This window comes from Bacillus sp. PAMC28571 (assembly GCF_014250435.1).
Classification (GTDB): domain Bacteria; phylum Bacillota; class Bacilli; order Bacillales; family Bacillaceae; genus Bacillus; species Bacillus safensis.
On the sequence record NZ_CP060191.1, the window covers coordinates 3507831 to 3623173 of the forward strand.

General features: G+C 43.1%; 102 protein-coding genes, 14 tRNA genes, 9 rRNA genes, 1 other RNA gene, 2 pseudogenes and 3 other annotated features (2 of these 131 cut by a window edge). Of the genes and pseudogenes, 122 read left to right on the plus strand and 6 right to left on the minus strand.

What is annotated here, in order from left to right; translation table 11 throughout:
• Nucleotides 1-297, plus strand: partial view of a D-alanyl-D-alanine carboxypeptidase family protein gene (locus H7F25_RS17690; RefSeq protein ID WP_133745005.1) — the 3' end only. Its footprint begins 1029 nt before the window's first position; 297 of the gene's 1326 nt are visible here — the last part of the coding sequence; its start codon lies beyond the left edge, outside the window; its stop codon occupies nt 295-297.
• Nucleotides 298-339: 42 nt separating this feature from the next.
• Here H7F25_RS17690 and H7F25_RS17695 read toward each other — a convergent pair whose 3' ends face one another.
• The gene (locus H7F25_RS17695) at nt 340-1818 is read right to left on the minus strand and encodes a MocR-like pyridoxine biosynthesis transcription factor PdxR (protein WP_024425755.1); all 1479 of its coding nucleotides are present in this window, start codon (nt 1816-1818) and stop codon (nt 340-342) included.
• A gap of 246 nt (nt 1819-2064) precedes the next feature.
• Here H7F25_RS17695 and pdxS point away from each other — a divergent pair, with 246 nt between their 5' ends.
• The 5 genes and pseudogenes from pdxS (at nt 2065) to H7F25_RS17720 (ending at nt 6505) form a co-directional block, all read left to right on the plus strand.
• Entirely contained in the window at nt 2065-2949 is an 885-nt protein-coding gene (gene pdxS / locus H7F25_RS17700; protein ID WP_039175840.1) for a pyridoxal 5'-phosphate synthase lyase subunit PdxS, read from the plus strand.
• Between the two features lie 20 nt (nt 2950-2969).
• Nucleotides 2970-3560 (plus strand): pyridoxal 5'-phosphate synthase glutaminase subunit PdxT, encoded by a 591-nt coding sequence (gene pdxT, locus H7F25_RS17705; RefSeq protein ID WP_024426747.1) that lies wholly within the window; start codon nt 2970-2972, stop codon nt 3558-3560.
• Nucleotides 3561-3613: 53 nt separating this feature from the next.
• Nucleotides 3614-3830 (plus strand) — a binding site (T-box leader).
• A 49-nt stretch (nt 3831-3879) separates the two neighbouring features.
• Entirely contained in the window at nt 3880-5154 is a 1275-nt protein-coding gene (serS, locus tag H7F25_RS17710) for a serine--tRNA ligase (protein ID WP_024426746.1), read from the plus strand.
• Between the two features lie 596 nt (nt 5155-5750).
• Nucleotides 5751-6086 (plus strand): annotated as a pseudogene (locus H7F25_RS19585) (methyl-accepting chemotaxis protein); the annotation flags it as partial.
• A gap of 326 nt (nt 6087-6412) precedes the next feature.
• A tRNA-Ser gene (locus tag H7F25_RS17720) sits at nt 6413-6505 on the plus strand.
• A gap of 89 nt (nt 6506-6594) precedes the next feature.
• Here H7F25_RS17720 and H7F25_RS17725 read toward each other — a convergent pair.
• From H7F25_RS17725 to H7F25_RS17740, 4 genes are all read right to left on the minus strand, one after another.
• Nucleotides 6595-7254 carry a deoxynucleoside kinase gene (locus tag H7F25_RS17725; RefSeq protein ID WP_003218104.1) on the minus strand — a complete coding sequence of 220 codons (660 nt, stop codon included), beginning with the start codon at nt 7252-7254 and terminating at the stop codon, nt 6595-6597.
• On the minus strand, nt 7251-7874 hold the full coding sequence (locus tag H7F25_RS17730) for a deoxynucleoside kinase (RefSeq protein WP_024425759.1): 624 nt from the start codon (nt 7872-7874) through the stop codon (nt 7251-7253). Before H7F25_RS17730 ends, H7F25_RS17725 begins: the two co-directional genes overlap by 4 nt.
• A gap of 85 nt (nt 7875-7959) precedes the next feature.
• The gene (locus H7F25_RS17735; protein WP_234107879.1) at nt 7960-9207 is read right to left on the minus strand and encodes a glycoside hydrolase family 18 protein; all 1248 of its coding nucleotides are present in this window, start codon (nt 9205-9207) and stop codon (nt 7960-7962) included.
• Between the two features lie 99 nt (nt 9208-9306).
• On the minus strand, nt 9307-9861 hold the full coding sequence (locus H7F25_RS17740) for a cysteine hydrolase family protein (protein ID WP_073203426.1): 555 nt from the start codon (nt 9859-9861) through the stop codon (nt 9307-9309).
• Nucleotides 9862-9940: 79 nt separating this feature from the next.
• Here H7F25_RS17740 and tadA point away from each other — a divergent pair, with 79 nt between their 5' ends.
• From tadA to rsmI, 25 genes are all read left to right on the plus strand, one after another.
• Nucleotides 9941-10417: a tRNA adenosine(34) deaminase TadA gene (tadA, locus tag H7F25_RS17745; protein ID WP_041106248.1), complete on the plus strand. Its 477-nt coding sequence runs from the start codon at nt 9941-9943 to the stop codon at nt 10415-10417.
• Between the two features lie 76 nt (nt 10418-10493).
• An RNA gene (gene ffs, locus H7F25_RS17750) (signal recognition particle sRNA large type) lies at nt 10494-10758 on the plus strand.
• A 329-nt stretch (nt 10759-11087) separates the two neighbouring features.
• Nucleotides 11088-12800: a DNA polymerase III subunit gamma/tau gene (dnaX, locus tag H7F25_RS17755; RefSeq protein WP_041106245.1), complete on the plus strand. Its 1713-nt coding sequence runs from the start codon at nt 11088-11090 to the stop codon at nt 12798-12800.
• Between the two features lie 26 nt (nt 12801-12826).
• Complete coding sequence (locus H7F25_RS17760) at nt 12827-13150, plus strand: YbaB/EbfC family nucleoid-associated protein (protein ID WP_008342011.1); 324 nt, start codon at nt 12827-12829, stop codon at nt 13148-13150.
• Nucleotides 13151-13165: 15 nt separating this feature from the next.
• Entirely contained in the window at nt 13166-13762 is a 597-nt protein-coding gene (recR, locus tag H7F25_RS17765) for a recombination protein RecR (protein WP_003218094.1), read from the plus strand.
• 18 nt (nt 13763-13780) lie between these two features.
• Nucleotides 13781-14005 carry a YaaL family protein gene (locus H7F25_RS17770; protein ID WP_024425764.1) on the plus strand — a complete coding sequence of 75 codons (225 nt, stop codon included), beginning with the start codon at nt 13781-13783 and terminating at the stop codon, nt 14003-14005.
• A 66-nt stretch (nt 14006-14071) separates the two neighbouring features.
• Nucleotides 14072-14335, plus strand: a complete 264-nt coding sequence (locus H7F25_RS17775) for a pro-sigmaK processing inhibitor BofA family protein (protein ID WP_024425765.1) — start codon at nt 14072-14074, stop codon at nt 14333-14335.
• A gap of 274 nt (nt 14336-14609) precedes the next feature.
• Nucleotides 14610-16158, plus strand: a 16S ribosomal RNA gene (locus tag H7F25_RS17780).
• Nucleotides 16159-16253: 95 nt separating this feature from the next.
• A tRNA-Ile gene (locus H7F25_RS17785) sits at nt 16254-16330 on the plus strand.
• Between the two features lie 14 nt (nt 16331-16344).
• Nucleotides 16345-16420, plus strand: a tRNA-Ala gene (locus H7F25_RS17790).
• A 98-nt stretch (nt 16421-16518) separates the two neighbouring features.
• Nucleotides 16519-19449, plus strand: a 23S ribosomal RNA gene (locus H7F25_RS17795).
• A 61-nt stretch (nt 19450-19510) separates the two neighbouring features.
• A 5S ribosomal RNA gene (rrf, locus tag H7F25_RS17800) occupies nt 19511-19626 on the plus strand.
• Together the 16S, 23S and 5S rRNA genes with 2 tRNA genes alongside form the textbook arrangement of a ribosomal RNA operon.
• A 171-nt stretch (nt 19627-19797) precedes the next feature.
• Nucleotides 19798-19989 carry a sigma factor G inhibitor Gin gene (locus H7F25_RS17805; RefSeq protein WP_024425620.1) on the plus strand — a complete coding sequence of 64 codons (192 nt, stop codon included), beginning with the start codon at nt 19798-19800 and terminating at the stop codon, nt 19987-19989.
• 128 nt (nt 19990-20117) lie between these two features.
• Complete coding sequence (locus H7F25_RS17810; protein WP_024425621.1) at nt 20118-20732, plus strand: 5-bromo-4-chloroindolyl phosphate hydrolysis family protein; 615 nt, start codon at nt 20118-20120, stop codon at nt 20730-20732.
• An 18-nt stretch (nt 20733-20750) separates the two neighbouring features.
• Nucleotides 20751-21815, plus strand: coding sequence for a toxic anion resistance protein (locus H7F25_RS17815; RefSeq protein ID WP_185854026.1), 1065 nt, complete (start codon nt 20751-20753; stop codon nt 21813-21815).
• Between the two features lie 77 nt (nt 21816-21892).
• A complete protein-coding gene (locus H7F25_RS17820; protein ID WP_185854027.1) occupies nt 21893-23302 on the plus strand; it encodes an aminotransferase class I/II-fold pyridoxal phosphate-dependent enzyme in 1410 nt (469 codons plus the stop codon).
• Entirely contained in the window at nt 23299-23937 is a 639-nt protein-coding gene (tmk, locus tag H7F25_RS17825; RefSeq protein ID WP_024425624.1) for a dTMP kinase, read from the plus strand. The genes H7F25_RS17820 and tmk overlap by 4 nt, the downstream gene beginning before the upstream one ends.
• 79 nt (nt 23938-24016) lie before the next feature.
• The gene (locus H7F25_RS17830; RefSeq protein ID WP_024425625.1) at nt 24017-24346 is read left to right on the plus strand and encodes a cyclic-di-AMP receptor; all 330 of its coding nucleotides are present in this window, start codon (nt 24017-24019) and stop codon (nt 24344-24346) included.
• Nucleotides 24347-24358: 12 nt separating this feature from the next.
• Entirely contained in the window at nt 24359-24799 is a 441-nt protein-coding gene (locus H7F25_RS17835) for a YaaR family protein (protein ID WP_024425626.1), read from the plus strand.
• An 11-nt stretch (nt 24800-24810) separates the two neighbouring features.
• Nucleotides 24811-25800, plus strand: a complete 990-nt coding sequence (gene holB / locus H7F25_RS17840; RefSeq protein ID WP_024425627.1) for a DNA polymerase III subunit delta' — start codon at nt 24811-24813, stop codon at nt 25798-25800.
• A gap of 2 nt (nt 25801-25802) precedes the next feature.
• Nucleotides 25803-26630 carry a competence/sporulation regulator complex protein RicT gene (locus H7F25_RS17845; protein WP_024425628.1) on the plus strand — a complete coding sequence of 276 codons (828 nt, stop codon included), beginning with the start codon at nt 25803-25805 and terminating at the stop codon, nt 26628-26630.
• Nucleotides 26631-26644: 14 nt separating this feature from the next.
• Complete coding sequence (gene yabA, locus H7F25_RS17850) at nt 26645-26998, plus strand: DNA replication initiation control protein YabA (protein ID WP_024425629.1); 354 nt, start codon at nt 26645-26647, stop codon at nt 26996-26998.
• A gap of 55 nt (nt 26999-27053) precedes the next feature.
• On the plus strand, nt 27054-27797 hold the full coding sequence (locus tag H7F25_RS17855; protein ID WP_024425630.1) for a tRNA1(Val) (adenine(37)-N6)-methyltransferase: 744 nt from the start codon (nt 27054-27056) through the stop codon (nt 27795-27797).
• On the plus strand, nt 27784-28083 hold the full coding sequence (locus tag H7F25_RS17860) for a GIY-YIG nuclease family protein (protein WP_024425631.1): 300 nt from the start codon (nt 27784-27786) through the stop codon (nt 28081-28083). Before H7F25_RS17855 ends, H7F25_RS17860 begins: the two co-directional genes overlap by 14 nt.
• Nucleotides 28058-28939 carry a 16S rRNA (cytidine(1402)-2'-O)-methyltransferase gene (gene rsmI / locus H7F25_RS17865; protein WP_185854028.1) on the plus strand — a complete coding sequence of 294 codons (882 nt, stop codon included), beginning with the start codon at nt 28058-28060 and terminating at the stop codon, nt 28937-28939. The genes H7F25_RS17860 and rsmI overlap by 26 nt, the downstream gene beginning before the upstream one ends.
• Before the next feature lie 45 nt (nt 28940-28984).
• On the opposite strand, the gene H7F25_RS17870 is transcribed toward rsmI, so the two are convergent.
• On the minus strand, nt 28985-29275 hold the full coding sequence (locus H7F25_RS17870; protein WP_087975202.1) for a transition state genes transcriptional regulator AbrB: 291 nt from the start codon (nt 29273-29275) through the stop codon (nt 28985-28987).
• A 520-nt stretch (nt 29276-29795) separates the two neighbouring features.
• Here H7F25_RS17870 and metG point away from each other — a divergent pair.
• The 91 genes and pseudogenes from metG to rpsG all read left to right on the plus strand — a co-directional run.
• Nucleotides 29796-31796, plus strand: coding sequence for a methionine--tRNA ligase (gene metG / locus H7F25_RS17875; RefSeq protein ID WP_185854029.1), 2001 nt, complete (start codon nt 29796-29798; stop codon nt 31794-31796).
• A gap of 81 nt (nt 31797-31877) precedes the next feature.
• A complete protein-coding gene (locus tag H7F25_RS17880) occupies nt 31878-32645 on the plus strand; it encodes a TatD family hydrolase (RefSeq protein WP_024425634.1) in 768 nt (255 codons plus the stop codon).
• Between the two features lie 244 nt (nt 32646-32889).
• Nucleotides 32890-34092: a G5 and 3D domain-containing protein gene (locus tag H7F25_RS17885; protein ID WP_044334281.1), complete on the plus strand. Its 1203-nt coding sequence runs from the start codon at nt 32890-32892 to the stop codon at nt 34090-34092.
• Between the two features lie 161 nt (nt 34093-34253).
• Entirely contained in the window at nt 34254-34814 is a 561-nt protein-coding gene (gene rnmV, locus H7F25_RS17890; protein ID WP_017359323.1) for a ribonuclease M5, read from the plus strand.
• Entirely contained in the window at nt 34807-35685 is an 879-nt protein-coding gene (rsmA, locus tag H7F25_RS17895) for a 16S rRNA (adenine(1518)-N(6)/adenine(1519)-N(6))-dimethyltransferase RsmA (protein WP_034284149.1), read from the plus strand. The genes rnmV and rsmA overlap by 8 nt, the downstream gene beginning before the upstream one ends.
• Before the next feature lie 114 nt (nt 35686-35799).
• Nucleotides 35800-36684: a sporulation peptidase YabG gene (gene yabG / locus H7F25_RS17900; protein ID WP_024427198.1), complete on the plus strand. Its 885-nt coding sequence runs from the start codon at nt 35800-35802 to the stop codon at nt 36682-36684.
• A gap of 213 nt (nt 36685-36897) precedes the next feature.
• Complete coding sequence (veg, locus tag H7F25_RS17905; protein WP_024425637.1) at nt 36898-37155, plus strand: biofilm formation stimulator Veg; 258 nt, start codon at nt 36898-36900, stop codon at nt 37153-37155.
• Nucleotides 37156-37318: 163 nt separating this feature from the next.
• Entirely contained in the window at nt 37319-37504 is a 186-nt protein-coding gene (locus tag H7F25_RS17910; RefSeq protein WP_017366434.1) for a small, acid-soluble spore protein, alpha/beta type, read from the plus strand.
• 146 nt (nt 37505-37650) lie between these two features.
• Complete coding sequence (gene ispE / locus H7F25_RS17915) at nt 37651-38520, plus strand: 4-(cytidine 5'-diphospho)-2-C-methyl-D-erythritol kinase (RefSeq protein WP_019743558.1); 870 nt, start codon at nt 37651-37653, stop codon at nt 38518-38520.
• A gap of 55 nt (nt 38521-38575) precedes the next feature.
• On the plus strand, nt 38576-39409 hold the full coding sequence (gene purR, locus H7F25_RS17920) for a pur operon repressor (RefSeq protein WP_024425638.1): 834 nt from the start codon (nt 38576-38578) through the stop codon (nt 39407-39409).
• A 38-nt stretch (nt 39410-39447) separates the two neighbouring features.
• Nucleotides 39448-39825, plus strand: a complete 378-nt coding sequence (gene ridA, locus H7F25_RS17925) for a 2-iminobutanoate/2-iminopropanoate deaminase (RefSeq protein ID WP_024425639.1) — start codon at nt 39448-39450, stop codon at nt 39823-39825.
• A gap of 224 nt (nt 39826-40049) precedes the next feature.
• Nucleotides 40050-40346 carry a septation regulator SpoVG gene (spoVG, locus tag H7F25_RS17930; protein ID WP_008357439.1) on the plus strand — a complete coding sequence of 99 codons (297 nt, stop codon included), beginning with the start codon at nt 40050-40052 and terminating at the stop codon, nt 40344-40346.
• A gap of 198 nt (nt 40347-40544) precedes the next feature.
• Nucleotides 40545-41915, plus strand: coding sequence for a bifunctional UDP-N-acetylglucosamine diphosphorylase/glucosamine-1-phosphate N-acetyltransferase GlmU (glmU, locus tag H7F25_RS17935; protein ID WP_044334294.1), 1371 nt, complete (start codon nt 40545-40547; stop codon nt 41913-41915).
• Between the two features lie 27 nt (nt 41916-41942).
• Nucleotides 41943-42896 carry a ribose-phosphate diphosphokinase gene (locus H7F25_RS17940; protein WP_024425641.1) on the plus strand — a complete coding sequence of 318 codons (954 nt, stop codon included), beginning with the start codon at nt 41943-41945 and terminating at the stop codon, nt 42894-42896.
• A gap of 138 nt (nt 42897-43034) precedes the next feature.
• Nucleotides 43035-43661, plus strand: coding sequence for a 50S ribosomal protein L25/general stress protein Ctc (locus H7F25_RS17945; protein WP_073203444.1), 627 nt, complete (start codon nt 43035-43037; stop codon nt 43659-43661).
• Nucleotides 43662-43800: 139 nt separating this feature from the next.
• Nucleotides 43801-44367 carry an aminoacyl-tRNA hydrolase gene (pth, locus tag H7F25_RS17950; RefSeq protein ID WP_024425643.1) on the plus strand — a complete coding sequence of 189 codons (567 nt, stop codon included), beginning with the start codon at nt 43801-43803 and terminating at the stop codon, nt 44365-44367.
• A 55-nt stretch (nt 44368-44422) separates the two neighbouring features.
• On the plus strand, nt 44423-44653 hold the full coding sequence (locus H7F25_RS17955) for an anti-sigma-F factor Fin (protein ID WP_003217967.1): 231 nt from the start codon (nt 44423-44425) through the stop codon (nt 44651-44653).
• A gap of 68 nt (nt 44654-44721) precedes the next feature.
• Nucleotides 44722-48255: a transcription-repair coupling factor gene (gene mfd / locus H7F25_RS17960; protein WP_133744991.1), complete on the plus strand. Its 3534-nt coding sequence runs from the start codon at nt 44722-44724 to the stop codon at nt 48253-48255.
• 139 nt (nt 48256-48394) lie between these two features.
• A complete protein-coding gene (spoVT, locus tag H7F25_RS17965; protein WP_024427194.1) occupies nt 48395-48931 on the plus strand; it encodes a stage V sporulation protein T in 537 nt (178 codons plus the stop codon).
• Nucleotides 48932-49121: 190 nt separating this feature from the next.
• A complete protein-coding gene (locus H7F25_RS17970; RefSeq protein WP_185854030.1) occupies nt 49122-50726 on the plus strand; it encodes a putative polysaccharide biosynthesis protein in 1605 nt (534 codons plus the stop codon).
• Complete coding sequence (gene mazG / locus H7F25_RS17975; protein ID WP_185854031.1) at nt 50716-52200, plus strand: bifunctional methyltransferase/pyrophosphohydrolase YabN; 1485 nt, start codon at nt 50716-50718, stop codon at nt 52198-52200. The genes H7F25_RS17970 and mazG overlap by 11 nt, the downstream gene beginning before the upstream one ends.
• Nucleotides 52197-52457: an RNA-binding S4 domain-containing protein gene (locus H7F25_RS17980; protein ID WP_008341839.1), complete on the plus strand. Its 261-nt coding sequence runs from the start codon at nt 52197-52199 to the stop codon at nt 52455-52457. The genes mazG and H7F25_RS17980 overlap by 4 nt, the downstream gene beginning before the upstream one ends.
• A gap of 73 nt (nt 52458-52530) precedes the next feature.
• Entirely contained in the window at nt 52531-52839 is a 309-nt protein-coding gene (gene yabP / locus H7F25_RS17985) for a sporulation protein YabP (protein ID WP_024425646.1), read from the plus strand.
• Entirely contained in the window at nt 52836-53474 is a 639-nt protein-coding gene (gene yabQ / locus H7F25_RS17990) for a spore cortex biosynthesis protein YabQ (RefSeq protein ID WP_024427191.1), read from the plus strand. Before yabP ends, yabQ begins: the two co-directional genes overlap by 4 nt.
• Before the next feature lie 18 nt (nt 53475-53492).
• Entirely contained in the window at nt 53493-53867 is a 375-nt protein-coding gene (locus tag H7F25_RS17995; protein ID WP_024427190.1) for an FtsB family cell division protein, read from the plus strand.
• A gap of 82 nt (nt 53868-53949) precedes the next feature.
• Nucleotides 53950-54345 carry a S1 domain-containing RNA-binding protein gene (locus H7F25_RS18000; RefSeq protein ID WP_008357409.1) on the plus strand — a complete coding sequence of 132 codons (396 nt, stop codon included), beginning with the start codon at nt 53950-53952 and terminating at the stop codon, nt 54343-54345.
• A 177-nt stretch (nt 54346-54522) separates the two neighbouring features.
• Nucleotides 54523-54596: transfer RNA gene (locus H7F25_RS18005), tRNA-Met, on the plus strand.
• Nucleotides 54597-54621: 25 nt separating this feature from the next.
• A tRNA-Glu gene (locus H7F25_RS18010) sits at nt 54622-54693 on the plus strand.
• Between the two features lie 203 nt (nt 54694-54896).
• The gene (gene spoIIE / locus H7F25_RS18015; RefSeq protein WP_024425648.1) at nt 54897-57380 is read left to right on the plus strand and encodes a stage II sporulation protein E; all 2484 of its coding nucleotides are present in this window, start codon (nt 54897-54899) and stop codon (nt 57378-57380) included.
• 76 nt (nt 57381-57456) lie between these two features.
• Nucleotides 57457-58194, plus strand: coding sequence for a vWA domain-containing protein (locus tag H7F25_RS18020; protein WP_034325063.1), 738 nt, complete (start codon nt 57457-57459; stop codon nt 58192-58194).
• Nucleotides 58178-59173, plus strand: coding sequence for a protein kinase domain-containing protein (locus H7F25_RS18025; RefSeq protein ID WP_122632224.1), 996 nt, complete (start codon nt 58178-58180; stop codon nt 59171-59173). Before H7F25_RS18020 ends, H7F25_RS18025 begins: the two co-directional genes overlap by 17 nt.
• 96 nt (nt 59174-59269) lie before the next feature.
• A pseudogene (gene tilS / locus H7F25_RS18030) lies at nt 59270-60692 on the plus strand (tRNA lysidine(34) synthetase TilS).
• Nucleotides 60689-61228 carry a hypoxanthine phosphoribosyltransferase gene (hpt, locus tag H7F25_RS18035; protein ID WP_008357399.1) on the plus strand — a complete coding sequence of 180 codons (540 nt, stop codon included), beginning with the start codon at nt 60689-60691 and terminating at the stop codon, nt 61226-61228. Before tilS ends, hpt begins: the two are co-directional and overlap by 4 nt.
• Nucleotides 61229-61323: 95 nt before the next feature.
• Entirely contained in the window at nt 61324-63225 is a 1902-nt protein-coding gene (ftsH, locus tag H7F25_RS18040) for an ATP-dependent zinc metalloprotease FtsH (RefSeq protein WP_024427186.1), read from the plus strand.
• A gap of 162 nt (nt 63226-63387) precedes the next feature.
• The gene (locus H7F25_RS18045; protein WP_039175940.1) at nt 63388-64164 is read left to right on the plus strand and encodes a type III pantothenate kinase; all 777 of its coding nucleotides are present in this window, start codon (nt 63388-63390) and stop codon (nt 64162-64164) included.
• A 14-nt stretch (nt 64165-64178) separates the two neighbouring features.
• Complete coding sequence (hslO, locus tag H7F25_RS18050) at nt 64179-65054, plus strand: Hsp33 family molecular chaperone HslO (protein WP_044334307.1); 876 nt, start codon at nt 64179-64181, stop codon at nt 65052-65054.
• A gap of 46 nt (nt 65055-65100) precedes the next feature.
• A complete protein-coding gene (locus H7F25_RS18055) occupies nt 65101-66009 on the plus strand; it encodes a peptidyl-prolyl cis-trans isomerase (protein ID WP_024425654.1) in 909 nt (302 codons plus the stop codon).
• A gap of 77 nt (nt 66010-66086) precedes the next feature.
• On the plus strand, nt 66087-67010 hold the full coding sequence (cysK, locus tag H7F25_RS18060) for a cysteine synthase A (protein WP_024425655.1): 924 nt from the start codon (nt 66087-66089) through the stop codon (nt 67008-67010).
• A 124-nt stretch (nt 67011-67134) separates the two neighbouring features.
• Nucleotides 67135-68553, plus strand: coding sequence for an anthranilate synthase component I family protein (locus H7F25_RS18065; RefSeq protein WP_185854032.1), 1419 nt, complete (start codon nt 67135-67137; stop codon nt 68551-68553).
• Between the two features lie 13 nt (nt 68554-68566).
• On the plus strand, nt 68567-69160 hold the full coding sequence (gene pabA, locus H7F25_RS18070; RefSeq protein WP_024425656.1) for an aminodeoxychorismate/anthranilate synthase component II: 594 nt from the start codon (nt 68567-68569) through the stop codon (nt 69158-69160).
• Nucleotides 69157-70005, plus strand: a complete 849-nt coding sequence (gene pabC / locus H7F25_RS18075) for an aminodeoxychorismate lyase (RefSeq protein WP_024427181.1) — start codon at nt 69157-69159, stop codon at nt 70003-70005. The genes pabA and pabC overlap by 4 nt, the downstream gene beginning before the upstream one ends.
• Nucleotides 70006-70014: 9 nt before the next feature.
• Entirely contained in the window at nt 70015-70872 is an 858-nt protein-coding gene (gene folP, locus H7F25_RS18080; RefSeq protein ID WP_034622855.1) for a dihydropteroate synthase, read from the plus strand.
• Nucleotides 70865-71227: a dihydroneopterin aldolase gene (gene folB, locus H7F25_RS18085; protein ID WP_024425659.1), complete on the plus strand. Its 363-nt coding sequence runs from the start codon at nt 70865-70867 to the stop codon at nt 71225-71227. The genes folP and folB overlap by 8 nt, the downstream gene beginning before the upstream one ends.
• Complete coding sequence (folK, locus tag H7F25_RS18090) at nt 71224-71727, plus strand: 2-amino-4-hydroxy-6-hydroxymethyldihydropteridine diphosphokinase (protein WP_024425660.1); 504 nt, start codon at nt 71224-71226, stop codon at nt 71725-71727. Before folB ends, folK begins: the two co-directional genes overlap by 4 nt.
• Nucleotides 71679-71912, plus strand: coding sequence for a helix-turn-helix domain-containing protein (locus tag H7F25_RS18095; RefSeq protein ID WP_024425661.1), 234 nt, complete (start codon nt 71679-71681; stop codon nt 71910-71912). Before folK ends, H7F25_RS18095 begins: the two co-directional genes overlap by 49 nt.
• Entirely contained in the window at nt 71905-72906 is a 1002-nt protein-coding gene (dusB, locus tag H7F25_RS18100; protein WP_024425662.1) for a tRNA dihydrouridine synthase DusB, read from the plus strand. The genes H7F25_RS18095 and dusB overlap by 8 nt, the downstream gene beginning before the upstream one ends.
• 90 nt (nt 72907-72996) lie before the next feature.
• Nucleotides 72997-74496, plus strand: a complete 1500-nt coding sequence (gene lysS, locus H7F25_RS18105) for a lysine--tRNA ligase (RefSeq protein ID WP_024427180.1) — start codon at nt 72997-72999, stop codon at nt 74494-74496.
• 341 nt (nt 74497-74837) lie between these two features.
• Nucleotides 74838-76386: ribosomal RNA gene (locus H7F25_RS18110) — 16S ribosomal RNA — on the plus strand.
• Between the two features lie 182 nt (nt 76387-76568).
• Nucleotides 76569-79499, plus strand: a 23S ribosomal RNA gene (locus tag H7F25_RS18115).
• Between the two features lie 61 nt (nt 79500-79560).
• Nucleotides 79561-79676: ribosomal RNA gene (rrf, locus tag H7F25_RS18120) — 5S ribosomal RNA — on the plus strand.
• Nucleotides 79677-80475: 799 nt separating this feature from the next.
• Nucleotides 80476-80551, plus strand: a tRNA-Val gene (locus H7F25_RS18125).
• A gap of 33 nt (nt 80552-80584) precedes the next feature.
• Nucleotides 80585-80660, plus strand: a tRNA-Thr gene (locus tag H7F25_RS18130).
• 37 nt (nt 80661-80697) lie between these two features.
• Nucleotides 80698-80773, plus strand: a tRNA-Lys gene (locus tag H7F25_RS18135).
• Nucleotides 80774-80781: 8 nt separating this feature from the next.
• Nucleotides 80782-80864, plus strand: a tRNA-Leu gene (locus H7F25_RS18140).
• A 30-nt stretch (nt 80865-80894) separates the two neighbouring features.
• Nucleotides 80895-80966 (plus strand) — tRNA-Gly (locus H7F25_RS18145).
• A gap of 12 nt (nt 80967-80978) precedes the next feature.
• Nucleotides 80979-81064: transfer RNA gene (locus H7F25_RS18150), tRNA-Leu, on the plus strand.
• A 10-nt stretch (nt 81065-81074) separates the two neighbouring features.
• A tRNA-Arg gene (locus H7F25_RS18155) sits at nt 81075-81151 on the plus strand.
• A 7-nt stretch (nt 81152-81158) separates the two neighbouring features.
• A tRNA-Pro gene (locus H7F25_RS18160) sits at nt 81159-81235 on the plus strand.
• A gap of 8 nt (nt 81236-81243) precedes the next feature.
• Nucleotides 81244-81319, plus strand: a tRNA-Ala gene (locus H7F25_RS18165).
• 170 nt (nt 81320-81489) lie between these two features.
• Nucleotides 81490-83038: ribosomal RNA gene (locus H7F25_RS18170) — 16S ribosomal RNA — on the plus strand.
• A gap of 182 nt (nt 83039-83220) precedes the next feature.
• A 23S ribosomal RNA gene (locus tag H7F25_RS18175) occupies nt 83221-86151 on the plus strand.
• A gap of 61 nt (nt 86152-86212) precedes the next feature.
• Nucleotides 86213-86328, plus strand: a 5S ribosomal RNA gene (rrf, locus tag H7F25_RS18180).
• Between the two features lie 177 nt (nt 86329-86505).
• Nucleotides 86506-86970 (plus strand): CtsR family transcriptional regulator, encoded by a 465-nt coding sequence (locus H7F25_RS18185; RefSeq protein ID WP_003217184.1) that lies wholly within the window; start codon nt 86506-86508, stop codon nt 86968-86970.
• A gap of 14 nt (nt 86971-86984) precedes the next feature.
• Nucleotides 86985-87542 carry a protein-arginine kinase activator protein McsA gene (locus H7F25_RS18190; RefSeq protein WP_024425862.1) on the plus strand — a complete coding sequence of 186 codons (558 nt, stop codon included), beginning with the start codon at nt 86985-86987 and terminating at the stop codon, nt 87540-87542.
• A 4-nt stretch (nt 87543-87546) separates the two neighbouring features.
• Nucleotides 87547-88638, plus strand: coding sequence for a protein-arginine kinase McsB (locus H7F25_RS18195; protein WP_024425579.1), 1092 nt, complete (start codon nt 87547-87549; stop codon nt 88636-88638).
• Nucleotides 88635-91070, plus strand: coding sequence for an ATP-dependent protease ATP-binding subunit ClpC (gene clpC, locus H7F25_RS18200; RefSeq protein WP_048240170.1), 2436 nt, complete (start codon nt 88635-88637; stop codon nt 91068-91070). Before H7F25_RS18195 ends, clpC begins: the two co-directional genes overlap by 4 nt.
• A gap of 93 nt (nt 91071-91163) precedes the next feature.
• On the plus strand, nt 91164-92543 hold the full coding sequence (radA, locus tag H7F25_RS18205; protein ID WP_025092231.1) for a DNA repair protein RadA: 1380 nt from the start codon (nt 91164-91166) through the stop codon (nt 92541-92543).
• Between the two features lie 2 nt (nt 92544-92545).
• On the plus strand, nt 92546-93625 hold the full coding sequence (gene disA, locus H7F25_RS18210) for a DNA integrity scanning diadenylate cyclase DisA (protein WP_024425581.1): 1080 nt from the start codon (nt 92546-92548) through the stop codon (nt 93623-93625).
• A 153-nt stretch (nt 93626-93778) separates the two neighbouring features.
• Entirely contained in the window at nt 93779-94879 is a 1101-nt protein-coding gene (locus H7F25_RS18215) for a PIN/TRAM domain-containing protein (RefSeq protein ID WP_024425582.1), read from the plus strand.
• Between the two features lie 13 nt (nt 94880-94892).
• Nucleotides 94893-95582: a 2-C-methyl-D-erythritol 4-phosphate cytidylyltransferase gene (ispD, locus tag H7F25_RS18220; RefSeq protein ID WP_024425583.1), complete on the plus strand. Its 690-nt coding sequence runs from the start codon at nt 94893-94895 to the stop codon at nt 95580-95582.
• Nucleotides 95583-95585: 3 nt separating this feature from the next.
• Nucleotides 95586-96062, plus strand: a complete 477-nt coding sequence (gene ispF / locus H7F25_RS18225; protein WP_003216928.1) for a 2-C-methyl-D-erythritol 2,4-cyclodiphosphate synthase — start codon at nt 95586-95588, stop codon at nt 96060-96062.
• 94 nt (nt 96063-96156) lie between these two features.
• Nucleotides 96157-97608 (plus strand): glutamate--tRNA ligase, encoded by a 1452-nt coding sequence (gene gltX / locus H7F25_RS18230; protein WP_133744999.1) that lies wholly within the window; start codon nt 96157-96159, stop codon nt 97606-97608.
• Nucleotides 97608-97838 (plus strand) — a binding site (T-box leader). It overlaps the preceding gene by 1 nt.
• A gap of 82 nt (nt 97839-97920) precedes the next feature.
• Nucleotides 97921-98574 (plus strand): serine O-acetyltransferase, encoded by a 654-nt coding sequence (cysE, locus tag H7F25_RS18235; protein WP_024425585.1) that lies wholly within the window; start codon nt 97921-97923, stop codon nt 98572-98574.
• Nucleotides 98571-99971, plus strand: coding sequence for a cysteine--tRNA ligase (gene cysS, locus H7F25_RS18240; RefSeq protein WP_024425865.1), 1401 nt, complete (start codon nt 98571-98573; stop codon nt 99969-99971). Before cysE ends, cysS begins: the two co-directional genes overlap by 4 nt.
• A gap of 3 nt (nt 99972-99974) precedes the next feature.
• Nucleotides 99975-100406 carry a Mini-ribonuclease 3 gene (locus H7F25_RS18245; protein ID WP_024425587.1) on the plus strand — a complete coding sequence of 144 codons (432 nt, stop codon included), beginning with the start codon at nt 99975-99977 and terminating at the stop codon, nt 100404-100406.
• On the plus strand, nt 100390-101139 hold the full coding sequence (rlmB, locus tag H7F25_RS18250) for a 23S rRNA (guanosine(2251)-2'-O)-methyltransferase RlmB (protein ID WP_024425588.1): 750 nt from the start codon (nt 100390-100392) through the stop codon (nt 101137-101139). The genes H7F25_RS18245 and rlmB overlap by 17 nt, the downstream gene beginning before the upstream one ends.
• 2 nt (nt 101140-101141) lie before the next feature.
• On the plus strand, nt 101142-101654 hold the full coding sequence (gene rae1 / locus H7F25_RS18255; RefSeq protein ID WP_024425589.1) for a ribosome-dependent mRNA decay endonuclease Rae1/YacP: 513 nt from the start codon (nt 101142-101144) through the stop codon (nt 101652-101654).
• A 63-nt stretch (nt 101655-101717) separates the two neighbouring features.
• On the plus strand, nt 101718-102374 hold the full coding sequence (gene sigH, locus H7F25_RS18260) for an RNA polymerase sporulation sigma factor SigH (RefSeq protein ID WP_008345424.1): 657 nt from the start codon (nt 101718-101720) through the stop codon (nt 102372-102374).
• A gap of 76 nt (nt 102375-102450) precedes the next feature.
• Nucleotides 102451-102600, plus strand: coding sequence for a 50S ribosomal protein L33 (gene rpmG, locus H7F25_RS18265; RefSeq protein WP_008356502.1), 150 nt, complete (start codon nt 102451-102453; stop codon nt 102598-102600).
• Between the two features lie 34 nt (nt 102601-102634).
• Nucleotides 102635-102811 (plus strand): preprotein translocase subunit SecE, encoded by a 177-nt coding sequence (gene secE, locus H7F25_RS18270; RefSeq protein WP_008345422.1) that lies wholly within the window; start codon nt 102635-102637, stop codon nt 102809-102811.
• Nucleotides 102812-102982: 171 nt separating this feature from the next.
• Complete coding sequence (nusG, locus tag H7F25_RS18275) at nt 102983-103516, plus strand: transcription termination/antitermination protein NusG (protein ID WP_003217197.1); 534 nt, start codon at nt 102983-102985, stop codon at nt 103514-103516.
• A gap of 171 nt (nt 103517-103687) precedes the next feature.
• A complete protein-coding gene (gene rplK, locus H7F25_RS18280) occupies nt 103688-104113 on the plus strand; it encodes a 50S ribosomal protein L11 (RefSeq protein ID WP_003216956.1) in 426 nt (141 codons plus the stop codon).
• A gap of 99 nt (nt 104114-104212) precedes the next feature.
• Nucleotides 104213-104911 (plus strand): 50S ribosomal protein L1, encoded by a 699-nt coding sequence (gene rplA / locus H7F25_RS18285; protein WP_017359164.1) that lies wholly within the window; start codon nt 104213-104215, stop codon nt 104909-104911.
• A gap of 49 nt (nt 104912-104960) precedes the next feature.
• Nucleotides 104961-105101, plus strand: a sequence feature (ribosomal protein L10 leader region).
• Between the two features lie 69 nt (nt 105102-105170).
• Nucleotides 105171-105671 (plus strand): 50S ribosomal protein L10, encoded by a 501-nt coding sequence (gene rplJ, locus H7F25_RS18290; protein WP_024425590.1) that lies wholly within the window; start codon nt 105171-105173, stop codon nt 105669-105671.
• A 48-nt stretch (nt 105672-105719) separates the two neighbouring features.
• Nucleotides 105720-106085: a 50S ribosomal protein L7/L12 gene (rplL, locus tag H7F25_RS18295; RefSeq protein WP_008345418.1), complete on the plus strand. Its 366-nt coding sequence runs from the start codon at nt 105720-105722 to the stop codon at nt 106083-106085.
• Between the two features lie 96 nt (nt 106086-106181).
• A complete protein-coding gene (locus tag H7F25_RS18300; RefSeq protein WP_024425591.1) occupies nt 106182-106787 on the plus strand; it encodes a class I SAM-dependent methyltransferase in 606 nt (201 codons plus the stop codon).
• Nucleotides 106788-107042: 255 nt separating this feature from the next.
• Nucleotides 107043-110624 (plus strand): DNA-directed RNA polymerase subunit beta, encoded by a 3582-nt coding sequence (gene rpoB, locus H7F25_RS18305; RefSeq protein WP_185854033.1) that lies wholly within the window; start codon nt 107043-107045, stop codon nt 110622-110624.
• Between the two features lie 61 nt (nt 110625-110685).
• Nucleotides 110686-114285, plus strand: coding sequence for a DNA-directed RNA polymerase subunit beta' (gene rpoC, locus H7F25_RS18310; RefSeq protein ID WP_024425592.1), 3600 nt, complete (start codon nt 110686-110688; stop codon nt 114283-114285).
• 144 nt (nt 114286-114429) lie between these two features.
• Entirely contained in the window at nt 114430-114678 is a 249-nt protein-coding gene (locus tag H7F25_RS18315; RefSeq protein ID WP_024425593.1) for a 50S ribosomal protein L7ae-like protein, read from the plus strand.
• A 113-nt stretch (nt 114679-114791) separates the two neighbouring features.
• Nucleotides 114792-115211 carry a 30S ribosomal protein S12 gene (gene rpsL / locus H7F25_RS18320; protein WP_008356518.1) on the plus strand — a complete coding sequence of 140 codons (420 nt, stop codon included), beginning with the start codon at nt 114792-114794 and terminating at the stop codon, nt 115209-115211.
• 121 nt (nt 115212-115332) lie between these two features.
• Nucleotides 115333-115343, plus strand: the start of a protein-coding gene (gene rpsG, locus H7F25_RS18325) for a 30S ribosomal protein S7 (RefSeq protein WP_008356520.1). Its footprint extends 460 nt past the window's final position; only the first 11 of its 471 coding nucleotides appear in the window; the start codon lies at nt 115333-115335; its stop codon lies off the right edge, out of view.

Sequence of the window (115343 nt, forward strand, 5' to 3'; positions counted from 1 at the left end):
TTTTCTGTGCCAGTAAAAAATGGTGACGAAAAGAGCTATAAAGCAAAAGTAAATATGGAAAAAAAGAACCTAGAAGCTCCTATTAAAAAAGGAACGAAGGTTGGCATGCTGACGACTTCTTATTCTGGTGATGAGAAGGACTACGGCTATTTAAATAAAGACCAATCAGGTGTTGAGCTTGTGACGAAAACAAGCGATGAAAAAGCAAACTGGTTCATCCTTGCAATGCGTGGTGTAGGTGGATTTTTTGCTGGCATTTGGGGCGGAATCGTTGACACAGTAAAAGGCTGGTTCTAATAAAAAAACTGCTCTCTATACATGAGAGCAGTTTTTTTATCGTTAAAAGAAGAGCGATTGCTTTTGATTTTGAGGAGTGGACAAGGCTTGCTGAAAAATACCACATAACTTTTCCACGCCCTCGGTCAGTGCTTTTTCATTCACATAGGAAAAGCTGAGGCGGATATAATTCTGTTTCGGCTCTCCAGGATAGCAGACAGAGCCAGGCAGAAAAGTAATTTGCTGCTTACGTGCTTCATGTAACAGTGCTCGTGTATCGACCCAAGAAGGAAAGCTGAGCCATAAATTGAGCCCGCCCTGTGGAATTTGCCACGTTACATCTTTCGGTGCGTGCTTCGTTAACACATCCATCATCAAATCGCGTCTCACCTTCAAGGCGGTTCTTAGCTTCTTCGTATGATCAATCATTTTCTTCGATGTCAGAAACGGCAATATGGCCTTTTGTGTGAGGAGAGGGCTGCCTAAGTCATTATTAGCCTTTGCAGCTAATAAACGGTTAAATATCGAGCCTGACGCGGTGATAATCCCTATTCTGCATCCTGGAGCCAGTGTTTTACTTAATCCTCGTAAATAAATGACGTGTCCATCATGATCCAAGCTTTTAATAGGTGCTGGCGGCTTCTTTTCAAAATAAAGCTCACGATATGGGTCATCTTCTACAATGAGACAATCTATGCTTTGAGCCAGTAAGAGAAGCTGTTTTCTGCGTTTCATCGACATACTGGCCCCTGTCGGACTGTGAAAAGTAGGAATCGTATAGATGAGCTTCGGTTTATATTTATCACAAATGCTTTGAAGCTGCTTCATGTTCATTCCTTCATGATCGACAGGGACGGTAATGATTCTTGCTCCTCTGCCCATAAAGACATCAATGGCCCCGGGATAGGTCGGTGCTTCCATGACAACCACATCATCCGGCCCAATAAACGTACGTGCCACCAAATCAAGCCCTTGCTGAGAACCACTTGTTACAAGGATATTTTCAGGGGTAGACGGCACATCCAACTTTTCTAAAAAGGACTGAATGACTTGTCGCAACTGAAGATCACCTTGTATTTCACCATACTTCGACATGATTTGAGGATGTCTGGCTAGCACATGCTGCATTTCTTTTTCTAAATACCGGTTTGGCAAAAGACCTGGATCGATCATAGAGGAAGAAAGGTTAATGGCTTCTTCGACATAGTGATACTGGGCGAATTGAGACCGTGGTAAATAATCTGGAATCGACAACTGCCAATCGAAAGAAGTAGATGATGGAACCGGGGTCTCTGCCTGCTCTTGCTGCTCATCCACAAAAGTTCCTTTACCTTGCACTGTCGTTAAATAACCATCGTCCTTTAATCGAGTATATGCCTTAGCTGCCGTGACAAGACTGACATTCAGCTGCTTAGCTAAATCACGGACAGTTGGCAGCTTTTCTCCTTGCTGAAGCAAACCCGATTGAATGTGATCGATGATTGAAAAGTAAATTTGATTTGAAAGAGATGTATCAGAGTGTCGATGGATATCAATATGCATGAAACCCCTCCGTAGAATGCAAAATTGTTATACATGATTTTTAATTGTTATAGTTGTATTATAGCATGTAAATCACACTTAAAAGAGAAAACGACATTTTTTTAGCTGTAAATCCTTTGTTTACAAGGGTTTATCCTTATTTCCCGGTTGGTTTAATTGTTATACTATTCTCTTTATTGTTATACTTCCTCGCTTGTATGATAAAGATGTTGAATCAATCGAATAGACAAATGGGAGGAAACTATTGTGAGCAATAAGGGAACTGAACGAGTGAAACGTGGAATGGCAGAAATGCAAAAGGGCGGCGTCATTATGGATGTTGTCAATGCGGAGCAGGCAAAAATTGCAGAAGAAGCAGGTGCGGTGGCAGTCATGGCACTAGAACGAGTACCAGCTGATATCCGTGCAGCAGGCGGTGTTGCCCGTATGGCAGACCCAAGAATCGTAGAGGAAGTACAAAATGCAGTAACGATTCCAGTCATGGCAAAAGCACGTATCGGCCACATCGTCGAGGCTCGTGTTCTTGAAGCACTTGGTGTTGATTATATCGATGAGAGTGAAGTGCTGACGCCCGCAGATGAGGAATTCCATTTAAATAAAAATGAATACACAGTACCTTTTGTCTGTGGATGCCGCGATTTAGGTGAGGCAACCCGCCGTATCGCAGAAGGCGCTTCTATGCTTCGTACAAAAGGAGAACCTGGGACAGGCAACATCGTAGAAGCTGTGCGTCATATGAGAAAGGTCAATGCTCAGATTCGTAAAGTATCGGCTATGAGTGAAGATGAACTGATGACAGAAGCCAAGAATCTTGGCGCGCCTTATGAATTATTGCTGCAAATCAAAAGAGACGGCAAGCTGCCAGTTGTGAACTTTGCAGCAGGAGGCGTTGCGACACCAGCAGATGCTGCATTAATGATGCAGCTTGGCGCAGACGGTGTATTTGTCGGATCTGGTATTTTCAAATCAGACAATCCAGCTAAATTTGCAAAAGCGATTGTTGAAGCAACGACTCATTACACTGATTACCGTCTCATTGCAGAACTTTCAAAAGAGCTTGGAACAGCTATGAAAGGAATTGAAATTTCAAATCTACTGCCAGAAGAACGTATGCAAGAGCGTGGCTGGTAATTAAGGGAGCGCAAACGAACATGCTGACAATTGGTGTACTAGGGCTTCAAGGAGCGGTGAGAGAGCATATTCAATCGATTGAAGCCTGCGGCGCAGAAGGAAAGATCATCAAACGTGTAGAAGAGCTAGAATCCGTTGACGGTTTGATTATCCCTGGTGGAGAAAGTACGACGATGAGGAGACTTATGGATACGTACCAATTCATTGAACCGATCAAAGCGTTCGCTGCTCAAGGGAAACCGATTTTCGGGACATGTGCCGGTTTGATTATGCTGGCTAAGCATATCGAAGATCGAGAAGATGCTCATCTTGGCCTGTTAAATGTATCTGTTGCACGGAACTCTTTTGGCAGACAGGTAGACAGTTTTGAAGCAGATTTAAAAGTAAAAGGACTGGATGCGCCGTTTACAGGGGTATTCATCCGTGCGCCTCATATCATCAGCGCAGATAATGACGTAGAAATCATGGCTGAATATGATGGCAGGATTGTGATGGCGAAAGAAAACAATATCTTAGGCTGCTCTTTTCATCCAGAGCTGACAGACGATCACCGGTTAACACAGCTGTTTGTAGACATGGTGAAGTCTTACAAAACGAAGCTTGCTGTATAAAACGGTTGAAAAGAGATAAAACTTATAGTACATTAAAATCACAATCAAAGATCGAAAAAGCGTTGACGGGAAATAGTAAGAAGCCCCTCTTTCTCAGAGAGCCGATGGTTGGTGAAAATCGGTGAAAGATGCATTCTGAATCCATCCTTGAGCGAAATGCTGAAACACGAGAAGTAAGCATTTACGGTGATACCGTTACAGAGGAAAGAGGAAAGCATGCTTCTGCATGTTTTCAATCAGGGTGGCAACGCGAGAGCTCTCGTCCCTTTCATGGGATGAGGGCTCTTTTTATTTTTCGATAAAAAAAGGAGTGTTACACATGCTTGATATTAAACAACTGCGCACGGACTTTGATCAAATCAAAGAAAAATTAGCACACCGAGGCGAAGATTTAGCGGATTTTGATAAGTTTGGTGAGCTAGATCAAAAAAGAAGAGAATTAATCGGGAAAACAGAAGAATTAAAGAGCCGAAGAAATGAAGTATCACAGCAAGTGGCCGTTCTAAAAAGAGAAAAGAAAGACGCCGATCACATTATTCAAGAAATGCGGGAGGTAGGAGATGAGATCAAGAAGCTGGATGATGAGCTAAGAACAGTAGAAGAAAGCTTGCAGCACATCCTGTTCTCAATTCCAAATATCCCTCATGACTCTGTACCAGTTGGTGAAACAGAAGACGACAACGTGGAAGTGAGAAAATGGGGCGAACAACCAGCCTTCTCATTTGAGCCAAAACCACATTGGGACGTAGCTGATGAGCTAAAAATCCTTGATTTTGAACGTGCAGGAAAAGTGACAGGAAGCCGTTTCGTTTTTTATAAAGGGCTTGGCGCACGCTTAGAGCGCGCATTGTATAACTTTATGCTTGATTTACATGTGGATGAGTTTGGTTTTACTGAAGTGCTTCCACCTTATATGGTCAACAGAGCGAGTATGACAGGAACTGGTCAGCTTCCAAAGTTCGAAGAGGATGCCTTTAAAATACGTGAAGAAGATTACTTCCTCATTCCAACAGCTGAAGTGCCAATTACGAACATGCATCGTGACGAAATTCTCGAAGGTGAACAGCTGCCAATCAACTATGCAGCATTCAGTGCTTGCTTTAGATCAGAAGCTGGATCTGCTGGAAGAGATACACGTGGACTCATCCGTCAGCATCAATTTAACAAGGTAGAGCTTGTGAAATTTGTCAGACCAGAAGATTCTTATGAAGAATTAGAGAAACTAACAAATCAAGCAGAAAAAGTTCTTCAGCTATTGAACCTGCCATACCGTGTCATGAGCATGTGTACGGGAGATTTAGGATTCACAGCTGCGAAGAAATACGATATCGAAGTGTGGATTCCGAGCCAGAATACGTACCGTGAAATTTCTTCTTGCAGTAACTTCGAAGCATTCCAGGCAAGACGTGCAAACATTCGTTTCCGTCCAGAACCTAAAGCGAAGCCAGAACATGTCCACACATTAAATGGGTCTGGATTAGCGGTAGGAAGAACCGTAGCGGCTATTTTAGAAAACTATCAACAAGAGGACGGCACAGTGATCATTCCTGAAGTACTGCGTCCTTATATGGGAAATAAAGAAGTGATGAAATAAGATGCCGTCAAGGCATCTTTTTCTTTTTACCAAAAGTCCTACAGTTTTCCTAAATTTAGCCGATAAAAAAATTAAAAGCTTCTAGGAAAGAAGGAATAACCTTGAATAGGCTTGACTATTATGTTGAAATGGCTCATTTACTTAGAAAGGTACTAGATGAAAGTATTCTTTTCGGCATCACAGATACAGAGAAGATACTTTGTTATTACCCGTCTAACACAATAGATTTTGGTATGAAAGTTGGAGACCCATTGAACCCAGAAGACCAAAATGTGGCGACGACATTAAGAGGACAAGAATATGACGGTCATTTACCAGAGCATTTATATGGTTATGAAATTGCTGTAAAAGGTTACCCGATTTTTGATGAAGATAGAAAAGTAATTGGCTCTTTTTTAGTGGCATTTTCACATCATCGTGAAAAGAAATTAAGCGGTTATATGGAGCAAATCAATAAAGTAGCGAAAGAACTCCAAGGTGGAATTGAGCAAATTGCTGCACATTCTCAAGAGCTGGCTGCCACAAGTTTAGAAATAAGCGAACAGGCAGGAAGAGCGGAAGAGAAATCTGCGAATATTGAAGAAGTCGTCAAAACCATTGGCGGGATCGCTAGACAAACAAATCTGCTCGGTTTAAATGCTGCAATTGAAGCTGCAAGAGCAGGCGAGAACGGAAAAGGGTTTGCTGTCGTTGCTGATGAAGTTCGCAAATTATCAGATGGCTCGAAGGAAGCGGCTGAAACCATTAATACATTTTTAAAAGAAATCCAAGACAGCATTGGCACTTTGTCTGAAAACATCTCACAAATCAGCAGTTCAACAAATGAACAAGCCAAACAAGTGACAGACTTTACGAAGATTATCGAGTCATTAAATGAGTTTAAAGTAGAGATGAATCAGTTTATTGAAGAAATTAGACAGGATACGAAATAGATCAAGAGCAGCCGTCAATGGCTGCTTCAGCGTGTAGACAAACCCTCGCATTCGTTGTCAGGTCTGCGCTTCGGTGCTCACGAATGTCAAATTCGCTCCGCTCCGGTGCTCTCCCTTCCTAGGGCTGCAAAGGTTTTCTATCACGCTGAAAAGAAGACAAAGGGCTAAAATCAAAATCATTTTAGCCCTTTGTCCACAATCTGGAGCAGCCATCAATGGCTGCTTTTTTATAGGCAAATATCATGCCGAAATCACAAATTGAAATTTTTTTCGAAAAGATGTTGACTTCAAATAAAATGATATGGTATATTAATTCTTGTCGATACGGAGGAATACCCAAGTCCGGCTGAAGGGATCGGTCTTGAAAACCGACAGGGGTGTCAAAGCCCGCGGGGGTTCGAATCCCTCTTCCTCCGCCATATTGATTTTTTACCTTAGTTGAATTGAACGCAAGCATAAAAATTGGAAATTGTCAAACCGCTGCATTTCGCGAATGCAGCGGTTTTTTTTATTTTGTTTTAGAGCGATTTTTTTGAATAACAGAAGCTATTTCATGAAGAATGGGATCAAGTGAGCTTTCATCATGAAGTAAGTCGTAATCTTCAATATTAATTTTAATCACAGGGCATAAATCAAATTGTTCGATCCATTCCGTGTATCGAGTGTACATTTCTTCCCAATAAGCTCGGTCAGTTTGAGTTTCCATCTCTCTGCCGCGTTCCTCAATACGATGTAAAATATGATCTAAATCCCCGTGTAGATAGATGAGGACATCAGGGTGAGGGAAGTAAGGTGTCATCACCATCGCCTCAAATAGGCTTGTATACGTTTCATAATCGACCTCAGACATCGTACCTTTGTCCGCATGCATTTTTGCAAAAATGCCAGTATCCTCATAAATGGAACGATCTTGTACATATCCTCCGCCAGATTCAAAGATCCGCTTTTGCTCCTTAAAACGCTCAGCTAAGAAATAGACCTGTAAGTGGAAGCTCCATCTTTGGAAATCTGAATAAAAAGGCTCTAAATATGGGTTATCATCTACTTTTTCAAGAGAGGTTTGAAACCCTAGCTTGTCCGCTATTGTTTTGGTCATAGTTGATTTGCCGACACCAACAGTCCCGGCAATTGTGATGACTGCGTCCTTTGGTATTTCGATATTGTTCATAGTACTTGCTCCTTTATGTTCTGTACAATTTGCTGGTAATCTTGCTGTGAGGAAACGAAGTCTGTATGATCTCCTTCAATTGTAATGATAGGAAGCCCTGGCTCAGTCTGTTTTAAATGTTCAATAGCCAGCTCGTAATCTTCAATGAGTGTTTTTAAATAAGCTGGGTCGATGTCTTCTTCAAAAGAGCGTCCTCTCATCTGTATTCTTTCAAGTAAGGTGGGAAGGCTGGCTTTTATATAGATCATGGCATTTGGTTTAGGAAGATCATCTGTTAGCAGGTGATAGATCTTTCTGTATTTATCCATGTGCTTTTTTGATAATGTTCTTTCTGCAAATATCATATTTTTATAGACGTGATAATCAGTGACAACTGGCTGCTGTTTATTCACATAGTTTTCTTCAATTGATTCTAACTGTTTGAACCGATTGCATAAAAAGAACATCTCAAGCTGAAAGCTCCATTGTTCCATATCTTCATAAAATTTATCTAAGAATGGATTTTCTTCTACAATCTCTTTTACTAAAGGAAATTGAAATTCCTTCGCAAGCATTGTAGCCAAAGTTGTTTTTCCGGCTCCAATCGGGCCTTCCACTGCAATAAAAGGGGCAGGATACATAGGCGTTCTCCTCTATCTATAAAGTTAAAGTTGTCAAACCAATGTATATTGTACCATACCCCTTCTAATAGATAGAGTGAATGGATTACGATGTCGTTCTTTTTTCAATATTAAATTGATCTGATAATAAGAGCCAGTTTTGTGGGAAAGATAGACCTAGTTTCCAATAAGCAATGCCGTTCAAATTTAGCTCTTTGATGAGGTTGAACTTTGCTTGAATTGATCTAGCGTCTTCGAACCAGACCTCATGCTCTTTGTTGTTGGCATCTGTATAACGAAAATGGGGTGCTTGTGCTGTTTCGTCGTATAAGATAGAGACATTGTGCTCTCTAGCAAGTGCAATTGCTTGTTGAGGACTGACGGCTTTGGCTATGGGGCCGCCCTGGACGAAAGGAAGTGTCCAATCATAGCCGTATAAATTCTGCCCCATTACAATTTTATTGGCAGGTATGACAGTTAGTGCATATTCAATGACTTGGCGGACAGGTCCAATTGGAGAGACAGCTTGTGGAGGGCCGCCGCTGTACCCCCATTCATAGGTCATCAACACAACGTGATCGACGATCTTACCGATTGCTTCATAGTCATGGGCTTCATACCATTTGCCCTTTTGCTGACTACTTGTTTTTGGTGCAAGTGCAACAGATATTGTCCATCCTTCTTGATGGAAACGGGCTGTTGCTTCTCTTAAAAATTGAATATAAGCATCTTTATCAGCAGGGCGTAAATATTCAAAATCAAAATGGATTTCCTTGAATTGATACTTTTTGGCAACTCGAACAATTTCATTTAAAAATGCCGTTTTGACAGATTGGTTAGTTAAAAGAATACGCCCAAGTTCATCACTGAATTTTTCATTCTCTAGATTTGTCACCACCATGGTTAATACAGTTCTGTTCTGAGCGGCAATCTGGGGTAGTTGGTCTAACGGTGGTTCTCGCAGTGTCCCATCTCTTTGTGCTTGAAAACTAAAGACGTCTAAATGGGTTAAGTATGGAGAGGCCTCTCTAGCTGCCTGCTTTAAGTTTTCACTGACTTGATTTCCCCGTGGTTCAATATAAGCATTGGAATTAATGTTCCTTTTCGGTCTTTGTGGAATATAGAGCCAGAAACGAATAGGCAGTATCGCTTCAGGTCGAATTCTGTTCACGCGTGCCAATTCTTCCACTGAGATTTGAAACCGTCTACCAATTTGATATAGTGTGTCATTTTGTTTGACCTCATAAAATTGACCTCTAATTGGAATGACAATTGTTTGTCCAATGACGAGTTGATTTGGTGTTTCGATTTCGTTAGTACGGATGATTTCATTGACTGTCGTTTTAAAACGCATAGCAATGTCGTTTAAAGTATCTCCTCTTTTGACAACATAAATTTGAATAGTCAACGCCCCCTTTGTTATTGCTAACAATTTATGAGGGTTATAGCTAAATCATGTTTTATTTTCATTCGTGATTTCCTTAGCGGTAGTGATTTTGGCTAGAAGAACGTTCTCCATCATCGTTAAAGCGTAGTCGTTATCTCTGTCGTCGTTTGAAGCGATACAATCTTTAGGTACAATTAGATTGTATTCTCGCATGTATGCGTCATTTGCAGTGAACAAAACGCAAATGTTTCCGGCAATTCCAGTTAGAATAATGTCCTCAACACCTAATTCATTTAAGAGTGTCTCTAGTGCAGTACCGTAGAAGGCAGAATGCTTAGGTTTGATTAAGAAGTAATTATCTTTTGATGGTGTCATTTTCTCTAAAATAGGAGCGCTTCTTTCGTTTTTGCATGTTTCCAAAACAGCTTGGATATCAGCCTTCCAAAGTCCGTAGTGATCGTTGATATAAATGATTGGCCAATTTTCCTTGAAAGCATGTTGTTTAAGAGCTAAAATTTTATTGGTCATTTGCTCTGTTTTTTCTGCAAGCACATGACCCATTTCGAAATCAAAATCATTAATCATGTCGATAATAAGCAGCGCCTTTATTTGCTTTGACAAAATAAGACCCCCTTTAAAAGATTGTGATAATATGTTAACCTCAATTTCCTTTTAAAAAACATGAAAAGAGAGCCGTGCCATGACGAAAGATGAACAGTTTATGCAAGAAGCCATTTCTGAAGCCTTAAAAGCAGAACAAATAGGGGAAGTGCCGATTGGTGCGATCATTGTTGTTGATGATCAAATCGTGAGCCGGGCTCATAATTTAAGGGAAAGTGAGCAGCGTTCGATTGCACATGCAGAATTACTTGCTATTGATGAAGCATGTAAAGCGACAGGGAGCTGGCGTTTAGAAGATGCTGTGCTTTATGTTACGCTTGAGCCATGCCCAATGTGTGCGGGTGCTATTGTTCTTTCTAGAGTGAAAAAGGTCGTTTTTGGTGCATACGATCCAAAAGGTGGATGCGCAGGTACTTTAATGAATTTACTGGATGATGAACGGTTCAATCATCAGTCTGAGGTCATCGGTGGTGTACTTGAAAATCAGTGTGGTGAGCTGTTAAGTCAGTTCTTCCGAAATCTCCGTCAGCGAAAGAAACAAGCCAAAAGTAAATGAATGGATGTCGTTTGCAATTTGAGCTATAAGAAGGTATACTTATGTCTGCGTCACTAACAATTTAATATTCATTTTGCCGTGCTAAGCGGGGAGGTAGCGGTGCCCTGTACTCGCAATCCGCTCTAGCGAGGCCGAATCCCTTCTCGAGGTTCGTTTACTTCAAGGTCTGCCTTAAATAAGTGGTGTTGACGTCTGGGTCCTGCGCAATGGGAATTCATGAACCATGTCAGGTCCGGAAGGAAGCAGCATTAAGTGAAACCTCTCATGTGCCGCAGGGTTGCCTGGGCCGAGCTAACTGTTTAAGTAACGCTTGGGGTAGCGAATCGACAGAAGGTGCACGGTAAATCAATATTAAATGTAACTCATCTAGTTTACTAGGTGAGTTTTTTGTTGCTGTTCCAAGAATAGCTTAACTGCTTTGGTTATACAAATAGATAAAAAGTCTTTTTGGAGCCATTTGTTTTTTTCACTAACCGCAAAGAGAACTGGTGTTCTGTTTAGAGTTTCAGGTCTTTTTACAAAGCTAGAAAATACGTTTTTAATACATAGAAAGTAGAAAATCTCTAGTTGAAATCATCTTTTTGGCATATTAGAAAATAAAGGTGTGCTTTTGAATTGATCGGTGCATCATGTATAATGAAAAAGATGATAAATGGAGGAGGGCGTATTTGTGAGTTATCAAGCTTTATATCGAGTGTTCAGACCTCAAGTTTTTGAGGATGTTGTTGGACAAGAACACATCACAAAAACGTTGCAAAATGCCCTTTTGCAGAAAAAGTTTTCTCATGCTTACTTATTTTCAGGTCCTAGAGGAACAGGTAAAACAAGTGCTGCCAAAATCTTTGCTAAGGCAGTGAACTGTGAAAAGTCACCTGTTAGCGAGCCGTGTAATGAATGTGATGCCTGTAAAGGGATTACAAACGGTTCAATTTCAGACGTGATTGAAATAGATGCTGCCTCGAATAACGGGGTAGATGAAATCCGGGATATACGTGATAAAGTGAAATTTGCTCCTTCGGCGGTTACATATAAGGTTTATATTATAGATGAAGTACATATGCTCTCTATCGGTGCATTTAATGCTCTCCTTAAAACGCTGGAAGAACCGCCTGCTCATTGTATCTTTATTTTGGCTACCACAGAGCCCCATAAGATTCCTCTTACCATCATATCTCGTTGTCAGCGATTTGATTTTAAACGAATCACGACTAAAGATATTGTTGGAAGAATGGAGAAAATTGTAGATGCAGAAGGCCTTGACGTACAGGAGGGTTCGCTCGAGATTATTGCTAGTGCAGCTGATGGCGGTATGCGTGATGCACTAAGTCTCTTGGATCAAGCGATCTCATTTAGTGGTGAACAATTGACAATTGATGATGCGCTGCTCATTACAGGTGCTGTATCTCAGCATTTCATTAGTCAGCTTGCTGAAGCAATTTTTGATCAAAATATTGCCACAGCGTTAGATACATTAAATGAATTGCTCCAGCAGGGGAAAGATGCTGCTAAATTAATAGAGGATATGATTTTTTACTTTAGAGATATGCTGCTTTATAAAACGGCACCAGATCTCGAGGGGGTCCTTGAAAAGGTAAAGGTCGACGAAAGTTTCGTGGCGCTGTCAGATCGTGTGACACCTCAGTTTCTGTATGAAACCATTGAAGTCCTGAATAAAAGCCACCAAGAAATGAAATGGACAAATCATCCAAGGATTTTCTTTGAGGTAGCTGTTGTAAAGCTGTGTCAGTCAACAGCAGGATTGACACAAGGCCATGCTGACGCTGATTTAACGGCGCTAACAGATAAAATAAACAGGCTGGAACAGGAACTATCGAGGCTAAGAGCCGAAGGTGTACCAATGTCTCCATCTCATAGCCCTCAAGAAAAAAAGGAAGCGCCTCGACCACAAACGAGTAACAAAAATGGCTATCGTGCTCCTGTCGGCCGAATTCATGAGATTCTAAAAGAAGCGAAACGGCCTGAGTTAGAAAAAATTAAAGGCAAATGGGGAGAGCTTCTTGCCCAGTTGAAACAGCAGAATAAGGTGTCTCACGCTGCGTTATTAACGGACAGTGAGCCAGTTGCGGCTGCTTCGCATGCCTTTGTTTTAAAATTCAAATTTGAAATACATTGTAAAATGGTTGCTGAAGATAAAAGCGGTGTTCGGACCAATCTTGAACAACTGCTAGAGTCTATGTTAGGAAAAAGAGTGGAATTAGTTGGCGTTCCTGACGCTCAATGGGGTAAAATAAGAGAAGAATTTTTAAGAGATCATCAGCCGGATGAACAAGCAGATGGTCAGGGAACTTCTACTGAAGAGGATCCATTGATTGCGGAAGCAAAAAAATTAGTAGGAACTGATTTAATTGAAATTAAAGATTAATAAAAATGAAAGAGAGTGGTGTTCATATGCGCGGTGGAATGGGAAATATGCAAAAAATGATGAAACAAATGCAAAAAATGCAAAAGGATATGGCGAAGGCTCAAGAAGAGCTTGCAGAAAAAGTTCTTGAAGGTACAGCTGGTGGCGGTATGGTCACTGTCAAAGTAAATGGACAAAAAGAAGTCGTTGATGTAGCAATTAATGAAGAAGTTGTTGATCCAGAAGATATCGATATGCTTCAAGATCTTGTACTTGCTGCGACAAACGATGCATTGAAAAAAGTCGATGAGCTAACGAATGAAACGATGGGTCAATTCACAAAAGGAATGAACATGCCAGGTTTATTCTAGGAGGAATAACTGAAGATGCAATATCCTGAACCAATATCAAAGCTGATTGACAGCTTTATGAAATTGCCAGGAATCGGACCGAAAACTGCGGTCCGTCTGGCTTTTTTTGTTCTTAGTATGCAGGAAGATGTCGTACTAGATTTTGCGAAGGCGCTTGTAAATGCAAAGCGTAATTTAACTTATTGTTCGGTATGCGGTCATATCACAGACCAAGATCCTTGCTATATTTGTGAAGATACAAGAAGAGATCAATCTGTTATCTGTGTAGTGCAGGATCCAAAAGATGTAATCGCAATGGAAAAAATGAAAGAATACAACGGCTTATATCATGTGCTTCATGGTGCCATTTCGCCAATGGACGGAATTGGCCCAGAGGATATTAAAATTCCTGACCTATTAAAAAGATTGCAAGACGATCAAGTGACAGAGGTGATCCTTGCAACCAATCCAAACATTGAAGGAGAAGCAACAGCCATGTATATCTCCAGATTGTTAAAACCATCAGGAATTAAACTCTCTCGCATTGCTCACGGACTTCCAGTAGGCGGGGATTTAGAGTATGCGGATGAAGTTACACTGTCTAAGGCTCTAGAAGGCAGACGTGAGATGTAGGAAGGAGAAGTACGGTACATGGGTTTTCTTCGCAGAAAATCAATTCGAAAAGAATTCGATGAGAAATTAATTCAACAGCTTTTTAAGCAAAAGGAAGAATGGAACAGACAAAAAAAGCTTGTCGCAAATAGCGTTGAGCCTTCACCGGACATTCTATTCGAATTAAAGCTTGCTCAAGCGAAGTACTTTTTCTATCTGAGAGAAGCGAAAAAGAGGAATTTACGTTTAAACAACTGGAAATAGCAGGTCTATTATACATAGTCCTCTCATATGCTTGTACTATTCATATGAAGAGGAGATGAGAGGATTATGGAACCTGTTATTGTGATCGGGTCAATTTTGCTAGCTGTGCTATTGTTGTTTATGTCAGGTGTGCAGGCGAATCCATTCAAATGGTTAGGGCTTATCGGAGTGAAGTTTATAGCAGGCGCTCTTTTTTTATTTTGCCTCAACCTATTTGGCGAGAGTCTAGGATTACATGTCTCTATTAACCCTGTAACGAGTGGAATTAGTGGTTTATTGGGTATTCCGGGCGTAGCAGCTTTAATCGTTATTGAAAAGTTTATTATTTAATGAAAAATATTATTGACTTTGATTCGATAGGGTGGTAAATTAATATACGTCGCTGATGACGAAGAAACGAAAAAACATAATAACAAAAAAGTTGTTGACACTAACAACTTGGATGTGATAAGATGTTCTAGTCGCTTCTGAAGCGGTAAACAAGTTCTTTGAAAACTAAACAAGACAAAACGTACCTGTTAATTCGAGTTTTTATAAAAAAATCCTATGATGCTTCATAGGTAGTCAGTCAAACTGGCGAAAAGCAAAACTTCGGTTTTGTACTTTTTCGGAGAGTTTGATCCTGGCTCAGGACGAACGCTGGCGGCGTGCCTAATACATGCAAGTCGAGCGGACAGAAGGGAGCTTGCTCCCGGATGTTAGCGGCGGACGGGTGAGTAACACGTGGGTAACCTGCCTGTAAGACTGGGATAACTCCGGGAAACCGGAGCTAATACCGGATAGTTCCTTGAACCGCATGGTTCAAGGATGAAAGACGGTTTCGGCTGTCACTTACAGATGGACCCGCGGCGCATTAGCTAGTTGGTGGGGTAATGGCTCACCAAGGCGACGATGCGTAGCCGACCTGAGAGGGTGATCGGCCACACTGGGACTGAGACACGGCCCAGACTCCTACGGGAGGCAGCAGTAGGGAATCTTCCGCAATGGACGAAAGTCTGACGGAGCAACGCCGCGTGAGTGATGAAGGTTTTCGGATCGTAAAGCTCTGTTGTTAGGGAAGAACAAGTGCGAGAGTAACTGCTCGCACCTTGACGGTACCTAACCAGAAAGCCACGGCTAACTACGTGCCAGCAGCCGCGGTAATACGTAGGTGGCAAGCGTTGTCCGGAATTATTGGGCGTAAAGGGCTCGCAGGCGGTTTCTTAAGTCTGATGTGAAAGCCCCCGGCTCAACCGGGGAGGGTCATTGGAAACTGGGAAACTTGAGTGCAGAAGAGGAGAGTGGAATTCCACGTGTAGCGGTGAAATGCGTAGAGATGTGGAGGAACACCAGTGGCGAAGGCGACTCTCTGGTCTGTAACTGACGCTGAGGAGCGAAAGCGTGGGGAGCGAACAGGATTAGATACCCTGGTAGTCCACGCCGTAAACGATGAGTGCTAAGTGTTAGGGGGTTTCCGCCCCTTAGTGCTGCAGCTAACGCATTAAGCACTCCGCCTGGGGAGTACGGTCGCAAGACTGAAACTCAAAGGAATTGACGGGGGCCCGCACAAGCGGTGGAGCATGTGGTTTAATTCGAAGCAACGCGAAGAACCTTACCAGGTCTTGACATCCTCTGACAACCCTAGAGATAGGGCTTTCCCTTCGGGGACAGAGTGACAGGTGGTGCATGGTTGTCGTCAGCTCGTGTCGTGAGATGTTGGGTTAAGTCCCGCAACGAGCGCAACCCTTGATCTTAGTTGCCAGCATTCAGTTGGGCACTCTAAGGTGACTGCCGGTGACAAACCGGAGGAAGGTGGGGATGACGTCAAATCATCATGCCCCTTATGACCTGGGCTACACACGTGCTACAATGGACAGAACAAAGGGCTGCGAGACCGCAAGGTTTAGCCAATCCCATAAATCTGTTCTCAGTTCGGATCGCAGTCTGCAACTCGACTGCGTGAAGCTGGAATCGCTAGTAATCGCGGATCAGCATGCCGCGGTGAATACGTTCCCGGGCCTTGTACACACCGCCCGTCACACCACGAGAGTTTGCAACACCCGAAGTCGGTGAGGTAACCTTTATGGAGCCAGCCGCCGAAGGTGGGGCAGATGATTGGGGTGAAGTCGTAACAAGGTAGCCGTATCGGAAGGTGCGGCTGGATCACCTCCTTTCTAAGGATATATGGAGCAGCGTACGTTTTCGTCTTGTTTAGTTTTGAAGGAACTTGCAAAAGATCCTACAACATCATATCTTCGATATGAAAGATGGGCCTGTAGCTCAGCTGGTTAGAGCGCACGCCTGATAAGCGTGAGGTCGGTGGTTCGAGTCCACTCAGGCCCACCATCTTCTATTAAATTGGGGCCTTAGCTCAGCTGGGAGAGCGCCTGCCTTGCACGCAGGAGGTCAGCGGTTCGATCCCGCTAGGCTCCACCAACGTGTTCTTTGAAAACTAGATAACAATAAGTAATACATTCACATTGAATGCAATGCAAAGTTCATCACACATAGTGATTCTTTCTAAAGTAAGAAATGGTTAAGTTAGAAAGGGCGCACGGTGGATGCCTTGGCACTAGGAGCCGATGAAGGACGGGACGAACACCGATATGCTTCGGGGAGCTGTAAGCAAGCTTTGATCCGGAGATTTCCGAATGGGGAAACCCACTGCTCGTAATGGAGTAGTATCCATACTTGAATACATAGAGTATGAGAAGGCATACCCGGGGAACTGAAACATCTAAGTACCCGGAGGAAGAGAAAGCAAATGCGATTCCCTGAGTAGCGGCGAGCGAAACGGGAACAGCCCAAACCAAGAGGCTTGCCTCTTGGGGTTGTAGGACACTCTATACGGAGTTACAAAGGAATGATATAAGCGAAGAGGTCTGGAAAGGCCCGCCAAAGAAGGTAACAGCCCTGTAACTGAAATGTCGTTCTCTCCAGAGTGGATCCTGAGTACGGCGGAACACGTGAAATTCCGTCGGAATCCGGGAGGACCATCTCCCAAGGCTAAATACTCCCTAGTGACCGATAGTGAACCAGTACCGTGAGGGAAAGGTGAAAAGCACCCCGGAAGGGGAGTGAAATAGATCCTGAAACCGTGTGCCTACAAGTAGTCAGAGCCCGTTAACGGGTGATGGCGTGCCTTTTGTAGAATGAACCGGCGAGTTACGATCCCGTGCAAGGTTAAGCAGAAGATGCGGAGCCGCAGCGAAAGCGAGTCTGAATAGGGCGCATGAGTACGTGGTCGTAGACCCGAAACCAGGTGATCTACCCATGTCCAGGGTGAAGTTCAGGTAACACTGAATGGAGGCCCGAACCCACGCACGTTGAAAAGTGCGGGGATGAGGTGTGGGTAGGGGTGAAATGCCAATCGAACCTGGAGATAGCTGGTTCTCTCCGAAATAGCTTTAGGGCTAGCCTCAAGGTAAGAGTCTCGGAGGTAGAGCACTGATTGGACTAGGGGCCCCTACCGGGTTACCGAATTCAGTCAAACTCCGAATGCCGATGACTTATCCTTGGGAGTCAGACTGCGAGTGATAAGATCCGTAGTCGAAAGGGAAACAGCCCAGACCGCCAGCTAAGGTCCCAAAGTATACGTTAAGTGGAAAAGGATGTGGAGTTGCTTAGACAACCAGGATGTTGGCTTAGAAGCAGCCACCATTTAAAGAGTGCGTAATAGCTCACTGGTCGAGTGACTCTGCGCCGAAAATGTACCGGGGCTAAACGTATCACCGAAGCTGCGGACTGTTCTTACGAACAGTGGTAGGAGAGCGTTCTAAGGGCTGTGAAGCCAGACCGGAAGGACTGGTGGAGCGCTTAGAAGTGAGAATGCCGGTATGAGTAGCGAAAGACGGGTGAGAATCCCGTCCACCGAATGCCTAAGGTTTCCTGAGGAAGGCTCGTCCGCTCAGGGTTAGTCGGGACCTAAGCCGAGGCCGAAAGGCGTAGGCGATGGACAACAGGTTGATATTCCTGTACCACCTCCTCACCATTTGAGCAATGGGGGGACGCAGGAGGATAGGGTAAGCGCGGTATTGGATATCCGCGTCCAAGCAGTTAGGCTGGGAAATAGGCAAATCCGTTTCCCGTGAAGGCTGAGCTGTGATGGCGAGCGAAATTTAGTAGCGAAGTTCCTGATTCCACACTGCCAAGAAAAGCCTCTAGCGAGGTGAGAGGTGCCCGTACCGCAAACCGACACAGGTAGGCGAGGAGAGAATCCTAAGGTGATCGAGAGAACTCTCGTTAAGGAACTCGGCAAAATGACCCCGTAACTTCGGGAGAAGGGGTGCTTCTTAGGGTGTTAAAGCCCCGAGAAGCCGCAGTGAATAGGCCCAGGCGACTGTTTAGCAAAAACACAGGTCTCTGCGAAGCCGTAAGGCGAAGTATAGGGGCTGACGCCTGCCCGGTGCTGGAAGGTTAAGAGGAGCGCTTAGCGTAAGCGAAGGTGCGAATTGAAGCCCCAGTAAACGGCGGCCGTAACTATAACGGTCCTAAGGTAGCGAAATTCCTTGTCGGGTAAGTTCCGACCCGCACGAAAGGCGCAACGATCTGGGCACTGTCTCAACGAGAGACTCGGTGAAATTATAGTACCTGTGAAGATGCAGGTTACCCGCGACAGGACGGAAAGACCCCGTGGAGCTTTACTGCAGCCTGATATTGAATGTTGGTACAGCTTGTACAGGATAGGTAGGAGCCTTGGAAACCGGAGCGCTAGCTTCGGTGGAGGCATCGGTGGGATACTACCCTGGCTGTATTGACCTTCTAACCCGCTGCCCTTATCGGGCAGGGAGACAGTGTCAGGTGGGCAGTTTGACTGGGGCGGTCGCCTCCTAAAATGTAACGGAGGCGCCCAAAGGTTCCCTCAGAATGGTTGGAAATCATTCGCAGAGTGTAAAGGCACAAGGGAGCTTGACTGCGAGACCTACAAGTCGAGCAGGGACGAAAGTCGGGCTTAGTGATCCGGTGGTTCCGCATGGAAGGGCCATCGCTCAACGGATAAAAGCTACCCCGGGGATAACAGGCTTATCTCCCCCAAGAGTCCACATCGACGGGGAGGTTTGGCACCTCGATGTCGGCTCATCGCATCCTGGGGCTGTAGTCGGTCCCAAGGGTTGGGCTGTTCGCCCATTAAAGCGGTACGCGAGCTGGGTTCAGAACGTCGTGAGACAGTTCGGTCCCTATCCGTCGCGGGCGCAGGAAATTTGAGAGGAGCTGTCCTTAGTACGAGAGGACCGGGATGGACGCACCGCTGGTGTACCAGTTGTTCTGCCAAGGGCATCGCTGGGTAGCTATGTGCGGACGGGATAAGTGCTGAAAGCATCTAAGCATGAAGCCCCCCTCAAGATGAGATTTCCCATTCCGCAAGGAAGTAAGATCCCTGAAAGATGATCAGGTTGATAGGTCTGAGGTGGAAGCGTGGTGACACGTGGAGCTGACAGATACTAATAGATCGAGGACTTAACCTATATTCTATTGTGAAGCATGAACATTGTTATCTAGTTTTGAGAGAGCATTCTCTCCATCAGGTTTGGTGGCGATAGCGAAGAGGTCACACCCGTTCCCATACCGAACACGGAAGTTAAGCTCTTCAGCGCCGATGGTAGTTGGGGGTTTCCCCCTGTGAGAGTAGGACGCCGCCAAGCTTCTATAAGGATCAGTTCCAGTCGGAACTGGTCTTTTTTGTTTTTTAAGAAAAGGAACAAACACTCGATCTGACATGGATACATATACTAAACTACCATCTAAAACATTCTTAATTTTGTATACAATTGAAAGCGCTAGGGCATACTGAAGCTATAAGTGGAGGTGTCACAATGAGCAAAAAAGAGCGAGAAGCGATTTGTTTGATTTGTGAAGAGAAAAAAACAAAGGGAATTTATTTATATCATCAGTTTTTGTGCCGAGAATGTGAGAGAAAGTTAATTTCTACATCGACCTCGGATCCTAGCTATGCCGATTATGTTAGAAAGCTAAAAAATCTTCATACGCCGCCTTTGTATTCATAGACCATTAGATGGTCTTTTTTTATGAGCTATGGAGGATTGGGCCTGTTTTTTGGAACTTAGTTTGGACATCATCCGTAATTAATAATAAGATAAACAGAGAGCCTGATTATTCATAGGAGTCGATGAACATGAAATCAATCTTTTATACATTTATATGGGCCATCCTCTCTACTTTTTTTTCGCTTGTGATTTTAACCGTCAGTATTGGGGTTTTCCATCATCATGTTGGATTATCGATACTGTATGCGATGATGGGGTGGGGCGTGATGTTTGCAGGGAGCAGATGGGTTGCTTTCCAGTTGTTTTTAAAGAAACACGGACTGTCTCGTAGTGATTATGTATATATCAAACAGCATTTAAAAGAAGCAGGACAAAAGCTTGTACGTTTAAAGAAGGCTTTATTTGCTGTGAAGAACGTACAGACGATCAAACATAATTATGAAATTCTCCGACTTGCACGACGAATCTATACGATTACAAAAAAAGAGCCGACCCGGTTTTATGATGCACAGCGTTTTTATTTTGAAAGCTTGGATTCTGTCGTTGAACTAACTGAAAAATATGCACTATTGTATAACCAGCCTGATCGCAGTCATGAGCTGGAAATGACACTAAGCCAAACTCGAGTGACGCTGACAGAACTGCAAAAGCAATTGACGAATGATTTGCAGCAAGTATTAGGAAGAGACATAGAAGCCCTTCATATTGAGCTTGAAGTGGCAGATAAAATGATAAAGAAATAATGAAAGGAGTCAAACGTAATGAAACCAGAAGATCACATCCCAACAACATCTGCTTCCACTACAGATCTTCAGTTTCAGGTGTTTGATACCTTATCTGATGAGGAGAAACAAGAAGCCATACAGCGTGCTGAGCAGATCCCTAACAATCCGCAAAAGCTGCTTTTCTATGGTACACGTGTTCAGGAACGATTATTGGAACAATCACAACAAATGATGAAATATGTTGAGAAAAAAGATATCGATCAAATAGGAGACGTGCTTGAGGCCTTTTTGCACCAGCTGCATGTAGTAGAACCGGAGGACTTACTGCCAAAGAAGCAAGGCTTTTTTTCGAAGTTATTTCGGCGGGAGAAGCGTTCTACTCAGGAAATCATATCGCGTTTTCAACATGCAAAATCACAGATCGAGAGATTATCAGCAAGGCTTCGTTACGCAAAAGGCGGATTAATTTCGGATCATATGTTATTAGAGCGTTTATTTGAAGAAAATCAAACTTTTTTCCAAGAAATGACGCTGCAGGTTTCAGCAGTTGAAGCGAAAATGACCACTTTAGAGAAGCAGATCATATCAGAAGCGGAGCAGATTGGTAATCGGACTATAGAGGAGCAATTGTTGAGTCAGGAAGTCAATGCAGAAGAATATATGGAGAGGTTGAAAGAACGGAAATATGATTTGCTGCTAAGCCGGCAAATTGCGTTGCAATGTAATGCCCAAATTCGAATGATCCAGCATACGAATCATACATTGGCCAATCACATTCAATCAACAGTTTCTGCATCTATTCCTCTATGGATCAACCAAATGTCGATTGCATTAACGCATATTCAACAGCGTGCCAATTCAGCTCTTGAGAATCGAATCCAAAAAACATATGAAAAGGTATCAAAGCAGCAGGGGGAGCTTCTTGAAGAGGCAGCTTTTGCACCTATAGATACGTTGAAAAAGGTTCAACGCCAATTAGCTGAAACCTTACAGGAAACGTTACAGGTGAAAGAGCATGGAAGCCAAGAGCGAGCCCAATTGAAAAACAGCATGTATGAGGCAGAACAGCAGCTGGCGAATCACCAGCCAATAAAGGAATGAGAATCCATCTTTCGGTTCCCTTGTATGAACGTTATAATAGACATAAGATATCGTTAAAGTGAAAAGGGTCGATTTGTTTGAAAATACCTTTATATACAGCATTAGCACAACATGCGGAAAAGAAGCCTTATTCTTTCCACGTTCCAGGACATCACAATGGAGATGTCTTTTTTGATGAGGCACGGACTTATTATGACTCAATTCTTCAGCTGGATGTAACAGAACTTGAAGGATTAGATGATCTCCATCATCCAACTGGTGTGATTCAAGAGGCTGAACATTTATTGGCAAAGCTATATGGATCAGATCAAAGCTTTTTTCTTGTGAATGGGACAACTGTCGGAAATTTAGCGATGGTGATGGCAGCCTGTCGTGCGGGAGATGAGATTTTCGTCCAGCGAAATTGTCATAAGTCTGTTTACCATGCGATTGAGCTTGCAGGAGCAACGCCTATTATGGTAGAAGCTGAGATAGATCAACACCTGCATGTTCCAACACATGTGACGGATGAAACAGTCAAAAAAGCCATTGCCAAACATCCTAATTGCCGGGCGATCGTTTTGACTTATCCGAACTACTATGGTCATGCAGCTGATTTATCAAAACTGATACACATGTGCCACGAAGCAGGCATGATCGTTTTGGTTGATGAGGCACATGGTACACATTTTGTATTAGGCGGCGCTTTTCCTCCATCTGCTCTTTCCTATGGAGCTGACGTGGTGGTACAATCAGCACATAAAACCCTTCCGGCTATGACGATGGGTTCCTACCTTCATCTTCAGGGGGAGCGAATGGATGCAAAACGTTTGAAAACATTCCTCACGATGCTTCAAAGCAGTTCTCCATCCTATCCAATTATGGCCTCATTAGATGTGGCAAGGGCCTATGTCGAGGAGATCAAGAAAAAAGGGATCTTGGATGGAATCATGAAAGGGCTGGCAGAGCTGAAAAATGAGTTCAATCGTATACCTCAGCTTGAAGTGGTAGAGTCTGAATTGCTTTCTAACGATCCATTAAAATGTGTGATTCGATCAACAAAAGGGCTGACTGGCTATGAACTAAAACGAGTACTTGAATCAGTGGAGGTTCACCCAGAGCTTGCCGACGAACATCAGGTTTTACTTGTCTTTGGTTTAGAACAGAAGAAGGATATACCTTTTAAACGAATAGAGCAGGCCCTTAATCAAAGCAATTCATTGCTCAAAGGAAAAGATCATTTTCAAAGAGAGGCGCTGGCTGATGACAACGAGGAGCATAGACAGGATATAGAAGCCGTCCCATTTGAATATGCAGCAGGACGGGTTAGTGCAGAATCGGTGATTCCATATCCACCGGGTATTCCTTTAATCGTTAAGGGAGAGCGTATTGAAATCGATCAGATTGCGGCTTTAAGCCGTTTGCTTGGACATCAGGTTCATGTTCAAGCCAGTCAGGTGATTCATCAGAGAAAATTATATGTTTATATAGAAGAGGAGACACTATGAGCGGTATGTTTATTACGTTTGAAGGGCCAGAGGGTGCCGGAAAAACGACAGTGATTCGAAAAGTGTATGAAGAAATGGAACGCCAAGGATATGCAGTGATGGCGACACGTGAGCCTGGCGGCATTGACATAGCAGAGCAGATTCGTGAAGTCATTTTAAATGAAAAAAACACAAAAATGGATGCGAAAACAGAAGCTTTGCTGTATGCAGCCGCAAGAAGGCAGCATTTAGCTGAGAAGGTAGAACCGGCATTACAGCGCGGGCAGACAGTTTTATGTGATCGTTTTGTCGATAGCTCCCTTGCTTATCAAGGCTATGCGAGAGGGCTTGGGATTGAAGAAGTAAAGTCAATTAACGACTTTGCTATCAATGGCACGATGCCGCAAATGACCATTTATTTTTCAATTACACCTGAGGAAGGGCTAAAGCGAATTAATGCCAACCAGGGAAGAGAAAAGAATCGATTAGACATGGAGACGCTGAATTTCCATCAGCTTGTCAGAGAAGGCTATGAACTGCTTATTGCACAATCGCCAGAACGATTCCGTGTAGTGGATGCGTCTCAGCCGATGCAGGATGTCTATGAAGAAGTCCTTCAATTGATTCAGGACACATTAAAGCAAAATCAAATATGACCTAATTCCCAATCGTTGTTATAATATAGAGGAAGACATCGGCATGTCATCTGTGCCTAAAATAAAGGAGGCCAATCAAATGAAATTAATTGTTGCCGTTGTACAGGACCAAGATAGCAGCAAGTTGTTGAAAATATTGACTGAACATCATTTCGGCGTGACAAAATTAGCTTCAACTGGTGGGTTTTTAAAGTCTGGGAATACGACTTTTATTATTGGTTGTGATGATGTCCGGGTGGATAAAGCATTACAGCTTATAAAAGAAAATTGCCGTAAACGTGATCAAATGATCGCGCCTGTCTCCCCAATGGGCGGAAATGCAGATTCATACGTACCATACCCTGTTGAGGTTGAAGTTGGCGGAGCTACTGTTTTTATTCTGCCAGTTGAACAATTTCATCAATTTTAAGGATGGGTTGCTGTGAAAATTAATCAAGATATGCGGCTGCGTTTAGAAAAGCGTGAACTTCAAGCGATGAAAGGAAGCCAGACATCTGCCTCCTTTAAAGCTTCGATGGAGACGCAAAGCGGCAAACTGCGCTTAGAACAGCTGACGGTCATGCTGAGTGATATCGAAGTGTTCGGAAAAAAGCTCGCAAAGTCACGAAACCTAAAGGATTTGGCTAGGTTTAAAGGACTGGTGAAGCGCTTTGTGAAAGAGACAGTCGATAATGGTTTAAATATAGAAACATCAAGGAGCTTTGACATTTATGGCAACACACGTACACTTGCTTTGGTCAAAGCCTTAGATGAAAAGCTGATTGAATTAACCGAGGAAATGATGGATCAAGAGAAACCATCTATTGATTTGCTTGAACGTATTGGAGAAATAAAAGGTTTATTGATTAACCTTTACACATAGAGAGTGATAACATGGCAATTAGCTGGGATGACATGAATGATTTGCAGCCGCGCGTCATGCGGCTGATTTTTAATAGTATTGATAAAGACCGACTTGCGCATGCCTACTTATTTGAAGGAAAAAAAGGAACCGGAAAACTGGATGCAGCGATGCTTTTGGCTAAGAGCTTTTTTTGTTTGGAATCAGGAGTAAAACCATGTGAATCCTGTCAAAACTGCAAAAGGATTGCATCAGGAAACCATCCCGATTTACATCTTGTGCAGCCTGATGGCCAATCAATTAAGAAGGCGCAAGTGCAGGCATTGCAAGAGGAATTTACAAAAGCAGGTGTAGAATCTCACCGGAAAATGTATATTATTCTTCATGCGGACAAAATGACGGTCAATGCCGCGAACAGTTTATTGAAGTTCCTAGAGGAGCCTAATCGGGAAACGATGGCGGTTTTAATCACTGAGCAATCGCATAAAATGCTGGATACGATTATTTCAAGATGTCAGATGCTCAGCTTTCAGCCGCTGCAGCCACAATCCTTAGAGCAGCAGCTTTTACAAGAAGGCGTATCTCAGCATCTCGCAAGGCTTTTGTCGAATTTAACCAATAATTTAGCAGAAGCACTCGAATTAAGTCGAAATGATCAGTTTGCAGAGTCTAGAGCGAAAGTGATAAAATTGTATGAAGTCTTACACCAGCGAAAAGAACATGCATTTTTTTATATACAGGATCAATGGATGCCTTTTTTCAAAGAGAAAGACCTTCAAGAAACAGGTCTGGATATGCTTTTATTTATATATCGTGATGTATTGTCGATTCAAATAGGAAATGAAGATAAAGTCATTTATCAAGACTTATTCCAGACAATGAAGCAGCATGCGCTGCATTCCACACAGCAGATGGTGACCAGCCAGATCCTTGCTGTATTAGAAGCGAAAAAGAGACTTCAATCCAACGTGAATGCCCAAGGGCTGATGGAGCAATTGGTGTTGATGTTGCAGGAGGGATAAGCTTGTACAACGTAATTGGTGTTCGCTTTAAAAAAGCGGGCAAAATCTATTATTTCGATCCTAATGGATTTCATATAGAAAATGATAGTTGTGTCATTGTAGAAACGGTTAGAGGGGTTGAGTACGGACAAGTGGTCATCGCCAACAAAAAAGTAGATGAACACGATGTGGTTCTCCCTCTGCGTAAAGTCATTCGTGTAGCAGACGAACGTGACCGGCTCATCGTTGAGGAAAACAAAGAAGCAGCGATGACAGCCTTTGATACATGTCTTCAGAAAGTAAGTGAACATGGGCTGGAAATGAAATTGGTTGATGTTGAATTTACATTTGACCGAAACAAGGTCATCTTCTACTTCACAGCAGATGGCAGAGTTGATTTCCGTGAGCTAGTGAAGGATCTTGCATCAATCTTCAAAACGAGAATTGAACTTCGCCAGATTGGTGTAAGAGACGAGGCAAAAATGCTTGGCGGCATTGGTCCTTGCGGGCGAATGCTTTGCTGTTCGACATTCTTAGGAGACTTTGAACCAGTGTCGATTAAGATGGCAAAGGATCAAAACTTGTCGTTAAATCCGACAAAAATTTCAGGCCTATGCGGACGTTTGATGTGCTGCTTGAAATATGAGAATGATGAGTATGAAACAGCGAAAGAACAATTACCGGATATCGGCGAAACGATTCAGACGTCTAATGGCTCTGCAAAGGTAGTAGGGCTCAATATTTTAGAACGAATTTTGCAAGTCGAATTAACCGGGCAAGAAAAAGTGATAGAATATACATGGGAAGAATTATTACAAGAAGGCGTTGTATCTGCACAAACAACTGAGTAACGAGGTGTGCCACCTTGGATAAAAAGGAACTATTTGATACGGTGATTAATTTAGAAGAGCAAATCGGTTCTCTTTATCGCCAGTTAGGTGATTTGAAAAATCATATCGGTGAAGTGATTGAAGAAAATCATCAGCTGCAGATGGAGAATCAGCACTTGCGTGAACGTCTGGATCAGTCCGATCGAGACAAATCGTCTGAGGCAGAGAATGATTCTGCCCAGAAGCCAAGTCATTCTGATATAGGAGAAGGTCATGATAACCTGGCCCGGTTATATCAGGAGGGCTTCCATATTTGTAATGTACATTATGGGAGCATTCGTAAAGAGGGAGACTGTTTGTTCTGTCTGTCATTTTTAAATAAAAAATGAGAAAAGGCTTCCGCTGAATCGGGAGCCTTTTTCACAGGAAAAGAAAGGATACATCATGGTTTCGTTAAGAGAAGATGAACGGTTAGATTACCTGCTCGCCGAAGATATGAAGATTATTCAAAGTAAAACTGTGTTTGCCTTTTCATTGGACGCAGTGTTATTAGCTAAATTTGCGTATGTGCCAATCCAAAAAGGAGAGATCATTGATCTTTGTACCGGAAATGGCATCGTGCCATTGCTGCTTTCAACTCGATCTAGGGCCTCGATTACGGGGGTTGAAATTCAAGAACGACTGTTTGATATGGCAAAAAGAAGTGTGGAGTATAATCAACTTGCGCACCAGATTGAATTGATTCATTGTGATTTGAATGATATGCCGGAACGCTACGGCAACCATAAAGTTGATGTGATTACATGTAACCCGCCATATTTTAAGACACCCTCTAAGGATGAAATCAATGAAAATGAATATTTGGCGATTGCCCGGCATGAAATTCATTGTACATTAGAAGATGTTATTCGTGTTTCTTCCACGCTGCTAAAGCAAGGGGGGAAACTGGCGATGGTTCATCGACCAGGACGGCTGCTTGAGATTGTTGAATTAATGAAAAAATACCGAATTGAGCCGAAACGAATTCAATTTGTTTATCCCAAACAAGGGAAAGAAGCCAATACTATCTTGGTAGAGGGCATAAAAGATGGAAAACCAGATCTGAAAATTCTCCCGCCTCTTTTTGTTTATGGGGAAGATCAGGAGTATACAGATGAAATCAGGACGATACTGTATGGAGAAGCATAATCATTATTTCTATGTATTAAAATGTGCAGATGGCAGCCTGTATGCGGGTTATACAAATGATTTACAAAAAAGACTGATAACCCATAATAGTGGAAAGGGAGCAAAGTATACAAGAGCGAGACGGCCGGTTGAGCTTTTTTATCATGAATGTTTTGCAACCAAAAGAGAAGCCATGCAGCAAGAATATCGTTTCAAAACGTGGACGCGGAAAAAGAAAGATATTTATATAGAAGAAATGCGAATGGAAAAGGAGGCGGCACATGAAAAAGACACAGAAAAGCTTTGATGGTCAATCTGATATGGGCATTCTTTATCTCGTTCCAACCCCGATTGGAAATCTAGAAGATATGACGTTCCGAGCGATACAAACGTTAAAAGATGTAGATTATATTGCCGCAGAAGATACAAGGCAAACGAAAAAGCTTTGTCATGTATACGAGATTGATACACCCTTAACGAGTTATCATGAGCATAACAAAGACAGCAGCGGCCACAAGTTAATCGAATGGCTAAAAGAAGGGAAAAATATCGCACTCGTGAGTGATGCCGGTTTACCGACGATTTCAGATCCAGGGGCTGAAGTGGTTCGAGATTTTACTAGCATCGGAGGCTATGTCATTCCGTTACCTGGCGCAAATGCTGCACTAACGGCACTCATTGCATCAGGAATCGCGCCTCAGCCATTTTTCTTTTACGGTTTTCTCGACCGTCAAAAAAAAGAAAAGAAAAAGCAGCTTGAAGCCTTGAAAAAACGCCAAGAAACGATCATTTTCTATGAAGCGCCTCATCGGTTAAAAGAAACGCTGACTTTGATGAAGGAAGTGTGGGGAAATCGGAACATCGCCATTACGAGAGAACTAACGAAAAAATTCGAAGAGTTTATTCGTGGGGATTTAGAATCTGTGCTGACATGGGCTGCGGAGAATCAAATTCGAGGTGAGTTCTGTCTTGTAGTACAAGGAAATGATCAAGCTGAAGAAGAGCTGAATGAAGAAGCTTGGTGGACGTCCTTATCTGAAAAAGAACATGTGATCCATTACATAGAGGAAGGATTAACGTCGAAGGAAGCCATTAAACGTACAGCTGTCGAACGTGGTGTACCAAAGCGCACGATATACGATGCTTATCATATTGAACAATAAAGAAAGGTTCTTGCAAACGGTGCAAGAACCTTTTTTATATGAACCTTATTTTTGTGATTGAAGTTGGTTTTGGATTTCGTTAATGATTTGCTCTGCACCTTCGCGGCTAAGAACTAATTTACCATTAGCAAGTTTAAGGTTATCGTCTGATACTTCACCTGTTACTTGGCAAGTCATGTTTGGTTTATATTTTTTTAAGATAATTTTTTCATCATCAACATAAATTTCCAAAGCGTCTTTTTCAGCGATTCCTAGCGTACGGCGAAGTTCGATTGGAATCACCACGCGTCCTAATTCGTCAACTTTACGTACAATACCTGTAGATTTCATCTTCATTCTCCTCCCAAAAAGTTCTTATTCTTAAAATAATATTATCTTCGTCATTATTCGACAAATTCCTTACATTCCTAGCATAACAAGGTTTCCATAAATCGTCAATCATTTTGTTTACTATTGTTTGTAAAATATGACTCTTAAAGTCAAAAGACCTTGAAACTACTGCTGTATAAGGATTTTGTAGGCTTTTTCTATGAAAATATAAGAAATGACGAGATCAGATTAACAAGACTTTTGCCCTAAATTAGCCAAATGTAAATCTGGAAATAGATTTCATACGACAATATTCGACAAAATGTCGACGGGTTTGTCGTTTTTTTCGAAAAACTCATCTTTTTCGATCATTTCATCTTGTTCTATGTATATATGCTTGATCTTAAAGGCTAAGATGGTATCATAGAGAAAGCACAAGTGCAAAATTGAATGAATTGATCTGACACATTTTCATGTAATGATGATAACCGCTCTCGTCCATTGGGCGGGAGTTTTTGACATTTACACACACGCAGGAGGTTCCGACATGCCGGAAAAGAAAAAAACGTTTTATCTGACAACACCTATTTACTATCCGAGCGGAAAATTACATATTGGACATGCTTATACGACAGTAGCAGGAGATGCTATGGCTCGTTATAAACGTCTTCAAGGCTATGATGTGATGTATTTAACAGGTACAGATGAGCACGGACAAAAAATTCAGCAAAAAGCTGAAGAACAAAATATCACACCGATCGAGTATTTAGATCCAGTCGTTGAAGACATTAAATCATTATGGAAGAAACTCGACATTTCGAATGATGACTTCATCCGTACAACAGAAAAAAGACATACGAAAATCATTGAGCAAGTCTTCCAAAAGTTGCTTGATCAAGGCGATATTTATTTAGATCAATATGAGGGCTGGTACAGTATTCCTGATGAGACATTCTATACGGAAACACAGCTTGTTGATGTTGAGCGTAATGAGAAAGGGGAAGTCATTGGCGGGAAAAGCCCTGACAGCGGCCACCCTGTTGAATTAATTAAAGAGGAATCATATTTCTTCCGTATGAGTAAGTATGCGGACCGTTTGCTCGATTATTACGAAAAAAATCCATCGTTTATTCAGCCTGAATCAAGAAAGAATGAAATGATTAATAACTTCATTAAACCAGGTTTAGAGGATTTAGCAGTATCAAGAACAACCTTTGATTGGGGAATTAAAGTTCCTAACAATCCAAAACACGTCATTTATGTATGGATTGATGCGTTATTCAACTATTTAACTGCGATTGGCTATGGAACAGATCAAGATGAAAAATATAAAAAATATTGGCCTGCCAACGTACATCTCGTAGGAAAAGAAATTGTACGCTTCCATACAATTTATTGGCCGATTATGCTGATGGCATTAGATCTGCCTCTGCCGAAACAAATTTTCGCACACGGCTGGCTGCTCATGAAAGATGGCAAAATGTCTAAATCAAAAGGGAATGTGGTAGATCCAGTCACATTAATTGATCGTTATGGTCTCGATGCCCTTCGTTATTACCTGCTTCGCGAAGTACCATTTGGTGCAGATGGTGTGTTTACACCAGAAGGATTCGTGGAACGTGTAAACTATGATCTTGCCAATGATTTAGGTAACTTGCTTAATCGTACAGTTGCGATGGTCCAAAAATATTTTGACGGCACATTAAGCAGCTATAAGGGCCCTGTTAATGAGTTTGATGAAGAGCTGAAAGTAGTAGCTGAACAAACAGTCAAAGCCTATGAAGAAGCGATGGAAAATCTTGAATTCTCTGTGGCTCTTTCAAATGTTTGGACATTAATCAGCAGAACCAATAAATATATTGATCAAACAGCTCCATGGGTGCTGGCAAAGGATGAAACAAAACGAAAAGAATTGCATTCTGTTATGTATCATTTAGCAGAATCACTTCGAATCACTGCAGTACTCTTAACGCCGTTCCTAACGAAAACACCTGAGAAAATCTTCTTCCAGCTTGGAATTGAAGAAGAGAAGCTCAAAAGCTGGGATAGTATCCTATCATTTGGTGCGATTCAACAAGCAACGGTACAAAAGGGAGAGCCTTTGTTCCCGCGTTTAGAGGTTGAAGAAGAAGTAGCCTACATTAAAGAAAAAATGCAGGGAAGTGCACCTAAGGTAGAAGAAGAGAAAGTGGAAATCGAAGAAACGGAATTACCTGAGCTGGGAGCAGAAATTGCATTTGATGATTTCTCAAAAGTTGATCTTCGAGTTGCACAGGTATTGGAAGCAGCCCCAGTGAAAAAAGCGGATCGTCTTTTAAAGCTTCAGCTTGATTTTGGATTTGAAAAAAGACAAATCGTCTCTGGGATTGCCAAGCACTATCAACCAGAAGAATTAGTAGGGAAAAAGCTCGTTTGCGTAGCAAATCTTACCCCAGTTAAACTCAGAGGGGAAATTTCCCAGGGAATGATTTTAACTGGAGAAACAGGCGGGAAATTGCAGGTTCTTGAAGTAGATCAAACTCTAGCAAATGGAACAAAAATTTTATAAATCAACAAAGGTGTTCCACGTGTAACATTTCGTCGAACACCTTTTGTTTTTTAGCAGAATTGTCGAAAGGAGCAATCAACCATGTTATTTGATACACATGCCCACTTGAATGCAGAACAATACAATGAAGACTTAGAGCAGGTAATCGAAAGAGCGAAAAGCGAAAAAGTTGAGAAAATCGTGGTGGTAGGGTTTGACCGCCCGACTATTACGAGAGCGATGGAATTAATTGAAGAGTATGATTTCATATATGCAGCTATCGGCTGGCATCCAGTCGATGCTATTGATATGACAGATGAGGATTTGGCTTGGATCAAAGATTTATCTCAACACGAAAAAGTGGTTGCGATTGGAGAAATGGGTCTGGATTACTATTGGGACAAGTCGCCAAAAGATGTGCAAAAGGAAGTCTTTAGACGCCAAATTGCTCTTGCGAAGGAAGTGAAGCTTCCAATCGTTATTCATAATCGTGACGCAACGGAAGATGTCGTGACGATTTTAAAGGAAGAGGGAGCAGCTGAAGTTGGAGGTATTATGCACTGCTTTACTGGCAGTCTGGAAACTGCAAAAGCATGTATGGAGATGAACTTTTATATTTCATTCGGTGGACCCGTGACATTTAAAAATGCCAAAAAGCCAAAGGAAGTTGTAAAGGAGATACCGAGTGACAAACTTTTGATTGAAACAGACTGCCCATACTTAACGCCAGTGCCATTTAGAGGGAAACGTAATGAACCAAGTTATGTCAAATATATCGCAGAACAGATTGCGGAGCTGAGAGAAATCAGCTTTGAAGAGCTTGCTGAATTGACAACAAAAAATGCAAAAAAAGTTTTCCGTATAAACTGACAGTATATGATGTCAATCCTTGTTTAAGCTTGTCCAATTGTGAAACATAACGAAAAAGTTCTACACGTTTGCGCCTCCTCATAGGATAAGTTGTCGATAAGTCTTTCTTCCCTTCCTTCCATAAATCTCCCATAATAGGTTTACAATCGAGCATTTTTGTACAGTGGGTGGAAGGGTTGACAGGTTTTGAGATACTCTATATAATCTCTCCGAGGAGAAGGAGGCGTTTTTCATCGTACAAAAAATGAAAAATCTGTTTTCTGTGAAGCTAGGAAAAGGCAAGGTTTTATTGCTAGTTGTTTGCTTGCTTTTAGCTGGAACTGGAACGGCTTACGGTGCGCATGAGCTCACTAAGCAGTCCATTACCATTTCAATCAATGGTAAAGAGAAGACAATTCGTACACATGAAGAGACAGTAGCTCAGCTGCTTTCAGACCTTGGCATAAGGACCAAGGCGGAGGATCATATCTCTCCAAGTCTAAATACAAAGATTCAAGACAACATGAACATTGTGTATGATGCGGCTATACCGGTTCATCTGACCCTAGACGGGAAAGAGAAAACGATATGGACAACAGATCAGACGGTTGGAGCATTATTGAAGAATGAGAAGATAGATATTGGGAAGCACGATCAAGTAACTCCAGGAAAGAATGACAAGTTAACAAAGGATATGAATCTTGTGGTTCAGCAGGCCTTTCAGGTCAGCTTAAATGATGGAGGAAAAGATAAAAAAGTGTGGACCACTTCGACTACGGTCGCTGACTTTTTAAAGCAACAAGAGCTAAAGCTCAAGAAGCACGATAAGATCAAGCCTGCGTTACATAGTAACCTTTCTAAAAAGAGCGCAGATATAAAGATCACTCGGGTGGAAAAAGTCACCGATGTAGTGGAAGAGAAAATTGCTTTTGATACCAAACATAAAAAGGATCATTCTCTTGAAAAAGGGAAAGAGAAGGTACTTAAAAAAGGTGAAGAAGGTAAATTGAAGAAGCACTATGCCATTGTGAAAGAAAACGGCAAAGTGGTGTCTAAAGAATTGATTAAAGAAGTGACCGAAAAAGATAGTAAGGACCGATTAGTGGCCATTGGTACACAAGTGGCCAAAAAGGAACCTACAGCGTCCCCTGCGGTTTCACGAAGCAATGAATCGTCAGGAAAAGAATTTTATGTGGCGTCAACAGCCTATACAGCGAGCTGTGCTGGATGTACGGGCAGAACGTCTACAGGCTTTAATTTAAAAGCAAATCCGGGTGCAAAGGTCATAGCAGTTGATCCGAGTGTCATTCCGCTGGGCTCAAAAGTGTATGTGGAAGGCTATGGATATGCCGTTGCATCAGACACTGGATCTGCTATAAAAGGGAATAAAATTGATGTGTTCGTCCCAAGTAAGTCGGCAGCTTATCAATGGGGAAATAAACGAGTGAAAATTAGAGTACTCAAATAAACACATCAAATCATTTATATGAACAGAGGGCTTTGCGCACCCTCTGTTTTTTTGGTTATAATAGAAGCACTGTTTTCTAATTAATTAGACGCAAAAGCAGCATGAAAGGTTTCGTTTTTTAAACCAAAAAATGTAGATTGTTTTTGCAAGCGGAGGAATACATGAAAATCAAAGAAATCATTGTGGTGGAGGGTCGTGATGACACTGCCAGAGTGAAGATGGCGGTTGATGCAGATACGATCGAAACAAACGGATCCGCCATTGGCGATACAGTCATTCAACAAGTGCGTCTTGCGCAGGAGACGAGAGGGGTCATTATTTTAACAGATCCTGATTTTCCTGGTGAGAAGATCCGTAAAACCATCGCAGAGGCAGTTCCTGGCTGTAAGCACGCTTTTTTGCCTAAACATCTTGCGAAGGCGAAGCGGGATAAAGGAATTGGTGTCGAGCATGCTTCCTTGGACAGTATTCGGGAATGTCTTGCCCATGTCCATGAAGAAATGGAAGAATCGGAAAGTGACATTACATTAGACGACTTATTTGACGCAGGCCTTATCGGTGGCGAAGCATCGAAACGCCGCCGCGAACGACTAGGAGTGCTTTTAAATATAGGATATACCAATGCGAAGCAGCTGCAAAAGCGCCTTCACATGTTCCAAATAACCAAACATGATTTTATTGCGGCCTTAAAGACCGTCATGCAGGAGGAAGCCGATGAATAAAGATATTGCGACACCCGTCAGAACGAAGGAAATACTGAAGAAGTACGGTTTCTCTTTTAAAAAGAGCTTAGGGCAGAACTTCTTAATTGATACAAATATTTTAGATCGCATTGTCGATCACGCGGAGGTTACAGATGAGACCGGCGTCATTGAAATTGGGCCTGGTATCGGCGCATTGACAGAGCAGCTCGCTAAACGTGCAAAGAAAGTCACCGCTTTTGAAATCGATCAGCGTTTATTGCCTATTTTAAACGATACGCTTTCTCCATATGATAATGTCACGATCATTCATCAAGATGTATTAAAGGCGGATGTGAGAAAGGTCATCGAGGAAAATTTTGCTGACTGTAAAGAAGTGATGGTCGTAGCCAACCTTCCATATTACGTGACAACACCGATTATTATGAAATTGCTTGAAGAAAACCTTCCATTGAAAGGGATTGTGGTCATGCTGCAAAAAGAAGTAGCAGATCGTATGGCAGCTGCCCCTTCATCAAAGGAATATAATTCACTGTCTATTGCAGTTCAATTTTATACGGAAGCAAAAACGGTGATGGTTGTGCCTAAAACGGTTTTTGTTCCTCAGCCAAATGTCGATTCGGCTGTGATTAAGCTGACTGTTCGTGAAACGCCTGCTGTCTCAGTAGAAAATGATGCGTTTTTCTTTCAATTGATCCGAGCGAGCTTTGGCCAGCGCCGGAAAACCTTGATGAATAATTTGATGAATAATCTACCTGATGGAAAAAAACATAAAGCCATCATTGAAGAAGCACTTCAAACAGCAGATATTGATGGAAAGCGCCGCGGAGAATCATTATCTATTGAGGAATTTGCCCGTTTGTCGAATGTTTTACAAAAAGCCCTTTCGTAAGGGCTTTTTTCTTTTGTTTTTCACCACTTCAACTGTTCGGGCATAGGCTAGAAAGAACAGCACATATGAAAGACGATACCAACAGGATATGAGCCTGATTGTGGAGTGAACAGCATGCAATTTCAAATAGGAGATATGGTGACGAGGGCATCCTATCAAATGGATATTATGTTTCGAATCATTCGAATTGATGAGACAGATCAGCACGAAGCCACTGCCATATTGCATGGGAATGAAGTAAGGCTGATTGCTGATGCTAAGATGTCGGATCTCGTCTTAATTCAAAAAGAGGAGCAGCTGACAAGGGAGAAGGACGACGAACGGAAAATTAACGAATCGCTCGACTTACTAAGACAGGATTATCAGCTGCTGCGTGAAAAACAAGAGTATTATACTTCTGGACAATATCAGCATCAGGAGCAGTATTTTCACATGCCTGGAAAGGTCCTTCATTTAGATGGAGATGCTTCATACTTAAAGAAATGCTTAGATGTATATGAACGAATTGGTGTGCCTGTATATGGAGTGCATTGTCATGAGAAGAAAATGCCAAGCGTGATCGATTCGTTACTTGATCAATATCGGCCTGATATTTTGGTCATTACAGGGCATGATGCGTATTCCAAGCAAAAGGGCGGCGTAAATGATATCGGTGCCTATCGCCATTCTCGTCATTTCGTTGAGACGGTTCAAAAAGCAAGAAAGAAAATTCCTCATTTAGATCAGCTTGTGATCTTTGCAGGCGCCTGTCAATCTCATTTCGAATCATTGATCCAAGCAGGTGCCAATTTTGCAAGCTCACCTTCACGTGTGAACATCCATGCGCTCGATCCCGTCTATATCGTTGCGAAGATCAGCTTCACTCCATTTGTAGATCGAATCAACGTGTGGGATGTGCTTCGTAATACATTAACAAGAGAAAAAGGCCTTGGAGGCATCGAGACGAAGGGTGTTTTAAGGGTAGGTATGCCATATAAAAAAGACCATGAATCGACATAACCCGACTGATTTCAGTCTGGTTTTTTTTATGTGTAAAAAGAAATTTCAAACGGATACATAATTCACCGGAATTTGAGAAAAATAGGGAGGAGAAAAGGTAGAAGTTTGTCAAAATTATTTTGTTGACAATGGCTCGTGTTGGTTGATATAATTTAATTTTTATTTGACAAAAATGGGCCGTTGTTGTATAATTATCTCAGTGAGGTGGATGCAATGGCGAAGACTTTGTCCGACATCAAAAGATCGCTTGATGGTAACTTAGGTAAACGTTTGACGTTAAAGGCTAACGGAGGCCGCCGTAAAACAATTGAGCGTTCGGGCATTTTAGCTGAAACGTACCCTTCTGTATTTGTGATTCAATTAGATCAAGATGAGAATTCGTTTGAAAGAGTTTCTTACAGTTATGCAGATATACTGACTGAGACGGTCGAATTAACGTTCGATGATGCCGCTAGCTCAGTCGCCTATTAATGGGCAGTGAACTTCTTGTTTACTGCTTTTTGTTTTGCCTTTTTTTCTGAATGGGAGTCTGTCCATTTTTTGAAAGGGGTAAAAGAAAGGATTCGATACAAAATAAGAAAGCCACAAAAGCAGTGGCACTGATTCGAATTCTCGACTAAAGGGGCTGTTTCGTTTGGGTAGACGCCGAGGCATTATGTCAGATGAGTTCAAATACGAGCTGGCGAAGGATCTTGGATTTTATGATACCGTCAAAAATGGAGGCTGGGGAGAAATTCGTGCGCGTGACGCAGGTAATATGGTCAAACGTGCCATCGAATTAGCTCAGCAGCACATGGCTCAGGAAGAGAATCAACGATAGAAAAATGGTCAGGGATACCTCAGGTGTCTCTGGCTTTTTTTGTTGGAAAAGTCAGTGTGCTGGGCGTAAAAGCCAATATTCATCAGATCCATCAAATGTGATACAATATTGATACTTATGTTTAGATGGAGAAGTAGGTGAAATGTTTGCGTATTTTAGAAAAAGCACCGGCAAAAATTAATCTCTCTCTTGATGTCCATGGAAAAAGACCGGATGGATATCACGAAGTAGAGATGGTGATGACAACAATAGACCTTGCAGATCGACTTGAGCTGACGGAGCTGGATAAAGACGAAATCCGTGTATCATCTCATAATCGATTTGTGCCAGATGATCAGCGTAACTTGGCTTATCAGGCGGCTAAATTACTCAAAACAAGGTTCGGTATTCAAAAAGGAGTATCGATTGTCATCACAAAAGCAATTCCTGTTGCAGCAGGTTTAGCTGGAGGCAGCAGTGATGCTGCAGCAGCGCTTCGCGGTTTAAACCGTTTGTGGAAGTTAAATCTCACGTTAGATGAACTGGCTGAGCTTGGAGCGGAGATCGGCTCAGATGTGTCTTTTTGTGTACACGGAGGCACAGCACTAGCGACAGGACGTGGAGAAAAACTGAAGCATATCGCGACACCGCCGCATTGCTGGGTGATTTTAGCGAAGCCGGTGATTGGGGTATCTACAGCTGAAGTTTATAGACAATATGACGCAAGCAAAGTAGAACACCCAAATGTACAGCGTATGATTGAAGCCATTGAAGCGAAAGATTATAAAGAGATGTGCGGCTCACTCGGTAACGTTCTGGAGTCTGTGACATTAAAGATGTATCCGGAAGTAGATATGATCAAAAGACAGATGAAGCGTTTCGGTGCTGATGCTGTATTAATGAGTGGAAGCGGCCCAACGGTATTTGGCTTGATTCAATATGAATCGAAGGTACAAAGAATATATAACGGACTGAGAGGATTTTGTGATCAAGTATACGCTGTCCGCATGATCGGCGAACAAAATGCCCTTGATTAAATCCGTATATTAAGTTATATTATTCATAAATTATTCGGGTTCTGGGGGTAAGTTCATGAAGTTTCGTCGAAGCGGCAGATTGGTGGACTTAACAAATTATTTGTTAGCCCACCCGCACGTACTAGTACCTTTAACTTTTTTTGCAGAACGTTATCAATCTGCAAAGTCCTCCATTAGTGAAGACTTAACGATTATCAAACAGACCTTCGAACAGCAGGGAATAGGCACATTGCTCACTGTACCTGGCGCTGCTGGCGGAGTGAAATATATTCCAAAAATACACCTAAAAGAAGCAGATGACGTAGTAAACGATATCGGAGAGGCATTATCAACTCCTGAACGTGTACTTCCTGGCGGTTATTTATATTTAACCGATGTTTTAGGCAATCCATCGATTCTTGCGAAAATCGGTAAGCTGTTTGCGACCATCTTTGCGGACCGTGCGATTGATGTCGTCATGACCGTTGCGACAAAAGGTATTCCGATTGCCTATTCTGTTGCGGGTTATTTAAATGTGCCTGTTGTGATCGTTAGAAAAGATAATAAGGTAACCGAAGGATCAACTGTCAGTATTAATTATGCGTCAGGTTCTTCTAACCGAATTCAAACCATGTCCCTTGCAAAGCGAAGCTTAGATAAAGGCTCCAATGTGTTGATCATTGATGACTTTATGAAAGCGGGCGGAACCATTAACGGCATGATGAATTTGCTTGAGGAATTTAATGCAAATGTTGCAGGGATCGGTGTTCTTTTAGAAGATGAAGGCGTAGATGAACGTCTTGTCGATGAATATGTCTCGTTGTTAAAGCTTTCTACCATTGATATGAAGCAAAAAATCATTGAGATCAATGAAGGCAATTTCCACGAGTTTTTTCATTCGAAAGCGTAAGCTTTGATTAAACATGTATTTGAATGGGAGAGATTAATATGACAAAAGTTGTTCAAACCAAACATGCACCAGCAGCCATTGGACCTTACTCTCAAGGAATTATTGTCAATAACATGTTTTACAGCTCAGGGCAAATTCCATTAACCCCAGCTGGAGATTTTGTAAATGGAGATATTAAAGAACAAACACATCAAGTATTCCGTAATCTTGAGGCTGTACTTGAAGCAGCAGGTGCTTCCTTTGAAACAGTCGTGAAAGCAACTGTTTTCATTAAAGATATGGAACAATTCGCTGAAGTGAATGAAGTGTACGGTGAGTATTTCCATACACATAAACCAGCTCGTTCATGCGTGGAAGTGGCAAGACTTCCAAAGGATGCGCTTGTAGAAATAGAAGTAGTTGCATTAGTAAAATAAACAGGCACTCTCAATGAAAGCCGTTTGGTTTCATCATATGCAGGGAAAGACATCATCATGATGTCTTTTTTTATGCTGAGAATGTAAGCGCCGTCACGAATATGACAAATAATGTATAAATATCCCGATATTTCAAAAAAAGTTTAAAAAAAGAGCAGGAGAATCACCACGATCGTTGAATACCTAAGTAATGCTTTTATATTGGGAAAAGGTGGTGAACTACTGTGGAAGTTACTGACGTAAGATTACGCCGCGTGAATACCGATGGTCGCATGAGGGCGATTGCATCCATCACGCTGGACCACGAATTTGTTGTTCATGATATTCGTGTGATTGATGGAAACAATGGGTTGTTTGTAGCAATGCCTAGCAAACGCACGCCTGATGGAGAGTTTCGCGATATTGCACATCCAATTAATTCAAGCACTCGGGGTAAAATCCAAGATGCTGTATTAAATGAATATCATCGCTTAGGCGAAGAGGAAGAAACAATTGAATATGAAGAAGCTGGAGCTTCTTAATCATATGTGAACCTAAAAAGGCGGCTTTAAGAGAAAATGAATGTTTTCTTTTAAATGCTGTCTTTTTTGCGTTCTTTCTCTTGTTTCTTAAGTCTTTCATTTGTTAGAAAATTATTGTACTTCCTTATGTATCCTTGAAATCAGTCTTTATTTAGGATATATTTTTCTATGGATAATAGGGATATTGGAGGCCAATCAATGGATAAGCGGTTCGCAGTGATTTTAGCAGCGGGAAAAGGAACGAGAATGAAGTCAAAGCTATATAAAGTACTTCATCCAGTTTGCGGAAAGCCAATGGTCGAGCATGTGGCAGATGAAGCGTTAAAGCTTTCTTTAGCCAAGCTAGTGACGATTGTCGGTCATGGTGCAGAGGACGTGAAAGAGCAGCTTGGAGACAGAAGTGAGTATGCACTTCAAGAAGAACAGCTGGGAACAGCCCATGCCGTCAAACAAGCAAAGTCGTTCCTCGCGCAGGAAAAGGGAACAACCATTGTCATTTGTGGTGATACGCCATTATTGACAGCGGAAACAATGGAAGCCATGTTAAGCGAGCATCAAAAACATCAAGCGAAAGTCACTATTTTAACAGCACATGCGGATGATCCGACAGGCTATGGCCGTATTATTCGTGACGAAACAGGTGCTGTCGTGAAAATTGTGGAGCATAAAGATGCGAACGATGCAGAGCGTCAAGTGAATGAAATTAATACAGGGACTTATTGCTTTTCAAATGAAGATCTCTTCCGTGTGATTGAGCAAGTGTCGAATGAAAATGCACAGGGTGAATACTACTTGCCAGACGTTATTGAAATTCTAAAAAATGAAGGGCAAACAGTTGCAGCTTATCAAACACCGCATTTTGAAGAAACACTTGGAGTTAATGACCGTATCGCTCTATCACAAGCAGAGCAATTCATGAAGCGACGTATTAATCATCAGCATATGAAGAATGGTGTGACCTTGATTGATCCTGAGAACACGTATATTTCGCCAGATGCTGTCATCGGTGAAGATACAGTTATTTATCCTGGGACGGTCATCAAAGGGAATGTAAAAATCGGTGCAGACGCCACTATTGGGCCAAACACTGAAGTTGTTGACAGCATCATCGGAGATCGAACAGTCATTAAGCAATCTGTCGTCTGCGATAGTGAGGTTGGAGTTGATGTGACAATTGGACCGTTTGCTCATATTCGCCCGTTGTCGAAAATTGGCGATGAAGTAAAAATCGGGAATTTTGTCGAAATCAAGAAAACAGTTTTCGGAGACCGCAGCAAAGCATCTCATCTAAGCTACATTGGAGACGCAGAGGTCGGAACTGATGTAAACCTTGGCTGTGGTTCCATTACAGTCAACTATGATGGGAAAAACAAATTCTTAACGAAGATTGAAGACGGCGCATTTATTGGCTGTAATTCAAATCTAGTTGCACCAGTCACTGTCGGAAAAGGGGCATATGTTGCAGCCGGTTCAACGGTTACAGAAGATGTACCGCAGGATGCATTGTCTATTGCTAGAGCAAGACAAGTCAATAAAGAAGATTATGTGAAAAATATTCATAAAAAATAATCCAAATACCCGGAGGTTTACCATACCATGTCTAATCGTTATGCTGATGCGAATTTAAAGATATTCTCTTTGAATTCAAACCCTGAACTTGCCAAAGAAATTGCCGATCGTATCGGAGTTGATGTAGGAAAGAGCTCTGTTAAACGTTTTAGTGACGGTGAAGTCCAAATCAATATTGAAGAAAGTATCCGCGGCTGTGATTGTTATGTCATTCAATCAACAAGTGCGCCAGTCAATGAGCATATTATGGAACTGCTCATTATGGTGGATGCGCTAAAACGCGCTTCAGCGAAAACTGTCAATATTGTGATCCCTTATTACGGATATGCACGTCAAGATCGTAAGGCAAAACCTCGTGAGCCAATCACTGCGAAGCTTTTTGCGAACTTGCTTGAAACAGCAGGTGCTACACGTGTGATTGCGCTTGATCTTCATGCGCCGCAAATCCAAGGTTTCTTCGATATTCCAATCGATAACTTAATGGCTGTGCCAATCTTAACAAACTATTTCGAACAGAAGAACTTGAATGATATCGTTGTTGTGTCTCCTGACCACGGTGGTGTGACACGTGCGCGTAAAATGGCAGACCGCCTGAAAGCGCCAATCGCAATTATCGACAAACGCCGTCCAAAGCCAAACGTTGCTGAAGTCATGAACATTATTGGTAACATTGAAGGCAAAACGGCGATTCTGATCGATGATATCATTGATACAGCTGGTACTATTACACTTGCAGCAAATGCGCTAGTCGAAAATGGAGCAGCTGAAGTATATGCTTGTTGTACGCACCCAGTATTGTCTGGACCAGCAGTAGAACGTATCACAAACTCTAAAATTAAAGAATTGGTTGTGACAAACAGTATTCAATTAACTGATGACAAGAAAGTTGGAAAATTCATTCCGCTTTCGGTTGGGCCTTTGCTTGCAGAAGCCATCATCCGTGTACATGAAGAAGAATCTGTGAGCTACCTTTTCAGCTAATTTTCTGATTAAAAAAGGCCCTAGGCATCAAGCTTGGGGTCTTTTTGCTATCATCATTCACGGCAAATAGGTTTAAAATGATTCGGTTATGGGTAATTATGAGAGTAGTGACAAAAAAGAAATAGGATGGTGCTGAATATGGCAACTTTAAAAGCAAATAAAAGAACTGATTTCAAACGTTCCACACTGCAAAAAATCCGTCATTCAGGACACGTTCCTGGTGTCATATACGGAAAAAATACAGACAGCCTGGCTGTTTCATTAGACAGCATCGATTTATTAAAGACCTTACGTGATGAAGGGAAGAATACAATTATCACCTTAGATGTGGGTGGTGAAACGAAATCTGTGATGGTGACAGAATTACAAACAGATCCGTTGAAAAACGAGCTTGTCCATGCTGATTTCCAAGTCGTTGACTTACAGCGTGAAATTGAGGCAGATGTGCCAATACAGCTGATTGGCGAGTCTAAAGGGGTAAAAGATGGCGGTGTGCTTCAGCAGCCACTATTTGAACTATCTGTTACAGCGAAACCAAAAGATATCCCGCAGAATATTGAAGCTGATATTACAAACTTAGAAGTCAATGATGTCTTAACAGTTGCTGATCTGCCTGTTCAGTCATCTTATCAAATCAATAACGATCCAGAAGAAGTCGTTGCTTCCATTCTGCCGCCTCAGCAATCAGAGGTTCCTGAGCCGGATAGCGAAGAAGACCCGCAAGAGCCTGAGGCCATTAAAGAAAAGGATGACGATGGAGAATAACTGGTCATTTAAAGACGTAACCCTCCCGCGGTTGCGTCTTTTGTGCTAGAATGAAAGAATTCATACGTTTTTACATGAGGCAATCTGATTGGCTCATTTTTTAGGCGTGTGCTGTGTGACAAAGGAGGTTATTGGTTTCATGATTGCATTCGTTGGATTAGGCAATCCAGGAAAAGAATATGAAAAAACAAGACATAATGTCGGGTTTATGACAATAGATGAATTATCGAAAAAATGGGACATTCCTTTAAATCAATCAAAATTCCACGGACAATTTGGAACTGGGTTTGTTTCGGGGCAAAAGGTTCTACTTGTAAAGCCGCTTACATATATGAACTTATCAGGAGAATGTGTGCGTCCGCTGATGGACTATTACGATATTCCCCTCGAACATTTGAAAGTGATTTATGATGATCTTGATTTGCCAACTGGCCGGATTCGCTTACGTACAAAAGGAAGTGCAGGCGGGCATAATGGAATCAAATCATTGATTCAGCATTTAGGTTCACCTGAATTTGACCGATTCCGTATCGGCATTGGACGTCCTCAAAACGGCATGAAGGTCGTTGATTACGTACTAGGGCGTTTCTCAGAAGAAGAACAGCCTGACATCGCATCAGCCATTCAATCGTCTGTCGAGGCTTGTGAAGCGGCTTTAAAAAAGCCATTTTTAGAAGTGATGAATGATTTTAACAAGAAGGTATAAGAATGATAAGCGAAGCACATACTGATCATAAAATCTCAGCATGGGAGGATCACGTATGGCTTTGCATTATTACTGCCGCCACTGTGGTGTAAAGGTTGGCAGTCTAGATGAATCCGCTGTCCAAAGTGAAGCACTTGGATTTCATCACTTAACAAATGAGGAAAGAAACGATATGATTTCTTATAGGGAAAATGGTGATTTACATGTACAAACCATTTGTGAGGATTGCCAAGAGGCGCTCGAAAGAAATCCTGATTACCATCAGTATCATACTTTTATTCAATAAAAAAGCTTTGGTGTAGATATTAGACCAAAGCGTTTTTCTGTTTTAAACAAACAGGGAGGAGGAGCCAAATGAAAAACATACAATCATTTATCAAACAAAGTGATGATTTTCAGTCCATTTTTAATGGGCTAAAGGAAGGGTTAAAAGAACAGCTGCTTGCCGGACTATCAGGCTCCGTCAGATCTTTATTTACAGCCGCGATATCAGACGAACTGAAGCGGCCAATGTTTATTGTGACTCACAATTTATATCAGGCGCAGAAGGTAACAGATGATCTAGCAAGTGTGATGCCGGATCGCTCGGTCCTTCTTTATCCTGTCAATGAACTCATCGCTTCAGAAATTGCAGTGGCCAGTCCTGAACTGAGAGCACAGCGTTTGGATGTCTTGAATCGACTTGCGAATGGAGAAAACCCCATTATCGTCACTCCCGCTGCTGCGGTGCGCAGGATGCTTCCGCCAGTTGAGCTCTGGAAGGAGAGTCAGGTCCATTTAAAGATCGGTGAAGAAATTGATTTGGAGGCGTTTTCAAAACAGCTCGTACAAATTGGTTATGACCGGACGTCAATGGTTGCTGCGCCCGGAGACTTTAGTGTGCGCGGAGGAATCATCGACATCTATGCGTTAACGGAAGATCATCCAATCCGTATTGAACTGTTTGATACAGAAGTAGACTCGATTCGAACGTTTCATTCAGATACACAGCGTTCATTAGAAACCCTTCAAGAAATCAAAATAGGTCCTGCAAAAGAGTTAATTGTGAGAGGTCCGGAACGAGTGAGAGCCATTGAACAGCTTGATCAAGGGCTGGCGAAGAGCTTAAAGAAATTCAACTCAGATCAGCAAAAAGAACTGCTTCATCAAAATATATCTGCTGATCGCGAGAAGCTGCTAGAAGGCATCGTGACACAGGAAATGACGAAGTACCTGTCCTATTTCTATGAAAAGCCTGCTAGTTTGCTAGATTACACATCGCAGGATACGATTATTATTTTAGATGAAATCAGCAGAATTCAGGAGATGGAAGAACAGCTTGAACAGGAAGAAGCCGATTGGACAATTAGTCTGCTTGAAGAAGGCAATATTCTTCATGATTTATCTCTATCTTTCCCGTTCCAAGAACTGATCAATCAGCAATCGAGATCCATTCTGTACTACTCTTTGTTCCTGAGACATGTCCAGCAGACAAATCCGCAAAATATCGTCAATGTATCTAGTAAGCAAATGCAGAATTTCCACGGACAGATGAATGTGCTGGCGAGTGAAATTGAACGCTATAAAAAACAGCAATACACGGTTGTCTTCTTAGGTGCGGATGAAGAGCGGACAGAAAAGCTGTCGTCTGTTCTGCATGATTATGACATTGAAGCCGCTCTTGCTAAACCGGACGCTGAGCTTGTGAGCGGACAGGTGTATATTTTACAAGGTGAGCTGCAAACAGGCTTTGAACTGCCGTTATCAAAAATTGCTGTGATCACAGAAGGTGAACTCTTCAAGAAACGTGTGAAAAAACAGGCGCGTAAGCAAAAGCTGACCAATGCAGAGCGGATCAAGAGCTATTCAGAGCTTCAAGTCGGCGATTATGTGGTGCACATTAACCACGGGATCGGTAAATATTTAGGAATTGAAACGCTTGAAATCGGCGGCATTCATAAAGATTATTTAAATATTCATTATCAAGGAAGCGACAAGCTTTATGTACCGGTTGAACAAATTGATCAGGTGCAGAAATATGTAGGATCAGAAGGTAAAGAACCAAAGCTGTACAAACTGGGCGGCAGCGATTGGAAACGCGTGAAGAAAAAAGTTGAAACATCTGTACAGGATATCGCAGATGATCTGATTAAGCTGTACGCAGAACGTGAGGCAAGCAAAGGGTATGCCTTCTCGCCTGACCATGAGATGCAGCGCCAGTTTGAATCTGCGTTCCCTTACCAGGAAACAGATGATCAAATCCGTTCGATTCACGAAATTAAACAGGATATGGAGCGGGAGCGTCCAATGGACCGTCTGCTTTGTGGAGATGTGGGTTACGGAAAAACGGAGGTGGCCATTCGAGCGGCCTTCAAAGCCATTGCTGACGGGAAGCAGGTAGCCCTGCTAGTTCCGACAACCATCTTAGCGCAGCAGCATTTTGACACAATCATGGACCGATTCCAAGACTACCCTGTCAAAATTGCGCAGCTGAGCCGTTTCCGTACAAGAAAAGAAACAACTGAAACGTTAAAAGGGCTGAAAAACGGAACGATTGATATGGTCATCGGCACACACCGTCTTCTTTCAAAAGACATCGTCTACAAGGATTTAGGACTGTTAATCATAGATGAGGAACAGCGTTTTGGTGTGACGCATAAAGAGAAAATTAAACAGATGAAAGCCAATATCGACGTACTGACATTAACGGCTACGCCAATTCCCCGTACGCTTCATATGTCCATGCTTGGCGTGCGGGATTTATCGGTTATTGAAACACCGCCTGAAAACCGATTCCCTGTTCAAACCTATGTGGTCGAGTACAATGGAGCTTTAGTCAGAGAAGCGATTGAGCGAGAATTAGCACGCGGCGGTCAAGTGTACTTCCTTTACAACCGTGTTGAGGATATTGAACGAAAAGCAGATGAAATCTCCATGCTAGTCCCAGACGCAAAAGTCAGTTATGCGCACGGGAAAATGAGTGAGAACGAGCTGGAATCAGTGATGATCAATTTCCTTGAAGGTGAATCAGATGTATTGGTCAGTACCACCATCATTGAAACGGGAGTCGATATTCCAAATGTGAACACACTCATCGTCCACGATGCCGATAAAATGGGGCTTTCTCAGCTGTACCAGCTAAGAGGACGAGTCGGGCGTTCGAACCGTGTCGCTTATGCTTATTTCACGTATCGAAAAGATAAAGTTCTTTCTGAAGTTGCGGAGAAAAGACTTCAAGCCATTAAAGAATTCACAGAGCTCGGATCTGGGTTTAAAATTGCGATGCGTGATTTAACAATTCGAGGAGCAGGGAACTTACTTGGTGCTCAGCAGCATGGCTTCATTGATTCGGTTGGATTCGACCTCTATTCTCAAATGCTGAAAGAAGCCATTGAGGAAAGAAGAGGCGATACAACGGCTCAAGATAAGTTCGAGCCAGAAATTGATCTGCAAATTGATGCTTACATCCCAGACACTTATATTTCGGATGGCAAGCAAAAAATTGAAATGTATAAACAGTTCAGAGCAATTGGATCGATTGAAGAGAGAAAAGAGCTTCAGGATGAAATGATTGACCGATTTGGTGAATATCCGCAAGAAGTGGCTGACTTGTTTACGATTGCGACAATGAAGGTGTACGCTGTCCAGGAACGTGTCGAGCTGATCAAGATGGAGAAAGGCATTGTCAGAATGACTCTTGATGAGAAAGCAAGCAGTGAAATCGACGGTCAAAAATTATTTGAGCTCGGCAGTAAATATGGACGTGAAATCGGGTTAGGAATGGAAGGCAGCAAGCTGATTATTTCTGTCCAAACGAAAGGCAAGAAGACCGAGGAATGGCTTGAGGTTGTTCTTAACATGCTTCGAGGCCTTCAAGATGTGAAAAAAGAAACCATTCCATCTTCATAAAATTTTGTTTGTCTCTCGTGTATATTACGTTTGATGTGACGGATACTAAACTCAGGGTCAAGTGGTGAATGTTGCATAAAGTGGACGCTTTTGTTCCATTCACCCAACACATCATCAAACGAAAGAGAGGCAGCAGTGAATGAAAGCAACTGGAATTGTACGCCGCATCGATGATTTAGGTAGAGTGGTTATTCCGAAGGAGATTCGCAGAACATTGCGCATCCGGGAAGGAGATCCGCTTGAGATTTTCGTCGACCGCGATGGAGAAGTGATTTTGAAGAAGTATTCGCCGATTAGTGAGCTAGGAGACTTTGCGAAGGAATATGCTGATGCATTATTCGACAGTTTGGGTCATTCCATCCTGATCTGTGATCGAGATACGTATATTGCTGTATCCGGCAGTTCGAAAAAAGAGTACTTGAACAAATCCATCAGTGATTTACTTGAACGAACAATGGATCAGCGTAATTCTGTGTTAGAAGAAAATAAAAAAGAAATTCAACTTGTCGATGGTATTGATGATGACGTATCTGCTTATACCATTGCACCTATTGTTGCGAACGGAGATCCAATTGGCGCCGTCGTCTTATTTTCTAAAGAGCGTTCAATGGGGGAAGTGGAGCATAAAGCGGCAGAAACGGCAGCTGGCTTCTTAGCCCGTCAAATGGAACATTAGGTCTAATAACTCTATATCATCTTGATAAAATGAAAGAATGCCGATGAAATCATTTGATTTTGTCGGCTTTTTATATGGGATGAAACAAAACGAGACATGTGCCGTCTATTCCTTAGAAAGAAACGCCTTTTCATTCACGTATGATATAATGAGTGCGTTTAACTGTAGATTTATTTTAAAGGAGTCATCCATGAAAAATGCTGTGAATCAGCCGCATTGGCTTTTCCAGGGTGCGGTGATTTTGACCATCGCAGGCTTGTTATCAAAGATATTAAGTGCTGTTTACCGTGTCCCGTTTCAAAACATCGTAGGGGACACAGGGCTTTATATTTATCAGCAGGTATATCCTTTCCTTGGCATTGCCATCATGCTTGGTACAACAGGTTTTCCTGTCATGGTGTCCAAGCTTTTGAGTGAGCATGGGGAAGAGAATCGCCGGATCATTACAAGGGTATCCTTGGTCTATATCACTTTACTGAGCCTAGTCTTATTTCTTTGTCTTTACATAGGAGCAGGCACAATTGCGAGTCTTATGGCAGACAGTCAATTAATTCTGCTCATCCAGATGAGTGCTTTTGTGTTTCTATTTCTGCCGCTCACTGTGATGCTGAGGGGAGTTTTTCAGAGTGACGGTCTGATGCTTCCAACAGCTGTTTCTCAATTGGTTGAGCAGCTCATCAGGGTAGGTGTCCTGCTTGTTTTATCCTTCTATTTCGTGAGGCACGGCTATTCGCTTTATGAAACAGGGGCGGGTGCGGTGTTCTCTTCTATCGCAGGAAGTGCAGCCTCGCTCATTTTGCTTCTTTTCCTTTGGCTGACCTATCGAAAGCAGTCTGCTGCAAGTATGTCAGGCAAACAGGCGACACTTCGAAAAAAAGATGTTATGAAGAGTTTGGTGCTGTATACATTGACGATTTGTGTCAGCGGTTTGCTCATTTTATGGATGCAAATGATTGATGCTTTTCATCTGTATGCGCTGCTGCGCAGCGAGGGTCTCAGTGAAGCGGCAGCAAAGGCGGCGAAAGGTGTATATGACCGAGGCCAGCCTTTCTTACAGCTCGGAACGGTGTTTGCCATCAGCATCGGAACCTCTCTTGTGCCATTTTTATCTGCAGCCATGAGGAATGGAGAGCATGAAACGATACGGCAAAAAGTTCGCTCATCGGTTAAGACCACGTCGGTATTAGGGATAGGGTCAGCGGTTGGACTGATTTGTATTTTAGCACCAGTCAATACAATGCTTTTTCGTAATGATTTAGGCACCGATGCCTTGCAAATATTTTGTATATCGATCGTCTTTACGTCGATTGCCATTACGCAGGCGGCTTTACTGCAAGGGCTCGGGCATACTGTATATCCTGCTGTTGTGGTGGTCCTCAGCGTGCTGGTGAAATGGATTCTAACGATTGCGCTTGTACCGTTATTTGGCATCCATGGTGCCGCGTGGTCAACTGTATGTGGTTTTCTCACAGCAGCCGTTCTCAATGCCGTTTATTTGAAGCATAAAGGATGGATTTCGTTGAGAGAGCTGTTCCCGGTGAAAATTCTTTTATCAGCCGCCTTCATGGCTGTGGTCTTAATAGGATATCAGGCTCTGTTTTCATGGGTGATTCCCTTTGAAAAACGCCCGTTTTCCGTTTTAGAGAGCCTGACATCAGTTTTTATTGGTGGTTTCGCCTTTTTATATAGTATTCTTAAGCTAGAAGTATTTACGGACGAGGAATGGAGACTCATTCCATTAGGAGAAAAGATTTTATATTTTAAACAGATGAGAGGGAATCAAAATGGCAGGTAAGATTACCGTCGTCGGTCTCGGGGCAGGCGACATGGATCAGCTGACGCTCGGTGTATATAAGCAGCTGAAGCAGGCGAAAGAAGTATTTATGAGAACGCAGGATCATCCGCTTACCGCAGAGTTAATGCAGGAGGTCCCATCTCTCACCTTTTTTGATGAAATTTATGAAAAGCATGATCAGTTTGATCAGGTGTATCAGGAAATTACCGAAATATTATTTGCAGAGGCAGCGGAAAAAGACATTGTGTACGCTGTACCTGGTCATCCATTTGTGGCAGAAAAGACCGTACAGCTGCTCGTCGCCGGGCAGAAAGAGCGCGGGATTGAGGTGTCTGTCGCTGGTGGACAAAGCTTTCTAGATGCGACATTCAACTCCTTGCAGATTGACCCCATCGAGGGATTACAATTCGTTGATGCAGGGGATATGAGAGCGGATGATCTGAAATTAACCCAGCACGTCCTGATTTGTCAGGTATATGATCAGATGACAGCTTCGAATGTGAAACTCACGCTGATGGAAAAGCTCCCTGACGATTATGAAATTTATATTGTGACAGCAGCTGGAAGCAGTCAGGAACAGATTACTGCCGTTCCTTTATTTGAACTTGATCGAGATGTGTCGATAAATAACTTAACGAGTGTTTATGTTCCTCCAATTCAAGATGAACAGATGCTTTATCAACAATTTGACACCTTCCGTGACGTCATACGTACATTAAGAGGTCCGGGCGGCTGTCCATGGGATCAAAAACAAACCAATGAATCACTCAAACCATATTTAATTGAAGAATGCTATGAACTGCTTGAAGCGATAGATGAAGATGACCCAGATCATATGGTGGAAGAGCTTGGCGATGTGCTACTGCAGGTGCTGCTTCACGCTCAAATTGGCGAAGATGACGGTTATTTCTCAATCGATGACGTCATTCAGCATGTCACAGAAAAAATGATTCGGCGTCACCCCCATGTGTTTGGTGACACGAATGTTTCTGAGGCAGCAGATGTGGTGGCCAACTGGGAAAAAATCAAACAGCAGGAGAAGCCAGAGCGGACCGGTTCTATTTTGCAATCGATTCCGGCGACACTTCCGGCACTAACAAAGGCATATAAGCTCCAAAAGAAAGCTGCCAAAGTAGGCTTTGATTGGACAAATGTTCAAGATATTTGGAACAAATACGAAGAAGAAAAGCAGGAATTTCTCGTTGAAGTGGCAGAGAAGACGGACGAAGGTGCAACGAAGCAGATGAAAGATGAATTTGGTGATCTTTTGTTTGTTCTCGTCAATATTGGCAGGTTCTATCACCTAGAGCCTGAAACGGCACTCGCTTCTGCCAACACAAAATTTATACGGCGCTTTCAGCATATCGAACAAAAAGCAAAGGACTTGGGCCGTTCGTTAGATGACTTAACGCTAGAGGAAATGGACGATCTATGGAACGATGCGAAACGCATAGAAAGAGGTGAACACACATGAGACTAGATAAATTTTTAAAAGTGTCCCGTTTAATTAAAAGAAGAACATTGGCAAAAGAAGTAGCTGATCAAGGCAGGATATCTATTAACGGAACACAGGCGAAGGCAAGCTCTGACGTGAAAGAAGGAGATGAGCTGCAAATCCGCTTTGGTCAAAAACTAGTGACTGTTCAAGTCAACGAGTTAAAGGACACGACGAAAAAAGAAGAAGCGGCTGGCATGTATACTGTGCTAAAAGAAGAAAAAACAGCAGAATAGGGCTTGTTCTAAATGACCCTCTTATCACATACAATGCAGTAACATGCAAGTATGAGATATGGGGGATGTATAGATGAATCAATATTATAATCAACCTCAAGGCACGAAGCTGTCATCAGACGCGGAGCACAATGTCACAATGCGAAACAGAAAGCATTTAGATATTACTGGTGTCAAACAAGTGGAAAGCTTTGATAGTGAGGAATTTCTGCTGGAGACGGTCATGGGGATTCTCGCCATCCGCGGAGAAAATCTGCAAATGAAAAATCTAGACGTCGAAAAGGGCGTTGTGTCGATCAAAGGGCGTGTCTTTGATTTAATCTATGTGGATGAGCAGCACGGGGAGAAAGCTAAAGGATTTTTTAGCAAGCTGTTTAAATGACGCTGACAGTCCAGTTTTATACGATGCTTTCCATGGCGGCGATGGGCATCTGGCTGGGCGCATCGCTTGATACGTACAAGCTGTTTGTGAACCGGGAAAAAACAGCAAAATGGCTTTTGGCTATCCATGATCTCCTTTTTTGGATGGTACAGGGTCTCTTATTCTTTTACGTCCTGCTGCTGACAAATGAGGGAGAATTCAGGCTTTATATTTTTCTAGCCGTTGCTCTAGGTTTCTCGATGTATCAGGCATTGATGAAACATTTGTATCTCAAGATTCTCAAGTTTATCATGATGTGTGTATATCAAACCGTTCTCTTCCTAAAAAGGCTGGTCATGTCGGTTGTCTTTCAGCCGATACGCTGGATGATCACATTGGTCATAAGTGCTTTTCTGTTCTTGCTCCACTCGCTCTTACGTCTAGTTCGTTTTACGTTTCGGCTCGTGTGGAAGGTGCTGTCGATTGTTTGTTATCCGCTCATCTGGTTACTCAATGTGACCATTATTCATCGGATTCCCGAAAAATGGCGAACTTCAATGAGATTGTTTTTCTCAAAAGGAGCAGGAATTTTACAAGGGGCCAAGAAATTATCTGGTACCATCAAAACGAAATGGAAACAATTCTGGACAAAGTAAGAGAGGAGGCCTTCAATCTTGAACAAGAGAAAACGAAATATCGCACAAATTCAAAATGATTACCAAAAACAAATGGAACAGCAAGCACAGCGCTTAAAACGCAAACGTCGCGGACTCCTTAGAAGGCTTACCGTGTTTGGTGTAATCGTGCTCATGTTTGCTGTCTTGGTGACAAGTGCCCTCTGGTCGCAATCGTCTTCACTAAAGGAAAAAGAAGAGAAGAAGGTTGCGCTCGAAAAAGAGTTGAAGCAATTAAAAACAAAGCAGGAAGATATTTCTGATGAAATTAAGAAGCTGAAAAGCAAGGAATACGTACTCGAACTGGCACGACGGGACTATTATATGTCCAAAAAAGGCGAAAAAATCTTTGATGTGGGCAATAAGAGCGATTAGCCTTGTTGACACTTAAAATTCAGTTTATGTATAATTGAACAAATGAGATTTTTTTATAAGTCTAAGGAGGAGCACTTTTTTTATGTCGATTGAAGTTGGCAGCAAGTTACAAGGGAAAGTTACGGGCATTACAAATTTTGGAGCTTTTGTGGAGTTGCCAGGCGGTTCAACTGGTCTCGTTCATATCAGTGAGGTAGCCGATAACTATGTAAAAGATATTAATGAGCATTTAAAAGTCGGTGAACAAGTTGAAGTGAAAGTGATTAACGTTGAAAAAGACGGTAAAATCGGCTTGTCCATTAAAAAAGCAAAAGATCGTCCTCAACAACAATCAAGACCAAGCAGAAATGATTTCCGTCCGAAGGAATCGTTTGAACAAAAAATGAACAAATTCTTAAAAGATAGCGAAGATCGCTTAACATCTTTAAAACGTAACACGGAATCAAAACGTGGGGGGCGCGGAGCAAGAAGAGGTTAACTTGTTGCTGCTTTCTATATATTTTCACAACAAAGCATCTGCTGTTCAGCAGGTGCTTTTTTTCATGATTCATCCGACATTTTTGGAGATTTCGTCATTTAATTTAAAACTTTCTATTGACGGACAAGCGAATCCTTTGTATTATAGTTCTTGTGCTTCTTAGCGCATTTTCATTATGGCGGTGTAGCTCAGCTGGCTAGAGCGTACGGTTCATACCCGTGAGGTCGGGGGTTCGATCCCCTCCGCCGCTATCCTTTTAACTAGAACATAAAGCAAGGCCCGTTGGTCAAGCGGTTAAGACACCGCCCTTTCACGGCGGTAACACGGGTTCGAATCCCGTACGGGTCATATTTGAAACAGCTTTCTATAGGAAAGCTGTTTTTTTGTGCCTTCGTAAAATTCTGATGAAAGACATCGACTTTCATGAAAGTATGCCTCTTTGACGAATAAAGCGTCGAACGTTTTATGGAAACGACAACTTCTTTTGACAAAATTTCATTTTCACCTTCGCTATAATGACAAGCAACGAATATCAGGTGGGGGATGAGAAGATGGAAAAACTAGAAAGAAGAACTGATTTAACAGGAGCGGGGTTTGAAAGAATCAGTGCGGGGCTAAAAAAGATGAAAAACCTGTTTCTTCATCACACGCATTCTCTTTTTTTCTATAAAGGGTTTATTTATGTTGTTCTAGGCTTTTTATTAGGACGAGCCTTTATATTATCTGAAATTATGCCGTTTGCTCTGCCTTTCTTTGGCTCCATGCTGCTTATTAAAAGAGATAAGGCGATGCTTGCTTGTCTAGCATTACTCGCTGGGGCGATGACGATATCACCTCAAAATGCATTGTTTGTGTTTGCGTCGCTGCTCATGTTTCTCCTTATGTCAAAGGTGGTTTCTTTCATCATCAAAGACCCAGTGAAAACATTGCCGGTTGTCATTGTTCTCTCAATGCTGATCACCCGGGGAGCGTTTGTTTACTTAGAGCAAGGTGCTGTGCAAAGTTATGATTACGTCATGGCGGGTGTCGAAGCAGGACTTGCCTTCATTTTGACTCTGATTTTCCTTCAAAGCCTGCCGATTTTTACAGTCAGGAAAATTAAACACTCTTTAAAGGTCGAAGAAATTATTTGTTTTATGATTTTAATTGCCTCAGTTTTAACTGGTCTTGCTGGGATTACTTTTCAAGGAATGCAGGCAGAGCATATTTTGTCACGTTATGTAGTGCTGACGTTTGCCTTTATTGGCGGAGCCAGTATTGGTTGTACGGTCGGTGTTGTGACAGGATTAATACTCGGTCTCGCTAACATCGGAAACCTTTATCAGATGAGTCTTCTTGCCTTTTCAGGCTTATTAGGCGGATTGCTGAAAGAAGGGAAGAAAGCAGGGGCAGCCATCGGCTTAATTGTGGGTTCCTTACTCATTTCACTGTACGGGGAAGGGTCAGCAGGTCTCATGACCACACTGTATGAATCACTTATAGCGGTTGCGCTCTTTTTACTCACGCCGCAATCAGTTACTTCCAAGGTAGCGAAATACATTCCTGGTACGGTAGAGCATGTACAAGAGCAGCAGCAATATGCTCGGAAGGTACGAGACGTGACAGCAAAAAAGGTAGATCAATTCTCTCATGTATTTCATGCGCTGTCTGAGAGTTTTGCGACATTTTACGAATCCATTCCTGAAGAGAAGAAGCAGGAAGAGGATGTAGATCTTTTTTTAAGTACGATCACAGAACGATCCTGTCAAACGTGCTATAAGAAAAATAAATGCTGGGTGCAGAACTTTGATACAACCTATGAACTAATGAAACAAGTTATGCATGAATCTGATGAAAAAACGTATGAGCATAACCGAAAATTGAAAAAGAAATTTAGTCAGCACTGCTCAAAATCAAAACATGTTGAGGAATTGATCGAAGAGGAGATCGCATACTATAAAGCCAACCAGACACTGAAGAAAAAAGTCCAAGACAGCAGGCGTCTTGTGGCTGAACAGCTGATGGGGGTCTCACAAGTGATGGAGGATTTTTCCCGGGAAATAAAACGAGAAAGAGAACAGCATTTTATTCAGGAAGAGCAGATGATAGAAGCACTTCAGCACTTTGGCATTGAAATTCAGCAAGTAGAAATCTATAGCTTGGAGCAGGGAAATGTGGATATTGAAATGAGAATCCCATATTGCCAAGGGCATGGGGAATGTGAAAAAATCATTGCGCCAATGCTTTCGGATATTTTAGAAGAACAGATTTTAGTCAAAGCAGAACAGTGTGCAGAGCATCCAACAGGCTATTGCCACGTTGTATTTGGCTCTGCTAAATCATACCGAGTGGCTACAGGCGTGGCACATGCAGCAAAAGGCGGAGGACTGGTATCTGGAGACAGCTACAGCATGATGGAGCTTGGAGCAGGCAAGTATGCCGCAGCTATTAGTGATGGAATGGGCAACGGAGCACGTGCTCATTTTGAAAGCAATGAAACGATTAAGCTGTTAGAAAAAATATTGGCATCAGGTATCAATGAAAAAGTGGCGATTAAAACCATTAATAGTATTTTATCTTTACGAACGACGGACGAGATCTATTCAACATTGGATTTATCGATCATTGATTTACAGGATGCAAGCTGTAAGTTCCTCAAGATTGGTTCAACACCCAGCTTTATTAAACGGGGTGATCAGGTGATGAAGGTACAAGCAAGCAACTTGCCGATTGGCATTATTGATGAATTTGAAGTCGAGGTTGTGAGCGAACAGATGAAGGCAGGAGACCTATTGATTATGATGAGTGACGGTATTTTTGAGGGGCCGAAGCATATTGAAAATCATGATCTGTGGGTGAAACGGAAAATGAAAAGCTTTAAAACAGAAGATCCCCAAGAAATTGCTGATTTATTAATGGAAGAGGTCATTCGAACAAGAGCAGGCCAAATTGACGATGATATGACAGTTGTTGTCATCAGGCTCGACCACAACACACCAAAATGGGCTTCCATTCCGACCGGTACATTCTATCTTGAGAAACAAGAGATTTCTTAAAATATCGTATAATATGAATTTCTTCTGGCGATGATGGGGATATAAGCATTCAGTTACAATCCCAGGAGGAATGAAGATGCGAAAAGGTCACGTCAACCAAATCTTATTGATTACAGATGGCTGCTCAAATCACGGGGAAGATCCGCTTGCGATTGCCTCATTGGCAAAGGAACAAGGGATTACAGTCAATGTCATTGGCATTATGGAAGAAAACAGACACGATCATGAAGCAATGAAGGAAGTAGAGGGGATTGCTCTCGCAGGCGGAGGCATCCATCAAGTTGTCTACGTCCAGCAGTTATCTCAAACAGTACAAATGGTCACGAAAAAAGCGATGACACAAACCCTGCAAGGTGTTGTGAATAAAGAATTGCAGCAAATACTCGGCAAAGACACTGAAATTGAAGAGCTTCCACCTGATAAGCGCGGGGAAGTAATGGAGGTTGTCGATGAGTTAGGAGAAACAGTTCACCTTCAAGTACTCGTGCTTGTTGATACAAGTGCAAGTATGAAACCGAAGCTGCCAACCGTCAAAGAGGCACTTATCGACCTTTCCATCAGTTTAAATTCAAGAATTGGAGAAAATCAGTTTGGGATGTGTGTATTTCCCGGGAAAAACTCAGATGCTGAAATTGTGTTGAATTGGACGCCTCGATTCGATTCATTATCATCTATTTTCCCAAAACTGACCACTGGAGGCATCACCCCAACGGGACCAGCGCTTCGGGAAGCACTTCAGCATTTCAAATCAGTTCGTTCACGCAAAGGGCTGCTTGAAGCAAAGGAAGAGCATGATGATGAATTCGGCTTCTAACATCCCGTTAGGCACGGTGATTCAAGGGAAATGGCACCACCATCATTACCGTATTGTAAAAGAGCTTGGAAAAGGGGCGAACGGTGTTGTCTATCTGGCCGAATCGCCACATGGGCAAGCGGCCCTTAAAGTGAGTGATGACAGTATGCTCATTGCATCTGAAGTCAATGTATTAAAATCCTTTTCAAAGGCTCCTGTGAAAACCATGGGGCCTTCTTTTTATGATATGGATGATGCAATTTATCCCGGTATGCCTCAAAAACGCTCCTTTTATGTGATGGAATATGTCAGAGGCCCATTACTGCTTGAATTTGTGAAACAAAAGGGTGATGAGTGGATTGTGGTTTTAATGATTCAGCTTTTATCCAGTCTGGCTCATTTACATCAGGAAGGTTGGATTTTCGGTGACTTGAAGCCGGATAATCTCATTGTTTCTGGTCCCCCGGCAACGATTCGGTGCATTGATGTGGGAGGAACGACTAAAGCGGGCAGGGCAATTAAGGAGTATACCGAGTTTTTTGATCGAGGCTATTGGGGGTTTGGCACAAGAAAAGCTGAACCAACCTATGATTTATTTGCCCTGACCATGGTGATGGTCAACTGTGCGTATAAGAAAGAATTCAAAAAAGGAGCAGAACCAGAAAAGCAGCTTTATCGAGCCATTGAAGGACATCCTTTATTAAAGCGATATGAAAGGGTGTTAAAGGCTGCTCTACAAGGTAAATATCAATCAGCAGCAGACATGAAAAGTGCGATGCTGAAAGAAGGACAACTGATTGCATCAAGAAAATCGCGCCAAAAGAAGCAGCAGCCAAAACCCGCTGTTAATCAAAATCAACAAGTGACTTCACGATCGCGGGCTGCAGCAGCAAAAAGAACGTCAGTACGTAAAAAATCAGGCGGGCTTTTTGAAACCATTCTTATCGTATGCAGTGTACTCGCCCTTTACTGTGCATATGTGGTTTTGTTCCTGTTGTAGAGCTGTAAAAAAGCAGGCTTCTTCTTTGCTTGGAGCTACTGAAAGTGATAGGATATGTATATCTTTAAATTACCTGCTCTTTGTGAGGAGGAAGTTGTGAATAGAATTGAATCTTTTTTGAAAAAACATGATGTTTACCTTGAAAATACGACAGTCATTGTCGGGGTTTCCGGCGGACCGGATTCTATGCTCTTACTGCATGAACTTAACAAGCGCCGCAAAGGTTCCTATCAGCTGATTGCAGCCCATGTAGATCACATGTTCAGAGGAGAAGAGTCCTTTGCTGATTTGGCATTTGTTGAGGCTTACTGTAAGGAGCACGAGATCCCTTTTGAATCGTCCCGCATACAGGTCACCCAATATGCAAAAGAAAACCGCTTAAACAAACAGGCAGCTGCAAGGGAGTGCAGATATGCTTTCTTTCGTCAATTGATGGCGCAATACAACGCTCAATTTATAGCGCTTGCACATCATGGAGACGACCAAGTAGAAACAATGTTGATGAGACTTGCGAGAGGGACTGTTGGTATAGGACTCGCAGGTATCCAAGCAAAACGTCCTTTTCAAAATGGGTGGCTGATTCGTCCGCTCATTGGATACTCTAAGGACGACGTACTAAAAGCTTGTGAAAAAGAACATGTACCCTATGTCATTGATCAAAGCAATCATACGGATGACTACTTGAGAAACCGGGTAAGAAGACACATTCTTCCCGTGTTAAAAGAAGAGGCACCTCATGTACATGAAAGCTTTCAGTTTGTAAGTGACATGCTGACTGAGGATGAGCAATACTTGCAGGCTTTAACAAAGGAACAAATGAACCAAGTGATAACGAGTCAATCGCCTAAGCAAATTGAGATTAAAACGAAGCCTTTGCTTGACCTGCCTTTGCCTTTACAAAGAAGAGGCATTCAACTAATATTAAACTATCTTTATGAAAACACTCAATCAGCGTTTTCGAACCAGCATATTCTAGGGACTTTAGACTGGTTATCTCATACCGATCAACCGTCTGGATCATTAGATTTGCCAAAAGGTTTACAAGCTGTCAAGTCTTATGATCACTGTATGTTTACCTTTGAACGATCGCATGTATTAGACCAGTCTTATGCTCTTCACTTAAAGGTTGAGCTCGGAGAAGAGCTTTTTCTCCCAAATGGACAGTCTATTGCCGTATCAAATCATGTTCCGAAGGATGCACGGAACGGAAACCATTTTTTCTTGCTTCAAAAAGATCATGTTCATCTCCCTTTGATCATTCGCTCACGAAAAAATGGTGATCGAATCAAACTTAAAGGGATGAATGGGTCAAAAAAGGTGAAGGATATATTTATTGATAAAAAAGTGCCTCTTGCAGAAAGAGACAGCTGGCCGATCGTCACTGACTCGGATCATCAAATCATCTGGATCCCAGGTCTGAAAAAATCCGTTTTTGAAGAAATTGATATGACAAACAGCGATCTCATTGTATTACAATATAGACAGCACGAAAATTTGTAGGGGGCAAGCAAAAGCATGAAACAAGATATTGAAAAGATTTTGATCTCAGAAGAAGAGATCCAGCAAAAAGTGAAGGAACTGGGTGCAACATTAACCAGTGATTATGATGGTAAATTTCCCCTGGCTATTGGTGTTTTGAAAGGGGCTCTTCCATTCATGGCAGACCTGATCAAACACATTGATACATATTTAGAACTTGATTTTATGGATGTATCTAGCTACGGAAAGTCTACCGTATCTTCTGGAGAAGTAAAGATCATTAAGGATCTAGATACTTCTGTTGAAGGAAGAGATATTTTGATTATGGAAGATATCATCGACAGTGGGTTAACTTTGAGCTATCTGGTAGAGCTTTTCCGATACCGTAAAGCAAATTCCATTAAAATTGTGACATTGCTTGATAAACCAAGCGGCCGCAAAGCAGACATCAAAGCAGATTATGTTGGATTTGAAGTACCAGATGCATTTGTTGTCGGCTATGGATTGGATTTCGCTGAACGTTACCGAAACCTCCCGTATATTGGAGTGTTAAAACCATCTGTTTACGAAGGCTGATCAGCATACGTATACATGAGGTTATTGGTTGTGTTGGAATGATTTTCTATGATACTATTGAACATAGTTGTGCTTACTGTGGGAGGAGGTAAGGAATGAATCGGGTTTTTCGTAATACGATTTTTTATATACTTATTTTATTACTTGTGATAGGGGTCGTCAGTTGGTTAGGATCCCCAAATCAAAAGCCTGAGAACATGTCTTACAGCAAATTTTCGCAAAATCTAAGTGCGGGAAAAGTGGAGAGTATCTCCATTCAGCCTGTAAGAGGGGTTTATGAAATTCGTGGTCAATTAGATGGCGCGAAGAAAGATCAATACTTCATTACCCATGTTCCAGATGGTCAAGGTGTTGACCAAATTTACAGTGCACTGAAGAATACAGATGTAAAAGTAGAACCAGCACCTGAAACAAATGGATGGCTGCAAGTTCTGACAACCATCATTCCGTTTATCATCATCTTTATCTTGTTCTTCTTCTTATTGAACCAAGCTCAGGGCGGCGGAAGCCGAGTCATGAACTTCGGTAAGAGTAAGGCGAAGCTTTACACAGAAGAGAAGAAACGTGTGAAATTTAAAGATGTTGCCGGTGCAGATGAAGAAAAGCAAGAGCTTGTAGAAGTGGTTGAATTCCTGAAGGACCCACGTAAATTTGCGGAGCTTGGCGCAAGAATCCCTAAAGGGGTTTTACTAGTAGGGCCTCCAGGTACAGGTAAAACATTGCTTGCGAGAGCATCTGCAGGAGAAGCAGGCGTTCCTTTCTTCAGCATCAGTGGTTCTGACTTCGTCGAGATGTTCGTCGGTGTCGGTGCATCACGTGTACGTGATTTATTCGAAAATGCGAAAAAGAATGCACCTTGCTTAATCTTTATTGATGAGATTGATGCAGTGGGTCGTCAGCGTGGAGCCGGTCTTGGCGGTGGTCATGACGAGCGTGAACAAACGCTTAACCAGCTTCTTGTTGAAATGGATGGTTTTAGTGCCAACGAAGGTATTATTATCATTGCTGCGACAAACCGTGCAGATATTCTAGACCCTGCATTGCTGCGTCCGGGACGTTTTGACCGTCAAATTACGGTTGACCGCCCAGATGTTATTGGCCGTGAAGAAGTACTGAAAGTTCATGCGAAAAACAAACCGCTTGACGAGTCAGTTAACTTAAAAGCCATTGCAAGCAGAACACCAGGGTTCTCTGGAGCAGATCTTGAGAACTTACTAAACGAAGCAGCACTTGTTGCTGCCCGTCATAACAAAAAGAAAATCGATATGCGTGATATTGACGAAGCGACTGACCGTGTCATCGCTGGGCCGGCGAAGAAAAGCCGTGTCATTTCGAAGAAAGAACGTAATATCGTGGCTTACCATGAAGCAGGTCATACCGTCATTGGTCTTATCCTAGACGAAGCGGACATGGTGCATAAAGTAACGATCGTTCCTCGTGGTCAGGCAGGCGGATATGCGGTCATGCTTCCAAGAGAAGACCGTTATTTCCAAACGAAGCCAGAGCTTCTTGATAAGATTGTCGGCTTGCTAGGCGGTCGTGTTGCAGAGGAAATTACGTTTGGTGAAGTAAGTACAGGCGCTCACAACGACTTCCAGCGTGCAACAGGCATTGCAAGAAGAATGGTCACAGAGTTCGGTATGTCTGATAAACTTGGTCCGCTTCAATTCGGTCAATCACAAGGAGGTCAAGTCTTCCTTGGACGTGATTTCAACAATGAGCCGAATTACAGTGAAGCAATCGCTTACGAAATTGACCAAGAAGTTCAGCGTTTCATTAAGGAGAGCTACGAACGTGCGAAACAAATTCTCACTGAGAATAAAGATAAGCTAGAAATCATCGCACAAGCCCTTCTAGAAGTTGAAACATTAGATGCTGAACAAATTAAATCTCTTTACGAAACTGGAAAGCTTCCAGAGCGTGTATACGCAGATGACGAAGAGAAAAACGATGATGTGAAAGTAAACATCAAGAAAAAAGAAGATGAGGAGATCTAATCTCCTTCTGTAAAAGCTGCCGGGATCACCGGTAGCTTTTTTTATTTCGATTCATGAATGGATCGGTTTCGAATTGTTTACAAATGGAACTCAATTCGTGTATGGTATGATAGAAAGTCGAAAAATGCTCTTTTTGAGAAACTATTCAAAGTGGTGATGAAGTTGTTACTCGTGATAGATGTAGGAAACACAAATACCGTTTTAGGTGTTTATCATAATGGCGATCTAAACTACCATTGGCGAATTGAAACAAGCCGTCATAAAACAGAAGATGAATTTGGTATGTCCATCAGGGCTTTATTCGATTATGTGGGGCTGATGTTTGACCAAATAGAAGGGATTATCATCTCCTCTGTTGTTCCGCCAATGATGTTCGCACTTGAAAGAATGTGCGAAAAGTATTTTCACCTAACACCCCAAATTGTAGGGCCTGGAATGAAGACTGGATTAAACATTATGTGTGACAATCCAAAGGAAGTCGGGGCCGATCGAATTGTCAATGCAGTAGCAGCCATTCACCTATATGGGGCGCCTCTTATTGTGGTAGACTTTGGAACAGCAACAACCTACTGTTATATCAATGAACAAAAACAATACATGGGTGGAGCGATTGCGCCGGGTATTACCATCTCAACTGAGGCTTTATATACAAGAGCGGCGAAGCTGCCGAGAATTGAAATTGTCCGTCCAGATCACATTGTTGGAAAAAACACCATCAGTGCGATGCAATCCGGCATCCTTTATGGATATGTTGGCCAAGTCGAGGGAATAGTGAAACGGATGAAGCAGCAAGCCAAACAAACACCGAAAGTCATTGCAACAGGCGGTTTGTCTACATTGATTGGAAATGAATCAGACTGTATTGATATTGTCGATCCGTTCCTCACATTAAAAGGACTGCAGCTCATTTATGAACGTAATCGTGTCGGTGTATTATAGGAGGTTTAAATCAAATGGATTACTTAGTTAAAGCGTTAGCATATGACGGAAAAGTCCGCGCATATGCTGCAAACACAACAGATACAATCAACGAAGCACAAAGAAGACATCATACGTGGCCGACTGCATCAGCAGCCATCGGCAGAACGATGACAGCAACAGTCATGATGGGTGCTATGCTGAAAGGTGAGAATAAGCTAACTGTCAAAATAGAAGGCGGTGGACCAATCGGCGCCATTATTGCTGATGGAAATGCAAAAGGCCAGGTACGAGGATATGTCTCAAATCCACAAGTTCACTTTGACTTAAATGAACATGGCAAGCTGGATGTTAGACGTGCAGTCGGAACATCTGGAACGTTAAGTGTTGTCAAAGATATCGGGCTGAAGGACCACTTTACAGGACAAACAGAAATTGTCTCAGGTGAAATTGGAGATGACTTCACTTATTATCTAGTTTCTTCTGAGCAAGTGCCTTCTTCTGTAGGCGTAGGCGTCCTTGTCAATCCAGATAATTCGATTCTCGCAGCAGGCGGTTTCATCATTCAATTGCTGCCTGGTACAGAAGATGCTGTCATTGAAAGACTAGAAAAGCGCCTGTCAACTATTGAACCAATCTCTAAACTCATTGAAAAAGGGATGACACCAGAACAAATATTAGAAGAAGTACTTGGTGAAAAGCCTCAAATTTTAGAAACTGTACCTGTCGAATTTGCTTGTAACTGCTCAAAAGAACGGTTTGCAAATGGCATTATCAGCCTAGGAAAAACCGAAATTGACGATATGATTGAACAAGACGGACAAGCAGAAGCTCAATGCCATTTTTGTAACGAAACGTATGTATTTACAAAAGAAGAGCTAGAAGAGCTGCGTGAAGAATTAACCCGCTAGGCTCTAAGCAGCGGGTTTTCTTTTTAGAATGGAAAGGAGACGAAAGATGAGACTAAAAGCAAGAGTGGTATGGACATTTATTCTCGTGTTGCTCATGATTAATGCCGTTGTCATTGCATATGTATTAACAAAGTCACAAATGTCACAGGCTTCTTCTAACGGGAAGAGTGGTGAAGAAATTGCGTCGATTGGAAAAGAGAAGGTGACGCGTCAAGAATGGCTAAAGAAAATGGAAGACCGCTACGGAAAGGCGACTCTTGAGCAAATGATCAATCAGAAGGTGGTCAATCAGCTTGCCAAGCAAAACAAGCTGGAAGTGTCTTCAAAAGAGATCAACCGTGAATTGCTCATGCTCAAAGCGGTGTCTAATAATTTCTATGAAGATGGACATACAAGTGAGAAGGAATGGAAAGAACAGATTCGTTATCAAATTTTATTAGAGCAGCTTTTAACAAGAGATGCCGTCGTTTCTGAAAAAGAAGCGAAATCGTTTTATGAAAAAAACAAGGACTTATATCAATATGATGATTCATACCGCATTCGCCATATCGTCGTGAAGACAAAGAGCGAGGCTGAAAATGTATTAAAAGATTTAAAAGGTGGGTCTAGCTTCGAAGCCGTGGCAGCTGAACGTTCAATCGACCGTTACACCTCACCATACGGCGGAGATCTTGGATTTGTGACAGAAGAGCAGGAAAGTATCCCAGCCCTATACATACAAGAAGCTCAAAAGCTTCAGCCAGATGAATGGACGAAAGAGCCGATTCAGACCAAAAACGGGTATGCCATTATTCAGTTAAAAGAAAAATTAAATGGCCGCTCTTTCTCCTATGACGAAGTCAAAGACCAGATTAAAAGGCAGATTGCCATGGAAGATCTAGGTGAAAAGGCGAATGTCAAAACCCTGTGGAAAGAAGCGAAAGTCACATGGTTTTACGATGGAGAGCAGGACTAAAAGCATTGACAAAATTTTTTGAAATTGATAATTTAATATTAATACAATAAAATTACTCGGAGATAGAGGTGTTAGTGATGGCTCGTATTGCAAATTCAGTTTTTGAACTAATAGGAAATACACCAGTCGTTAAATTAAACCGTTTAGTAGATGAAGACAGTGCGGATGTCTACTTGAAACTTGAATATATGAACCCGGGCAGCAGTGTCAAAGATCGTATTGCTTTAGCGATGATCGAAGATGCTGAAGCAAAAGGTACATTAAAAGCCGGCGATACGCTTATTGAACCAACAAGCGGAAATACAGGAATCGGCCTTGCAATGGTAGCGGCTGCTAAAGGAATCAATGCGATTTTGGTTATGCCGGACACAATGAGTCAGGAGCGCCGCAACCTTTTACGCGCTTATGGTGCGGAACTTGTCTTAACACCAGGTGCAGAAGGAATGAAGGGTGCCATCAAAAAAGCGGAAGAATTAGCAGAAGAGCATGGTTACTTCATGCCTCAGCAATTTAGCAACGAAGCCAATGCAGAGATTCACCGTCGTACAACTGGGAAAGAAATCCTTGAACAGTTTGACGGCGAGCTTGATGCATTTATTGCAGGTGTTGGCACGGGCGGTACGATTACAGGTGCTGGTGAAGTCCTAAAAGAAGCCATCCCATCCATTCAGCTTTATGCAGTAGAGCCGACAGATTCCCCTGTATTGTCAGGCGGAAAACCGGGTCCGCATAAAATTCAAGGAATTGGAGCAGGTTTTGTTCCTTCCATCTTGAACACAGAAATATATGACGGCATCATCCAAGTGAAAAACGAAGATGCATTTGAGCTTGCAAGAAAAGCAGCGAAAGAAGAAGGAATCCTTGGCGGTATTTCTTCTGGAGCAGCTATTTACGCAGCGCTTCAAACAGCGAAGAAGCTTGGTAAAGGGAAAAAGGTTCTGGCCATCATCCCAAGTAATGGTGAGCGTTACCTCAGTACACCTCTTTATCAATTCGATTAAACCAATCACCCCAGCATTTGCTGGGGTTTTTTTATGAATTCTGAAGATGGAAAGCAAATACTATTTTCTAAATAAATTGGATTGCATTACAATAAGGTTAATGAAAATGAAAAAGGATGATAACATGACACAACGCAGGCCGATGGGCATCAAAATTCCTTTTACGAAAGATGCATTTTTGAAAAGATACGAACAATTAACTGCTCGTGAAACACATCATGTGCTTCTTGAAAGTGCGCGCGGCGGTTATTATAGCATCGCTGGTATTCACCCGATCGCTAAAGCGAAGGGGAAAGATGGAATGACGACTATCCATTATCAAGATGAGGTGCTGTTCAAAGAAGGTGATCCATTCAGAGCCTTTACGGATTGGTTTCAAACCCTTCGAACCGAAACGAACGACGAATACCCCGACTTTCAAGGCGGAGCAATTGGGTTTTTAAGCTACGATTATGCTAGATACATCGAACATTTTAAGATGCTGTCAATTGATGATCTTCAAACACCAGACCTTTATTTCCTCGTATTTAACGATGTTGCAGTTTTTGATCATAAAGAGCACGCGCTGTGGCTGATTACGCACATAGAGGAAACGGAATCAGTGAGTAAAGCGAACCAAAGGCTTGAAGAATGGAAGCAAAAATGGACAAGCTCTTCAGAAGAATCAGCACAATCACCTGTCAGTGAACCTTCCACAGAATTTGTACCAGCAGCACCATTCACTGAAGAAACCTTTGGGGAAGCAGTAGAGAAAATTAAGCAATATATCGCAAACGGTGATGTGTTCCAAGTGAACTTATCCATCAGACAAGATGAACAGCTTCACACTCATCCGTATGATCTATACAAAACGTTACGTCAAGTCAATCCATCTCCTTACATGTCTTACCTGCATACGCCTGACTTCCAAATTGTTTGTGGATCTCCAGAGCTGCTTATTAAGAAAAAAGGAACTCAGCTAGAAACAAGACCAATTGCCGGAACAAGATCACGAGGCAAAGACGACGCTGAGGATCAAGCTCTGGCAAAAGAGCTCATCGAAAATGAAAAAGAACGCGCAGAGCATGTGATGCTTGTTGACCTTGAGCGGAATGACCTTGGACGCGTATCCACTTATGGATCCGTAAAAGTGAACGAATTTATGGCGATTGAGAAATATTCACACGTGATGCATATTGTATCCAATGTACAAGGAGAGCTGCGTGATGAATGTGACGCGGTAGATGTTATGAGAGCTGTATTCCCAGGTGGAACGATTACAGGTGCTCCAAAAGTAAGGACGATGGAAATCATAGAAGAACTTGAGCCAACAAGACGTGGGCTTTATACTGGATCTATAGGCTGGTTTGGATTCAATCACGATATGCACTTTAATATCGTCATTCGTACTGCGTATTGTACAGAAGGAAAAGCCTTTATGCAGTCAGGTGCGGGGATCGTCATAGATTCTGTCCCAAAACACGAATATAAAGAATCGATTAAAAAAGCCTATGCAGTGAAAAAAGCATTACAGCTGAGCAAAGAAGAGACTATTTTGAGTTAGAGGTGAGCAGAGTATGATTTTAATGATTGATAATTATGATTCATTTACGTACAACCTGGTCCAGTATTTAGGTGAGCTTGGAGAAGAATTGATCGTAAAACGGAATGATCAAGTAACCATTCAAGAAATTGAAGAGCTCAAGCCGGATTTCCTCATGATTTCTCCAGGGCCATGCAGTCCTGATGAAGCGGGAATTAGTATGGAGGCGATCAAGCACTTTGCAGGAAGTATTCCGATCTTCGGTGTGTGTCTAGGCCACCAATCCATCGCACAAGTCTTTGGCGGGGATGTCGTTCGAGCAGAGCGCTTAATGCACGGTAAAACGTCAGAGATTAAACATGATGGAAAAGGTGTCTTCACAGGACTTCAAAATCCGCTCGTTGCAACGAGATATCATTCATTAATTGTCAAAAACGAGACATTGCCAGAATGCTTTGACGCAACAGCCAGCACAAAAGAAGGCGAGCTCATGGCGATTCGCCATAAAGAACTGCCGATTGAAAGTGTGCAATTCCATCCTGAATCGATTATGACGTCCTTCGGAAAAGAAATGCTGAAAAATTTCATTGAAACCTATCGTAAAAAGGGGCATGAAGTAAACGCATGATCATTTATCTGAACGGTCAGTATATAGAGGAGAAAGACGCGACTCTTTCTCCTTTTGATCATGGTTTTCTATATGGCATCGGTGTGTTCGAAACTTTTACCAGCCTGGCAGGACAAGTCTTCCTGTTAGATTGGCATCTTGAAAGGCTCAATCAATCATTACGTGACCTTTGCATCGAATCCACAATAGAGAAACCATTTGTACTCGACATCATTTATACTTTACTGAATAAAAACCAAATAGCCGGCGGCCATGCGAGAATTCGCTTGAATGTTTCTGCGGGCAGAGGCAATGGGTTTTCAGCAGATCCTTATGAAGAGCCTGTCGTTTTTGTCATGATCTCTCCATTCCGTCCAGAATCTATTTTAGATGAGAAAAAGGGAGTCATTCTTCAAACAAGAAGAAATACACCAGAAGGGCCAAGGCGCCTCAAGTCTCATCACTATATGAACAACCTGCTCGCGAAAAGAGAAGTGGGGAACGACCCGGCGTTAGAAGGCATCTTTTTAACGAAAGAAGATGATGTGGCAGAAGGTATTACCTCGAATGTTTTTTGGCGGAAAGATGATGTGGTCTATACACCGTCACTTGATACAGGCATTTTAAATGGAGTCACTCGTCGATACTGTATGGAAACGCTCCACGCGATGGGGATCTCGCTAAAGGAAGGACGATACCCAGTCTCACATTTGCTCTCAGCTGATGAGGTATGGATGACTAATTCTGTTCAGGGAGTTGTACCTTTCGGGAGTATAGGAGACATCCACTTGCCCAAAAACAGCCGGACCATCTCAACAAAGTTAAGAATGCAATACACAAAAGAACGTCAAGACCATAAAGAGTAGGTGGACACAATGACACAACAATTGATAAAACAGCCTAAAATCATACAGGCCAAGCATCACACCCTTAGCTATGAAGACAAGACATTGGTCATGGGCATTTTAAATGTCACTCCTGACTCTTTTTCAGATGGAGGAAAGTTTAATCAAGTAGATAAAGCGCTGGCTCATGCAGCGCAACTGATAGAAGACGGGGCGCATATTATTGATATTGGCGGAGAATCGACTCGCCCGGGAGCGGCACTTGTCTCGGAAGAAGAGGAGCTTTCAAGGGTCATTCCTGTCATTGAGAAGATCACAAAAGAATTAGATGTACCTATCTCTATTGATACGTATAAAGCCCGTGTCGCAGATGAAGCGGTGAAAGCTGGAGCCTCCATCATTAATGATGTATGGGGAGCGAAGGCAGATCCCCAAATGGCACATGTGGCAGCGAAGCACAATGTCCCAATCATTTTAATGCACAATCGGCCAGAACGAAACTACACACATCTGATTTCAGATATGATCGCCGATTTGAAAGAAAGTGTCCAAATTGCCCAGCAAGCGGGTGTCCGCGATGACATGATTATATTAGATCCAGGTGTAGGATTTGCGAAAAATAAAGAGGACAACCTGAAGGTCATGAATGAACTCGAACATTTTTGTCACCTTGGGTATCCACTGCTGCTAGCTACATCACGAAAACGATTCATTGGTGCTGTTTTAGACCTGCCTCCTGAAGAACGTACTGAAGGAACAGGTGCGACAGTTTGCCTTGGGATTCAAAAGGGCAGTGCGATGGTCCGTGTACATGATGTAAAAGAAATTGCAAGAATGGCAAAAATGATGGATGCTATGCTGAATAAGGGAGGCGCTTATCATCGATAAAGTATATGTAAATGGAATGGAATTTTACGGGTACCATGGTGTATTTGCAGAAGAAAATAAATTAGGGCAGCGATTCCGCGTGGACTTAACAGCTTCACTTGATTTAAGTAAAGCCGGACAAACTGATGACCTCAATGAGACCATCAACTATGCAGAGCTTTACCAAATCTGCAAAAGCATTGTAGAAGGTGAGCCGGTCAATCTCGTTGAAACACTGACAGAAAGAATTGCAAACCAAGTGTTAAAGGACTTTCCGACAGTTCAGGAATGTACAGTGAAGGTGATCAAACCAGATCCGCCAATTCCAGGACACTATCAGTCCGTTGCAATTGAAATGACGAGATCGCGCACATGAACAATACAGCATACATCGCATTAGGCTCAAACATAGGTAAAAAAGAAACCTATTTAAAAGAAGCCGTCAAAAAACTGCATGAACATCCAGAGGTTCAAGTGGAATTAATCTCATCGATATATGAAACAGCACCTGTAGGATATGAAAACCAAGATGACTTTTTAAACATGGCCGTGAAAATTACCACTTCACTTCGTCCGGAGGAACTACTGTCTCTTACTCAGAAAATCGAGCAGGAGTTAGGCAGAACAAGAGAAGTGAGATGGGGACCACGAACGGCTGACCTTGACATTTTACTTTATAATCGTGAAAATATTGAAACAGAACAACTTGTAGTACCGCATCCTAGAATGTACGAACGTTTATTCGTTCTTGTCCCGATGAGTGAGATTTGCCCAGAAATCGGCGAAGTACAAATAAATGCCGTAACAGACCAAGAAGGTGTAAGCATATGGAAAAAGACATGTGGGGTAGAAGAATTCGTGCATACCGAAAGCTAAAAGGGTATACTCAGGAAGGGTTCGCGAAAAGACTGGGCATCTCTGTCTCTGTCTTAGGAGAAATTGAGCGAGGCAATCGATTACCAACAAACCAATTGGTTGGTCAAATAGCAGATGCTTTAAATATAACGGTGGAAGAACTTTCGCCAATTCTTGAAGAAGAAAGGAGGGGGAAAAATGTTTAAAATCGGAGATATCGAGATTAAAAACAAAGTAGTGCTCGCACCAATGGCTGGTGTGTGCAACTCTGCCTTCAGACTGACGGTGAAAGAGTTTGGAGCGGGCTTAGTCTGCGCTGAAATGGTCAGTGACAAAGCGATCCTGATCAACAACGCGAGAACAATGGGTATGCTATACATTGATGAACGGGAAAAGCCTTTGAGCCTTCAGATATTTGGAGGGGAAAAAGACACACTCGTCGAAGCGGCAAAGTTCGTAGACCAGAATACCACAGCTGATATTATTGATATTAACATGGGCTGTCCTGTACCAAAGATTACGAAATGTGATGCAGGAGCGAAATGGCTCCTTGATCCAAACAAGATTTATGAAATGGTCTCTGCTGTCGTAGAAGCTGTAGACAAACCAGTTACTGTGAAAATGAGAATGGGCTGGGACGAAGACCATATCTTTGCTATCGACAATGCCCGTGCTGTTGAACGAGCAGGTGGACAAGCGGTTGCGCTTCACGGACGGACACGCGTGCAAATGTACGAAGGAACAGCGAATTGGGATATTATTAAAGAGGTTAAACAATCTGTTTCAATTCCTGTCATCGGCAATGGCGATGTCAAAACCCCTCAAGATGCAAAACGTATGCTTGATGAAACGGGTGTGGACGCTGTCATGATTGGAAGAGCTGCACTAGGAAACCCGTGGATGATTTATCGAACGGTTCATTATTTAGAAACGGGTGAACTGAAAGAAGAGCCAAACGTGCGTGAGAAAATGTCAGTGTGCAAGCTTCACTTAGACAGACTCATCGATCTAAAAGGCGAGCATGTGGCTGTTAGAGAAATGAGAAAGCACGCAGCATGGTACTTAAAAGGTGTCCGAGGCAATGCGGACGTAAGAAATCAAATCAATCAAAGTGAAACGAGAGCGGAGCTTGTACAAGTTCTTGATGACTTTACGATCGAAGCCGAGGCAAAAGAGCTTCAAAGTATAAAAGTAGGATAAGATTATCTTTCTTTTTGTAGCTCACTGCTAGTGCATGTACTGGCAGTTTTTCTGCTTTTCTCTGCAAAATACATTATTGGAGTGATATAAATGAGTAATGAAGGGCTTAATAACGAAGAATTAAATGACCAATTCCAGGTCAGACGTGACAAAATGAATAAAATGAGAGAAGAGGGTATCGATCCATTCGGTGAACGATATGACCGTTCTCATCAATCTGCGCAAATTATCGCTGAATATGACGAGTTTTCTAAAGAAGACTTAGAAGGAAAAGCGGCTCAAGTAACAATCGCTGGACGTATGATGACAAAGCGCGGAAAAGGTAAAGCTGGCTTTGCGCATATTCAAGACCTAGAAGGACAAATTCAAATCTATGTACGTAAAGATAGTGTAGGGGAAGAAGCTTACGAATTATTTAAAAGCTCAGACCTAGGCGATATCATCGGTGTAACAGGGACTGTTTTTAAAACAAATGTCGGAGAACTTTCTATTAAAGCGACTAGCTTTGAGGTTCTGACAAAAGCACTTCGCCCGCTTCCTGATAAATATCATGGATTAAAAGATGTTGAACAACGCTATCGTCAGCGCTACCTTGACCTCATTGTAAATCCAGAAAGTAAGCAGACATTCATTATGCGAAGCAAAATCATTCAATCCATGAGAAGATACTTGGATTCTAAAGGATACTTAGAAGTTGAAACACCAACAATGCACAGCATTCCTGGTGGTGCATCGGCGCGTCCTTTCATTACTCATCACAATGCACTTGATATGCCGCTTTATATGCGTATTGCGATCGAACTGCACTTAAAACGCCTAATTGTCGGTGGTCTAGAGAAAGTATACGAGATTGGCCGCGTATTCCGTAATGAAGGTGTATCGACTCGTCATAACCCAGAATTCACTATGATCGAACTGTATGAAGCATACGCAGACTACAAAGACATCATGAATCTGACTGAAAACTTGATTGCCCATATTGCCCAAGAGGTGCTGGGAACAACAACCATTCAATATGGAGAAGATGAAATTGATCTCAAACCTGAATGGAAGAGACTGCATATGGTTGAAGCGGTCAAAGAAGCAACAGGTGTAGACTTCTGGCAGGAGATGTCTATAGAAGAAGCAAAACAGCATGCTGCTGATCATGGTGTTGAAATCACGAAAAATATGACAGTAGGTCATATTATCAATGAGTTCTTCGAGCAAAAAGTAGAAGAAACATTGGTTCAGCCTACATTCATTTACGGACATCCAGTGGAGATTTCTCCATTAGCTAAGAAAAATCCTGAAGATCCTCGCTTCACAGATCGCTTTGAGCTGTTTATCGTGCGCCGTGAGCATGCAAATGCATTCACAGAGCTAAACGATCCAATTGATCAAAGAGAACGCTTTGAAGCTCAATTAAAAGAACGTGAAGAAGGAAATGACGAAGCACATCTAATGGATGACGATTTTGTTGAAGCATTAGAATACGGCATGCCTCCAACAGGTGGTTTAGGAATCGGGATCGACCGATTAATCATGCTTTTAACAAATTCTCCATCAATCAGAGATGTACTGCTTTTCCCGCAAATGAGAAACCGCTAATACATCAATCAAAGCGCCATTTTATCTATGGCGCTTTTTATTTTTCATAAAATGAAACTTTTTTTAAAAAAACTATTGCAAGGAAAGATTCCAGGTGGTATATTATTATTCGTTGCCGCAAAACAGCAACGAGGTTAAAAAAAGAAATTGAAAAAAGTTCTTGACTTTAACCGATGCAAAATGGTAAGATATTAAAGTCGCTTACGAGCGATAACGAACATGATCTTTGAAAACTAAACAAGACAAAACGTACCTGTTAATTCGAGTTTTTATAAAAAATCCTATGATACTTCATAGGTAGTCAGTCAAACTGGCGAAAAGCAAAACTTCGGTTTTGTACTTTTTCGGAGAGTTTGATCCTGGCTCAGGACGAACGCTGGCGGCGTGCCTAATACATGCAAGTCGAGCGGACAGAAGGGAGCTTGCTCCCGGATGTTAGCGGCGGACGGGTGAGTAACACGTGGGTAACCTGCCTGTAAGACTGGGATAACTCCGGGAAACCGGAGCTAATACCGGATAGTTCCTTGAACCGCATGGTTCAAGGATGAAAGACGGTTTCGGCTGTCACTTGCAGATGGACCCGCGGCGCATTAGCTAGTTGGTGGGGTAATGGCTCACCAAGGCGACGATGCGTAGCCGACCTGAGAGGGTGATCGGCCACACTGGGACTGAGACACGGCCCAGACTCCTACGGGAGGCAGCAGTAGGGAATCTTCCGCAATGGACGAAAGTCTGACGGAGCAACGCCGCGTGAGTGATGAAGGTTTTCGGATCGTAAAGCTCTGTTGTTAGGGAAGAACAAGTGCGAGAGTAACTGCTCGCACCTTGACGGTACCTAACCAGAAAGCCACGGCTAACTACGTGCCAGCAGCCGCGGTAATACGTAGGTGGCAAGCGTTGTCCGGAATTATTGGGCGTAAAGGGCTCGCAGGCGGTTTCTTAAGTCTGATGTGAAAGCCCCCGGCTCAACCGGGGAGGGTCATTGGAAACTGGGAAACTTGAGTGCAGAAGAGGAGAGTGGAATTCCACGTGTAGCGGTGAAATGCGTAGAGATGTGGAGGAACACCAGTGGCGAAGGCGACTCTCTGGTCTGTAACTGACGCTGAGGAGCGAAAGCGTGGGGAGCGAACAGGATTAGATACCCTGGTAGTCCACGCCGTAAACGATGAGTGCTAAGTGTTAGGGGGTTTCCGCCCCTTAGTGCTGCAGCTAACGCATTAAGCACTCCGCCTGGGGAGTACGGTCGCAAGACTGAAACTCAAAGGAATTGACGGGGGCCCGCACAAGCGGTGGAGCATGTGGTTTAATTCGAAGCAACGCGAAGAACCTTACCAGGTCTTGACATCCTCTGACAACCCTAGAGATAGGGCTTTCCCTTCGGGGACAGAGTGACAGGTGGTGCATGGTTGTCGTCAGCTCGTGTCGTGAGATGTTGGGTTAAGTCCCGCAACGAGCGCAACCCTTGATCTTAGTTGCCAGCATTCAGTTGGGCACTCTAAGGTGACTGCCGGTGACAAACCGGAGGAAGGTGGGGATGACGTCAAATCATCATGCCCCTTATGACCTGGGCTACACACGTGCTACAATGGACAGAACAAAGGGCTGCAAGACCGCAAGGTTTAGCCAATCCCATAAATCTGTTCTCAGTTCGGATCGCAGTCTGCAACTCGACTGCGTGAAGCTGGAATCGCTAGTAATCGCGGATCAGCATGCCGCGGTGAATACGTTCCCGGGCCTTGTACACACCGCCCGTCACACCACGAGAGTTTGCAACACCCGAAGTCGGTGAGGTAACCTTTATGGAGCCAGCCGCCGAAGGTGGGGCAGATGATTGGGGTGAAGTCGTAACAAGGTAGCCGTATCGGAAGGTGCGGCTGGATCACCTCCTTTCTAAGGATATATGGAGCAGCGTACGTTTTCGTCTTGTTTAGTTTTGAAGGATCATTCCTTCAAAACATGTCTCTAGCGAGACAGGATTGTTCTTTGAAAACTAGATAACAATAAGTAATACATTCACATTGAATGCAATGCAAAGTTCATCACACATAGTGATTCTTTCTAAAGTAAGAAATGGTTAAGTTAGAAAGGGCGCACGGTGGATGCCTTGGCACTAGGAGCCGATGAAGGACGGGACGAACACCGATATGCTTCGGGGAGCTGTAAGCAAGCTTTGATCCGGAGATTTCCGAATGGGGAAACCCACTGCTCGTAATGGAGTAGTATCCATACTTGAATACATAGAGTATGAGAAGGCATACCCGGGGAACTGAAACATCTAAGTACCCGGAGGAAGAGAAAGCAAATGCGATTCCCTGAGTAGCGGCGAGCGAAACGGGAACAGCCCAAACCAAGAGGCTTGCCTCTTGGGGTTGTAGGACACTCTATACGGAGTTACAAAGGAATGATATAAGCGAAGAGGTCTGGAAAGGCCCGCCAAAGAAGGTAACAGCCCTGTAACTGAAATGTTGTTCTCTCCAGAGTGGATCCTGAGTACGGCGGAACACGTGAAATTCCGTCGGAATCCGGGAGGACCATCTCCCAAGGCTAAATACTCCCTAGTGACCGATAGTGAACCAGTACCGTGAGGGAAAGGTGAAAAGCACCCCGGAAGGGGAGTGAAATAGATCCTGAAACCGTGTGCCTACAAGTAGTCAGAGCCCGTTAACGGGTGATGGCGTGCCTTTTGTAGAATGAACCGGCGAGTTACGATCCCGTGCAAGGTTAAGCAGAAGATGCGGAGCCGCAGCGAAAGCGAGTCTGAATAGGGCGCATGAGTACGTGGTCGTAGACCCGAAACCAGGTGATCTACCCATGTCCAGGGTGAAGTTCAGGTAACACTGAATGGAGGCCCGAACCCACGCACGTTGAAAAGTGCGGGGATGAGGTGTGGGTAGGGGTGAAATGCCAATCGAACCTGGAGATAGCTGGTTCTCTCCGAAATAGCTTTAGGGCTAGCCTCAAGGTAAGAGTCTCGGAGGTAGAGCACTGATTGGACTAGGGGCCCCTACCGGGTTACCGAATTCAGTCAAACTCCGAATGCCGATGACTTATCCTTGGGAGTCAGACTGCGAGTGATAAGATCCGTAGTCGAAAGGGAAACAGCCCAGACCGCCAGCTAAGGTCCCAAAGTATACGTTAAGTGGAAAAGGATGTGGAGTTGCTTAGACAACCAGGATGTTGGCTTAGAAGCAGCCACCATTTAAAGAGTGCGTAATAGCTCACTGGTCGAGTGACTCTGCGCCGAAAATGTACCGGGGCTAAACGTATCACCGAAGCTGCGGACTGTTCTTACGAACAGTGGTAGGAGAGCGTTCTAAGGGCTGTGAAGCCAGACCGGAAGGACTGGTGGAGCGCTTAGAAGTGAGAATGCCGGTATGAGTAGCGAAAGACGGGTGAGAATCCCGTCCACCGAATGCCTAAGGTTTCCTGAGGAAGGCTCGTCCGCTCAGGGTTAGTCGGGACCTAAGCCGAGGCCGAAAGGCGTAGGCGATGGACAACAGGTTGATATTCCTGTACCACCTCCTCACCATTTGAGCAATGGGGGGACGCAGGAGGATAGGGTAAGCGCGGTATTGGATATCCGCGTCCAAGCAGTTAGGCTGGGAAATAGGCAAATCCGTTTCCCATAAAGGCTGAGCTGTGATGGCGAGCGAAATTTAGTAGCGAAGTTCCTGATTCCACACTGCCAAGAAAAGCCTCTAGCGAGGTGAGAGGTGCCCGTACCGCAAACCGACACAGGTAGGCGAGGAGAGAATCCTAAGGTGATCGAGAGAACTCTCGTTAAGGAACTCGGCAAAATGACCCCGTAACTTCGGGAGAAGGGGTGCTTCTTAGGGTGTTAAAGCCCCGAGAAGCCGCAGTGAATAGGCCCAGGCGACTGTTTAGCAAAAACACAGGTCTCTGCGAAGCCGTAAGGCGAAGTATAGGGGCTGACGCCTGCCCGGTGCTGGAAGGTTAAGAGGAGCGCTTAGCGTAAGCGAAGGTGCGAATTGAAGCCCCAGTAAACGGCGGCCGTAACTATAACGGTCCTAAGGTAGCGAAATTCCTTGTCGGGTAAGTTCCGACCCGCACGAAAGGCGCAACGATCTGGGCACTGTCTCAACGAGAGACTCGGTGAAATTATAGTACCTGTGAAGATGCAGGTTACCCGCGACAGGACGGAAAGACCCCGTGGAGCTTTACTGCAGCCTGATATTGAATGTTGGTACAGCTTGTACAGGATAGGTAGGAGCCTTGGAAACCGGAGCGCTAGCTTCGGTGGAGGCATCGGTGGGATACTACCCTGGCTGTATTGACCTTCTAACCCGCTGCCCTTATCGGGCAGGGAGACAGTGTCAGGTGGGCAGTTTGACTGGGGCGGTCGCCTCCTAAAATGTAACGGAGGCGCCCAAAGGTTCCCTCAGAATGGTTGGAAATCATTCGCAGAGTGTAAAGGCACAAGGGAGCTTGACTGCGAGACCTACAAGTCGAGCAGGGACGAAAGTCGGGCTTAGTGATCCGGTGGTTCCGCATGGAAGGGCCATCGCTCAACGGATAAAAGCTACCCCGGGGATAACAGGCTTATCTCCCCCAAGAGTCCACATCGACGGGGAGGTTTGGCACCTCGATGTCGGCTCATCGCATCCTGGGGCTGTAGTCGGTCCCAAGGGTTGGGCTGTTCGCCCATTAAAGCGGTACGCGAGCTGGGTTCAGAACGTCGTGAGACAGTTCGGTCCCTATCCGTCGCGGGCGCAGGAAATTTGAGAGGAGCTGTCCTTAGTACGAGAGGACCGGGATGGACGCACCGCTGGTGTACCAGTTGTTCTGCCAAGGGCATCGCTGGGTAGCTATGTGCGGACGGGATAAGTGCTGAAAGCATCTAAGCATGAAGCCCCCCTCAAGATGAGATTTCCCATTCCGCAAGGAAGTAAGATCCCTGAAAGATGATCAGGTTGATAGGTCTGAGGTGGAAGCGTGGTGACACGTGGAGCTGACAGATACTAATAGATCGAGGACTTAACCTATATTCTAATGTGAAGCATGAACATTGTTATCTAGTTTTGAGAGAACATTCTCTCCATCAGGTTTGGTGGCGATAGCGAAGAGGTCACACCCGTTCCCATACCGAACACGGAAGTTAAGCTCTTCAGCGCCGATGGTAGTTGGGGGTTTCCCCCTGTGAGAGTAGGACGCCGCCAAGCTTCTATAAGGATCAGTTCCAGTCGGAACTGGTCTTTTTTGTGTTTTGCATGACTTGCTTCTATATAATAGGTTCTTAAAGTGAAAATACGTTGTTCCCTCGTTGATTGCTAAATGAATCAAAATTTACGCTCTTTCAATTTAACATGTCGGTCATCATATGAACCAGCAGCTCAAATTATCAAGGGTCTACACTAAAAGCATAGAAAACCTCACCTTCGGCTAAATAGATATAGAAAGGCGATGTATAGGGTCACTAAATAGAAAGACCTCATTCCGAAAGGTATGGTCAGCTATTGTTGCATTTCCAATTTAAAAGGATAGAAAAAATGAAAGAAACAATACTCATTTTATTTCTCCTGTTAAAATTATTTGAAGCAGTAGAAAAATGATGTGAAACGATTTTGTTGAAAAATAGTAAAGACCAGCAGTATTTTCACACTTTTTTATGCAAAAAAGATTTCTCAGAAAAATAAAATAATAACAGAATTTCTTTTTTGAATGTTTTTATCCAGAGATATATGAAATAAAATCAAGGGTATGAAAGCTTCGAAATAGCTGTTTTCAAAGGAATAAAGCCTTATTAGTACTCTTTTTAACAAAAAAACATAAAAAAATGAAAAAAAGGCTTTTAAAATGATGAGACAAGTGGTAAACTTCTTTAGGTGCCTTAACGAAAAGATGAAAAAACAGCTTTAAAATAAATTCAAAAATTATTTTAAAAAAGTCTTTACAAACAATATCTTATCGTTATATAATACTATTTGTCAGATCGAGAGACACTTCGAAACGACACAATATGGAGGATTAGCTCAGCTGGGAGAGCATCTGCCTTACAAGCAGAGGGTCGGCGGTTCGAGCCCGTCATCCTCCACCATATTTATTCTTACATAATGTTAGGATAGATAAAGCCGGTGTAGCTCAACTGGTAGAGCAACTGACTTGTAATCAGTAGGTTGGGGGTTCAAGTCCTCTTGCCGGCACCACTTTCATATGGTAAGATAGACAAGTCGCTTTTAAAGCGAGCCATTAGCTCAGTTGGTAGAGCATCTGACTTTTAATCAGAGGGTCGAAGGTTCGAGTCCTTCATGGCTCACCATGTTTCATGCGGGTGTGGCGGAATTGGCAGACGCGCTAGACTTAGGATCTAGTGTCTTTATGACGTGGGGGTTCAAGTCCCTTCACCCGCATTGCCAAATAAAATAAAGAAATCCTGTAATGCGGAAGTAGTTCAGTGGTAGAACACCACCTTGCCAAGGTGGGGGTCGCGGGTTCGAATCCCGTCTTCCGCTTATACCATCCACGCCGGGGTGGTGGAATTGGCAGACACACAGGACTTAAAATCCTGCGGTAGGTGACTACCGTGCCGGTTCAAGTCCGGCCCTCGGCATTATAAATAAGCGCCCGTAGCTCAATTGGATAGAGCGTTTGACTACGGATCAAAAGGTTAGGGGTTCGACTCCTCTCGGGCGCGCCATTAAGATCGGGAAGTAGCTCAGCTTGGTAGAGCACTTGGTTTGGGACCAAGGGGTCGCAGGTTCGAATCCTGTCTTCCCGACCATCTTTTATGGGGCCTTAGCTCAGCTGGGAGAGCGCCTGCCTTGCACGCAGGAGGTCAGCGGTTCGATCCCGCTAGGCTCCACCAATATGATCTTTGAAAACTAAACAAGACAAAACGTACCTGTTAATTCGAGTTTTTATAAAAAAATCCTATGAAACTTCATAGGTAGTCAGTCAAACTGGCGAGGCAGGAAATGATCACATGCTAAGTTCGCTACATCGTGTAGCAACGCATGTGTGATATGCATCCTGCATACCTCGGAGAGTTTGATCCTGGCTCAGGACGAACGCTGGCGGCGTGCCTAATACATGCAAGTCGAGCGGACAGAAGGGAGCTTGCTCCCGGATGTTAGCGGCGGACGGGTGAGTAACACGTGGGTAACCTGCCTGTAAGACTGGGATAACTCCGGGAAACCGGAGCTAATACCGGATAGTTCCTTGAACCGCATGGTTCAAGGATGAAAGACGGTTTCGGCTGTCACTTGCAGATGGACCCGCGGCGCATTAGCTAGTTGGTGGGGTAATGGCTCACCAAGGCGACGATGCGTAGCCGACCTGAGAGGGTGATCGGCCACACTGGGACTGAGACACGGCCCAGACTCCTACGGGAGGCAGCAGTAGGGAATCTTCCGCAATGGACGAAAGTCTGACGGAGCAACGCCGCGTGAGTGATGAAGGTTTTCGGATCGTAAAGCTCTGTTGTTAGGGAAGAACAAGTGCGAGAGTAACTGCTCGCACCTTGACGGTACCTAACCAGAAAGCCACGGCTAACTACGTGCCAGCAGCCGCGGTAATACGTAGGTGGCAAGCGTTGTCCGGAATTATTGGGCGTAAAGGGCTCGCAGGCGGTTTCTTAAGTCTGATGTGAAAGCCCCCGGCTCAACCGGGGAGGGTCATTGGAAACTGGGAAACTTGAGTGCAGAAGAGGAGAGTGGAATTCCACGTGTAGCGGTGAAATGCGTAGAGATGTGGAGGAACACCAGTGGCGAAGGCGACTCTCTGGTCTGTAACTGACGCTGAGGAGCGAAAGCGTGGGGAGCGAACAGGATTAGATACCCTGGTAGTCCACGCCGTAAACGATGAGTGCTAAGTGTTAGGGGGTTTCCGCCCCTTAGTGCTGCAGCTAACGCATTAAGCACTCCGCCTGGGGAGTACGGTCGCAAGACTGAAACTCAAAGGAATTGACGGGGGCCCGCACAAGCGGTGGAGCATGTGGTTTAATTCGAAGCAACGCGAAGAACCTTACCAGGTCTTGACATCCTCTGACAACCCTAGAGATAGGGCTTTCCCTTCGGGGACAGAGTGACAGGTGGTGCATGGTTGTCGTCAGCTCGTGTCGTGAGATGTTGGGTTAAGTCCCGCAACGAGCGCAACCCTTGATCTTAGTTGCCAGCATTCAGTTGGGCACTCTAAGGTGACTGCCGGTGACAAACCGGAGGAAGGTGGGGATGACGTCAAATCATCATGCCCCTTATGACCTGGGCTACACACGTGCTACAATGGACAGAACAAAGGGCTGCAAGACCGCAAGGTTTAGCCAATCCCATAAATCTGTTCTCAGTTCGGATCGCAGTCTGCAACTCGACTGCGTGAAGCTGGAATCGCTAGTAATCGCGGATCAGCATGCCGCGGTGAATACGTTCCCGGGCCTTGTACACACCGCCCGTCACACCACGAGAGTTTGCAACACCCGAAGTCGGTGAGGTAACCTTTATGGAGCCAGCCGCCGAAGGTGGGGCAGATGATTGGGGTGAAGTCGTAACAAGGTAGCCGTATCGGAAGGTGCGGCTGGATCACCTCCTTTCTAAGGATATATGGAGCAGCGTACGTTTTCGTCTTGTTTAGTTTTGAAGGATCATTCCTTCAAAACATGTCTCTAGCGAGACAGGATTGTTCTTTGAAAACTAGATAACAATAAGTAATACATTCACATTGAATGCAATGCAAAGTTCATCACACATAGTGATTCTTTCTAAAGTAAGAAATGGTTAAGTTAGAAAGGGCGCACGGTGGATGCCTTGGCACTAGGAGCCGATGAAGGACGGGACGAACACCGATATGCTTCGGGGAGCTGTAAGCAAGCTTTGATCCGGAGATTTCCGAATGGGGAAACCCACTGCTCGTAATGGAGTAGTATCCATACTTGAATACATAGAGTATGAGAAGGCATACCCGGGGAACTGAAACATCTAAGTACCCGGAGGAAGAGAAAGCAAATGCGATTCCCTGAGTAGCGGCGAGCGAAACGGGAACAGCCCAAACCAAGAGGCTTGCCTCTTGGGGTTGTAGGACACTCTATACGGAGTTACAAAGGAATGATATAAGCGAAGAGGTCTGGAAAGGCCCGCCAAAGAAGGTAACAGCCCTGTAACTGAAATGTTGTTCTCTCCAGAGTGGATCCTGAGTACGGCGGAACACGTGAAATTCCGTCGGAATCCGGGAGGACCATCTCCCAAGGCTAAATACTCCCTAGTGACCGATAGTGAACCAGTACCGTGAGGGAAAGGTGAAAAGCACCCCGGAAGGGGAGTGAAATAGATCCTGAAACCGTGTGCCTACAAGTAGTCAGAGCCCGTTAACGGGTGATGGCGTGCCTTTTGTAGAATGAACCGGCGAGTTACGATCCCGTGCAAGGTTAAGCAGAAGATGCGGAGCCGCAGCGAAAGCGAGTCTGAATAGGGCGCATGAGTACGTGGTCGTAGACCCGAAACCAGGTGATCTACCCATGTCCAGGGTGAAGTTCAGGTAACACTGAATGGAGGCCCGAACCCACGCACGTTGAAAAGTGCGGGGATGAGGTGTGGGTAGGGGTGAAATGCCAATCGAACCTGGAGATAGCTGGTTCTCTCCGAAATAGCTTTAGGGCTAGCCTCAAGGTAAGAGTCTCGGAGGTAGAGCACTGATTGGACTAGGGGCCCCTACCGGGTTACCGAATTCAGTCAAACTCCGAATGCCGATGACTTATCCTTGGGAGTCAGACTGCGAGTGATAAGATCCGTAGTCGAAAGGGAAACAGCCCAGACCGCCAGCTAAGGTCCCAAAGTATACGTTAAGTGGAAAAGGATGTGGAGTTGCTTAGACAACCAGGATGTTGGCTTAGAAGCAGCCACCATTTAAAGAGTGCGTAATAGCTCACTGGTCGAGTGACTCTGCGCCGAAAATGTACCGGGGCTAAACGTATCACCGAAGCTGCGGACTGTTCTTACGAACAGTGGTAGGAGAGCGTTCTAAGGGCTGTGAAGCCAGACCGGAAGGACTGGTGGAGCGCTTAGAAGTGAGAATGCCGGTATGAGTAGCGAAAGACGGGTGAGAATCCCGTCCACCGAATGCCTAAGGTTTCCTGAGGAAGGCTCGTCCGCTCAGGGTTAGTCGGGACCTAAGCCGAGGCCGAAAGGCGTAGGCGATGGACAACAGGTTGATATTCCTGTACCACCTCCTCACCATTTGAGCAATGGGGGGACGCAGGAGGATAGGGTAAGCGCGGTATTGGATATCCGCGTCCAAGCAGTTAGGCTGGGAAATAGGCAAATCCGTTTCCCATAAAGGCTGAGCTGTGATGGCGAGCGAAATTTAGTAGCGAAGTTCCTGATTCCACACTGCCAAGAAAAGCCTCTAGCGAGGTGAGAGGTGCCCGTACCGCAAACCGACACAGGTAGGCGAGGAGAGAATCCTAAGGTGATCGAGAGAACTCTCGTTAAGGAACTCGGCAAAATGACCCCGTAACTTCGGGAGAAGGGGTGCTTCTTAGGGTGTTAAAGCCCCGAGAAGCCGCAGTGAATAGGCCCAGGCGACTGTTTAGCAAAAACACAGGTCTCTGCGAAGCCGTAAGGCGAAGTATAGGGGCTGACGCCTGCCCGGTGCTGGAAGGTTAAGAGGAGCGCTTAGCGTAAGCGAAGGTGCGAATTGAAGCCCCAGTAAACGGCGGCCGTAACTATAACGGTCCTAAGGTAGCGAAATTCCTTGTCGGGTAAGTTCCGACCCGCACGAAAGGCGCAACGATCTGGGCACTGTCTCAACGAGAGACTCGGTGAAATTATAGTACCTGTGAAGATGCAGGTTACCCGCGACAGGACGGAAAGACCCCGTGGAGCTTTACTGCAGCCTGATATTGAATGTTGGTACAGCTTGTACAGGATAGGTAGGAGCCTTGGAAACCGGAGCGCTAGCTTCGGTGGAGGCATCGGTGGGATACTACCCTGGCTGTATTGACCTTCTAACCCGCTGCCCTTATCGGGCAGGGAGACAGTGTCAGGTGGGCAGTTTGACTGGGGCGGTCGCCTCCTAAAATGTAACGGAGGCGCCCAAAGGTTCCCTCAGAATGGTTGGAAATCATTCGCAGAGTGTAAAGGCACAAGGGAGCTTGACTGCGAGACCTACAAGTCGAGCAGGGACGAAAGTCGGGCTTAGTGATCCGGTGGTTCCGCATGGAAGGGCCATCGCTCAACGGATAAAAGCTACCCCGGGGATAACAGGCTTATCTCCCCCAAGAGTCCACATCGACGGGGAGGTTTGGCACCTCGATGTCGGCTCATCGCATCCTGGGGCTGTAGTCGGTCCCAAGGGTTGGGCTGTTCGCCCATTAAAGCGGTACGCGAGCTGGGTTCAGAACGTCGTGAGACAGTTCGGTCCCTATCCGTCGCGGGCGCAGGAAATTTGAGAGGAGCTGTCCTTAGTACGAGAGGACCGGGATGGACGCACCGCTGGTGTACCAGTTGTTCTGCCAAGGGCATCGCTGGGTAGCTATGTGCGGACGGGATAAGTGCTGAAAGCATCTAAGCATGAAGCCCCCCTCAAGATGAGATTTCCCATTCCGCAAGGAAGTAAGATCCCTGAAAGATGATCAGGTTGATAGGTCTGAGGTGGAAGCGTGGTGACACGTGGAGCTGACAGATACTAATAGATCGAGGACTTAACCTATATTCTAATGTGAAGCATGAACATTGTTATCTAGTTTTGAGAGAACATTCTCTCCATCAGGTTTGGTGGCGATAGCGAAGAGGTCACACCCGTTCCCATACCGAACACGGAAGTTAAGCTCTTCAGCGCCGATGGTAGTTGGGGGTTTCCCCCTGTGAGAGTAGGACGCCGCCAAGCTTCTATAAGGATCAGTTCCAGTCGGAACTGGTCTTTTTTGTGTTTTTGAGAGGTTTGATACCATATAAATGTGGAAATAATATTGTTAGTTGAGCGATTATCTTGAAAAATCGATCGAAAAAATTTATAGTAAGATTAAAGTCAAATATAGTCAAAGTCAATGGAGGAGGAGGCGGAGTGGCACAAAATATTTCTGATATCATCGAGCAGTATTTGAAGGAAGTCTTGGATCAGAACGGTCGAGAAATATTAGAAATTAAGCGCAATGAAATTGCAGATAAATTTCAATGCGTACCTTCACAAATTAACTATGTTATCAATACACGCTTTACGAGCGAGAGAGGCTATATCGTTGAAAGTAAGCGTGGCGGCGGTGGCTATATCCGCATCATTAAAGTCAAAATGAATGATGAAGTCGACTTATTGAACAACATTATTTCCCAAATATATCATCGTTTATCACAGGCTGCATCTGATCATATCATCATGCGTCTTGTTGAAAATAACATTTTATCTGAAAGAGAAGCTAAGATGATGATTAGTGTCATGGACCGTTCTGTATTGCATATTGATTTACCTGAACGTGATGAACTGCGTGCTCGGATGATGAAAGCGATGTTAAATGCTCTGAAATTAAAGTAAAGCGGGTGAAAAGATTGATTTGTCAAGAATGTAATGAGAGACCAGCCACTTTTCACTTTACGAAAGTTATAAATGGAGAAAAACAAGAAATGCACATATGTGAACAATGTGCAAAAGAAAACAGTGATTCATATGCTATGAGTGGAAACCAAGGTTTCTCGATTCACAACTTATTATCAGGCTTATTGAATATTGATCCTAGCTTCACCACAAGTGCTAACAAGGGCTCGTCTATTTTTCAAGAAGCGAAAGAAGTGGATCAATGTCCTAAGTGTGGCTTAACCTTTCAGCAGTTCAGAAAAACAGGCCGATTTGGCTGTGCAGAATGCTATCGTACATTTGATCAGTATCTGAACCCTGTTTTAAGGAAAGTCCATAGTGGAAATACAGTCCATAATGGAAAAGTCCCAAAACGAATTGCCGGCAGCCTGCATGTTCGCCGGAAACTTGAGTTAATGCAGCAAGAGCTGAAGCAGCTGATTGAACAAGAAGAGTTCGAAAAGGCAGCGGAAGTTCGAGATCAAATTCGTGCATTAGAGCATGAGCAATCTCAGCAGAGGGAGGGAGATTAACGACATGTCGCTCCAGCATTTTATTCAAGACGCTCTAAGTCAGTGGATGAAACAAAAAGGACCAGAAAGTGACATTGTTTTAAGCAGTCGTATCCGGCTAGCTCGCAATCTAGAGCATGTTCGTTTCCCAACTCAGTTTTCTCAAGCTGAAGCTGAAGCTGTTCTCCAGCAATTCGAACAAAAGTTTGCTAGCCAGGAAGTGAAGGACATTGGAAACTTTGTTCTGATTCGAATGAATGAAACGCAGCCTTTAGCAAAGAGGGTACTTGTTGAAAAGCATTTGATTAGCCCCAATTTAGCTGAATCAAGATTTGGCGGCTGTTTGCTTTCTGAAAATGAAGAAATCAGTGTGATGCTGAATGAAGAAGACCATATTCGAATCCAATGCTTATTCCCAGGTTTTCAGCTAGCCAATGCACTAAAAGCGGCTAATCAGGTAGATGACTGGATTGAAGAGCAAGTGGATTATGCGTTTTCTGAAAAGCGAGGATACTTAACAAGCTGTCCGACCAATGTAGGTACAGGTATTAGGGCTTCGGTCATGATGCATTTACCAGCATTAGCGCTCACAAGACAAATGAATCGGATTATTCCGGCCATTAATCAATTAGGTCTTGTGGTCAGAGGAATTTATGGTGAGGGCAGCGAAGCAATAGGAAACATCTTTCAAATATCAAATCAAATGACACTTGGTCAATCAGAAGAAGACATTGTAGATGACTTGAATAGTGTGACCGCTCAGCTCATTGAACAAGAGCGATCTGCACGAAAAGCTTTATATCAAACATCTAAAATTGAACTTGAGGACAGAGTGTACCGTTCCTTAGGGATTTTGGCCAATTGTCGTATGATTGAATCAAAGGAAACAGCAAAGTGTTTGTCAGATGTGCGGCTTGGAATTGATTTAGGTATCATTAAGGGGCTTTCAAGTAATATACTGAATGAACTCATGATTTTGACTCAGCCCGGCTTCCTTCAACAATATTCAGGAGGAGCCTTAGAGCCAAATGAACGAGATATAAAACGAGCAGCGATTATTAGAGAAAGGCTGCGCTTAGAAATGCATAGGAATGGACAGGAGGATGAAACGATATGATGTTTGGAAGATTCACTGAAAGAGCTCAAAAGGTATTAGCACTTGCACAAGAAGAAGCCATTCGCCTAGGCCATAAGAACATAGGTACTGAGCACATTTTACTTGGCCTTGTACGTGAAGGTGAGGGCATCGCTGCTAAAGCGTTAGAAGCACTGGGCCTTGTTTCAGATAAAATCCAAAAAGAAGTCGAAAGCTTGATTGGAAGAGGGCAAGAGGTGTCTCAAGCTATTCCTCATTATACGCCTAGAGCGAAGAAGGTCACTGAGCTTTCAATGGATGAAGCAAGAAAGCTAGGTCATTCCTATGTAGGGACAGAACATATTCTATTAGGTCTTATTCGTGAGGGAGAGGGAGTCGCTGCCCGTGTATTAAATAACCTCGGAGTGAGCTTAAATAAAGCACGTCAGCAAGTCCTGCAGCTGCTTGGAAGCAATGAAACCGGTGCATCTGCGGCAGGCTCTAATAGCAATGCAAATACACCAACACTAGATAGCTTGGCAAGAGATTTGACAGCTATTGCAAAAGAGGACAGCTTGGACCCTGTCATTGGCCGAAGCAAAGAAATTCAACGTGTCATTGAGGTCCTAAGTAGAAGAACAAAAAATAACCCTGTGCTGATTGGTGAGCCTGGTGTTGGTAAAACAGCCATCGCAGAAGGTCTTGCACAGCAAATTATTCATAACGAAGTGCCTGAAATCCTGCGCGATAAACGAGTGATGACACTGGATATGGGAACTGTTGTAGCTGGGACGAAATATCGTGGTGAATTCGAGGATCGTTTGAAAAAAGTGATGGACGAAATTCGCCAGGCAGGAAATATCATTCTCTTTATCGACGAGCTTCATACACTCATTGGTGCTGGTGGAGCAGAGGGCGCGATTGATGCGTCTAATATCTTGAAGCCATCCTTAGCACGTGGTGAGCTTCAATGTATTGGAGCGACAACGTTAGATGAGTACCGTAAATACATTGAAAAGGACGCTGCGCTTGAACGACGTTTCCAGCCAATTCAAGTAGATCAGCCGTCTGTTGATGAAAGTATTCAAATCTTAAGAGGACTTAGAGACCGGTATGAAGCACATCACCGTGTGTCTATTACAGATGAAGCGATTGAGGCGGCGGTGAAGCTGTCTGACCGTTATATTTCTGACCGATTCCTTCCAGATAAGGCGATTGATTTAATTGATGAGGCAGGTTCGAAAGTCCGTTTACGTTCGTTCACGACACCGCCTAACCTAAAAGAGTTAGAGCAAAAGTTGGATGAAGTACGCAAGGAAAAGGATGCGGCAGTTCAAAGTCAAGAATTTGAAAAAGCAGCTTCTCTTCGCGATACAGAACAGCGTTTGCGTGAAAAAGTAGAAGTGACAAAGAAATCATGGAAAGAAAAGCAGGGACAAGAGAATTCAGAGGTATCTGTAGATGATATCGCAATGGTTGTTTCCAGCTGGACGGGAGTACCTGTTTCGAAAATTGCTCAAACGGAGACAGATAAGCTTCTGAACATGGAACAATTGCTCCACTCTCGTGTGATCGGGCAGGATGAAGCCGTTGTCGCTGTAGCGAAAGCGGTGAGACGTGCACGTGCTGGCCTGAAAGATCCAAAACGTCCAATCGGCTCCTTTATCTTCTTAGGACCAACAGGGGTTGGTAAAACGGAGCTTGCAAGAGCACTCGCTGAGTCTATTTTCGGTGATGAAGAAGCAATGATCCGTATTGATATGTCTGAATACATGGAGAAACACTCTACATCCAGACTTGTTGGGTCACCTCCAGGCTATGTGGGTTATGATGAAGGTGGACAGCTGACTGAAAAAGTGAGAAGAAAACCTTATTCTGTCGTTCTTTTAGACGAGATTGAAAAGGCTCATCCAGATGTATTTAATATCTTACTGCAAGTGTTAGAAGATGGTCGTCTGACTGATTCTAAAGGGCGTACCGTTGACTTTAGAAATACGATTTTGATCATGACTTCAAACGTTGGAGCTAGTGAGCTGAAGCGCAATAAATATGTTGGCTTTAACGTGCAGGATGAAGGTCAAAATTACAAGGATATGAAAGGCAAAGTGATGGGCGAGTTGAAACGTGCGTTTAGACCTGAGTTTATCAACCGTATTGATGAAATCATTGTCTTCCACTCGCTTGAGAAGAAACATCTCAAAGAGATCGTGTCTCTCATGTCTGATCAATTGACAAAACGATTAAAAGAACAAGACCTATCAATTGAATTGACGGAAGCAGCAAAAGCGAAGATTGCCGACGAAGGTGTTGATCTTGAGTACGGTGCGCGTCCGTTAAGACGAGCGATTCAAAAGCATGTAGAAGATCGACTTTCTGAGGAGCTTCTGAAGGGGAATATTGAAAAAGGTCAACATATCGTATTAGATGTGGAAGATGGAGAAATTGTCGTAAAAGCGACGGCTGCTACGAACTAATATAGTAAGAAAAAAGTGTGAGGCATACCAGCAAGGTGTATGCCTCCCTTTACTTATTTTCTGACCAGTATAAGGAGTTGTATTCTTCAATCTATGGCTAAGACAAAATCAAAATTTATATGCCAATCGTGCGGTTATGAGTCAGCCAAATGGATGGGGAAATGTCCAGGCTGCGGCACGTGGAACAGTATGACAGAAGAGGTCGTTCGCAAAGAGCCGGCAAACCGTCGAAGTGCTTTTAATCATTCTGTTCAAACCATTCAAAAACCTTCACCTATATCTGCAATTGAAACATCCGAAGAACCCCGAATTAAAACAAATTTAGAAGAATTTAACCGAGTATTAGGAAGTGGAATTGTCAAAGGTTCTCTTGTTCTCATCGGCGGAGATCCCGGGATTGGGAAGTCCACATTGTTATTACAAGTATCAGCGCAGCTCTCAGACAAAAATCAGAATGTGTTATACATATCTGGTGAGGAGTCCATTAAACAAACGAAGCTAAGGGCGGACCGCCTTGGCATTGAAAGCGCCTCTTTACATGTTTTGGCTGAAACCGATATGGAGTATATAACGTCTGCTATACAGGAGATGAAACCTGCTTTTGTTGTGGTGGATTCGATTCAAACCGTTTATCAAAGCGATATTACGTCAGCTCCCGGCTCTGTATCTCAAGTTAGGGAATGTACAGCACAGCTGATGAAGATTGCCAAAACAAATGGCATTCCTATTTTTATCGTTGGTCACGTGACCAAAGAAGGCTCGATCGCAGGTCCACGCCTTTTAGAGCATATGGTGGACACCGTTCTTTATTTTGAAGGCGAGCGTCATCATACGTTTCGTATTTTACGGGCGGTCAAAAACCGATTTGGTTCAACGAATGAATTGGGAATTTTTGAAATGAGAGAGGAAGGACTCACGGAAGTATTAAACCCATCAGAAATCTTTTTAGAAGAGCGGTCGGCAGGTGTATCTGGTTCGTGTGTTGTTGCCTCAATGGAAGGAACAAGACCCGTACTTGTCGAGATACAGGCATTAATTTCCCCGACAAGCTTTGGGAATCCGCGAAGAATGGCCACTGGCCTTGATCATAATCGAGTATCGCTGCTCATGGCAGTTTTAGAAAAACGCGTGGGGCTGCTGCTGCAAAACCAAGATGCCTATTTAAAGGTCGCAGGCGGTGTGAAGCTTGACGAACCGGCGATTGACTTAGCTATTGCCGTCAGTATTGCATCAAGCTTTAAAGATGCAGCGCCGCATCAAGCGGATTGCTTTATAGGAGAGGTCGGTCTGACGGGAGAAGTCAGAAGAGTATCAAGAATTGAACAGCGAGTGCAGGAAGCTGCAAAACTAGGATTTAAGCGAATGTTTATTCCTCAGGCGAATATAGACGGATGGAAAAAGCCGAGAGGGATTGAGTTAGTTGGTGTAGAAAATGTAGCGGAGGCACTTCGAATTTCACTAGGGGGATCATAGAAATGGAAAAAGAGAAAAAAGGAGCGAGAGAACTCGATCTCTTAGATATTGTACAGTTTGTGGCACCAGGAACACCTCTGCGGGCAGGGATTGAAAACGTCCTGAGAGCCAATACTGGCGGTCTCATTGTTGTTGGTTATAATGACAAAGTAAAGAGTGTAGTAGATGGAGGATTTCACATTAATTCAGCCTTCTCCCCAGCACATTTATATGAATTGGCGAAGATGGATGGGGCCATTATTCTTAGCGATTCTGGTCAAAAAATCTTGTATGCGAATACACAACTGATGCCAGATGCAACCATTCATTCATCGGAAACAGGCATGAGGCACCGGACGGCTGAACGTGTAGCAAAGCAGACAGGCTGCTTAATTATTGCTATTTCTGAACGGAGGAACGTCATTACCTTATACCAAGGGAATCGTCGTTATACGCTGAAAGATATTGGCTTTATTTTAACAAAGGCTAATCAAGCCATTCAAACACTTGAGAAATATAAAACGATTTTAGATCATGCCATTTCTGCGTTAAGCGCCCTAGAATTCGAAGAGCTTGTGACCTTTGGGGATGTATTATCCGTGCTGCACCGCTACGAAATGGTACTCAGAATCAAAAATGAAATCAATATGTATATCAAAGAGCTTGGAACAGAGGGACACTTGATCCGTCTGCAGGTCAATGAATTGATTACAGATATGGAGCAGGAAGCGGCTTTATTTATTAAAGATTACGTGAAAGAAAAGATTAAAGATCCGTATGTGCTGCTTAAACAACTTCAAGATATGTCGAGCTTTGAGCTTTTAGATGATTCCATTTTGTACAAGTTACTTGGATATCCAGCTTCTACAAATATTGACGAATATGTGTACACAAGAGGATACAGATTGCTCCATAAAATCCCTAGACTGCCAATGCCAATCGTCGAAAATGTGGTTGAAGCATTCGGTGTGCTAGATCGAATTATGGAAGCAGATGTACAAGAATTGGATGAAGTAGAAGGAATTGGAGAAGTAAGAGCGAAAAAGATAAAAAAAGGATTAAAAAGGTTACAAGAAAAACATTATATCGATCGTCAGCTTTAAGAAGAGAAATTTTCTTCTACTACGGTTAAAAATGGATGAATATGGGTATATTAATGATGGTTTTGTTTTCTGTTGCTCATGATAGGAAACTTAAACATATATCAATGTCAGATGAAGGTGGATTGACAGATGAAAAATAAAGGAGGTGAAGGTATGTTAAAAAGAATCGTTCAGGCGTTTTTTATCATTTTGGGTGCAGTTGTGGGGATTTTTATCATTCCAGAGTTATTTCTGCTTTTAAATGTAAAGGACATACCTTTCATAACAAATGCTTACTCTTCAGCACTAATAGGAGCCGTTGTGTTCTTCATCATTGGTAAATGGTGCACAGGTTATGTGGTAAATTGGGTGAAATGGATCGAGGATTCTCTATTGAAGGCGCCTCTTCCTGATCTTATATCTGGAAGTTTCGGATTAGTATTTGGACTTATTCTAGCATATCTTATTGTAAACGTGATCCCGCTAAACAATATCCCATATCATATTTTTGGTACCATTATTCCGATTTTCCTGGCTTTCTTTTTAGGATACCTTGGGTTTCAGGTAGGCTTTAAGAAGAAGGATGAAATGATAGGGCTGTTCTCCCGATCTGCAAAGGTCACAAAGAAAAAAGGAGCAGCTGATGATGAACCTGAAATAGAAGATAAAAAGCTGAAAATTTTAGACACAAGTGTTATCATTGATGGAAGAATCGCAGATATTTGCCAAACTGGATTCTTAGAAGGTGTCATGGTCATTCCTCAATTTGTACTCGAGGAATTACAGCATATTGCAGACTCTTCAGATGTATTAAAGAGAAATAGAGGCCGAAGAGGTCTTGATATTTTAAATCGTATTCAAAAAGAATTGGATATCAAAGTTGAAATTTACGAAGGTGACTTCGAAGACATTCAAGAGGTTGATAGCAAGCTTGTGAAGCTGGCGAAATTAACTTCAGGTGTTGTTGTGACCAATGATTTTAATTTAAATAAAGTATGCGAACTTCAAAAAGTAGCAGTGTTAAACATCAATGATCTAGCCAATGCCGTTAAACCGGTTGTACTGCCTGGGGAAGAAATGAAGGTACAGGTCATCAAAGATGGGAAAGAGCATAACCAAGGTGTTGCTTACTTAGATGACGGGACGATGATTGTGGTCGAGGAAGGACGCAATTACATTGGAAAAGACATTGACGTGCTCGTCACAAGTGTGCTGCAGACTGCTGCTGGAAGAATGATTTTTGCGAAGCCAAAACTTCTGGAGAAGGCGCTCTAAAGGGAGAACGAACATGTATTATGAAGTAGTTATTCCGGCTGCGGGGCAGGGGAAACGAATGAAGGCCGGCCGCAATAAGCTTTTTATTGAGCTGAAAAGAATGCCGGTCATCATTCATACACTAAAGGTGTTTGACGCTCATGCGCAATGCAAACGAATGATCCTAGCGATCAATGAAGAGGAGCGTCAAGACTTTGAAAGGCTACTCAAGGTACACGCTTTTCAAACGCCTGTTTCACTTGTCACTGGCGGTGAAGAACGTCAGCAAAGTGTATACGAAGGATTAAAGGCTGTGAAAGATGCGGACATCGTGCTTGTTCATGATGGGGCAAGGCCTTTTATTAAGCATACACAGATTGACTTGCTCGTTAAAGCGGCGATTGAAAAAGGCTCCGCAGTTGTAGCGGTACCAGTGAAAGACACAATCAAACGCGTTCAAGAAGGCAAAGTGGAACAAACCATTGAACGTCAGAGCTTGTGGGCAGTCCAGACCCCACAAGCTTTTCGTCATTCTATTTTAAAAGAGGCGCATGAATATGCGGAGCGGACAGGCTTCCTTGGAACAGACGACGCCAGTCTTGTTGAACAATTACAAGGTGAGAATGTGTATATTGTCCAAGGAGACTATACCAATATTAAGCTGACAACACCGGATGATTTATTGGTTGCCAAGGCAATTATGGATGCGGAAAGAGGGTACTAGATCATGTTGAGAATAGGACAAGGTTTTGATGTACATCAATTAACAGAGGGAAGACCTCTAATTATCGGCGGGGTCACCATCCCTTATGAAAAGGGACTGCTAGGTCATTCAGATGCTGACGTACTGCTTCACACAGTGGCAGATGCATGCCTGGGTGCGATTGCTGAAGGAGATATCGGCAGACATTTCCCAGACACAGATCCTGAGTTTAAGGATGCAGATTCTTTTAAATTATTGCAGCATGTGTGGGCACTTGTGAAAGAAAAGGGCTACACACTTGTGAATATTGACTGCACCATCATGGCGCAAAAGCCAAAAATGGCACCTTACATACAACCAATGTGTGAGAAAATTGCCGAAGCGCTTGAGGCAGATGTCACACAGGTGAATGTCAAAGCAACAACGACAGAGAAACTCGGATTTACAGGAAGAGGAGAAGGAATTGCCTCTCAGGCAACAGTGCTTCTTCAGAAAAAGTAAAATCCATTTTGATGAGAATAGGTTTTGATGATAAAATACGTTTATAAAAAATTGGTGTCAGACAACATGATGCAGATGAAAGGAAGTTAAACTCATGGGAAATGAAGTGCGTGTTCGTTATGCACCGAGTCCAACTGGTCATTTACATATTGGGAATGCTAGAACGGCTCTTTTCAACTATTTGTTCGCACGCAGCCAAGGCGGCAAATTTATTATTCGAATCGAGGATACGGATCAAAAGCGTAATGTAGAAGGCGGGGAGGAAAGCCAGCTTCGCCACCTGCAATGGCTCGGTATTGATTGGGATGAGAGCATTGATAAAGATGGCGGTTACGGTCCTTATAGACAATCAGAACGTAATGATATTTACAAAAAATATTATGATGAGCTGTTAGAGAAGGACTTGGCGTATAAGTGCTATTGTACGGCAGAAGAGCTAGAGGCAGAGCGTGAAGCACAAATCGCCCGCAGTGAAATGCCTCGATATTCTGGTAAATGCAGTCATTTATCAAAAGAAGAAGAGGACAAACTGATTGCTGAAGGAAGAGAGCCAAGCATCCGCTTCCGAGTGCCAAAAGGAGAAATCATCAAATTTGACGACATGGTCAAAGGTGAAATTTCATTTGAAACAGACGGCATTGGTGACTTTGTTATTGTGAAAAAAGATGGCACGCCAACTTATAACTTTGCCGTAGCCGTGGATGATCATTTGATGAAAATGACTCACGTTCTTCGCGGAGAAGATCATATTTCAAATACCCCTAAACAAATCATGATTTTTCATGCATTTGGCTGGGATGTTCCGCTATTCGGACATATGACGTTGATTGTGAACGAGAACCGCAAGAAATTAAGTAAACGTGATGAATCAATTATTCAATTCATCGAGCAATATAAGAATTTAGGCTATTTACCTGAAGCCCTGTTTAACTTCATTGCATTACTTGGATGGTCTCCAGTAGGCGAAGAAGAGCTGTTTACAAAAGAGCAATTCATCGACATTTTCGATGTAAACCGACTTTCTAAGTCACCAGCTCTATTCGATATGCATAAACTAAAATGGGTGAACAACCAATACGTGAAAGCACTTGATCTTGATCAGGTTGTGGCACTAACACTTCCGCATCTTCAGAAAGCAGGCAAGGTAAGTGAGCAGCTGACTGAAGAAGAAAACACGTGGGTACGCAAGCTTATTTCTCTGTATCACGAACAATTAAGCTACGGAGCAGAAATTGTTGAGTTAACAGAGTTGTTCTTTAAGGAGCAAATTGAGTATAATCAAGAGGCAAAGGAAGTTCTAGCAGAGGAGCAAGTACCAGAAGTGATGGCATCTTTTGCACGTCAGCTTGAACAGCTTGAGTCTTTCACACCTGATGAAATCAAGGCTGCCATTAAAGCGGTACAAAAAGAAACAGGGCATAAAGGCAAGAAACTATTCATGCCGATTCGTGTGGCTGTCACAGGACAAACGCATGGCCCAGAACTTCCACAAAGTATTGAATTACTAGGTAAAGAAACGGTATTAAACCGCATTAAACAAATATAAGGAAATCGTTGCGAGGGAGAAGTACAATGTACTCGTCCATCACAGAAAGAGTCTCCACCGGCTGAAAGAGACTTATGGGCAGACATTGGAAATGCACCCTCAAGACCCTTGAGGAACACGTACGTTAGTATGCAAGGGCGGTACCCTCCGTTATGGGATTAAGTTGAGAAGGCTGAAAGATAAGTAGCTTTCTAAACAGAGTGGAACCGCGTTTTCAAAACGTCTCTGTCATTTGGCAGAGGCGTTTTTTATTTGTCCAAAAAAAGAGAGCAAGTCCTAAGAGAGATTCATGGGGAAGAACGGGGGGAGCATGTGTTTTTCAAAATGCTGAAAGAAGATATTGATACTGTGTTTGATCAAGATCCTGCTGCTAGAAGCTATATTGAAGTAGTGCTAACCTATTCAGGGCTTCATGCGATTTGGGCTCACCGTATTGCGCACGCATTTTATAAGCGGAAGCTGTATTTTATTGCGCGGATCATTTCTCAGGTCAGCCGCTTTTTCACAGGGGTGGAAATTCATCCGGCGGCAACCATTGGCAGGCGGTTCTTCATTGATCACGGCATGGGCGTCGTGATCGGGGAAACATGTGAAATTGGAGACAACGTCACTGTTTTCCAAGGCGTGACATTAGGGGGAACAGGGAAAGAAAAGGGAAAGCGGCATCCGACCATTTTAGATGATGCCCTCATTGCGACAGGTGCCAAGGTGCTTGGTTCTATCACGGTTGGAAAAGGGTCCAAGATTGGTGCAGGGTCGGTCGTGTTAAAAGACGTCCCAGACCATTCCACTGTTGTAGGTATACCTGGGCGAGTGGTCGTTCAAAATGGAAAGAAAATCAATCGTGATCTCAACCATCAAGATTTGCCAGATCCAGTTTCCGATCGTTTTAAAGAATTGGAACGAGAAATGGAAAAGCTAAAAGGTGAGCTGGCTTCATTGAGCAGAAAGGAAGAACAATCATGACAATCAATATTTATAATACATTGACACGTAAGAAGGAAGAATTTGTCCCGCTTGAGCCAGGAAAGGTCAAGATGTATGTGTGCGGACCAACCGTTTATAACTACATTCATATCGGGAATGCTAGACCTGCTATTGTTTATGACACTGTACGTAAGTATTTAGAATACAGCGGTTACGATGTGAACTTTGTATCAAACTTTACAGATGTGGATGATAAACTCATCAAAGCGGCCAATGAACTTGGAGAAGATGTGCCGACAATTGCTGATCGTTTTATCCAAGCCTACTTCGAAGACGTCAGTGCGCTCGGCTGCAAAAAAGCAGACCTTCACCCGCGAGTGACGGAAAACATGGATGATATCATTGCGTTTATTGCGACATTGATTGAAAAAGGCTACGCCTATGAAGCAGATGGTGACGTGTATTACAGCACACGCTCATTTGAAGGTTATGGAAAGCTTTCTCACCAATCAATTGATGAACTGAAGACAGGTGCTCGTATTCGTGTAGGTGAAAAGAAACGAGATGCGCTGGACTTTGCTCTTTGGAAGGCTGCAAAGGATCAGGAAATCTCTTGGGATAGCCCATGGGGCAAAGGACGCCCAGGCTGGCACATCGAATGCTCGGCAATGGTCAAAAAATATTTAGGTGATACGATCGACATTCATGCTGGCGGACAGGATTTAACATTCCCTCACCATGAGAATGAAATTGCCCAATCTGAGGCTTTGACAGGGAAGCCTTTTGCGAAGTATTGGATGCATAACGGGTATATTAATATCGATAATGAAAAAATGTCAAAATCACTTGGCAACTTTGTGCTGGTGCATGACATTGTGAAAGAACAAGATCCTGATGTGCTCCGCTTCTTTATGTTGTCGGTTCACTATCGCCATCCAATTAACTACTCAATGGATTTATTAGAAAGTACAAAGAGTGCGTTTAACCGACTCAAGACATCGTATGCGAACTTACATCACCGTCTTGAGAGCAGTACGAATATCACGGAAGACAATGCTGAATGGCTGGAAAAAATTGAAGAGCAACGTGCGACATTTATTTCTGAAATGAATGATGACTTCAATACGGCAAATGCGATCTCTGTTTTATTCGAATTAGCGAAACAGGCGAATTATTATATGGAAAATGATCATACTTCGGAGGAAGTGATCAAGGCATTTATCGGCTTGTTCCAAGAAATTACGTCTGTTCTCGGCTTCTCATTAGAAGAAAAGCACACGCTTGACGAAGAGGTAGAAGCGTTAATTGAGAAACGCAATGAAGCTAGAAGAAATCGTGACTTTGCCCTATCTGATCAAATTCGTGATCAATTAAAGAACATGAATATTGTGTTGGAGGACACTCCTCAAGGTACTCGCTGGAAAAGAGGAGAATAGGCAATGTTGAATTTTGAAAAGCTGAAAGACGGTAAACAGCTGAACGGACTTGCGCTGGCTTATATGGGTGATGCCATTTTTGAAGTATATGTGAGGCATCACCTCCTCCAAACGGGGGCGACAAAACCAAATGAGCTGCACAAACGAGCAAGCAAAATTGTTTCAGCTAAATCACAGGCTGCTATTTTATTTACGCTTCAGCAGCAAGGCTTTTTCACTGAAGCAGAAGAAGCGGTGCTGAAAAGAGGAAGAAATGCAAAATCAGGCACAGTGCCTAAAAACACAGACGTTCAAACGTATCGTTATAGTACAGCGTTTGAAGCGCTTATGGGTTATTTATTTATCGAAAAGCAGGACGAACGCTTAGAAGAGCTGATTGGTCAGGCGATTGAAATCGGAACGTCAGGGAGGAAGACAAATGAGTCAGCAACATGATTATGTCATTGGGAAAAATGCAGTGATTGAGACACTGAAGTCAGATCGGGAGTTATACAAGCTCTGGATGGCGGAAAACACTGTAAAAGGACAAGCCCAGCAGGTCATTGAACTCGCTAAAAAGCAAAATATCACCATTCAGTATGTTCCGAGGAAAAAGCTTGATCAAATGGTTACAGGTCAGCACCAGGGAATCGTTGCACAAGTAGCAGCATATGAATATGCAGAATTAGATGATCTGTATCAAATCGCTGAAAAGCGGAATGAACAGCCTTTCTTTCTGATTTTAGATGAAATTGAAGACCCGCATAATTTAGGATCTATTATGCGTACGGCAGATGCTGTAGGTGCACACGGGATTGTCATTCCGAAAAGGAGAGCGGTCGGTCTAACAACAACAGTTGCTAAGGCATCCACTGGAGCAATTGAGCATATTCCTGTTGCAAAAGTGACCAATCTTTCAAGAGCCCTTGATGAAATGAAAGAAAGAGGAATCTGGGTTGCTGGAACAGATGCGTCTGCTAAACAGGATTACAGACAATTTGATGGCACAATGCCGCTGGCTCTTGTGATTGGCAGTGAAGGAAAAGGAATTGGCCGATTGATTAAGGAAAAGTGTGATTTTCTGATTAAACTGCCAATGGCCGGGAAGGTTACTTCGTTAAACGCATCAGTTGCTGCTGGTCTATTGATGTATGAAGTGTATCGAAAACGTTATCCGTTAGGAGAATAGAGATGGATATCCTCTTAGTCGATGGATACAACATGATAGGTGCATGGCCTCAGCTGCAGCACTTAAAGGAAAACAGCTTTGAAGAAGCCAGAGACGTGCTGATTCAACATTTAGCAGAATATCAAGCATACACAGGGTATCGAGTCATTGTCGTATTCGATGCCCATATGGTCAAAGGAATTGAAAAAAAGCGGACTAACCACCGAGTAGAGGTCATCTTTACGAGAGAGAATGAAACGGCAGATGAGCGGATTGAAAAGCTGGCGCAGGATTTGAATAATATCCGGACGCAAATTCATGTGGCAACCTCAGATTTTACGGAACAATGGGCTATTTTTGGACAAGGAGCTCTTCGGAAGTCGGCTCGTGAGCTTTTAAGAGAGATTGAAGTGATAGAACGAAAGATTGAAACGAGGGTCAAAAAGATTACTTCTGATAAACCAGCATCTAAGATTGAATTGTCAGAAGATGTATTGAAAACGTTTGAAAAATGGCGGCGCGGGAATCTGGAATAGCTTGACGATATTTCAACCATTAATGTATAATATTTCTATCTAGGTGCGGTCGGGGGGATCGAAGTGAATCTAAACAACAGCAAGGGTAAGTCCATCAGAGAGCAATTTTGCCAGTTGGAAGATGAACAAGTCATTGAAAGGGTTCATGTCGGAGATAGTGATGCGCTAGATTATTTAATAACGAAATACCGCAATTTTGTACGTGCGAAAGCAAGATCTTATTTCTTGATAGGAGCGGATCGAGAGGACATTGTCCAAGAGGGAATGATCGGACTTTATAAGTCTATCCGCGATTTCAGAGAGGACAAGCTTACTTCATTTAAGGCTTTTGCAGAATTATGTATTACCCGCCAAATTATCACCGCAATTAAAACAGCTACTCGCCAAAAACATATCCCGTTAAATTCCTATGTATCATTAGACAAGCCGATCTACGATGAAGAATCGGACAGAACATTATTAGATGTCATTTCCGGTGCTAAAGCGCTTAACCCAGAAGACTTAATCATTAGCAAAGAAGAATTTGATGATATCGAAATGAAGATGGGTGAACTGCTAAGCGAGCTGGAAAGAAAGGTACTTGTGCTGTATCTTGATGGCAGATCCTATCAGGAGATTTCGGAAGATTTAAACCGTCATGTGAAATCAATTGATAACGCACTCCAAAGAGTAAAGAGAAAATTAGAGAAATATTTAGAGCTTCGCGAGATTAGTCTCTAATCAAACCTATATTGACAGCTTTTTCGACACTGTGATAAGGTACTAATGAAATGATGTCGAGAAAATAGGTGTAAATATGAGGAAAAAGATTACTCTAGCCTGTAAAGACTGCGGAAGCCGCAATTATACGACAATGAAAAGTGTTGCTTCAGCAGCTGAAAGATTAGAAGTTAAGAAATATTGCAAGACTTGTAATTCACATAAAACACATTTAGAAACGAAGTAAGATTTGCGTTCTTTAATCTGTGGAGGTCTTTTACATGCGTATTATCAGTTTCTTAAAAAGTGTCGGAAAAGAAATGAAAAAGGTCAGCTGGCCAAAGAAGAACGAAATGGTCCGCTACACAATCACTGTTATTTTAACAGTCGTATTCTTTGCCATCTTTTTCTCTTTTCTTGATATAGGAATCTCACAATTAATCGAATTAATTCATTAATACTTGAATAATGGTCTGCTGAACGTGCTATAATAGATCATAATATGACTTGCCAAAAAACCCGTTTTACGGGTTTTTTCAATTGCTTGAAAATATTTACCGTTACTCGAGATTCGTCAAATAGACATTATGAAATGTGGGGAGGGAAGGACTAAATAGTCCTGAACGAAAATGGAAAAGAATTGGTATGTTGTGCATACGTACTCTGGCTATGAAAACAAAGTAAAAGCGAATTTGGAAAAGCGTGTTGAATCAATGGGCATGCAGGATAAAATCTTCCGCGTCGTCGTACCAGAAGAAGAAGAAACGGATATTAAAAATGGTAAGAAAAAAGTCGTCAAAAAGAAAGTATTCCCTGGCTATGTCCTAGTGGAAATCGTGATGACTGACGACTCTTGGTATGTTGTTCGTAATACACCAGGTGTCACTGGATTCGTTGGATCAGCTGGATCAGGCTCAAAGCCGACTGCACTGCTGCCAGGCGAAGCCGAAACCATTCTGAAGAGAATGGGTCTTGAAGAACGCAAAACAGAAATCGACTTTGAACTGAAAGAAACAGTTAAGGTCATCGATGGACCATTTGCTAACTTCACTGGATCGATTGAAGAAATTGATTACGATAAAAGCAAAGTCAAAGTATTCGTTAATATGTTTGGTAGAGAAACACCTGTTGAACTTGAGTTCACACAGATCGATAAATTGTAATTTAAAAGAGCTTGAAATGAGTGTATAGAAGTGGTAATATAGCAAAGGTACGTCTTGAGTTCACTCAAGATCGCTAGCTAGTTATTTCGTCATTCATATAAAGAATGAAGTTGTTGAGTGGGAGGGGGATTCCCCTATTACCACATCACGGACTTTAAGGAGGTGTGTCTCGTGGCTAAAAAAGTAGTTAAAGTTGTTAAATTGCAAATTCCTGCTGGAAAAGCTAACCCAGCTCCACCAGTTGGACCTGCACTAGGTCAAGCCGGTGTTAATATCATGGGATTCTGTAAGGAGTTTAACGCTCGTACAGCTGACCAAGCTGGTCTTATCATTCCTGTTGAAATTTCGGTTTTTGAAGACCGTTCATTTACATTTATTACTAAAACTCCACCTGCTGCAGTTTTACTTAAAAAAGCAGCTGGTATTGAGTCTGGTTCTGGTGAACCTAACCGTAATAAAGTGGCAACTGTTAAGCGTGATAAAGTACGCGAAATCGCGGAAACAAAAATGCCTGACTTAAACGCTGCTAGCGTTGAATCAGCTATGCGCATGGTTGAAGGTACTGCACGCAGTATGGGTATTGTCATCGAAGATTAATTTTTTGTCTTGTTGGGTTGCGAGTTTGGTTTTGACAAGTTCGCAACCCTTATTCGTGGGAGGTTATTCCGCTAAAACCACATAAGGAGGATTTTTATAATGGCTAAAAAAGGTAAAAAGTATGTAGAAGCTGCTAAGCTGATCGATCGTACTAAAGCGTATGATGTAGCTGAAGCTGTTTCTCTTACAAAAAAAGCAAATACAGCTAAATTTGATGCGACTGTAGAAGTTGCTTTTCGTTTGGGCGTAGACCCTCGTAAAAACGATCAACAAATCCGCGGTGCAGTTGTACTTCCTAACGGAACTGGTAAAACTCAACGCGTTCTTGTGTTCGCTAAAGGCGAAAAAGCAAAAGAAGCAGAAGCTGCTGGAGCAGACTACGTTGGAGATTCTGATTACATCACTAAAATCCAACAAGGCTGGTTCGAATTCGATGTAATCGTTGCGACACCTGACATGATGGGTGAAGTTGGTAAGATCGGTCGTGTACTTGGACCAAAAGGTCTTATGCCAAACCCTAAAACAGGAACTGTAACGTTCGAAGTTGAAAAAGCAATCAATGAAATCAAAGCTGGTAAAGTAGAATACCGCGTTGATAAAGCTGGTAACATCCACGCGCCAATCGGAAAGGTTTCTTTCGAGGACGAAAAGCTTGTTGAGAACTTTGCAACAATCTATGACACAATCCTTAAAGCAAAACCTGCAGCGGCTAAAGGTGTATACGTGAAAAACGTTTCTGTTACATCTACTATGGGCCCTGGCGTGAAAGTGGATCCATCTTCTTTCTCTGCAAAATAATTCTTGACTTATGACAACCATTTTGATAATATCAAAATGTTGTAAAATAGAATAATGTCCATTTATACCGTAGACAGCAGGGGCCTTATGGCTTAATTAACCCGCCGAGGTGTATATGTCACAGTCTTACGTTAACGTATGCTTGTATATACAGCCTCCATGTCTTAATGGAGGCTTTTTATATGGAGAACCGTTCGTTAGGAACGTGATGGCCTGATCGGTATAAGTGTTACACAAAGAATGTACAGGAGGTGTAACCATGAGCAATGCAATCGATACTAAAAAAGTTGTCGTTGATGAAATTACTTCTAAATTTAAAGATAGTATGTCTACTGTCATTGTAGATTACCGCGGTCTTTCAGTTTCTGAAGTGACTGAACTTCGTAAACAGCTTCGTGAAGCTGGCGTAGAATTCAAAGTTTACAAAAACACTTTGACTCGCCGTGCAGTTGAACAAGTTGAACTAACGGGTTTAAACGATTTCTTAACAGGTCCAAACGCTATCGCATTCAGTAACGAAGATGTTATCGCACCTGCGAAAATCATCAACGAATTCGCGAAAAGCCACGAAGCTTTAGAAATCAAAGCTGGTGTCATCGAAGGAAACGTAGCGACTGTAGAAGAAGTGAAGGCTCTTGCGGAACTTCCGTCTCGCGAAGGCTTACTTTCTATGTTGCTTAGCGTTCTTCAAGCTCCAGTTCGTAATCTTGCTCTTGCTACTAAAGCAGTTGCAGATCAAAAAGAAGAACAAGGCGCTTAATGCGTACTTTACGTTTACGTAAAAAAACTTAAAATGGAGGAATTACAAATGGCTTTAAATATCGAAGAAATCATTGCTTCAGTTAAAGAAGCAACTGTACTTGAGTTAAACGACTTAGTAAAAGCAATCGAAGAAGAATTTGGCGTAACTGCTGCTGCTCCTGTAGCTGTAGCTGCTGGTGGCGGTGCTGCTGCTGAAGAAAAAACTGATTTTGATCTAGTACTTGCTGGTGCTGGAGACCAAAAAATCAAAGTTATCAAAGTGGTTCGTGAAATCACTGGTCTTGGCTTGAAAGAAGCTAAAGAACTTGTTGACAACACTCCAAAACCACTTAAAGAAGGTATTGCTAAAGAAGAAGCTGAAGAACTTAAAGCTAAGCTTGAAGAAGTTGGCGCTTCTGTAGAAGTTAAGTAATCTTCGCCTAATCTTTTGGGAAAGCTCGCTTTTACTGGCGGGCTTTTTCTTTTCTAATCTCCTGAAACGATTGAATCCAGAGGAGGTCCATTCACCATGAGTGACCACTATTATACGGAAAAGCCATCAGTGAAAAGCAATAAACAGACATGGGACTTCACCTTGAGAAACCGTACCTTTACTTTTACAAGTGACAGTGGAGTGTTTTCTAAGAAAGAAGTCGACTTTGGTTCAAGGCTTTTAATTGAAGCTTTCGAAGAACCTGACTTGGATGGCGATGTCTTAGATGTCGGTTGCGGTTATGGACCGATCGGCTTATCGTTAGCAAACGAAATGACTAGCCGTACCATTCATATGATTGATGTGAACGAAAGAGCAGTCGAACTTTCAAAGGAAAACGCTAAACATAATCGCATTGATAATGTTCGCATCTATCAAAGTGATTTGTTCTCGAATGTTCATTCCTCAGCTGCTTTTGCCTCTATACTGACCAATCCCCCAATACGGGCAGGGAAGAAAGTTGTACATGCGATCTTTGAAAAAAGTGCTGATCATTTATTGCCGGAAGGTGAGTTGTGGGTGGTTATTCAGAAAAAGCAAGGTGGACCATCTGCGATTGAAAAATTAGAGCAGCTCTTTGGAGAAGTCGAGGTTGTGCTGAAAAAAAAGGGCTACTATATCATCAAAGCTAAAAAAGTTTGACGCAGTTTCCTAGCTGTGTTAACATTATAAAATGCCAATGTGTATATTTTGCTTGATAGGCTTAAAAAACAACTATTTTGTATAAATTATGCATACTTGGGAAAACTAATAAAATCGGTATTTGTTTTTGGATGTGGTTTTCTTATTTTAGAAACCCTTTTTTCTTTTGTCTTGTAAAAGTATTTCTTTACTGACATTTGAAAGACAGAAATACTTTTTACACATATAATACGCATGATTTGAGGGGTGAATCAGTTGACAGGTCAACTAGTTCAGTATGGACGACACCGCCAGCGCAGAAGCTACGCACGCATAAGCGAAGTGTTAGAATTACCAAATCTCATTGAAATTCAAACCTCTTCTTATCAGTGGTTTCTTGATGAGGGTCTTAGAGAGATGTTTCAAGATATATCCCCAATTGAGGATTTTACTGGTAACCTTTCTCTTGAATTCATTGATTACAGCCTAGGGGATCCTAAGTATCCTGTAGCAGAATCAAAAGAACGTGATGTAACTTACTCTGCTCCACTAAGAGTAAAAGTTCGTTTAATTAACAAAGAAACTGGAGAAGTAAAAGACCAAGATGTGTTCATGGGTGATTTCCCAATCATGACAGACACAGGTACTTTTATCATTAATGGTGCGGAACGTGTAATCGTTTCTCAGTTAGTGCGTTCTCCAAGTGTATATTTCAGTGGTAAAGTAGACAAAAACGGTAAAAAAGGTTTTACTGCGACTGTCATTCCAAACCGTGGCGCATGGTTAGAATACGAAACTGATGCGAAGGATGTAGTCTATGTACGCATCGATCGCACACGTAAGTTGCCGGTTACGGTTCTTTTGCGTGCTCTCGGCTTCAGCTCTGATCAAGAGATTCTTGACCTCATTGGCGAGAATGAATACTTACGCAACACACTGGAAAAAGACAATACAGAGAATGCGGATAAAGCACTTCTCGAAATCTACGAGCGCCTCCGTCCTGGAGAACCGCCAACTGTTGAAAATGCGAAAAGCTTGCTAGACTCCCGCTTCTTCGATCCGAAGAGATATGACCTAGCAAATGTTGGACGCTACAAGATTAATAAGAAGCTTCATATTAAAAATAGACTGTTCAATCAAAAATTGGCTGAAACGCTAGTTGATCCTGAAACAGGTGAAATTCTAGCAGAAAAAGGTCAAATTTTAGACAGAAGAGTTCTTGATAAAGTTCTTCCATACTTAGAAAGCGGCATCGGATTTAGAAAGCTTTATCCTAATGGTGGCGTAGTAGAAGATGAAGTAGAACTTCAATCTATTAAGATTTATGCACCGACTGATCAAGAAGGCGAGCAAGTGATCAACGTGATTGGAAATGCATATGTAGAGGAAGCTGTGAAAAACATCACGCCTTCTGACATCATTGCGTCAATCAGTTACTTCTTCAACCTTCTTCATGGTGTAGGTGACACAGATGATATCGACCACCTTGGTAACCGTCGTCTGCGTTCTGTAGGTGAACTTCTGCAAAACCAATTCCGTATTGGTTTAAGCAGAATGGAGCGTGTTGTCCGTGAAAGAATGTCAATTCAAGACACAAACACGATCACACCTCAGCAGCTGATCAACATTCGTCCTGTGATCGCTTCTATCAAAGAGTTCTTTGGTAGTTCTCAGCTTTCTCAGTTCATGGATCAAACAAACCCGCTTGCTGAATTGACGCACAAACGTCGTCTGTCAGCGCTTGGACCGGGTGGTTTGACACGTGAGCGTGCAGGAATGGAAGTTCGTGACGTTCACTACTCTCACTATGGACGTATGTGTCCGATTGAAACACCAGAGGGTCCAAACATTGGTTTGATCAACTCTCTATCTTCATTTGCAAAAGTGAATCGCTTCGGATTTATCGAAACACCTTACCGCCGGGTTGATCCTGAAACTGGTAAAGTGACACCGAGAATCGATTACTTAACTGCTGATGAAGAGGATAACTACGTAGTAGCACAAGCGAACGCTCAGTTAGCTGATGATGGTTCGTTTATCGATGATAATATCATTGCTCGTTTCAGAGGGGAAAACACCGTTGTTCCTCGAAACCGCGTTGACTACATGGACGTTTCGCCAAAGCAGGTTGTTTCTGCAGCGACAGCATGTATCCCATTCTTAGAAAACGATGACTCTAACCGTGCTCTAATGGGAGCGAACATGCAGCGTCAGGCTGTGCCTTTGATGCAGCCAGAATCACCGATTGTTGGTACAGGTATGGAGTACGTATCAGGTAAAGACTCTGGTGCTGCTGTCATCTGCCGCTACCCAGGTGTTGTAGAACGTGTAGAAGCAAAAAATATTTGGGTTCGCCGTTATGAAGACGTTGACGGACAACAAGTCAAAGGAAACCTAGACAAATACAGCCTGCTGAAATTTGTCCGCTCTAACCAAGGGACTTGCTACAACCAGCGTCCTATCGTAAGTGTTGGAGATGAAGTCGTTAAAGGGGAAATCCTTGCAGACGGTCCTTCTATGGAAAAAGGTGAATTGGCTCTAGGACGTAACGTCATGGTCGGCTTCATGACTTGGGACGGTTACAACTACGAGGATGCGATCATCATGAGTGAGCGCCTTGTAAAAGATGACGTCTACACGTCTATTCATATTGAAGAATATGAATCAGAAGCTCGTGATACAAAGCTTGGACCAGAAGAAATCACTCGTGATATTCCAAACGTTGGGGAAGATGCTTTACGCAACCTTGACGAGCGCGGAATCATCCGTATCGGTGCAGAAGTAAAAGACGGAGACCTTCTTGTAGGAAAAGTAACGCCTAAAGGTGTAACTGAACTAACAGCTGAAGAACGTCTATTACATGCAATCTTCGGTGAAAAGGCTCGTGAAGTTCGTGATACGTCACTACGTGTTCCACACGGCGGCGGCGGAATTATCCACGATGTAAAAGTCTTCAACCGTGAAGATGGAGATGAATTACCTCCAGGTGTAAACCAGTTAGTCCGCGTATACATCGTTCAGAAGCGTAAGATTTCTGAAGGTGACAAAATGGCCGGACGACATGGTAACAAAGGGGTTATCTCTAAAATCCTTCCAGAAGAAGATATGCCTTATCTTCCAGACGGAACACCGATCGATATCATGTTGAACCCTCTAGGGGTGCCATCTCGTATGAACATCGGTCAGGTACTTGAGCTTCATATGGGTATGGCTGCACGTTACCTTGGCATCCACATTGCGTCACCAGTATTTGATGGTGCGCGCGAGGAAGATGTTTGGGAAACGCTTGAAGAAGCAGGTATGTCCCGTGATGCGAAAACAGTCCTTTATGACGGTCGAACTGGTGAACCATTCGACAACCGTGTATCTGTCGGAATCATGTACATGATCAAACTGGCTCACATGGTTGACGATAAACTTCACGCTCGTTCAACTGGACCATACTCACTTGTTACGCAGCAGCCACTTGGCGGTAAAGCACAGTTTGGTGGTCAGCGTTTCGGAGAGATGGAAGTATGGGCACTTGAAGCTTACGGTGCAGCATATACACTTCAAGAGATCTTAACAGTTAAATCGGATGACGTTGTGGGTCGTGTGAAAACATACGAAGCCATCGTCAAAGGGGATAACGTACCTGAACCAGGTGTCCCTGAATCATTCAAAGTGTTAATCAAAGAACTTCAAAGTTTAGGTATGGATGTGAAAATCCTATCTGGCGATGAAGAAGAGATAGAAATGAGAGATTTAGAAGACGATGAGGAAACGAAGAAAGCAGACGGATTAGCGTTATCTAATGACGAAGATGCTGCAGACCTCGCACCTGTCGATCTTGAACGTGACGCAGTCACAAAAGAATAGAAGAAACGATTAGAGCAAGTGACTAGGGTATAACCCGAAGATTAAAAGGGAGGTAGGCCCCTTGCTAGATGTGAACAATTTTGAGTATATGAACATCGGTCTCGCATCACCTGATAAAATCCGTTCTTGGTCTTTTGGTGAAGTGAAAAAGCCTGAAACGATTAACTATCGTACACTGAAACCTGAAAAAGATGGTCTCTTTTGTGAACGTATCTTCGGACCGCAAAAAGACTGGGAATGTCATTGTGGGAAGTATAAACGCGTTCGGTATAAGGGTGTTGTATGTGACCGTTGTGGTGTAGAAGTAACACGGGCAAAAGTCCGTCGTGAGAGAATGGGGCATATCGAACTGGCTGCCCCAGTTTCCCACATTTGGTATTTCAAAGGTATCCCAAGCCGTATGGGTCTTGTTCTTGATATGTCACCACGTGCGTTAGAAGAAGTGATCTACTTCGCTTCTTACGTCGTGACAGATCCGGGCAACACACCGCTTGAGAAGAAACAACTTCTTTCTGAGAAAGAATTCCGTGCTTATTTAGATAAATACGGTAATACATTCCAAGCAGCTATGGGTGCAGAAGCAATCAACAAACTTCTTCAAGATATCGATCTTGTAAAAGAAGTAGATACACTGAAAGAAGAGCTGAAAACTGCTCAAGGACAGCGCCGTACACGTGCGATCAAACGCCTTGAAGTATTAGAAGCCTTCCGTAACTCAGGAAACAAACCATCTTGGATGATTCTTGATGTACTTCCGGTTATTCCGCCAGAATTACGTCCAATGGTTCAACTTGATGGTGGACGTTTTGCTACTTCGGACTTGAACGACCTTTATCGTCGTGTCATCAACCGTAACAATCGTCTGAAGCGTTTATTAGATCTTGGCGCGCCAAGCATCATCGTTCAGAATGAGAAGCGTATGCTTCAAGAAGCTGTCGATGCCTTGATTGATAATGGACGTAGAGGCCGACCAGTAACAGGACCAGGAAATCGACCATTGAAATCTCTTTCTCACATGCTGAAAGGGAAACAAGGACGTTTCCGTCAAAACTTGCTTGGTAAACGTGTTGACTATTCTGGACGTTCCGTTATCGTCGTAGGACCACATTTGAAAATGTATCAGTGTGGACTTCCGAAAGAAATGGCTCTTGAATTATTCAAACCATTCGTGATGAAGGAGCTTGTTGAAAAAGGATTAGCTCACAACATCAAGAGTGCGAAGCGTAAAATTGAGCGTGTGCAGCCGGAAGTATGGGATGTTTTAGAATCAGTTATTCGTGAGCATCCAGTCTTACTAAACCGTGCACCGACTCTTCATAGACTTGGTATTCAAGCGTTTGAACCTACACTTGTGGAAGGACGCGCAATTCGTCTGCATCCACTTGTATGTACAGCCTACAACGCTGACTTTGACGGTGACCAAATGGCGGTTCACGTACCATTGTCTGCTGAAGCTCAAGCTGAAGCTCGTATCTTAATGCTTGCGGCTCAAAACATTTTGAACCCGAAAGATGGAAAACCAGTTGTTACGCCATCTCAGGATATGGTGCTTGGTAACTACTACCTTACACTTGAGCGCAAAGGTGCTATCGGAGAAGGTATGGTCTTCAAAGATACTGACGAAGCCCTTCTAGCTTATCAAAATGGTTATGTGCATCTTCATACACGTGTAGCTGTTGCAGCTAGCTCGTTGAAGAATGTGACATTCACTGATGAACAGCGTTCTAAATTGTTGATTACAACAGTTGGAAAACTGATCTTTAACGAAATCTTACCGGAATCATTCCCATACATGAATGAGCCGACAAAGAGCAATATTGAAGAAAAAACGCCTGATCGTTTCTTCCTTGAAAAAGGTGAGGATGTAAAAGCTGCGATCGAGAAACAAGAAATCAATGCGCCGTTCAAAAAAGGTATTTTAGGTAAAATCATTGCAGAAATCTTTAAGAGATTCCATATTACTGAGACATCTAAAATGCTTGACCGCATGAAAAATCTTGGTTTCAGATACTCTACTAAAGCCGGTATTACGGTTGGTGTGTCTGATATCGTCGTATTAGATGATAAGCAGCAAATTCTTGAAGAAGCACAAGCAAAAGTAGATAACGTCATGAAGCAATTCAGACGTGGTTTGATTACTGAAGAAGAGCGTTATGAGAGAGTTATTTCAATCTGGAGTTCTTCTAAAGATGTGATCCAAGGTAAACTGATGAAGTCCCTTGATGAAGTCAACCCAATCTACATGATGAGTGACTCTGGAGCGCGTGGTAACGCATCTAACTTTACTCAGCTGGCTGGTATGCGTGGTCTGATGGCCAACCCGGCTGGACGTATCATCGAACTTCCGATTAAATCTAGTTTCCGTGAAGGTTTAACCGTATTGGAATACTTTATTTCCACTCACGGTGCGCGTAAAGGTCTTGCCGATACAGCCCTTAAAACAGCTGACTCAGGTTACCTCACGCGTCGTCTCGTTGACGTTGCACAGGATGTCATCATCCGTGAAACAGATTGCGGTACAGACCGTGGAATCTTGGCGAAGTCTATTAAAGAAGGAAATGAAATTATTGAGAAACTTGAAGAACGTCTGATCGGACGTTTTGCAAGAAAACCAATTGTTCATCCTGAAACAGGCGAAGTCATTGTAGCCGAAAACGAACTAATTGATGAAGATAAAGCACTTGAAGTAGTTGAAGCAGGAATTGAGGAAGTATGGATCCGTTCTGCATTTACATGTAACACGCCTCATGGTGTATGTAAACGATGCTACGGCCGTAACCTTGCAACTGGTACTGACGTTGAAGTCGGTGAAGCAGTTGGAATCATCGCTGCACAATCAATCGGTGAGCCAGGAACACAGCTTACAATGCGTACGTTCCACACCGGTGGGGTAGCAGGAGACGATATCACTCAAGGTCTACCTCGTATCCAAGAGCTATTTGAAGCGCGTAATCCGAAAGGGCAAGCGACAATTTCTGAAATTGATGGTGTCGTTGCTGAAATTAACGATGTTCGTGACAAGCAGCAGGAAATTGTGGTTCAAGGCGAAGTTGAAACTCGCTCATACACAGCTCCTTACAATGCACGTCTGAAAGTTGTTGAAGGTGACACAGTTACTCGTGGTCAAGTACTGACAGAAGGTTCGATCGATCCGAAAGAACTTCTTAAAGTGACTGACATGACAGCTGTTCAAGAATATCTGCTTCATGAAGTACAAAAAGTATACCGTATGCAAGGGGTAGAAATCGGAGATAAGCACGTAGAGGTAATGGTTCGCCAAATGCTTCGTAAAGTGCGTGTCGCTGATGCAGGGGATACAGACGTATTACCAGGCACACTTCTTGATGTACATCAATTCACTGAAGCGAACAAAAAAGTACTATTCGAAGGCAAACGTCCTGCAACAGGCCGTCCAGTTCTTCTTGGTATTACAAAAGCTTCGCTTGAAACAGACTCATTCTTGTCTGCGGCGTCCTTCCAAGAAACGACTCGTGTCCTAACAGATGCGGCGATCAAAGGAAAACGTGATGAACTGCTTGGCTTGAAAGAGAATGTGATCATTGGTAAACTTGTTCCTGCTGGAACGGGAATGCCAAACTACCGTAAAGTTAAGCCGGTTTCGCAAGTGCAGCCGTCTGACGATATGGTTCCTGTAGAGTAATCTTTCTCGTGAGATTTCTATAAAATCATCAAAAATGGTGAAGGATGTCAAGATAATCTGTCATACGATATTGACATCCTTCTGCCATGATGATAATATAACCAAGGTGCTCAAAATAAAACCTGTTACTTTGGAGGATATTCGATGTCTTATGATAAAGTATCACAGGCTCAATCCATTATTATCGGTACGAAGCAAACAGTAAAAGCTCTGAAACGAGATTCAGTAAAGGAAGTCGTCGTAGCGAAAGATGCTGATCCTGCTTTAACTGCTAGTGTATTGAAACTAGCACAAGAGAAGGGTGTAGACATTTTAGTGGTAGATTCCATGAAAAAGCTCGGCAAGGCCTGCGGAATTGAAGTTGGGGCAGCAGCTGTTGCCATTATGTTATAACGTACTTGTTTTGTTTTTGCATGCTTAAAATGCAAAAGCATTGTTTTTTGCCTTTTGATGAACCACCTGGGTATGTGGGTTATAAAAAAAGTAATGAAGGGAGGAATAACAACATGCCTACAATTAATCAGCTAGTACGCAAAGGACGCGTGAGTAAAGTTGAAAACTCAAAGTCACCTGCACTTAACAAAGGATACAACAGTTTCAAAAAAGAGCACACTAACGTAACATCTCCACAGAAGCGCGGGGTTTGTACTCGTGTCGGTACAATGACACCGAAAAAACCAAACTCAGCACTACGTAAATATGCTCGTGTACGTTTGTCTAACCTGATTGAAGTAACAGCTTACATTCCTGGTATCGGACATAACCTACAAGAGCACAGTGTAGTACTTATCCGTGGCGGACGTGTAAAAGACTTACCGGGTGTACGTTACCACATCGTTCGTGGTGCGCTTGATACTGCCGGAGTTGACGGTCGTATGCAAGGACGTTCTAAATACGGAACAAAACGCCCTAAACAAAGCAAATAATACAAACAAACATAAGGGTTTTTAGAAGTTGATATCAGATCAGTGGAGTCAGGTAACTGACAATGATATTGAGATGAGAGACAGATAGAAATCCTTTTAAAAGAGAAGGGAGGCTATTCAGATGCCACGTAA

What these genes read in the sequence shown, in the direction of transcription:
- H7F25_RS17695 (WP_024425755.1), bottom strand. Translation starts at nt 1,818, where the DNA reads ATGCATATTGATATCCATCGACACTCTGATACATCTCTTTCAAATCAA.
- pdxT (WP_024426747.1), top strand. Translation starts at nt 2,970, where the DNA reads ATGCTGACAATTGGTGTACTAGGGCTTCAAGGAGCGGTGAGAGAGCAT.
- serS (WP_024426746.1), top strand. Translation starts at nt 3,880, where the DNA reads ATGCTTGATATTAAACAACTGCGCACGGACTTTGATCAAATCAAAGAA.
- H7F25_RS17725 (WP_003218104.1), bottom strand. Translation starts at nt 7,254, where the DNA reads ATGAACAATATCGAAATACCAAAGGACGCAGTCATCACAATTGCCGGG.
- H7F25_RS17730 (WP_024425759.1), bottom strand. Translation starts at nt 7,874, where the DNA reads ATGTATCCTGCCCCTTTTATTGCAGTGGAAGGCCCGATTGGAGCCGGA.
- H7F25_RS17735 (WP_234107879.1), bottom strand. Translation starts at nt 9,207, where the DNA reads ATGCGTTTTAAAACGACAGTCAATGAAATCATCCGTACTAACGAAATC.
- tadA (WP_041106248.1), top strand. Translation starts at nt 9,941, where the DNA reads ATGACGAAAGATGAACAGTTTATGCAAGAAGCCATTTCTGAAGCCTTA.
- H7F25_RS17760 (WP_008342011.1), top strand. Translation starts at nt 12,827, where the DNA reads ATGCGCGGTGGAATGGGAAATATGCAAAAAATGATGAAACAAATGCAA.
- recR (WP_003218094.1), top strand. Translation starts at nt 13,166, where the DNA reads ATGCAATATCCTGAACCAATATCAAAGCTGATTGACAGCTTTATGAAA.
- H7F25_RS17770 (WP_024425764.1), top strand. Translation starts at nt 13,781, where the DNA reads ATGGGTTTTCTTCGCAGAAAATCAATTCGAAAAGAATTCGATGAGAAA.
- H7F25_RS17775 (WP_024425765.1), top strand. Translation starts at nt 14,072, where the DNA reads ATGGAACCTGTTATTGTGATCGGGTCAATTTTGCTAGCTGTGCTATTG.
- H7F25_RS17805 (WP_024425620.1), top strand. Translation starts at nt 19,798, where the DNA reads ATGAGCAAAAAAGAGCGAGAAGCGATTTGTTTGATTTGTGAAGAGAAA.
- H7F25_RS17810 (WP_024425621.1), top strand. Translation starts at nt 20,118, where the DNA reads ATGAAATCAATCTTTTATACATTTATATGGGCCATCCTCTCTACTTTT.
- H7F25_RS17815 (WP_185854026.1), top strand. Translation starts at nt 20,751, where the DNA reads ATGAAACCAGAAGATCACATCCCAACAACATCTGCTTCCACTACAGAT.
- tmk (WP_024425624.1), top strand. Translation starts at nt 23,299, where the DNA reads ATGAGCGGTATGTTTATTACGTTTGAAGGGCCAGAGGGTGCCGGAAAA.
- H7F25_RS17830 (WP_024425625.1), top strand. Translation starts at nt 24,017, where the DNA reads ATGAAATTAATTGTTGCCGTTGTACAGGACCAAGATAGCAGCAAGTTG.
- holB (WP_024425627.1), top strand. Translation starts at nt 24,811, where the DNA reads ATGGCAATTAGCTGGGATGACATGAATGATTTGCAGCCGCGCGTCATG.
- H7F25_RS17855 (WP_024425630.1), top strand. Translation starts at nt 27,054, where the DNA reads ATGGTTTCGTTAAGAGAAGATGAACGGTTAGATTACCTGCTCGCCGAA.
- H7F25_RS17860 (WP_024425631.1), top strand. Translation starts at nt 27,784, where the DNA reads ATGGAGAAGCATAATCATTATTTCTATGTATTAAAATGTGCAGATGGC.
- rsmI (WP_185854028.1), top strand. Translation starts at nt 28,058, where the DNA reads ATGAAAAAGACACAGAAAAGCTTTGATGGTCAATCTGATATGGGCATT.
- H7F25_RS17870 (WP_087975202.1), bottom strand. Translation starts at nt 29,275, where the DNA reads ATGAAGATGAAATCTACAGGTATTGTACGTAAAGTTGACGAATTAGGA.
- metG (WP_185854029.1), top strand. Translation starts at nt 29,796, where the DNA reads ATGCCGGAAAAGAAAAAAACGTTTTATCTGACAACACCTATTTACTAT.
- H7F25_RS17880 (WP_024425634.1), top strand. Translation starts at nt 31,878, where the DNA reads ATGTTATTTGATACACATGCCCACTTGAATGCAGAACAATACAATGAA.
- H7F25_RS17885 (WP_044334281.1), top strand. Translation starts at nt 32,890, where the DNA reads ATGAAAAATCTGTTTTCTGTGAAGCTAGGAAAAGGCAAGGTTTTATTG.
- rnmV (WP_017359323.1), top strand. Translation starts at nt 34,254, where the DNA reads ATGAAAATCAAAGAAATCATTGTGGTGGAGGGTCGTGATGACACTGCC.
- rsmA (WP_034284149.1), top strand. Translation starts at nt 34,807, where the DNA reads ATGAATAAAGATATTGCGACACCCGTCAGAACGAAGGAAATACTGAAG.
- yabG (WP_024427198.1), top strand. Translation starts at nt 35,800, where the DNA reads ATGCAATTTCAAATAGGAGATATGGTGACGAGGGCATCCTATCAAATG.
- veg (WP_024425637.1), top strand. Translation starts at nt 36,898, where the DNA reads ATGGCGAAGACTTTGTCCGACATCAAAAGATCGCTTGATGGTAACTTA.
- purR (WP_024425638.1), top strand. Translation starts at nt 38,576, where the DNA reads ATGAAGTTTCGTCGAAGCGGCAGATTGGTGGACTTAACAAATTATTTG.
- ridA (WP_024425639.1), top strand. Translation starts at nt 39,448, where the DNA reads ATGACAAAAGTTGTTCAAACCAAACATGCACCAGCAGCCATTGGACCT.
- glmU (WP_044334294.1), top strand. Translation starts at nt 40,545, where the DNA reads ATGGATAAGCGGTTCGCAGTGATTTTAGCAGCGGGAAAAGGAACGAGA.
- H7F25_RS17940 (WP_024425641.1), top strand. Translation starts at nt 41,943, where the DNA reads ATGTCTAATCGTTATGCTGATGCGAATTTAAAGATATTCTCTTTGAAT.
- H7F25_RS17945 (WP_073203444.1), top strand. Translation starts at nt 43,035, where the DNA reads ATGGCAACTTTAAAAGCAAATAAAAGAACTGATTTCAAACGTTCCACA.
- pth (WP_024425643.1), top strand. Translation starts at nt 43,801, where the DNA reads ATGATTGCATTCGTTGGATTAGGCAATCCAGGAAAAGAATATGAAAAA.
- H7F25_RS17955 (WP_003217967.1), top strand. Translation starts at nt 44,423, where the DNA reads ATGGCTTTGCATTATTACTGCCGCCACTGTGGTGTAAAGGTTGGCAGT.
- mfd (WP_133744991.1), top strand. Translation starts at nt 44,722, where the DNA reads ATGAAAAACATACAATCATTTATCAAACAAAGTGATGATTTTCAGTCC.
- spoVT (WP_024427194.1), top strand. Translation starts at nt 48,395, where the DNA reads ATGAAAGCAACTGGAATTGTACGCCGCATCGATGATTTAGGTAGAGTG.
- H7F25_RS17970 (WP_185854030.1), top strand. Translation starts at nt 49,122, where the DNA reads ATGAAAAATGCTGTGAATCAGCCGCATTGGCTTTTCCAGGGTGCGGTG.
- mazG (WP_185854031.1), top strand. Translation starts at nt 50,716, where the DNA reads ATGGCAGGTAAGATTACCGTCGTCGGTCTCGGGGCAGGCGACATGGAT.
- H7F25_RS17980 (WP_008341839.1), top strand. Translation starts at nt 52,197, where the DNA reads ATGAGACTAGATAAATTTTTAAAAGTGTCCCGTTTAATTAAAAGAAGA.
- yabP (WP_024425646.1), top strand. Translation starts at nt 52,531, where the DNA reads ATGAATCAATATTATAATCAACCTCAAGGCACGAAGCTGTCATCAGAC.
- yabQ (WP_024427191.1), top strand. Translation starts at nt 52,836, where the DNA reads ATGACGCTGACAGTCCAGTTTTATACGATGCTTTCCATGGCGGCGATG.
- H7F25_RS18000 (WP_008357409.1), top strand. Translation starts at nt 53,950, where the DNA reads ATGTCGATTGAAGTTGGCAGCAAGTTACAAGGGAAAGTTACGGGCATT.
- spoIIE (WP_024425648.1), top strand. Translation starts at nt 54,897, where the DNA reads ATGGAAAAACTAGAAAGAAGAACTGATTTAACAGGAGCGGGGTTTGAA.
- H7F25_RS18020 (WP_034325063.1), top strand. Translation starts at nt 57,457, where the DNA reads ATGCGAAAAGGTCACGTCAACCAAATCTTATTGATTACAGATGGCTGC.
- H7F25_RS18025 (WP_122632224.1), top strand. Translation starts at nt 58,178, where the DNA reads ATGAATTCGGCTTCTAACATCCCGTTAGGCACGGTGATTCAAGGGAAA.
- hpt (WP_008357399.1), top strand. Translation starts at nt 60,689, where the DNA reads ATGAAACAAGATATTGAAAAGATTTTGATCTCAGAAGAAGAGATCCAG.
- ftsH (WP_024427186.1), top strand. Translation starts at nt 61,324, where the DNA reads ATGAATCGGGTTTTTCGTAATACGATTTTTTATATACTTATTTTATTA.
- hslO (WP_044334307.1), top strand. Translation starts at nt 64,179, where the DNA reads ATGGATTACTTAGTTAAAGCGTTAGCATATGACGGAAAAGTCCGCGCA.
- H7F25_RS18055 (WP_024425654.1), top strand. Translation starts at nt 65,101, where the DNA reads ATGAGACTAAAAGCAAGAGTGGTATGGACATTTATTCTCGTGTTGCTC.
- cysK (WP_024425655.1), top strand. Translation starts at nt 66,087, where the DNA reads ATGGCTCGTATTGCAAATTCAGTTTTTGAACTAATAGGAAATACACCA.
- H7F25_RS18065 (WP_185854032.1), top strand. Translation starts at nt 67,135, where the DNA reads ATGACACAACGCAGGCCGATGGGCATCAAAATTCCTTTTACGAAAGAT.
- pabA (WP_024425656.1), top strand. Translation starts at nt 68,567, where the DNA reads ATGATTTTAATGATTGATAATTATGATTCATTTACGTACAACCTGGTC.
- pabC (WP_024427181.1), top strand. Translation starts at nt 69,157, where the DNA reads ATGATCATTTATCTGAACGGTCAGTATATAGAGGAGAAAGACGCGACT.
- folP (WP_034622855.1), top strand. Translation starts at nt 70,015, where the DNA reads ATGACACAACAATTGATAAAACAGCCTAAAATCATACAGGCCAAGCAT.
- folK (WP_024425660.1), top strand. Translation starts at nt 71,224, where the DNA reads ATGAACAATACAGCATACATCGCATTAGGCTCAAACATAGGTAAAAAA.
- H7F25_RS18095 (WP_024425661.1), top strand. Translation starts at nt 71,679, where the DNA reads ATGGAAAAAGACATGTGGGGTAGAAGAATTCGTGCATACCGAAAGCTA.
- dusB (WP_024425662.1), top strand. Translation starts at nt 71,905, where the DNA reads ATGTTTAAAATCGGAGATATCGAGATTAAAAACAAAGTAGTGCTCGCA.
- lysS (WP_024427180.1), top strand. Translation starts at nt 72,997, where the DNA reads ATGAGTAATGAAGGGCTTAATAACGAAGAATTAAATGACCAATTCCAG.
- H7F25_RS18195 (WP_024425579.1), top strand. Translation starts at nt 87,547, where the DNA reads ATGTCGCTCCAGCATTTTATTCAAGACGCTCTAAGTCAGTGGATGAAA.
- clpC (WP_048240170.1), top strand. Translation starts at nt 88,635, where the DNA reads ATGATGTTTGGAAGATTCACTGAAAGAGCTCAAAAGGTATTAGCACTT.
- radA (WP_025092231.1), top strand. Translation starts at nt 91,164, where the DNA reads ATGGCTAAGACAAAATCAAAATTTATATGCCAATCGTGCGGTTATGAG.
- disA (WP_024425581.1), top strand. Translation starts at nt 92,546, where the DNA reads ATGGAAAAAGAGAAAAAAGGAGCGAGAGAACTCGATCTCTTAGATATT.
- H7F25_RS18215 (WP_024425582.1), top strand. Translation starts at nt 93,779, where the DNA reads ATGTTAAAAAGAATCGTTCAGGCGTTTTTTATCATTTTGGGTGCAGTT.
- ispD (WP_024425583.1), top strand. Translation starts at nt 94,893, where the DNA reads ATGTATTATGAAGTAGTTATTCCGGCTGCGGGGCAGGGGAAACGAATG.
- ispF (WP_003216928.1), top strand. Translation starts at nt 95,586, where the DNA reads ATGTTGAGAATAGGACAAGGTTTTGATGTACATCAATTAACAGAGGGA.
- gltX (WP_133744999.1), top strand. Translation starts at nt 96,157, where the DNA reads ATGGGAAATGAAGTGCGTGTTCGTTATGCACCGAGTCCAACTGGTCAT.
- cysS (WP_024425865.1), top strand. Translation starts at nt 98,571, where the DNA reads ATGACAATCAATATTTATAATACATTGACACGTAAGAAGGAAGAATTT.
- H7F25_RS18245 (WP_024425587.1), top strand. Translation starts at nt 99,975, where the DNA reads ATGTTGAATTTTGAAAAGCTGAAAGACGGTAAACAGCTGAACGGACTT.
- rlmB (WP_024425588.1), top strand. Translation starts at nt 100,390, where the DNA reads ATGAGTCAGCAACATGATTATGTCATTGGGAAAAATGCAGTGATTGAG.
- rae1 (WP_024425589.1), top strand. Translation starts at nt 101,142, where the DNA reads ATGGATATCCTCTTAGTCGATGGATACAACATGATAGGTGCATGGCCT.
- rpmG (WP_008356502.1), top strand. Translation starts at nt 102,451, where the DNA reads ATGAGGAAAAAGATTACTCTAGCCTGTAAAGACTGCGGAAGCCGCAAT.
- secE (WP_008345422.1), top strand. Translation starts at nt 102,635, where the DNA reads ATGCGTATTATCAGTTTCTTAAAAAGTGTCGGAAAAGAAATGAAAAAG.
- nusG (WP_003217197.1), top strand. Translation starts at nt 102,983, where the DNA reads ATGGAAAAGAATTGGTATGTTGTGCATACGTACTCTGGCTATGAAAAC.
- rplA (WP_017359164.1), top strand. Translation starts at nt 104,213, where the DNA reads ATGGCTAAAAAAGGTAAAAAGTATGTAGAAGCTGCTAAGCTGATCGAT.
- rplJ (WP_024425590.1), top strand. Translation starts at nt 105,171, where the DNA reads ATGAGCAATGCAATCGATACTAAAAAAGTTGTCGTTGATGAAATTACT.
- rplL (WP_008345418.1), top strand. Translation starts at nt 105,720, where the DNA reads ATGGCTTTAAATATCGAAGAAATCATTGCTTCAGTTAAAGAAGCAACT.
- H7F25_RS18300 (WP_024425591.1), top strand. Translation starts at nt 106,182, where the DNA reads ATGAGTGACCACTATTATACGGAAAAGCCATCAGTGAAAAGCAATAAA.
- H7F25_RS18315 (WP_024425593.1), top strand. Translation starts at nt 114,430, where the DNA reads ATGTCTTATGATAAAGTATCACAGGCTCAATCCATTATTATCGGTACG.
- rpsL (WP_008356518.1), top strand. Translation starts at nt 114,792, where the DNA reads ATGCCTACAATTAATCAGCTAGTACGCAAAGGACGCGTGAGTAAAGTT.